Source organism: Chryseobacterium sp. POL2 (assembly GCF_011058315.1).
In the GTDB taxonomy this organism is placed as follows: Bacteria; Bacteroidota; Bacteroidia; order Flavobacteriales; family Weeksellaceae; genus Soonwooa.
Map to the genome: position 1 here is coordinate 2249005 of NZ_CP049298.1, position 115343 is coordinate 2364347.

The following is a 115343-nucleotide window of genomic DNA, read 5'->3' on the forward strand; positions in this document are numbered from 1 at the left end:
TTATGGAGGAACTGAAAAAAGTAACGCGCAAAGAAGTTGTTGAGCAGAAGATTATCGCAAAATCGGCCAATGCACAATTTGAAAGTCTTAAAAATCAGCTTGACCCACATTTTTTATTTAATTCTTTAAATGTTTTAAGCGCTTTAATTGACGAAAATCAAGACCAGGCACAAAAATTCACGCTGTCCATGTCAAAAATTTACCGTTATGTGCTGGACCAAAAAGATAAAGAATTGGTCAGTGTAGAAAACGAGTTGGATTTTGCGAAAACCTATGCAGAGCTTTTAAAAACAAGGTTTGAGGATAGTGTAGAATTCCAGTTTGATGTTCCAGAAGAAGATTATGTGTTAAAGGTTGTTCCGCTGTCACTTCAACTTTTATTAGAGAATTGTATCAAACACAATTTTGCGACCGCAGCCAAACCTCTGGTGATGAAAATCTATACCGAAAAAAAATTTTTGTGCATTGAAAATAATCTGCAAACCAGAGAATTACCCAAAGATCGAGAAGGCATTGGATTGTTAAATATTGTACAGCGTTATTCGCTTTTGACCAAAGAAAATGTTTTTATCGAAAAATCTGAAGATTACTTCAAAGTTAAAATACCCATGTTAATTGAACAAGAAAATATTAAAATTATGAATGCAACAACATCACAAGAAAGTTTGGCTTACGAGAAAGCTGCTAGACGTGTTAAAGAACTGAAAGGCTTCTACGGCAATTTGATTTCATATTGTATCGTTATCCCATTTATAGTAATTGTTAATTTGGTTACTTCTCCAAAGCAACTTTGGTTTTATTGGCCGATGTTGGGTTGGGGAATAGGGCTCGTTGCCCACGGTATGAATGTTTTTACCATCGGAAAAGCCTGGGAAGAACGTAAGATAAAAGAAATAATGGAAAAGGATCAATTTTAATTAGCAATCATGGAAAATAATGAAAACATAAAATACCAAATGGCCGCAAAACGCGTCAAAGATTTGAAAAGTTTTTACACGCATCTATTCGTCTACCTTGCGGTTAATCTTTTACTTTTCTTTTTAAACTATAGAGAGCTGCCAAAAGGTGAAAGTATTTGGCAATGGCAGATTTGGATAACGCCTTTGTTGTGGGGAATTGGGCTCATTGCACACGCTTTATCCGTGTTTGTACCCGGTTTTATTTTATCAAAAAATTGGGAAGAACGCAAGATAAAAGAATTAATGAAGAACTATAAATAAAATATTATTTTTGAAAATATGATAAAGACGATTATTATCGAAGATGAAAAACCAGCCGCTAGAAAACTCGAAAGAATGTTGGCTAATTATTCTGATTTAGAGTTGGTTGCGGTTCTTAACTCGGTGGAGGAAGCTGTTGCTTGGTTTTCGCAAAACAAACATCCACAACTCATTTTTTCGGATATTGTTTTAGGCGACGGGTTGTCTTTTGATATTTTCGAGAAAGTCGCTACCAAAGCTTTTATCATCTATACCACGGCGTTTGATCAATATACTTTAAAAGCCTTTAAACTGAACAGTATCGACTATCTTTTGAAACCAATTATGGAAGAAGATTTAACGAAAGCTATTGAGAAATTCAAATCGTTTTTGCCAGAAGAAGGCCTTGTTAATTCGCAGGAAATCAAACAAATTCTTAAAAAAGAAAAGTCTGTTTTATCGAGAGTGTTGGTGAAAATTGGTTATAATCTTAAAATTATCCATACGCAAGACGTTAGTTGTTTTTATAGCGAGAATAAAATTGTGTATTTACAAACCAAAGAAAGAACTTTTCCCACCGATTTTACGTTAGATGAGTTAGAGGAAGTTCTTGACAATCAATTGTTTTTTAGGGTTAATCGTCAATATATTATTCAGTCGAGTTTTATTAAAAATATTCACACCTCGCCTTATTTCAAAGTTGAATTAAACTTTCAGCCAGAAGAAGAAATCACCGTAAGTCGGGATCGTGTCAAAGATTTTAAAAATTGGTTATCTAGTTGATAATTAATTCATTAAGTAAATAAAAAGCTTCCTCACTTGAGAAAGCTTTTATATTATTAAATTTATTTTTTCATTAAGCTATCACGCCACTTCCCAACAATTCTTCGTCAAGATACCAAGCCGCGAATTGTCCTTCAGCAATGGCGGATTGCGCTTCATCAAATTCCATATAGAAAGCTTCATCAAACTGATAAATAGTGGCTTCCTGCAAAGATTGTCTATAACGGAATCTGGCTTGGACACGCATGCTTTCGCCATTGTTTAATTTTAAATCTTCTCTTACCCAATGCACTTCGCTGTTGTCAATTTTCAGAGCTTTTTTGTGGAGGCCAGGAAAAGCGTGACCTTCGCCCACGAAAATGATATTGTTGGTCATATCACGAGAAATAATAAAACAACTTTCTTTGTGACCACCAATTCCTAGACCTTTGCTCTGTCCGATGGTGAAGAATTGCGCGCCTTGATGTTTTCCAATAACTTTTCCGTCCTCTTTTTTATAATCGATTTTTCGGGAAAGATATTCTAGTTCTTCTTGTTTGGAACTGAAACGAGGTATGGGTTTCGAAAACTCGGCAAAATCGTTAAAGATTTCAACAATTTCGCCTTCTTTTACCTCCAATTGTTGTTGCAAGAAAGTTGGCAAACTTACTTTTCCGATAAAGCATAAACCTTGCGAATCTTTTTTGTCAGCAGTTACAAGACCTGTTTCTCTTGCAATTTCCCGAACTTCAGGTTTTGTTAGTTCGCCAATTGGAAAAAGCGCTTTTGATAATTGATCTTGACTCAATTGACATAAAAAATAAGATTGATCCTTGTTGTTGTCTTTACCTGCCAAAAGGTGGAAAATCTCTTTGCCGTTTTCATCAACTGTAGAATCTACCCGCGCATAATGTCCTGTGGCAACTTTATCAGCGCCAAGAGATAAAGCCGTCTGCATAAATACATCGAATTTCACCTCGCGGTTACAGAGCACATCAGGATTCGGCGTGCGTCCTTTCTGATATTCGTCAAACATATAGTCCACGATACGCTCTTTGTAAAGCTCGCTCATGTCAATTACCTGAAACGGAATGCCCAATTTCTGAGCAACCATCAAAGCATCATTACTATCTTCCACCCAAGGACACTCGTCCTCCAAAGTTACCGAAGCATCATTCCAGTTACGCATAAACAGTGCAATCACCTCGTGTCCTTGCTGTTGCAAAAGATACGCGGTTACGCTAGAGTCCACACCGCCGGATAGGCCAACTACTACTTTCATAATGTTTAAAATTTTAGGAGCAGGACAATTTTTCTTTTTTTAGAAAATTCTCACCCGCTGTCCGCTGTATCTTTATTGTTCGCTCGGTCGGCTCCGCTATCGCTCCGCCGCCTCGCTCACAACAAAGGATGTCGCTTCCATCGGGGCTAGGTTGTAGGGATTTCCATTTTTTAGAACAACAACCAACTGCTGTGACGCTCGCTACGCTCGCGCCATATTTCACAGTGCAAAAATACAACGAATAATATGTCAATAAAAGCATTAATTTTACACATTGACAAAAACTATCTTATGAAAAAATTATCTTGTTTATTATTGCTTTGTTCAGGAGTGTTAGCCTTTTCACAAATTGGTGTTTCCCAGTCCGGTTCTGACAATCGTTGGACTTATGGTGGTGGGCTTGGTATGGGCTTTGGAAATGGCGGAAGATTTAATGTTCAAATATCGCCAAGAGTCGGCTATCGAATTACCAGCGACTTTGAGATGGGGCTCATGGGGAATTTCACTTGGCAAACCGCCGATGCTTACAAATCTACGATGTTTGGTGTAGGGCCATTTGCGAATTATTATTTTGGAAGAAATTTTTATTTAACAAGTGCATTTCAGGAATATTTCATCAATTTTAAAAACAAATATGATAACAAAACCTACGACACCGAAGAATCTGCGCTTTATCTCGGAGCTGGTTATATGACTAGAATAGCGGGCAACTCTTACTTCCAAGTTGGGTTGACATACAATGTTCTTTGGAAAGAAAATAACAGCATTTTTGCAAGCGGACTTGTACCAAATGTTGGATTTGTAGTGGGGCTATAATTTAATTAAAGAATAAAGTGAAATACATCCTTTTATTTTGTCTTTTTGTATCGGGATTTTTGTTGTCGCAAAATCAAAGATTTGTCTACGAATATTCTTTCAAGAATGATTCTTTAAATAAAGAACATGTTGGAAAAGAAATCATGAATCTAGACGTTACAAAAGAGGGATCCAGGTTTTATAGTGTTTTGTTGATAGCCCGCGATTCACTTTTTAAATCCGAATTCGAAAGGGGAAAAATGTCGAAATCGATTGTTGTTGATATGCGAAAAATAAAACAGCCAAAAGTTAATTTTCGTATTTCTAAAAGCTATCCAAGTTTGGAAACAACTTATCACACGATGCTAAATGCGGTGAATATCGCTTTGAAAGAAGAGCATCCAATAAAATGGACTATTTCTTCAGAAACCCAAAATATTGAAAACTTTAAAGTACAGAAAGCAACAGCTGATTTCGGTGGCAGACATTGGATTGCTTGGTTTACCAATGATATCCAAATACAAGATGGACCTTACAAATTTTGTGGTTTGCCAGGCCTTATTTTGAATGTTGAAGACGATAAAGGAGAACATTGTTTTAGGTTCATCGGGAGTCAAAAAATCAAGGATTCATCGGTGTTTCTTGACTCGAAAGTGCAAGAGGTTTTTGTTTCTAAAGAAAAATTCAATAAGCTTTGGAATGACTACAAAAAAGATCCTGCTAAAAATATAAAACTGATGCATGGCTCATCTGCCATGTCGGAAACTATTCTTTTTGATTCTAATACCAATAAGCCTTTAACAAAGGAAGAGTTAATCCGAAATAAGGAACAAGGCGCAAAAACCTATTTTGAAAAGAATAATAATTTTATAGAAAAGGATCTTTATAAATAAGGATTCTGTTCGAAGATTTTAAAATATTAGTTTGTCTTTATTAAAACAAAAATCCCGAAAACCATGTAAGTTTCGGGATTTTCTATTGAAAAATTTAATTTGATTTTTAATTTATGATTTACCAAAAATCTTTTCAAGGATTCTTAAGGTAATTAAATAAGTTGGCTTAACACCAGTTAGTCCAAGACCTCCAGATGATAGTGTGCTACCTGTCTCTAGTGGATTATCCGAAGCGTAATAAGCATAGCATACAAAGAGATCTTCGCTGATATGGTGACGGATTTTACTCGCTACTTGTATGGCTTTTTGGTAATGTGCGCCTTCCATTTCTAGTCCAATTGCTTTCCATGAAGTATTCATAAAATACGACAGGATGTCTTTGTTTTGAAGCGATGTTCCCAAAACGGTAATCATGGGTCCTTCGAAAGCTTGTAATTCATCATCTTCAAAGTCTTCTAAATCCAAAGCGTTAACGAATGGATAGTTGTCCGCCGTGCCTTCAAAAATGTGAGACGTTGGAATCATAATGTCGCCTTTTTGACCTTCCAAAATCCCAGCTTTTCCCATGATAGAAATGGATTTCACTTTCATGGTGTAGATTTCACCATTAACATCATAAGGTCGCAAGAGTTCGTCCATCACTTCGTAAGCTTGCTCACCGAAAGCGTAGTCGAATACTAAAATCACTTCGTCACCAGAAGGAGTTGAGTCAGCAAAAGCCGTGTTTTTAAGGTTTGTTTTAGAAACATCAATGATTTGTACATCAATATTACTTCCACTTTGGTCTTTAATGTAAATAAGACCTTGTTCTTGAGAAGTATGTAAGATTTTATCTTGTAAAGCTTTTTTATTGCTGATTTCTTCAAAAAGCTTATAGTCTATTTCCTTCTTCGCTTTTTTGCCCAAAGCATCGTTCGCGTATAACATGTTTTTCACGCTGTGCATGTTCGCGCTGATGATGTGTAACGGACGCATGTGTAGGTTGTTTTCGTATAGGACAGACTTTATTTTGTTCGCCCATCTTTCACCGAAAAGGTGGTGACCAACACGTTCTTGTAGAATAGAAGAGAAATAGATCTCGCGGTTGCGTACTTCCTTCCAATCTTCGAGACTTGTTTGCCCCAGCCAATAAATTATTTTGAACAATCTGTCAGGATTAGCATCATCTCCAAAATCGTTGTAAGCGTCCAAGGTCTCATCAAAAGTTCTTCCTAGCAATGAGGACAAATGGATTAATGCTACTTCTTTCTCTTTGCGGCTGTATTTTTTCTCGCCGATAGCAACTTCTTCGATAATTTTCCAAACGCGTCTAGGTCTTCCGCCATCTTGCATGTCAAAACCGATGTTTCTGATTTTGTCCGCTTCCAGATATAGGAAAGTTAAGTGCGTTAGGATATCATAAATCTCCGAACGTCCCAGAAGAACCTCAATGTTCATTTGGTGTTCATCGATTCTATAGCAATTTCTACGACGTTTTTTAGGAACGATAGGTTCGAAACTGCCTTTTTCAAAACCTTCATCAGACGTTAGATGGATAAAAGCGCATTCTTCAATGCCTTCAGGCAAACGGTCTAAAACATAAAGAAGACCGCTAAGTTCTATCTTATGTGGATTGCCCATGCTTCCGTAGATCTCCGGTTGGATAATTGTCAAAAGTTTTCTTAATGACTCACCAGAAACGCCAGAAGGTTTAAAAAATCCTCTATAAAATAAGTGTCTCATAGAAACGTATAATCTTTCAATCGCTTCTGTGGTCTCTCTTGCTCTAGAATTTACCATAATGTTTTTGTTTTTAGAAAAGTTCGCAAAGTTAGCAAATTTTATTAGATAAAGCTAATCTTGTGTAAAGATAGCATTAAACAAAGGCATTCCGCAGATATCAAACATGATATTTGACTATGTTTTCAAAAAATTCATAATTGCTTAATATTTGCGAATTATATTTTTGAAATTAGAAATGGTAGTTGTGTGTTGTTTTTAGGGGTGTTTTAGTTTTAAATATATAAATTTTAAAATTTAATATAAAAAAACAGGGGTGTTTTGATTTTGTTTTTGATTTTTTTATAAATTTGCCCTATTAAAATATATGTTATATGTCAACATTAAGATTTAAAGCCTTAGCAGAACTTCCTTTCAGAAATTACAGAAAAGACAATTTCGTGGACGTTCCCGTAAAACTTTCAGAATTATTCTGCAACAACGTGTTTTCAGAATACACCATGAGAGAGTATTTAACGAAAGAAGCGTTCAGCTCTATTATGGATGCTATAAAAAAAGGAACTCAAATCCAAAGACATATTGCAGATCAAGTTGCTGTAGCAATGAAAGATTGGGCCATGTCAAAAGGGGTGACACACTACACGCACTGGTTTCAGCCTTTGACGGGTACAACTGCTGAGAAACACGATTCTTTTTTTACACCTATTGAGGGCGATAGAGCGATAGAACGTTTTAATGGAGGAATGCTGATACAGCAAGAACCAGATGCTTCTTCTTTCCCGAATGGCGGCATCCGTAACACCTTCGAAGCCAGAGGTTATACCGCCTGGGATCCAACTTCGCCAGCATTTATCATGGGAACGACACTTTGTATTCCTTCGATTTTTATTTCTTACACGGGCGAAACTTTAGATTATAAAACACCATTATTAAGAGCATTGAATGCTGTTGACGAAGCAGCAACCGATGTTTGTAAAGCTTACTTTGATAAAAATGTAACCAAAGTGACACCCACTTTAGGTTGGGAGCAAGAATATTTCTTAGTAGATTCTGCCTTGTATATGTCGCGCCCAGATTTGGTATTGACAGGAAAAACCTTGTTGGGCCACTCACCCGCAAAAGGACAACAGTTGGACGATCACTATTTTGGTTCAATTCCCACTAGAGTGATGAACTTTATGAAAGAATTGGAAATCGAATGTATGAAGCTTGGGATTCCCGTAACGACGCGTCACAACGAAGTTGCGCCGAATCAGTTCGAGTTGGCGCCCATGTTTGAAGAATGTAATGTTGCTGTGGATCACAACTCTTTGTTGATGGATGTTATGGCGAGAATTGCTCATAAGCATCATTTCCATATTTTGTTCCATGAAAAACCTTTTGCAGGCGTTAATGGAAGTGGAAAACACAACAACTGGAGTTTGGCAACAGATACTGGTGAGAACCTTTTAAGCCCAGGGAAAAATCCTAAAAAGAACCTTCAGTTTTTGACATTCTTTGTGAACACCATTAAGGCGGTTCACGATTATGCGGATTTAATGAGAGCAAGTATCGCTTCGGCGAGTAATGATCACCGCTTAGGTGCGAACGAAGCGCCACCAGCAATTATTTCAGCTTTTATAGGAAGTCAGTTGTTCTCCGTTTTGGAAGAATTAGAAAAAGTGACGGATGGCAAATTGTCGCCTGAAGAAAAAACAGAATTAAAACTGAATGTTGTTGGAAAAATTCCGGAAATCCTTTTGGATAATACCGACAGAAATAGAACGTCGCCTTTTGCATTTACCGGGAATAAATTTGAGATTCGCGCCGTTGGGTCTTCGGCAAACTGTGCTGAGGTAATGACGGTGATGAACGTTATCGCAGCAAAACAACTGCGAGTGTTTAAAAAAGAAGTTGATGCACTCATCGAAACTGGACTGAAAAAAGATGAAGCGATTTTCAATATTTTGAGAGAATACATCAAACAATCAAAAAATATCTTGTTTGAAGGTGATGGCTATTCGGATGATTGGGCTAAAGAAGCCAAAAAAAGAAAACTTAACAATCTAAAAACCACGCCAGAAGCTTTAAAACAAGAATTAAATTCTAAATTTTCTGATCTTTATGAAGAATTAGGAATTTATTCTCACAGAGAATTTGAAGCTAGAAACGAAATTAAGTTTGAAAAATACTCAACAGTAATCGATATCGAAGCGCGCGTTTTGGCAGATATTGCCAGAAACCATATTATTCCTGCAGCGCTTAATTATCAAAATAGATTGATTGAAAACGTTAAAGGTCTAAAGGAAATTTTCGGTGATAAAGAATTCAAAATTTTAGGAAAAGAGCAAATCAGTTTGATTACTCAGATTTCTGAAAATGTATCAAAAATGAAACTTGGTGTTGATGAACTTCTTAAGGAAAAAGAAGCTGCGAAAAATGCTAAAGATAGTCACAAACAAGCGGAAGCTTATTGCAACAAAGTGAAGCCCTTGTTTGATGTGATTCGTGAAGCTTCAGACAATTTAGAAATGATGGTTGATGATGAACTTTGGCCGATGACAAAATACAGAGAGCTTTTGTTTACTAGATAAAAACAAAAAAAAGGACTTACAATTGTGAGTCCTTTTTTTATGATGTTGAATATTTAATTTTGTAAATATTACTACGCCAAATTTGCGAAGAAATCGTTGCCTTTATCGTCTGTGATGATGAATGCAGGGAAATCTACCACTTCAATTTTACGAACCGCTTCCATTCCTAATTCAGGGAAATCTACCACTTCCACAGATTGAATGTTTTCTTTTGCTAAAATCGCCGCTGGACCACCGATAGAGCCTAAATAGAATCCACCATACTTTCCGCAAGCGTTGGTTACATCTTTACTTCTGTTTCCTTTGGCAAGCATTACCATACTTCCGCCATTCGCTTGGAATTCATCTACGTAAACATCCATTCTTCCCGCCGTAGTTGGTCCGAAACTTCCTGAAGGCATTCCTTCTGGTGTTTTAGCTGGTCCCGCATAATAAATGGGGTGATTTTTAAAATATTCTGGCATGGGCTGTCCCGCATCCAATAATTCTTTGATTTTTGCGTGAGCGATATCTCTAGCAACAATCAGCGTTCCGTTCAATTTTAAACGGGTTTTGATTGGATATTTTGAAAGTTCTGCAAGAATTTCTGGCATTGGACGATTTAAGTCGATGGTAACCGCTTCTTCCAAATGTGGAGGTGTTGCAGGTAAGAATTTCTCAGGATTGGTTTCCAATTGCTCCAAGAAAATTCCGTCTTTCGTAATTTTTCCTTTAATATTTCTGTCCGCAGAGCAAGAAACGCCCATTCCAACTGGACAAGAAGCTGCATGACGCGGTAAACGAATCACTCGAACATCATGCGTTAAATATTTTCCACCAAACTGAGCTCCGATAGAAGATTTTTGACAAATTTCCTGAACTCTTTTTTCCCATTCCAAATCACGGAAGGCTTGGCCGCCCATATTTCCTTCGGTTGGAAGATTGTCATAATAACCTGCACTTGCTTTTTTCACCGCTGCTAAATTTGCTTCCGCAGAAGTTCCGCCAATCACCAAAGCCAAATGGTAAGGAGGACAAGCTGCCGTTCCCAAATCCATGATTTTTTCTTTGATGAAAGCCTCCAAAGAAGCATCATTCAACAAAGATTTTGTTTTTTGATACAAGAAAGTTTTGTTCGCAGAACCACCGCCTTTTGCTAGGAATAAAAATTTGTAAGCATCGCCTTCCTCCGCATAAATATCAATTTGAGCAGGTAAGTTAGAACCCGAATTTTTCTCCTCAAACATCGTTAACGGAACAATTTGAGAATATCTTAAATTTTGTTCTTGATACGTATTATAAATTCCTTTCGAAATCCATTCTGCATCATTAGCTCCCGTGTACACATTTTCTCCTTTTTTAGCTACACAAATCGCTGTTCCCGTATCCTGACAAGATGGCAAAGCTCCCTGAACCGCAACAGCAGCGTTTTGCAGAAGATTGTAAGCCACAAAACGGTCGTTATCCGTAGCTTCAGGATCGTCGATAATATTTTTAAGTTTTTGCAAATGTGCCGAACGCAACAAAAAAGAAACATCTTTCATGGCGTTTTCAGATAGAAGTTCCAAAGCTTTAGAATCAACAGAAAGGATTTCTCTGTCACCTAATTTTTCAACTTTTACGTAATCTGAACTTAATTTTTTGTATTGTGTATCGTCTTTTAGAATAGGAAATGGTTCCTGATATGAAAATTCCATATTATGCTTATTTAGGTCCAAAATAATATTCTTGTAAATTTAAGCATAAGTAAGTTTTGTGGAAAATTAAAAAAACTGATGTATCTCCCGAAAAGCTTATTTAAAATGATTTTAAATAAGAGAAGCGAAAACCATAGTCTTCGCTTCTCTATTTTATTATTCTTTACATTTTATTTCTTAATAAATCTTGACGTTTGATGACCTATTTTAAGAATATAAACCCCATTCGGCAAACTGGAAACATTAAGTTTATTCCCTCCTTTGGTAGAATAAATTTCCTTTATGAGTTGACCATTGGCGGAGTAAACCTGAACTTTACTTGCTTGTTCTGCCACAAAGTTAACCTCATTAGTTGCAGGGTTAGGGTAAATAAACACATCATTTGAAGGCATTTCCACATCTGTACCTAAAAAAGAATCGCAAGAAGAATTTAGTCCTCCATCCTTTAGCGACCACCCTTTTTCTATCAATTGATTGCGATATTGTACTGCATCGGTTCCATAAGCAATGGATCCAAAATTCATTATAATATTGTTTGGTGTTAAATTATTTTCCGCCCAACCTTTTAATGTTTTTCCATAGTTCACACAATCAATCCCCGAATATTCTGCAAAAACAAATAACGCAGGAGGAGAGGTATTAACAACAGAGTTAAGTTTAAGATTTCCTAAGTTTTGATTAAATACGGAGGCATTCATAAACATCAATTCCATATTGGTTACCGTACTTGTGTCAAAGGTAATGGGTTGATTGTATGCACTTGCATTAAAAAACATACCCACCATACTTTTCACATTGCTCGTATTAAAAGCTAGAGGCTGATTAAATGCTATTGCTTCTCGAAACATCCAATTCATATTTACAACTTTACTGGTATTAAATGCTAATAATTGGTTAAACGATACTGCTCCCGTAAACATACTTGTCATATTTTCCACATAACTTGTATTAAACCATAAAGGTTGATTAAATGCTGTTGCATTATGAAACATATAAGACATATCGGTTGCTGCACTAGTATCAAATGCTAAAGGCAAATTAAAAATAGAAGCGCCACTAAACATGTAGGACATATCTACCACCTTGCTAGTGTCAAAGATTAAAGGTTGATTAAAAGTAGAAGCTCCACTAAACATACGAGCCATGGATATCACTTTACTCGTATCAAAACGCAAAGGCTGATTAAGGGATTGTGCTCCACTAAACATCATATACATTGAGGTTACCGACCCCGTATCAAACGATAGTGTTTGATTAAAGGTTTTAGCGTTTTCAAACATAGAAGACATATCTGTTATCTCACCTGTTTCCCAACTGTTAATATTGGGAACCGTAATTAAGGATTCACAATTTGCAAAAAGTCTACTTAAAGAATATACATCCATTAAATTGGGTTTATCCGTCGCAGACAAGATTAACCTGCTCGCATTTTGAAACAAAGCTTCCATCGAATACCAATTAACATCCCCCCAATTTTTAAGCTCCAAAATATTTCGACGTATTGGATCATTAATCCTAAGAACCTGAGTATTCAATTCAACACTACTAGAAGGAGGAGTAATAGACACAATATATTCTCCGATAGTATTTACAATAAAACTGTTAGTTCCTGTTTTTACTGCACTTACCGTCGATTCTCCCACTTTTTGTGTCGTATACTGAAAATCATTTGCACCTACAAAAGCCCACGGAAAACTAGTTTCCTTAAAATCAATTTTAAGTACCAAAGGTTTTTTACCACACATAGCATCTACACCACCTGAAACTATTTCCCAATTTTTTGCAAGGAGTTGATTATAATAAACTTGAGCTTCACTGCGGTAATTTATGCTACCAAAATCAACCTCTATATCACTAGGTGTTAAAGGATTTTCTGCCCATTTTTTTAAAGTATTACTAAGATTAAAGCAGCTAATCCCAGAATTAACAGCAAAAGCTGCCATAAACACACCCGGTTTGAGGGTAAAACCTCCTAAATTCTGATTGAATTTTGTAGCTCCACCAAACATGCCCTCCATGGAAACCACATTACTTGTATCAAATGCCAATGGTCTATTAAAAGCAGTAGCACCGCTAAACATGTAAGTCATAGACGTCACTTTGCTGGTGTTAAAATCTAATGCTTGATTAAACTTCGTTGCCTCAAAGAACATGGCGTCCATCAAAGTCACATTACTCGTATCAAAACTTACAGATTTATTAAAGGCAGACGCTCTAAAAAAAACGCCGAACATATTTGTTACATTACTTGTATTAAACGACAAATCTTGATTAAATCGAATAGCATTTTGAAACATATAAGAAATATTTGTGACATGGCTAGTATCCCAATTATTTATACCAGGAACTTCCGTTAATGCATTGCAATTATAGAACATCCTCGCCAGCGAACTAACATTTGTTAAATTAGGAATATCTGTAGCTGAAACACCAAGCTGTATTGCATTGTAAAATAGATTTTCTACCGAAGCCCATTTGATATCTCCCCAATTTTTTAACTCCAAAATATTTTCTCTCGCAGGATTATTAAGAGAAAGAACCGATGTATTTACCGATACGTTACCAGATGGTGGCAAGATAGAAACAAGATATTCCCCTACTTCATCTACTGCAAACCCATCTGTTCCTGTTTGTATGGGACTCACGGTGGGAGTCCCCACTTTTTGTGTGGTATATTGAAAATTAGAAGAACCTGTAAAGCCCCATGGAAAAGATGTTTCTGTAAATTTAACTCTCATTACCATTGGTTTATCTTGTCCAAAGCACAAAAATCCAATTAAAATCATCAACAATATCGACCACTTTCCGAATACTTTCATATAGTTTTTAGTTTTATTTTTCAATATGCTAAAGTAATAATTATATTCTATTAAAAAATAATACAATTGTTTTATAAATTATATAAAATTAATTCATCACAAATCATAAACACTTTACTACTAAAAAAACGATCTATCCACCTAAAAATGCTAAACTATAATCAAATTTGTATATCTAATTAAAAAAACAAGATGGAATACATAATAGAACACGAACACATAGGGAAATTACGAACTCAACGTGTTCAAACTTGTGATGGCTTATAATTTCTTACAATCGGTGCAATCGGCGCAATTGATTGCAGATGCTTGTATTTCTTTCAACGATCATTGCGCGGTGGGAATTGAACCGAATTTACCTCGAATTAAAGAACTAGTGGATAAATCTTTGATATTGGTTACGGCATTGAACACACATATCGGTTACGAAAACGCTGCAAAAATTGCAAAAACAGCCCATAAAAACGGAACAACTTTAAAAGAAGAAGCTATTAATTTAGGCTTGGTTTCTGCCGAGGATTTTGATAAATGGGTTCGACCAGAAAATATGGTTTAATCAATATAATAAACAATATATAAAATCCGAAAAATTTTTGGACTTTTTTTATTGATTTCATTACTTGATATCTATAATTAGAATTAATTCAGATATATTTTTAACAAACTAAATTTAAAGTATTAGAATACTTTAAATATTTACAATCTTACTCGTGTATAATATTAATTTTTTTGTAAATCATGCTGTTACCCAAAAGTGTACTTAAAAAACTGGTTTTGCAATTTTGTTTTGTTGAATAATGTAACAAAACACGGAAATAAATTGTCAATTGTATATGAAGAAAATTATAATCACGATATACATCTTGGGAAGCACATTTACTTTCGCACAAGAAACCCAAGTTAAAGACACTATTGTAAACACCAAACAAATACAAGAGGTTTTAATAAAATCTCAACGCAAAAAACAATTTGTGGACAAATCGGTATACACTTTTGATCCCGACGCGCTGGAAAAAGCAAGATATGCAAAAGATCTGTTAACCACTTTGCCCGAATTGCAGTTGGATCCTGTTTCCAACACGGTTGCAAGCGTTAAAGGCGGGAAAGTTTTGTTTCTCATTAATGGTATTGAAGCTTCAGACAATCAAATAAAAAGTATTGCTCCAAACAACCTTGCAAAAGTTGAATATTACGACATTCCGTCTGCTAGATGGACATCAAGAGCTGATACGGTTGTCAACATCATCACCAAAAATCCCGAAAATGGATATAGTTTCGGAGCAGATGTAACCTCAGCTTTTACCACAGGTTTTGTGAACAGTGCTGCTTATGCAGATATTACAAGGGGAAAAAATAACTTCGGGGTGGAGTACAATCTTAATCTAAGAAATTATGATAACCGAATTGTGAATAAACGATATGAGTACGATTTTAACAATGTTCATTACATTTCGGATGAAACACAAAAAGATCATTTTGGCTATACCACGCATGATATTACGGCAAGATACAGTAATTCTGAAATGGGAAAATATGCTTTCCAAGCCAAATTGAATTTAGAAATTAATAATTCATTCAGTAACGGAAATGGGACAAGTATTTTCAACCAAGGGAATCTTCAAACATTGGACGGAACTATCCATAATCGTACTTCTGATTATGTAAGTCCTACTTTGGATATTTATTATTCTAAAAACTTTGGTAAAAAAGATGAAGTTAGTCTGAATCTTGTTGGCTCACATTATGACACCAATTCTACACAATATGACAGAGAATGGAATCAAGCCACAGATGAAGATATTTTCAATAATGATATGATTTTGAGAGCCAAACAAAATGGTTTTGTAGGAGAAATTGCTCATACACATCAGTTTGAAAAAGGAAAATTAAGTTCGGGTTACAGAATTACCAATAATGCTATTACCAATGATCTGAAGAACCTTGCAGGAGATTTTCATTATAAAGTAAATTATTTGGATTAATATCTTTATTCTGAATATTCTGGGAAGAAAAACAAATTCTCATATCGTTTCGGAATGGGTTTTACTTTCATTAATAATAAAAGTGCAGAAACTACTAATTCTAGTTGGTCTCCTGCTCCTAAAATGCTATTGGGCTATGACCTTGCAAAAAATCAGAGCATAAGATTACAATCCAGTTTTACAATGCACAGCGCATCTAGCGAAGCCATGAGCAGCAATGTAGTGCAAGTAGTTCCAAATATTGTACAATATGGCAACCCACATCTGAAAACATATAAATTGTTCCATAATAATTTGCAATATTCTTTTAATAATAAATATTTTGATTTCAACACCGTTGCATTCTTTAACTATATGCCAGGAGTGATTAATCAGTTCTTTATTAATGATGCAAACGCTTATGCTATTAGTTATGAAAACTCAAAATATTCAACACAATTAGGATTGCAAATTTCAGGTTCTGTAAAACCTTTTGGAAACAGTTTATTAGCATTGAAAACGTATTTGTTACCTGTTTCTATTCACACCAAAAGAGAAAATGGAACCAGCATGAACAGCCAATATATCTCCAATAATTTTGTGTTGTCATCGGAATACAAAGCTTTTAGTATTTTCTATCAATTCAATTTCCCGGTGTTTATTTTAACTGGAGTATTTGAGAATACAAACGAAAACCAAAATCATATTTTCGCAAAATACAAACTTAAAGAATGGACATTTTCTGCAGGAATGTATTGGGTGGGACATCCAGCGGAATACAAAGCCAGAAGTGTGCAACAAGATTTGGTGAATTTTAATCGGACAACACAAATTCATAATAATAAAAACATGTTGGTTGCGGGAATTAGTTACGATTTCTCCACAGGTAAAAAAGCACAAATACAAAGGAAACTCAACAACTCCACGGCGCCTGCTGCAACGTTCTAAAAATATATAAAACTGACTTTCGATAAGTCAGTTTTTATTTTAATCACATCTAGGTTAAAAGATTAAATCTTAAATTTGATAAGAATCTTTTAAATTTTTAAAAATGGAATACAGAATAGAACACGACACGATGGGCGAAGTAAAAGTCCCTGCCGATAAATATTGGGGTGCCCAAACCGAAAGATCACGTAACAATTTTAAAATTGGTCCCGAAGCATCCATGCCTCACGAAATCATCGAAGCTTTTGCGTATTTAAAAAAAGCGGCGGCTTTTGCTAATGCAGATTTAGGCGTACTTCCAACAGAAAAAAGAGACATGATTGCAAGAGTTTGTGAAGAAATTTTGGACGGAAAACTCAACGATCAATTTCCGTTGGTGATTTGGCAAACGGGTTCTGGAACACAATCCAACATGAATGTGAATGAAGTTATCTCTAACCGAGCTCATGTTCTCAATGGCGGGAAGTTGGGCGAAACATCTGAAATTCATCCAAATGATGACGTCAACAAATCTCAATCTTCCAACGATACTTATCCAACGGCAATGCACATTGCAGCATACAAAAAAGTAGTAGAACAAACCATTCCAGCTGTTGAAAAACTAAAAATTACGTTGAATGAAAAATCCGATGCTTTTAAGGACATTGTGAAGATTGGTAGAACGCATTTAATGGATGCAACGCCATTAACGCTCGGACAAGAATTTTCGGGTTATGTGGCTCAATTGGAATTTGGTTTACGCGCTTTGAAAAACACACTTCCACATCTTTCAGAATTAGCTTTGGGCGGAACAGCAGTTGGAACAGGCCTCAACACCCCAAAAGCTTACGATGTAAAAGTCGCAGAATATATTGCAAAATTTACGGGACATCCTTTCATCACGGCAGAAAATAAATTTGAAGCTTTGGCCGCTCACGATGCAATCGTAGAATCCCATGGCGCTTTGAAACAATTGGCGGTTTCACTTTTCAAAATTGCACAAGATATCAGAATGTTGGCTTCTGGGCCTCGTTCAGGAATTGGCGAAATTCATATTCCAGAAAATGAACCTGGCTCATCCATCATGCCCGGAAAAGTAAATCCCACCCAAAACGAAGCTCTTACTATGGTTTGTGCTCAAGTTTTAGGAAACGACACCACGATTTCGTTTGCAGGAACGCAAGGAAATTATGAACTCAATGTTTTCAAACCTGTGATGGCGTACAATTTTTTACAATCGGCGCAGTTGATTGCAGATGCTTGTATTTCGTTCAACGATCATTGTGCAGTGGGAATTGAACCGAATTTACCAAGAATTAAAGAATTAGTGGATAAATCTTTAATGTTGGTTACGGCATTAAATACGCATATCGGCTACGAAAACGCTGCAAAAATTGCGAAAACAGCTCACAAAAACGGAACAACTTTAAAGGAAGAAGCTATTAATCTTGGATTGTTAACGGCAGAACAATTTGATGAATGGGTAAAACCTGAAGATATGGTGGGAAGTTTGAAGTAGAATCAAGAGTCAAGAATCAAGAATCAAGGTGATTTTTAAATATATTCTTAAAATATGAAAGCGATCAATGCACAAAAGCGGATGAGTGAAATAGCATCAAAATAAAAAAATAGCTTTAGGACAAACCTAAAGCTATTTAAATTTATAAACTAAAAAATTAGTTTATTTTAAAATCTGCATCTTTAGCTTTGTTAATTTGGTAATCTTTGATGATGAAATCGATGCTTTGTCCCATCATTGATTGTGACATTTTGAAAGGATATTTAACACCATCCACAACTTTATAATCACTAAATGTCACAGGAACTGTCATCTCCTGACCACCCATTTTTTGAGTTTTGGTTTCGCCAGTTTTCAAACCTGTGCTAAGGCTATAATAATAAGTTGTCGAAGCATCTTTGATGCCGTAAGAATCTTCGTTGTTGATTTTTTCAACGCCTGTAATTTTAAGATCTTTGTTGTTTGCAAATCCTAATTCTGGGAACAATAATTTGTCTGCCAACATTTGAGCTTTCGTTTCCTCAGGAAGATCCATCGATTGACCTTGCGCCATCATTTTACCATTTGTACCATCGAAAACGATTTTCTGCATGCTGTTGCCCATAACTTTGATATCCATCAAACTTTTGCCGCCTAGAGCTCTGCTCATCGTCATGTTAATTGGCATGTTTTGCACAGTTGCATCGGCATTCAGGCTTATAGATTTTACTTTGTCCAAAGCGGTTTTTCCTCCGATAGCTGTGATGTATTTGTCTGCAATCTGAGCAACGGTCACATCAATTTTTTGTGCGACTGGTTTTGAAGTTTTGTTCGCATCTTTGTCATAATAGCTAACAGGATAGCCTAATTTTTCTAAGCTGTCAGCCACTTCCGAAGCTTTACCAGCAACAAAAATTCTACTTTGATTGGGTAGGATATAGGCTTTTGCAGCGTCTTGAACATTAGCAATTGTCACTTGGTCAATAGACTTAAGATAATTGGTGTAAAAATCTTTTGGTAAGTTGTAAACCTGAGAATTAACTGCAAATCCAGCGATGGTTTCTGGTTTTTCCATAGAACGGATGAAATCGCCTTTTAGTTTGGCTTTTGCATTGGCAAGTTCTTCTGGTTTTATGGTAGTTATGCCTTTCAATTCGTTCATAAACTCCATAACTGCTTTGTCTGTTACTTCGTTTCTTACACTTGCTTCAGCATTAAATTCGGGGCTGTATTTTCCTGTTGATAAATCTGAATAAGCACCGTAAGTGAATCCATTTTTCTCACGAAGATTCATGAACAAACGCGCTTCTCCACCGCCTCCAAGGATGTAATCTGCAATTTCTGCAGCGAAAAACTCAGGGTCTTTCTTTTGTAATGTGCTGATGTTATTAATATTGATAACCGACTGAACCGCCGATGGAACATCGATCATGACAATTTCCGTTTTAGCAACATTTTTAACTGCTGGAGTCGGCGGATAAACGAAATCTGACTTTTTCCAAGCACCAAATTTGTTTTCGATAAGCTTTTTTACATCCTTGTATTTAACATCACCAACAACAACTAGATAGGCGTTGTTTGGAGCGAAATATTTGGAATAAGCTTCTTGAACGTCTTTCAGTTGGATGGCATTGTTAGTAGCTTCGGTTTCGAATTCTCCTCTTGCTGTATTTTTTCCGTAGATAATAGCATTAGAAACTTTTGATGCGATAGATTTTGCATTTTTCTCATCAAGTTTTAAAGCTTCGATGCTTCTTTCTTTAGATTTCTGAACTTCTTCGGCCGTGAATTTTGGGTTGATTGCCGCATCTGCCAACAAGCCTAAAACTTCTGGGAAATATTTTGTTAAAGTGTTTGCGAAAGCACCGTTTGAACTAAAATTAATTTTTGATCCTAAAAAATCGACTCTTTTATTAAAATCATCTTTAGACATGGACATTGTGCCTTTTCCCAATTGGTCAGCCATGATGCTGTTAACACCAGCAATGTTAGCTTCGTAAACCGGCGGGCGATCCATCGACAAGCTCACGTTAACGCGAGGCAGCTTGTGGTTTTCTACCACCATAACTGTTAAACCATTGTTTAGTTTAAAAGTTTTTGGTGTTGCAATGTTGATGCTTGGTGTTGGACCAGGCTTTGGCATTGCGTTAAGGTCTAGTTTTTGTGCCATCGTCATTCCTGAAATCAGAAAACTTGCGGCTATGTAAGTTAGTTGCTTTTTCATTTGATTATTTTTTCTCAGGTACGTAATTGATGATGACACGTTGGTTAGGATTAAGATATTTTTTCGCAGCATTTCTCAAATCCTCTTTTGTAATAGAACGGTAGATGTCAATTTCTTTATTAATTAAATTAGCATCGCCATACAAAACTTTGTAAGTTGCTAAAGAACTTGCAATACCCTGAACGCTTGAATTGGCATTAACAAACTGATTTTCTTCGATGTTTTGAAGTTTTTGATAATCTTCGTCCGAAATAAGAGTGGTTTGTAATTTTGTAATTTCAGCATCGATATCTTTTTGTAAAGCGTCTTTTGTTGTAGAACCCATCGGAATGGCAAATACAGCGAAAATACCGTAATCTTCAAGACCTAAATTAATCGCTTGTATTTCCAAAGCTTTTTTGTCCTGATCTACCATTTTTTTGTACAAGACAGAAGATTTACCGCCACTTAGATAAGTTGAAAGCATGCTTAGTGCATAAGATTCTTTGTCACGGCTTCCCGGAACTCTGTAAGAGAACAAATAAGCAGGAATCTGAATGTTGGGGTCTGCCCAGGTTACTTCTTTTGGCTGTGTAATAGGATCTTCTTTGATAGAAACACGCGTTATTTCTGGACCTCTTGGGATGGAGCCATAATATTCTTCAATCCATTTTTTTGTTTGATCCGTTTTGAAATCTCCAGCTACAACCAAAGTCGCATTGTTTGGAGAATAATATTTTTTAAAGAAATCCTGGAACTCGCTTAACTTAGCATTGTTAAGATCTTCCATAGTTCCTATGGTTGTCCATCGGTAAGGATGTTTTGTGAACAAGTTATTTTGTAAAGCGGTCAAAAGATTTCCGTAAGGCTGGTTATCCATACGAAGTCTTTTTTCTTCTTTTACAACTTCACGCTGTGTGTCAACACCGATTTGGTTAATAATAGGATGGCGCAATCTGTCAGCTTCCATCCACAGTCCCAATTGCAGATTGTTGGATGGGAAGGTTTCGTAATAATAAGTTCTGTCATTGGTTGTGTTCGCGTTGTTTGTACCACCGTTAGATGATACCACTTTGAACCATTCTCCTCTTTTAATATTGGCTGTACCTTCGAATAAAAGGTGTTCAAAAAAGTGTGCAAAACCGCTTCTGCCGACTTCTTCATCTTTAGCCCCAACATGATACATTACACCAGAAGTTACTACTGGCGCGGAATTGTCTTGGTGAAGAATAACATTCATTCCGTTAGGAAGCGTATATTCTTCAAACTTAATTTCTTGTGCGTTCGTCAGCATTCCGAAAAATGCTAGCGAAGCAATGGATAATTGTTTTAATTTCATCTTTAACATTTGTTAATCTAATGTATAAGTATGAAAAAAGTTAAAAATGTTACATGTGATGGGCTTTTTCTATATGTTTTCTGTGAAAAAATGCTCGAGCTCTTGTAAGGTTTCTGGAGAAGTTTGGATGTCGCGGACCAATTCTCCTTTATTAAGGACTACAATTCTATCGGATATTTCTGTGGTATGTACTAAATCGTGGCTAGAAATAATGAATGTAGAATCTGAATTGTTGGACCATTGTTTTACTAAATTTTTAAGTTTAATCTGTGTGGACGGATCAAGATTTGCAAAGGGCTCATCCAAAACGATGTATTGCGGTTTGCCAATGAGGGCGCCGACAATACCTACCTTTTTCATGTTTCCTTTGGAAAGATCGCGGATGTATTTTTTGGCATTCAGGACTTCTCCATTGAAAAACTCAACAAATTCTGTTAAAAAACTGTCAACGCTGGCTTTGTTCCAACCACGAAGTTCTCCTAAGAAATAAAAATATTCTTCGGGTGTCAAATAACCAATAAGAAAGCTTTCATCAATAAATGCGGAAACTTTGTTTTTCCAATTTTCGGAAACGTTGACTTTTTCGTCATCTATTTCCACTGATCCAGACGAGGCTTCTATTAAATCTAAAATTAAGCTGAAAAGTGTGGTTTTCCCAGCGCCGTTGTTTCCGACCAAGCCAATGGTTTGGCTTTCAGAAAGATTAAGTTCAGGAATATTAAGAACTTGGCGATCGCCATATATTTTTGTTAAATTTTGAATTCTTATCATTTTTAATTTTTAAGATGTTTTTTTAAACTCGACCAAGGTGTCGTATTTTTCTTTTTTATAAAGCTTTGTGATGTAGTCAAACACCTTTTCTCTCAGCAAAAATCCGATAATGCCGACAGCGGCAATGGCTACAACGCCACCTATTGTCCCAAAAAAATGATTTGCGCCTCCGAAAATTAACATTGGTAAAAGTATTTTCGGAATAACGAGCAATATGTTTTTGAGACTGAGATTATTCTGTTGTCCCATTGATTTTTTTGCGGTGTTGAGGTCCATTGGGTTTTTATTAAATGCGCCAGATAATAAAGTGATTTGAGAATTTACACCAATATTATAAAGGCCTGCCGCGAAAAATGTGAAATAAACTTTCCACCCAAAAAAGGCATAAAATAATGCCATAAACATTGACACAAACGTCACGATATTTACCAGCCACCATTTGGCTTTTAGATATTCTTTATAAGGAACATTCAGACTCATCATTAGCGGATAATACGAGCTGTCAAACGACGGAACTCTTTGTCCGAATAGCATCTGAAAACCTCCCGTTACAAAAAGTCCTAAAAACATCAGCATGAAAGGCGTTTTGTAAGATGGCGTAGAAAACATTAATAAGCCATAAAATAAAAATAAAAAACCTCCGATGGCGATAGCGCGTGCTGCCTTGCTGCGTTTCAACATTCTGATGTCGTTGTTCATAAAAGTGCCTAATATCCCAAACTTGTTTAAGAATTGAATATTTTCAGATTTGGCTTCTTCTTTTTTGGTTTCCAGAGCTTTGTCCAGATAGAAAATATTTTTTATATAATTAAAACACAAATACAACAAGGGCAAAAACACCAACATAGGAAGAATGGCTAACCAAGGTTTTTCATAGAAAGCATAAAATATCGTTCCCGAAATATCTCTGAAAGAAATAATTTTAAAATAGTCTAAAACAACGGCAATGAAAAGAAATGCACCAATCAAATACGCGATTTTGTCTTTTCCGTTCATTAAAATATTCAACAAATTGCTAATGAAATACATTAAAATAATGGCTGTAAACCAAGCCAAACATCCAAGCCAACTATAGCCATCTATCAATAGCAACACGACAAAAGGAAGATACAAAAACACGTTTCCCCAAGTGAAGAATGATAAAAAGGTTTTAGAAATCAAATATTTAACAATGGTGTTTTTGGGGATGTTCATTGTTAAAAATGCTTTGATGTTCTGCGTTGGCATTTGTTGCATAAAATAGCGCAAAACAATGTCTGCCAAAAAAGCGTATAACAAAAATCTACCTACAAATTGCAATGGATCAACATGCAACTCTTGTTTTGGATAATAAAAAGCAAAAATGCTAAGACCCACAAAAACCGCCAGAAAATAAATGATGATGAAAATCTGGAAAATCTTCATCGCAACATTGGCTGCTAAAGTGCTAGAACGCATAAAGTTTTTAAACTCCAAACTTAGAAAAGGTTTTATCATTTTTAAATTTTAGAAAATGTAGTATAATTATTTAGTTAACAAAATACGGAATTTGTTACAAAGTCTGATATTTTTGAAGTTTCATCGAAGTTATCAACATTACAAACTGTGATTCTGCAAGACTTTTATTAGTTTTCCATAAAATTTTGTTTAGAACTTGATTCTAAAAAAAATCTAAAAGACGTATCTTTGTATTATGGCTCAAAAAGAAACCTTATCGTCGCTTACACAAGGCAATTTTGCTAAAGAATTATCCATTTCGGATGGCAAAATGCCACCTAATGCTGTTGATTTTGAAAAACTGGTTATCGGGACTTTTTTAATTGATAGAAAAGGATTGGACCATTCTATCGACCTGCTGACGCCAGAGGTGTTTTACGATCCGCGACATACGACGATTTTTGAAGCAATACTCAAACTTTATGAGACCAATTCGCCCATCGATATGATGACCGTTATTCAGGAACTTAAAAGAACTGAAAGACTCAATCTTGCAGGAGGCGACCATTACATCATTGATTTGACATTAGGTGTTAGCTCTTCAGCGCATATCGAATATCACGTTCGGGTGATTTTGGAGAAATTTATTCTTCGCTCTTTAATTAATGTTTCTGCCAATGTCATCGACAGTTCTTACAAAGAAACGACCGATGTTTTTGAACTTCTTGATAAAGCAGAACAATCTTTCTTTGAAATTACAAACGGAACCATTAAAAAAGGTTTCGATACCGCCAACTCTTTGGTAAAAGAGGCGATTGACAAGATAAAATCATTAAAAGATAAAGAAGGTCTTTCTGGTGTTCCATCAGGATTTTCTGCTTTGGATAAAGAAACAGGAGGCTGGCAAAATTCGGACCTTATTATTATTGCAGCTCGTCCAGCGATGGGGAAAACCGCTTTCATACTTTCTATGGCACGAAATATCACTGTAGATAATAATATTCCTTTGGCGCTTTTCTCTCTGGAGATGGCTTCTGTACAGTTGATTACCAGGATGATTGCTTCCGAAACGGGTATTTCTTCCGAAAATTTAAGAAAAGGAACATTGTCCGATCAAGAATGGAGCAGCTTGTTTACCAATGTTTCAGCTTTGGAAAACGCACCGCTTTATATTGATGAAACGCCATCTTTGTCCATCTTTGACTTTAGAGCAAAATGTCGAAGATTGGTTATGCAACACGGTGTTAAAATCATCATGGTCGATTACCTTCAGCTGATGACTGCTAATTCTGGAAAAGCAGGAGGCAATCGTGAACAAGAAATTGCCATGATTTCACGATCATTAAAAGCCATTGCAAAAGAATTAAATGTTCCTGTTATTGCCCTTTCTCAGTTATCGAGAACGGTAGAAACGCGTCCTGGAAAACGTCCTATGTTATCCGATTTGAGAGAATCTGGAGCCATTGAGCAAGATGCTGATATTGTGTCATTTATTTTCCGTCCAGAATATTATAAAATTGCTGTTTGGGATAATGATGAAGAAGGTATGGAAACGCCGACCGAAAATCAAGCCGAGATTATCATTGCAAAACACCGTAATGGTGCAACAGCCGATGTGCGATTAGCTTTCCACAAAAATATTGGTAAATTCGATGATATCGAAACGCTTGGCAACGCTTATGGTGGTGGTTTTGGCGGTTCGACTCCTTCTGGATTTGGTTCAGGAAATTTCGAAGCGCCAGATTTTGGAAAAATCACGGTTACCGGAACGCCAGATTCTGCATTTGGACCAGCAATTCCTTCTAAAGGACAAGTTTCTGGTTCTGCGATGAACGATGATGACGATGATGAAATGCCTTTTTAAAATTTAGAGTTTGAAAATCGAAATTTTTACCGATGGCGCATGTAGTGGAAATCCTGGAAAAGGAGGTTTTGGAATCCTTATGCGCGTTCCCGAAAAACAATATCAAAAACATTTCTCCGCAGGCTTCAGATTAACAACCAATAACCGAATGGAGTTAATGGCTGTTGTGGTTGCTTTGTCAAAATTAAAAGATGAAGGACACGATGTCCATATCTATACGGACAGCAAGTATGTGTCGGATGCGGTTAACCAAAACTGGATTGCTGGTTGGGTAAAACGCGCTTGGAAAAATGTTAAGAATCCCGACTTGTGGCAAACTTTGATTCCGTTATTGAAAAAGTACAATCCAAAATTCCATTGGATAAAAGGTCACGCAGGTCATCCCGAAAACGAATTGGTTGACCAGCTTGCTGTAAAAGCGGCTCAAAATGCTAATCTTCAGGTTGATAGCTATTTTGAGAATCAAAACAATGGCGGGCTTTTCTAAAAAGGATATTCAGTTTATTAAATTAAACAGTTTGTTTGTTTCTCATTTTTTTATAAAGTTAATTTCACCTGAAATTGTTAGGAGCCTTGTTACGGCTCCCATAGCCCGGATTGAACGGCATGTCGGAGCTCATCTTGTATTTTGGGATGGCTTTTTGCGGAAGGAAATACAAGATAGCGACTAGTGAAAGCCGGAACAGCTTCTAATTAACAAAACTTTAGAATTTATTTTGACTTCGGATGATTATCTTTGTTATATGAATTATTTGGAAGCTTTGCGTTGGCGGTATTCCGTGAAGAAATTTAGTGGAGAAAAGATTTCGAAAGTAGCTCTGGAAAATATTCTAGAGGCAGGACGTTTGTCAGTAAGTTCGATGGGATTGCAGCCTTATAAATTGATTGTGGTAGAATCGGACGAAGAAATAAAAAGATTGATTCCGGCATTTTATAACGAGTCACAAATAAGTACTTGCTCTCATCTTGTCGCGATTGTGTCGAAAACCAAAATAGATCCAGATTATGTAGATGCTTATTTTGCACATATATCGGATGAACGTGGAATTGATATGGAAACACTTTCTGTATTTCGGAATAATATTGACAAATTCGTTTCAAGTTATGATACAAATACGTTGAGTCATTGGTCTGAAAAACAAGCCTATATACTTTTGGGTACCATGATAACCGCAGCAGCGGAAGAAATGGTTGATACGTGCCCGATGGAAGGTTTTAGACATGATAAATTGTCTGAGGCATTAAATTTGAATCTCTTGGAAGAACGTGTTGCTGTGGTATTGGCTTTAGGAAAAAGAGCTGATGATGACGTGTTTCAGAACTTGAAAAAAATTAGAAAACCTTTGGATAAATTCATTAAATTTATCTAAGAAAGCAAAAAAAACTATGATTAAAACGGATGTTTTAGTAATTGGTTCAGGGATCTCAGGATTGTCCTACGCCATCAAAATATCGGAGCAACTTCCCGACACCAAAATCATAATTGTTACCAAAGCGGACGAGGATGAAAGTAATACCAAATATGCCCAAGGTGGTCTTGCTGTAGTTACGGATTTTGATAAAGATAATTTCCAAAAACATATTGATGATACGATACGTGCGGGTGACGGAGAAAATGATCCCGAGGTTGTGAAAATGGTTGTTGAAGAAGCACCAAAGCGTTTTCGAGAAATTGTAGAATGGGGTGCAAAATTTGACCAAGAGAACGGAAAATTTGCTTTGGGTCGGGAAGGAGGGCATACCGAAAACAGAATTGTTCATCACAAAGATATTACTGGTTTTGAAATTGAACGTGCCTTATTGGAAACGGCTCGCAATTCTCCGAATATAGAAATTCTTCCATATCATTATGTTATTGACTTGTTAACCCAGCATCACGTACCTGGAAAAGATTTGGATCCAGATAATATCCATTGTTATGGCGCCTATATTTTGGACGAAAAGCAAAAGCGCATCAAAAAAATTACGGCCAAAATAACTTTAGTTGCAACAGGAGGCGCTGGACACGTTTATAAAAACACAACAAATCCAATAATTGCAACGGGAGATGGTATTGCCTTTGTGGCACGTGCTTTTGGTAAGGTTAGCAATATGCAATATTATCAATTTCATCCTACGGCATTGTATTCGAAGTTGGATGGGATGCTGTTTTTAATCTCGGAAGCGGTGCGCGGCGATGGTGCAAAACTTCGTACCAAACAAGGCAAATCTTTCATGCAAAAATATGATTCGCGCGAAGAACTGGCGTCACGAGATATTGTCGCACGTGCCATCGATAATGAGATGAAAACAAGTGGTGACGAATATGTTGGTCTGGATTGTCGCGAAATGGATAAAGAAAAATTTGTAAAGCATTTCCCGAATATCTATAATAAATGTCTTAGCGAAGGTATTGATCCTTTCAAACAGTTGATACCTGTTGTCCCTGCAGCACATTATTTGATGGGCGGCATTAACATTGATAAAGATGGACAATCTTCTATTAAGAATCTTTTTTCTGTCGGCGAATGTACCAATTCTGGACTTCATGGTGCTAACAGACTAGCGTCTAATTCTTTATTGGAAGGTTTGATTTTTGGGCATAATGCCGCAATAAAATCAATGGAACTTTTGCAAGAGAATAATTTTAATTTTGATGATCTTAAAGCGATTCCAGAATGGAATGAAGAAGGCATGAAGATTATGGACGAAATGGTTCTGGTAAGTTATCTTAGAAAACAACTACAGGAGATGATGAGCGATTTGGTGAGTATCGTTAGAAGTAATGAGCGTCTTAAAATAGCACAAAAAAAACACCAAGATATTTCCGAGGCGGTTAACGAATTGTACAACTATTCTATACTTTCACCACAATTATCAGAACTTCGAAATCTGGTAAGTGTTTCTGGACTTATCATTAATCAATCTTTAGAAATGAAAGTCAACAAAGGGGCTTTTTATAATAAAGATTTGAATTGATATTTTAACTTTATATAAATTATTTAACTAAAAATAAATCAACAATTTAGCATGACAAAACCAGCCTATATAACCAATAAAGCCTTACATACATTTATAAAAGCGGCAATTTTGGAAGATATCCATACAGGAGATGTTTCTACATTGTCGACCATTCCCAAAGACTTAGTGCAACAAGCCAAACTTTTAGTAAAAGAAGACTGCATTTTGGCGGGTGTTGACATGGCTTTGGAGATTTTTAATTATGTTGACAAAGATCTGGAAGTTGATGTTTTTATTAAGGATGGTGAACAGGCAAAAGTTGGAGAAATCGCATTTTTGGTTCGAGGAAAAGCGCAGTCTATTTTGTCTGCTGAACGATTGGTTCTCAATTGTATGCAACGTATGAGTGGTATTGCTACTTTAACCCACGAATGGGACCAAAGATTGGTTGGTACAAAAACCAAGCTTTTGGACACTCGAAAGACCACGCCTAATTTTAGAATTTGTGAAAAATGGGCAGTTGCTATTGGCGGCGGAACCAACCATCGTTACGGATTATATGATATGATCATGCTAAAAGACAACCATATTGATTATAACGGTAGTATTACCAATGCTGTGAAAATGGCTAAAGACTATCTTGAAAAAAATAAATTAAAACTGAAAATAGAAGTCGAAACCCGTAATCTAAAAGAGGTTGAAGAGGCTATTGAGGCAGATGTTGATAGGATTATGCTCGACAACATGGATGTGAAAACCATGGCAGAAGCAGTGCAACTTATCAATGGAAAATGTGAGTCCGAAGCCTCTGGAGGAATTACAAGAGACCAGCTCAAAAACATTGCTGCTACTGGCGTAACCTACATCTCGGCTGGAGCATTAACACATTCGGCAAAAAATATTGACCTAAGTTTGAAAGCTGTAGAATAGTAGTTTTAATTCAAATTTAACATAATGTTAACGGAATATTAATTTTTTTATAAAATGACAAATGTTAATTCTTTGTTAAAAGCTAGTTAACTTTTATTTCGGAAATTTGTCCAGTCAAATAAATATAGTAATAGACAAAAAATGAAAAGCAATCTCAGAAGACGATCATTATCAATCGTTTTAACACTATCAACAGCAAGCATTTACTTTGCTCAACAAAAACCTCTCGATACAATTAAATCTAATGATATCGATGAAGTAGTTATCATGAGTGTTGCTGACATCGCAAAAGACAGAAAAACACCTGTCGCAGTGTCAACAATCAAAGAAGGACAAATCGTAGAAAGACTAGGGAATCAAGAGTTTCCTGAAATCTTAAAATCAACACCATCTATCTATACTACAAAAGGTGGTGGTGGTTTTGGAGATGCACGTGTTAATGTGCGTGGTTTTGACATGAACAATATTGCTGTAATGGTAAATGGTGTGCCTGTTAACGATATGGAATCAGGTGCAGTATATTGGTCAAACTGGGCAGGACTATCTGACGTAACTTCAGCAATGCAAATCCAAAGAGGTTTAGGTTCTTCCAAGCTTGCTATTGCATCTGTTGGAGGTACTATCAACGTATTGACAAGAGCGGCAGATAAAAAAAGAGAAGGTAATGTTACAATAGGCTTGGGTAACGATGGTTATTTAAAAAGTTTATTTTCATACAATACAGGTAAATCAGCAAAAGGATGGTCTTCATCTTTCTTAATGGCAAGAACGGCTGGCGCAACTTATGTTGATGGTTCAGATTTCGAAGCTTATAATTATTATTTTGCTTTGGGTTATCAACCAAATGAAAAACACGATTTTCAGTTTACTTTCACAGGAGCTCCTCAATGGCATAATCAAAATTACCAATCAAGAATTGATGTGCTACAAAAATATGGCAGCGAAGATAAACCAAACAGAAGATATAATTCTAACTGGGGATATCTTAATGGAGAGCTTATGTCACAATCCGTTAACTTTTACAGTAAGCCTTTAATGTCTGTTAACTGGGATTGGAAAATAAATGAAAAATCAAAATTATCAACTGTGCTTTATGCCTCTTGGGGTAGAGGTGGAGGAACAGGTGTTCTTGGTAACATCAATGGAGTTAATATTAACTCATTGCCAAAAACTCAAGATGGTCAGTTAAGATTTGATGATATCTATGCATGGAACCAAGGAGCTGTTATTGCAGACTTTAAAGATAAAAACGGTGTTGCTTTGGCTAATCCTACACCAGGAATTGCAACAAGAAGCAATGGTCTTGTTAGAAGAACGCACGTTAACTCACATGACTGGTACGGTTTTTTAACGAACTTCCAGCATAAATTTAATAGCAATTGGAGCTTTTCAGGAGGGCTTGATGGAAGATACTATTATGGATACCACCCAGGTGTGATTTCTGATTTTTTGGGGTAACTCTCAATACAGAGAAACAAATGATCTAAATCAAAAGCCTTATTACACAGTAACACAATCTTACGCACCCAAAAATTCTGTTAATCCATTTGATAAAGCAATTAAAGACAAATCTCAAATTGCAAGTAGAAACTTCGATGGTGAGGTTATGTGGTTAGGTGCTTTTGGGCAATTAGAATATTCTAATGAGGTTATTTCAGCATTTGTACAAGGATCAGTTTCTAATCAACAGTTCCAAAGAATTGACAATTGGATTATTGATGGTGTAACAGTACAACAAGGTCAAACAGTTAATACGAAAACTGGCTTCGAGGGCATTTGGGGTTATAATGCAAAAGGAGGAATCAATTTTAACATTAACGAAAATCATAATGTTTTTGCTAACTTAGGTTACTACTCAAAGCAGCCAAATAATTACGCAGTTTTTCCTAACTCTCAACAGGTAATTAACCCAAGATTGATGAATGAAAAAATTTCATCTGCCGAATTAGGATATGGTTTCAGAAGTTCTCAATTAAGAGCTAATGTTAATGTTTACTATACTGAATGGAAAGATAGATTCACCAGAATTACAGGTCTGACAATGAAAGACCAAAATGGTGTTGACACAAGAAACATCTATGCTAACATTGAAGGTGTAAAAGAGGTTCACATGGGTGCGGAAGTAGAGTTATCCTATAAGCCTGTTGATTATTTAGAATTCAATGCAATGTTCTCTATGGGAGATTGGTTCTATAAAGGAGATGCTATGGGTTCCACATTTGATGAAAACAATAGCCCGTTTACACCACAAGATGGACAAGCTTCGAAAACATTGTATATCGATAAAATCAAAGTTTCTGATGCAGCCCAAACAACAGCTTCATTAGGATTTACTCTTAAGCCAGTTAAGGCTTTCAATATTTTTGCTAATTGGAATTACTACGACAGATATTATTCAGTTTTCGATATTACAAAAGCATCAAATCCAAATAGTAAAGGCGCGTTAGAATTACCAAGTTATAACCTATTCGATGCAGGTGTTTCTTATACCTTTAATTTGTTGAATGGACATCGTTTAACTTTGACAGGTAACGTTTATAATTTATTTGATACTTATTATATCTCTGACGGTAAGACATCTATCTTCGCAGGAGATTCTAATGCAACAGGTAAAACTTATAAAGGTATTGATACTGCCAACCAAGTATATTTCGGATTCGGGAGAACATGGTCAGCAACTGTTTCTTATAGATTTTAAGAAAATTACCATCAATAGATACTCAAATCCCGGCCAATGGTCGGGATTTTTGTTATCTTTGTTAACCTAAAAAAAGAAACATGGAATTTTACAACATTTTATTAAATGCACACAAAGGTTTTGCTTACCTAGAACTTTTGCTAGTTGCCCTATTCTTAGTAGCCTTATTGATGACAATGTTCGGCTACAGTGGCAAAGTCAATAACTTTTTAAAGAAAACAACATTGTTTACAATGATTTTCTTCCATATCCAATTGTTAGTAGGGCTTGTCATGTTAGGCGTAACATTCTCAAACGGATTGGACATGGGTGCAGTAATGAAAAACTCAGACTTAAGATTTCAGTATGTAGAACACCCTTTCTCAATGTTGATAGCGGTTATCTTAATGACTATTATTAATAAAAAAGTAAAAACTGCGGAGACCATTACTTTAAAAGTAGTTTTCATGGGTGTATTGGCAATCGCATTATTCGCATTTGCCTTCCCTTGGGCAAAAGTTTTCGGAGCTTAATTAAAACTTTATAAAACAAACAAATAGAATTTTTTTAATGAAAATAGCAGTTGTTGGTGCTACCGGAATGGTAGGACAAGTGATGTTGAAAGTACTAGAGGAAAGAAATTTTCCTGTAACCGAGCTAATTCCAGTGGCTTCAGAAAGGTCAATTGGTAGCAAGGTCAAATACAAAGGTACAGATTATGAAGTTGTATCTATGCAAACCGCTATTGATAAAAAACCTTCTATTGCAATATTTTCTGCGGGTGGCGATACGTCTTTAGAATGGGCTCCCAAATTTGAGGAAGCAGGAATTTTTGTTATCGATAATTCATCAGCTTGGAGAATGGATCCCACAAAAAAATTAGTAGTTCCAGAAATTAATGCTGAGGTTTTAACAAAAGAAGACAAAATCATAGCTAACCCCAACTGCTCCACAATCCAGTTGGTAATGGTACTCCATCCACTTAATCAGAAATACGATATCAAACGCGTAGTAGTATCAACTTATCAATCGGTAACCGGTACAGGAAAAGCAGCTGTTGATCAATTGAACGCAGAAGTTAATGGTAACGCATCTGTAGAAATGGTATATCCTTATCAAATCTTCAAAAACGCCTTGCCACATTGCGATGTTTTTGCGGATGATGATTATACCAAAGAAGAAATTAAATTAATGAAAGAGCCTAAAAAAATCTTAGGAGACGATACATTTAGTTTAACAGCAACAGCGGTGCGAGTGCCGGTGCAAGGAGGACATTCAGAAAGCGTTAATATCGAATTTGAAAACGAATTTGATTTAGACGAGCTTAGAAAAATACTTTCCGAAACGCCTGGTGTTACAGTTCTTGACGATGTGCAAAACAAAATTTATCCAATGCCTTTGATGGCCGAAGGTAAAGATGATGTTTTTGTAGGAAGAGTCCGTAGAGATGCTTCTCAACCAAAAACACTCAATTGTTGGATTGTCGCAGACAACCTTAGAAAAGGTGCCGCAACCAATGCTGTACAAATCGCAGAATACCTTTTAAAACAAAATTTAGTGTAAAACAAAAAGCTCACAACAAAGTGAGCTTTTTTTAATTATTAGAATAGCCAAACAAAAGATTATTCATTTTTCAAACTTATGACGCCTAACGGACAAAAAATAGAAAAGCAAAATTTCAAGTTTCAACGTAATGTTGCGATTGCAGGGATTGTTTTATTTATTGCGAAACTCATCGCATGGCGACTCACCAATTCGGATGCTGTATTTTCAGATGCTATGGAGAGCATTGTCAATATTATTGCTGCATTTATGGGACTTTATTCGCTATATGTTGCGGCAAAACCAAAAGATGAAGATCATCCTTATGGCCACGGAAAAGTTGAGTTTATCACCTCAGGTGTGGAAGGTACACTTATCATTTTTGCTGGTATTGTCATTATCGTTCAAGCGGTCAATTCATTATTGAGTCAAAATGTGCCGAGCAAGTTAGATTGGGGAATGGCAATTGTCGCAGCAACTGCGGTCATCAACTATGTCATGGGTTACATCTCACTTCAAAAAGGTTTAAAAGAAAAATCTTTGGTGCTACAAAGTTCGGGCAAACATTTGATGAGCGATACGATTACTACAGGTGGCGTTGTCATCAGTTTAATCATTGTTTATATAACCAAATTATTTTGGTTGGACGCCGTAGTTGCGATTTTGTTCGGTTCTTATATTATTGTTGTTGGTTACAAAATCGTGCGAAAATCCTTAAGTGGAATTATGGATGAGCAGGATTTAGACTTGGTCGAAAAAATAGCTAAAATCCTCGAAAATAACCGTGAAATCGACTGGATAGATATTCATAATATGAAGATTCAGCAGTTTGGTGCCAATTTGCATATCGATGCGCATATCACTTTGCCTTACTATTACTCTCTACGGGAAGCACACCAGGAAATGGAAAAGGTGATTATTCTTTTGGCTAAAAATTCTAATCGGCAAGTTGAGTTTAATTTTCACATGGACGATTGCAAACCAAAATCTTGTGAAATCTGCCAAATCCAAAATTGTCCCGTGCGCGAATTTCCTTTCCTAAAGCGTATCGAATGGACATCTCAAGCAATTACACAAGCCGATAAACACGACAGGAATAATTAAATCTTTTGTAAATATTTTCGGTAATAAAATATGGGCACAATCAAAAAAAGTGTCATCGGCTGAATGACAAAACGTCGCATATAAAAACTGAATAATTCGCCAATTTCAAAATTGGTATAAATGCAATATAAATAAATTGGGAAAACAATTGCAAATACCAATACAATCAAAACCATCGCCTGAATTGTCCATGGCTTATTCCTGAAAAGATGTTGAATAATTAAAAGTGAAAATATTAAGTTAAGTCCAAATCGAAATAAATAACTTAAAATTAGTTTGGCACTTTCGAATTCTGGAAACGGCGTCGTGTCATTTTCTCCTTTAAAGTAAGCTAGAAAAGGGTCATAAAATATCGTGTCTTCCAAAAAACGAACACCAATTAGTCCAAAAATTCCAAGAATGACGAATAGGTAATTATGCGCTTTCATCATTCTGTTTTAAAGCAAAAAATTTAATCCAAACAATCCATAAGATAATCACAGTTCCATAGATAATTCCAGGAAAAACATAATCGTGAAACATTTTTCCATAATCTGGATAATCTGCAATTACCATGTTTAGCGAGGCAATTCTCCCGAAGTTCATAAGGTGTAAAGCCACCAAACCTGCAACTACAAAAAGAAAAGTTTTGGCACCTTTATAAAATGCAAATATGAAGGCTACAAACATAATCATCACCGAAATAGCATTGCAACCTTCCACCATTCTGGTCAAATATTCGCCCCGAACAATAAAACGAATGCCTTCCTTCCCGATGCCATCTTGTAGCGTGGAGGAAAATCCGCATACATTTTGTAGCCAGTTGGCTTGTCCAGCAACCCAACGAGAAAAAGGATCAATAATCTCTGTGTCATATTGATTGAGATACATTTGATATAAAAAAACCAAAATCAAGTAGATGCCCACAAAGCGGAGCAAAATTCTAAGAACAGGTTTTAAATCGTTTAGCATAACACAAAAATACATAAATAATTAGCAAGTTTTGTGAAGGACATGATTCTTAAAAGACAATTGATTAAATTTGTTGTTATGGAATCTAAGATTAAAGAATTCTTCAGTAATTTTTGTAAAACCGAGGCTGTCGAAATCGTCAATTTGCCACAAAGTGGATCGTCCCGAAAAAATTATATTGGAAGTTGTAACGATAAAAAATACATTATTACAGACAATGATAATCTAAGAGAAAATGAAGTTTTTTTTTACTTCTCGGAAGTTTTTTCAGAGTTGAGACTCAACACACCAAAGATTTTTAGTGTAGATCCAACAAGACAGATTTATATTCAGGAATTTCTGGGTAGTCAAACGCTTTCTGAAGTTATTTCATCCGATAAAAATGATGATAGAATAAAAAGGCTTGCCAAGAAAACGCTGAAGGATTTGTTTGAGTTACAGCAGAAAACCGCCTCAAAAATCGATTATACAAAAACCTTTGATTATGAAGCTTATGACGAATTGGCCATCACACACGATTTGTATTATTTCAAGAATTTTTTGATCGATATTCTTGAGATGCCATATCATAAGTCAAAACTATTAAAAGAGTTTCAATCCATCGTCTTGCAAATCCATGTGTTAAGCCCTAAAGGTTTAATGATTCGCGACTTTCAATCGCGAAATATCATGGTTGATGACAACAATAATATCAGTTTTATTGACTATCAAGGCGCGATGTTTGGCCCGTTGATGTACGATGTTGTTTCGTTTCTTTATCAAGCGAAAGCTAATTTTTCCGATGATTTCAAAAGCGAGATGATAAATTATTATTTATCATTATGGCAAAAGGAAAAGGATATTGAAAGTTTACAAGCTTCTATTAAGCCTATTATAATGATGCGTTATTTGCAAGTTTTAGGCGCTTATGGATTCCGTGGTTTAATTCAACGAAAAAAGCATTTTATGCAAAGTCTGGAACAAGGGATTAAAAACATAACAGCATTGGCATCCACGTGGGAAGGTTTGAGGCAATATCCAGAATTATTAATGCTGATTCAGCAACTTAATACAGATGAGACAAAACGTAAGATTGCACAACTTTTACAATAGAAATAAATATAAAAAAAGCTTCCAAAATGGGAAGCTTTTTAATTTTATATTTTTCTGAATTAGTTCGTTTGATTTAATACTAAACTGTTTTCTTTAATAATTCTTTTAGCAAAACGATATCTTGGACCCCAATATCTGTCGTTGAGAGAAGATACCATTACGCCTTTCGATGTCGCCGAATGGATGAATTTAACATCGCCTTCTTCATTAACTTCTTCAACAATTCCTACGTGAGAGATACGGCCTCTACCATGTGAGAAAAATACCAAATCTCCTTTTTTTAGTTCAGTTTTATCTACCGCTTCACCTTCTTGAGATTGATCTGCCGCAACTCTTGGTAAATTAACACCCGCCACTGCACCGAAAACTGAAAGTACAAAAGCAGAACAGTCGATCCCACTTCTTGTTGTTCCACCATATCTGTAAGGTGTTCCAAGGTAAGTACTTGCTTCGTCTAAAATATTGTCGATTGTTTTTTCGTGTTTGATAGCTTCTGCAATCATTGAAGCCTTGATAGAATTAGATGCGTTGTTAAGAGATGCTAACATTCTCTTAGCTTGTAGTTTGTCCGCGTTTTCAGCTTTGGCTATAACAGGTGTAACTTTGGCATCAGTTTTGTATATATTTGGTTGAGATACAACGTAGTTGGATACACATGATTGTAGGGAGAATGTTGTAACTACAGCTAGGATATAAAACAGAACTCTTTTCTTCATATATATTTATTTAAACGTGTTAAACAGGTTTCTTTTTTGTTCAAATGCAAGGCAAATTTAAAGAATACCTATAAAAGGACTTTCCGATTGTAAATAAGGAAGACTTTATTTAACACTATTTAACATTTTTATTAAGAATGTTAATCAAAAACAAATCGCAAAACGCTTATAATAGGGTTTTGCGATTTTATTTTGTTTAAGACTTTTTAACATATTCAGTTGATATCCTTTATTTACTTAGTTATTTGTGTCTTTCAAGATTCTAAAAAAAGATGTTAAGTTTGTCATTACTTGCAATTCTTCTTTCTTGGAAAAAATCATAGTTAAAACTTTTGTTGAAATAGAAAAAATGTTCTATTTTTGCGTTAAATATTTAAGAAAATGATGTTATCAGCATTTTGGCCGTTTTACCAGTACCTTTGGACAATCTATTTTATTGTAATGTTCTTGGCTGGCTTTTGGTGTATTTTTATGTTCGCAACCTATATCGTTCCACTTTGGTTGACAGAAGGGGTTGCAGAATACTTTGGAAAAATCAATAAAAACTTTGATCCTGAAAAAGTAAGATACCAAAAATTGTACGAACAAGAAGGTGTAGAAGTTATCTACCAAAGACCTGCAGGCGAAAAGCCAGCAGACAATCATCACCACTAATAGTTGGCAATTTTCTGTTTTGAGAATTGCACTCAAAGCGAAACAACATATATTGAAAAGCTTTTTGGATTTTTCCAGAAAGCTTTTTTGTTTTGTAACTTTTCTCTTTAAAATGCTGACTTATTATCTATGAAAATAATATTGAAGCTAGAATATTTTACCCTTTTTATTTTGTCGTTATATGGATTCTCCCATACAGAGTTTTCTTGGTGGTGGTTTTTGGGATTGTTTTTTGTTCCAGATATTTCGATGTTGGGATATTTGGTAAATACGAGATTTGGTGCTTTTTGTTATAATCTTTTCCATCATTTTGGTACAGCGATACTTCTATATTTGGGCGCGATATATTTAAAATTACCTTATCTGGAAATGATTGCTACAATAATGTTAGCGCATTCTGCATTTGATAGGATTGTTGGCTATGGTTTAAAATATGAAGACAGCTTCCAAAATACACATTTGGGAAAAATAGGTAAGGCTAAATAGTTTTCTAAATATACCTAATCATCTGTGAGGGCGCAGTGCATTGTTGGAGCTCGTTTTGCGATGGCTGGGCGGAGCCGAAGCCAACGAAAACAGCGACTGCACGAAGACCGACCCGCATGTTTTTGCAAAGCTTTTAGCCAAGGCAAAACAAAGGGGCACAGCCAAAAAATAATTCCCTGAAATTTTGTATTTTTGCATACTTAAAATAAAACGATGTCAAAATCTCTCATTCCGAAACTGGAAGCGATAAAACAACGATATAACGAAGTTGCTGACTTGATTATCCAACCCGATGTCATCAACGACCAAAAAAGATATTCTACTCTTAACAAAGAATATAGCGATTTGGGAAAGATTGTAGTTGTCTACAACCAATACAAAGGCGCTTTGGATGCGATTGAAGAGTCGGACGAAATTATCGCTGATGGTTCTGATAAAGACTTGGTGGACTTGGCTAAAATGGAAAAGCAAGAAGCCATCGATAAAATTCCAGGCTTGGAAGAAGAACTGAAAGTGCTTTTGATTCCTAAAGATCCTGCAGATGACAAAAATGTTATCGTGGAACTACGCGCTGGTACTGGAGGTGACGAAGCAGCTATCTTTGTGGAAGACATTTATAGAATGTACACGATGTATTTCAAAACAAAAGGTTGGCGTCACGAAGTAACGGATAGCAACGAAGCAGCCAAAGGTTACAAAGAATTAATCATGAAAGTAGAGGGCGATGGCGTGTACGGTGTCATGAAGTTTGAGTCTGGTGTTCATCGTGTACAACGAGTTCCAGAAACAGAATCTCAAGGACGTGTACATACTTCTGCGATTACAGTTGCAGTTTTGCCAGAAGCTGAAGAAGTTGATTTTGAACTTAACCCTGCCGATATAGAAATGCAAACATCTCGTTCTGGAGGTGCAGGTGGACAGAATGTTAACAAAGTAGAAACAAAAGTGCAGTTGACGCACAAACCTTCCGGAATGGTGGTGGTATGCCAGCAAGCACGTTCTCAGTTAGCTAACCGTGAGTTGGCGATGGAAATGCTTCGTACAAAACTCTATGATATTGAGTTACAAAAAGTTCAGGGAGATATTGCGGCACAAAGAAAATCTATGGTCTCTACGGGTGATCGTTCGGCAAAGATTAAAACCTACAATTACCCGCAAGGTCGAGTAACAGATCACAGAATTAATAAATCAATCTATAACCTTGATGCTTACATGAATGGTGATATTGGTGAAATGATTGATGCTGTTATCATGGCGGAAAATGCTGAAAAAATGAAAGGCGAAGAAGAAGGAATGTAAAATTTCTTATACATTATAAAAACAAAGAACTCCCAAAATTGAGAGTTCTTTGTTATTTTTTTAAACTAAAGTTTGACCATATTGATAGATGATGCTATACTTAATTTTCTAAAAAATGGAATAGCAAAAAAACGACACTCAATCTGAGTGCCGTTTTTGATTTTCTAGGCCTTATTTAACTTCACGGTGAAGTGTCTTAAAATAGGCGATTCTTTTACAATTTTATAACCTTTAGTAATGTCATTTCGTCTTTCATAGACATTTTTTACTGCAGCTGCGATGTAATCCATATGATTGTTAGTATAGGTTCTTCTAGGGATTGCAAGACGCAAAAGTTCTAATTTTGGATAGCGGTTTTCGCGCGTTTCTGGATCGCGGTCAGCTAATAAAGTCCCGATTTCTACACCACGTACGCCCGCTTCTTTGTAAAGTTCAATGGCTAAAGTTTGTGCTGGGAATTCTTCTCGCGAAATATTTGGAAGAAAGGTTAAAGCATCAATAAAAACAGCATGTCCACCAATTGGTTTTTGTACAGGAACGCCATATTTGATTAATTTGTTTCCAAGATATTCGATTTGGGAAATTCTACTTTCCAGATAGGCTTTTTCAGTTGCTTCGTCCAGACCTACTGCCAAAGCCGCCATATCTCTACCTGCCATGCCGCCATAGGTGATGAAGCCTTCATAGATAATGGTGAAGTTAGAAGCTTTCTCAAATACCTCTTGATTGTTAAGCGCGATAAATCCTCCGATGTTAACCAAACCGTCTTTTTTGGACGACATTGTCATGCCTTCGCCATAAGAGAAAATTTCTTTACAAATTTCTTTGATGCTTCTATCTTGTTGACCTTCTTCTCGTTGTTGAATGAAATAAGCGTTTTCTGCAAATCGCGCTGAGTCGAAATAAACAGGAATGCCATATTTGTCGGACAAAGCTTTTACCGCTTTTATATTTTCTAAAGAAACAGGTTGACCTCCCGAAGAATTACACGTAATTGTTACCAAACAAAACGGAATTTGCTCTTTGGGATGAGATTTATAAACTTCTTCTAGTTTGTTTAAATCAATATTTCCTTTGAAGGGGTAGAGGTCGTTAATATCAAAAGCCTCTTCAATGGTGCAGTCAATTGCATGCGCTTTTCGGAACTCGATGTGGCCTTTTGTTGTGTCAAAATGCGAATTTCCAGGGACAACATCACCTTCTTTCACCAATACCGAAAACAATACATTTTCTGCAGCACGACCTTGGTGCGTTGGCAATAGATAAGGGAATCCTGTGATACGTTCTACGGTTTGTTGTAATTCTTGGAAGGAGCGGGATCCTGCATAGCTTTCGTCACCCGTCATCAGCGCAGCCCATTGTTGATCGGACATTGCACCTGTTCCGCTGTCTGTTAAAAGGTCTATGAAAACTTGTGAAGATTTTAGATTGAACAAATTATAATCCGCTTCTTTCAGCCATTGTTCTCTTTGTTCTGGGGTTGATTGCTCAATGTTTTCAACCATTTTAATTCTAAATGGCTCTGCATAAGGTAATTTCATGTATAATATTTGTTGATTTTTAAAGTTTGAATGTTTCTAAGTCAAATGTGTTTTTAACCTGAAATGTTTTTCATTTCTAAAAATCAAGCATCATTCTGGTGCTTTGAAAACGTTATCATCACTATGGAATCCAGCAACGCCTCCACTTACAGCAAATTTCATCGCTTCGGCAGCGTTCATGCCTTCCACTTCTTTTATGTTATTAAATTTAGTTACGATAACCCAACCCGAAACGGCATAAGAATGTGGGAGATAAACGGCAATCATGCCATCCATATTAACGGCTGACATGTCATTTTGTGTTAAAAATCCGATGCGCCATACTTCTGGATTTTCATTGGTTTTTACCCAAACAGGAATGTTAAATTTCTTTTTATCGCCTACGAAAGAGCCCATGACGTCTTTCAGAGAAGTGTAGATAAATTTTATGCCTGGCGTATGTTCTAAGATATAATCAACACTGTCAACGATAATTCTGCCTAGGATAAATTTGTTTCCGAAATAACCAATAAGCGTTGTTGCGGCGATAACCACAACAAAAACCAATCCTGGAAATTTCTCTGAAACCGATGGGATAATATTGTCGATACTAAAAACAATATACCAAATTATCCATGCCGTAATCGCTAAAGGTCCAATAATAACCAAGCCTTGTAAAAAATTACGGAATGCTAACGCCAAATAATCGTTGATGCCTTTCTTCATATATTAACCGTGGATTGTTTCTTTGTTGCCATAAGAACGGATAATGCTGGACTCGTAGTCTAGCCATTCTTCCCAGCGTTGGTTTACTTTTTCAGGATCGCCTAGTTGTCTTGCAAAACCTATAAAAGTTGTATAGTGATTGGCTTCCGAAATCATCAAATCGTGATAAAATTTCTTTAGCTTTTCGTCTTTAATATTTTCTGTTAAAACTTTGAAACGTTCACAACTTCTGGCTTCTATCATAGCTGCGAAGAGCATTTTGTCAACGATAAGATCTTCGCGACTTCCTTGCACGACAAACTTGAGAAGGTCATTAACATAATCATCTTTGCGCTGTCTTCCCAATACACCACCACGTTCTTTAATAATCTCGTGTACTTGATCAAAATGATCCAACTCTTCCTGTGCAATGGCCAATAGCTCTGTTACAATCTCGGGATATTCTGGCAACATGGTGATAAGCCCAATCGCATTGGTTGCTGCTTTTTGCTCACACCAAGCGTGGTCGGTTAATATTTCCTCTAAATTGCTTTCTGCGATATTTGCCCAACGGGGATCCGTAAGTAGCTTTAACCTAAACATTTCAATTTTTTTCGTAAAAATAAGAATTTTAAAACTTAATTGTTAATTTTATTACAAACCTTATTATATGAAATCCATTTATCGTTTTTTAATATTAATTCTATTTTTTAATTGTAATAAATCAGAAAAATCAGTATTTGAAACAAATATTATCAGCTCCAAAAATAAAGAACATGTAGAAACAAAATTTGTTAATGCGAAGTTTAACATTCTCAAAGACAGGTTAATTCCTATGCCTGGATATCAACGTGTTGAAACCAAGCTCAATTCTTGGGAATCTTTTTTACAAAATTTAAATCTACAAGAATTCGGAAAACCTATATTAAAATATGATGGAACAGAAATATCGGACCAGAAACATCACGTCGGAATATTGACTTATGATGTTGGCTCAAAAGATCTTCAACAATGTGCAGATGCTTTGATAAGGCTGCGTGCAGAATACCTTTTTAAAAATGAAAAATACAATGCTATTCATTTCAAATTCACAAGCGGACATCAATTTTCTTGGAATGAATATGCTGATGGTCTTCGCCCCATTGTTTCTGGAAACAACGTAGATTTTAGTAAAAGAGCAGCTCCGAATTCTATTAATTCTTATCAAGATTTCAGACAATATCTAGACATTATTTATACTTATGCTGGTACAATTTCCCTCGCACGGGATCTCAAAGAAAGCAAAAACAAAACAGAATTTAACATTGGTGATCTTATTATAACGCCAGGAAGTCCAGGCCACGTCGTGATGATTGTTGATAAAATCGAGAAAGGAAACGAAAAACGATATGCTTTGATAGAAGGATATACACCTGCACAATCAATACATATTTTATCAAAAAACGGAAATCCTTGGTTTGACATGAAACCGAGCAAGGAAATAATTACACCTCGATATCATTTTGAAAAGCCAGTGATTAAACAGTTTTAATTAACAAACACCATAAAATAAAATTTTAATATTATTTGGTATAATTATTGTGAATCTGTGAATTGAAATTTAAAACAAATATCAACTTCACAAAATTTTCAAACTATGGCAACTAACCTATCAAACCGATTAAGAAGTGTATTTATTATGCTTTTATCATTTTTATCAACAGGATTAATTTTTGCACAAGACAAAGGCGCTGACCTTACCGTCGATGTTAATACACACAAAACAACAACTACAGAATGGTACACTAATCCTACTTACCTTATAATAGGTGGTGTGGTTCTTATCATTATCATAGCATTAATTATGCGAGGCGGTGGAAGCAAAAATTAGTTTAATTTTAAAAAAAAATATGACCGCTTCTTAATTAGAAGCGGTTTTTTTTCTTAAAATACCAAGTATTTTCCAGCCGAGATTATCTACTTTTTTTAGAATTTCAGCAATGACAACAGCTAGACCGATATTAACTGCGTAAACTAGAATTAATAACAAAACCCAATTAAGATCTTCTTTTAAAGGAACGACTAAAAAGTAAATTAAAGACGAACTGATTCCTTGTGAAAAATAAAAGAAAATAGCGTTGTTTCCAATGTAGGTTAAGAAGTTTTGTTTGTTGATTTTCAATCGGTTATATCCAACGAATAAAGTTACAACTGCAAACATTGTCCAAATAATATAAGGCAATTTCGGCGGGAATTTATTTTTATTCAGTTTATAAAAAATCTCAGTTCCGTAGTAAGAAAACATTCCTACCAAAGCTAAAGCGACGATGCCATAAAGCACAGGAATCATTTTCGTTGGGATTTTTTTTCCACGCATCTGGTGCGCGATTAAAAACACCGCAAGATAAAATGCCACATAACCAACTTGTCCACTAGGATAATATTGAGGGAATAAATTGAAAATCAGTGTTAAAACAACACAAAGCGCGATAAACCAGTTGATATGTTTTGGAAAGAACTTTAAAATTAAAACGCCAAAAACAGTGAGGATATAATAAACTTTAAGATACCAAAAACTTCCCATTACCACGGGGAAAGTGTCTGCATTCGTATATTGGTGAAGATACCAATTGCCCAAATTCTGCCATTGTGGATCGCTAGAAATATTCTGTGGAACATACTTTCCTCCAAAGGTTGAATAAAAATCTTTTAGCCAGTCCATTGAGAAAAATGTGAGCCCAAAAACTTTAAAGAAATAATCCATAAAGAACAGAAAAGTCACAAAAATCATGTAAGTAACTTGCAACTTCAGCAGTCTGTAAAAGGTCTTTTCGATATTGGCGCCAGAAGTTATTCCACTCAAGGCATAAAACAAGATTACATCAAAAAACAACGACATCACACGAACTTCTGTTGGTACATAAAACTGACCCGACCAAAATACCGTATGGATAAAAATAACAGAAAGCGTTGCAAAACCTTTTGCAAAATCAATATATAAATCTCTTTTCATTAAAAATGCTATATATTAAAAATTAAAATACGACTAATTTTAGCCAACAATATACAACAGAATTGGCTTTTATTAAGATTATTTCACAAACATTTAATTTTTGAGCCTCGAATCTTATCCGTAATTTTGGGAGTTAATTTTTTAGAATGTCAGACATAATTCAACTTTTGCCAGATCACGTTGCTAACCAGATTGCCGCCGGAGAAGTGGTGCAACGGCCTGCGTCTATTGTTAAAGAATTGATGGAGAATGCTATAGATGCTGGCGCTAGCAAAATCGAATTAATTGTTCGCGATGCAGGAAAAAATCTGATCCAAGTTGTTGACAATGGCGGTGGAATGTCCGATACCGATGCCAGATTGGCGTTCGAAAGACATGCTACTTCAAAAATAAGAAGTACCGAAGATATTTTTAAAATCGCTACCAAAGGTTTTCGTGGAGAGGCTTTGGCATCGATTGCTGCCGTGGCGCAAGTAGAGCTCCGAACCAAACAAAAAGATACAGCCGTAGGAACAAATATCTATATTGAAGGCGGCGAACTACAATTTCAAGAGCCGATACAGACTGCGGAAGGGTCTAATTTTTTAATTAAAAATTTGTTTTTCAATGTTCCTGCTAGACGCAAGTTTTTGAAAAATGATAATATAGAATTCCGTCATATTATTGACGAATTTCAGCGCGTTGCTTTAGCGCATGAAAATGTAGAATTCGAAATGTTCCATAATGACGAGCCTATTTTTCGTTTGCGAAAAGGCGGGCAAATGCAGCGTATCGTGGAAGTTTTTGGAAGAAAAATACAACCACTTTTAATTCCCATAAAAGAAGACCTTGGCTGGGTAAGGCTTAACGGATTTGTGGCAAAACCCGAAGGTGCCAAAAAAACCAGAGGCGAACAATTTTTCTTTGTCAACGGAAGATACTTCAGAAGTCCTTATCTCAGCAAAGCGGTACAGGAAGCTTTTGAAGGCCTTTTGCAGCCTGGTTATATTCCGAGCTTTTTCTTGTTTTTAGAGCTTGATCCTGAGAAAATTGACGTTAATATTCATCCCCAAAAAACGGAAGTGAAATTTGAGGACGAAGCATTGATTTTTGCGTTGCTGAGATCAACAATTAAAAAAGCTTTAGGGATTTATAATATTGCGCCAAGTTTAGATTTTGACAGAGATCCTGCGATGGACGCTTTTTTCCAGGCACAACCGAGTAAAGCGAATCTTGAATCTGGAAGTTCTTCTTTTTCCAAAAATGTAAAGGTTGACAGAAGTTTTAATCCTTTCACATCCGAGAAGCCTTCGACAATAGAAAGTCTTAATCTTTCCGAAATGTACAATGCGGCAATACCAAGCGCGGAACCTTCGAAAATTAATCTTTTTGAGGACGATGATGATGACTTGGAAGAAGATCTTTTCCGACTTCCGAATGCCTATTGGCTTTTCAATAAAGAAGGAAAAACTTTTATGCTGGATTTGGGACGTATTCATCGGGTGATTTTGCAATCGCAACAAAAAGAATTTAAACCTAACAAAAATGGGCAACATTTGCTTTTTTCCATTGAATATCATCTCAACGAAATCGAAAAAAATAAATATAAATCCATTAAAAAATATTTGCCAGCTTTAGGTTTTGACATGATTCTTGCACAAGAGAATGTTTTGAGAATTAATGCAGTGCCAGAAGGTTTGAAAGAATCTGCTGTTGTAGGATTTTTAGAAAAAATATTTGAAATTTTAGAATACCGAACCGAAGATGAGTTTATGAATTTTTACCAAGATCAATGGTTAAAAGTCCATAGCAAATCGAAGTTTGATTTTATATACAAAACCGAAGTAGAACAGCTTATAAAAGATTTTATCGAGCTAGGATTTCCACAATATACCGTTACAGGAAAGAAATGTTTTGAGGAAATTCCGTTTGATGATTTTAAAAATAAATTTTAATTTATGTTTCAGAATATTACCCCGATAACCAAAAATATTATCATTATCAATGTTGTAGTTTTTGTGCTTGTATCGCTTGCTGGCAATTACGGATTACAAATTGGAAATTGGCTAGCTGGTTATTTTCCATTGTCTCCCAATTTCAGATCTTGGCAAATTATCACACACATGTTTATGCATGGCGGGATTATGCATATTGCTTTTAATATGTTAACCTTGTTAAGTTTTGGACCTGTTTTGGAACAAGTTTTGGGTGGGAAAAAATTTACAATTTTGTATTTCTTAGCTGGTCTAGGTGGATTTGCGTTGTATAATATTATTAACATGGTTGAGGCTTTCCAGATTACCCAATTTTTGAAAGACAATGACTATAACATCAACGAAGTCTATAAGTATGCAACATTGGGCTATGTTGGAGAAATGCCAATTAGCTCCAATAATCCAAGTGTTCTGGAAAAAGCCCAAAGTTTATTCAATTTGTTAAGAACGCCTATGGTAGGTGCATCGGGTGCGATATTCGGAGTTGTTGCGGCTTTTTCTACTTTGTTTCCAAATGCCAAACTCATGTTCATGTTTATTCCAGCGCCTATTAAAGCTAAGTATCTTTTGCCAATTATTATTTTGGGTTCTATATTTTTAGGAATTGGACAATTCAGTTGGGATAATGTCGCGCACTTTGCCCACATTGGCGGTGCTATTGTAGGCTACCTTTATATCAGACATTGGAAAAAAAACAATAATTATATTGGCGGTTAATGAAGTTTTTTAATTTCATTTTAAGTTTATTGCATTTACTGATAACGCTGATGTTATTGGCATGTCTTGCCAATGCTTACATTTCGCCTAGCCAATTATCATTATTAAATCTTCTCTCTTTGGGCTTTCCGGTTTTAATGATTCTGAATGTTTTATTATGCATTTATTGGATTATTTTATTTAAAAAAAGAGCGATTTTATTTTTAGTGATTTCCATATTTTTTATCACGCCAACACGCCGTTGGATCAACTATTCCCCAGAGAAAAAAGACAAGTCTGACTTTAGCATGATGACTTTCAACATCAAAAACGGAACCATGGGAAAAGAAGATGTGGAACGTTATATCAACGAGAAAGACGTAGATCTTGTCTTTTTGCAAGAAGCATCATTAGAACTTAATCTTCCTAATTATCCATATAAAGTCGACCAATTTTCACAAATAAGATGTTATTCGAAATTTCCAATAGAAAAATTTGAGGATATTAAAACCCAAGTCGATATTGGCAATAGTTTTTATGCGGATATTAAAATCGGATCTAAGACGATTCGTTTTGTGAATATCTATATGGAGCCTTTCCAAATCGATAAACAAATGGTGCGACCAACACGTTCGATGGACGAAAACGAAGCTAAAGCCAAAAGTTTGGTTAGAAAGATGTTGCCTATTTTTAAAGAACATCAAATACAAATGCAGAATACAATGGCTTATGTAGATAATTCGCCTCATCCGGTCGTGTTTGTAGGTGATTTTAATGCGGTGCCTAACTCTTATGAATATTATACCGCTTCCAAAAACCTGAAAGATTCTTTCCTAGAAGCAGGAATCGGCAGCGGGACAAGCTTTCATGAGTTTAAATTTCCAATAAAAATTGATCATATCTTCACGTCAAAATCTATAAAAACTTTAAATTATAAAGTGGATAGAAGTGTTCATGTTTCGGATCATTTTCCAGTTTTAGCCAGTTTTAAATTTCAGGATAGCTTATGAAAAATCTAATGTTGCTAATATTCTTAATCGCCGCTTCTTGTTCAAAAAAAGCTCCAGAAACAACAATGTCGGAGAAGCCCGAAGTTTTGGATTATGATACAACCGCAATCGACTCTTTCGCGCCTGGAGCAACACCAGCGAATATGCTTCCAAAAGTTATCAAGGTAAAAGATAGTGCAAAAGAAGCTAAAAAGAAAGTACTCGAAGCTCAAATAAAAGAACTCGAAAAAAAGGAACTCGAAAAAAAGAAAGCTGAAGAAAAGCAAAAAACAAAAGATAAAGAAAAGCAAAAAGCTTTGGAAACCTCACTTCCAACTGAACAATCAGCAATATAAAAAAAGCTGTCTAATAAATTTAGGCAGCTTTTCTATTTCTTTTTTACAGTTGCATTTGTATGCTCTCTGTTGCAGGCTGAGCTTGTATTTGTCGCATTTTTGGCGAAGCCTCAATGTTATTATTTTTTCCTGGACGAACAGGTCGTCGCGGTTGATTTTCTTTTTTACCCTGATCTAATAATTCGTTGTTGTCCGTTGGCGTTGTTTCCGGATTGGTCGGTGCTAAAGCTTTACCCTCACCGTCTGTAAGTTCCAATTTGACATCGCTTTTCAGATGTTTCAAAAGTTCTTTAGCTTTTATTCCTTCAGGTGTTTTGGCATAATTCAGAACGATTTGCTCTAGCTGAAGAATCATGATTTCTTTGCCCGCAGATTTTCCTGCATTGTAAGCATTTAGTAAATAAAACTTCGGAATCAAAGCGTCCTTTTTATTGTCTTCAATGGCTTTGTGGATGAGGTTTGTAGAAGCTTGGTATTTCCCATCTATATGAAGTTGGTAGGCTTCTTCGTACAATTTTTGAACTTCTTCTGACGATTTATTAAAATTTTTGTCCCTCGGGTTTTTCACAAATTCGGCGTAAGAAGTATATGGATATTTTTCTAAAATTAAATTCTTAGCACGTTCAGCTGCTTGTGGATTTTTTTCATAATTAATTACAAAAGCTTGATAAAGGGCTTTCAGTTCTGTGTCTTCATCGGTTTTAGAATCAACAAGGTCGTAAAGCGTTTTGGTTGCTAATTTAGAATTTCCGAAGAAGTTTTCAAACATTATTCCCAGACCTAGACTTGCTGTATCTCTATCTTTTTTAAGCTTAGCAATTTCGGATGTTTTGGTCGGGATTTTTTCGGTGTAGAAACTTGGTTCAAAACGGCGTGGATCTGGTGCTGCGCTAATTCCCAAAGCATCATTTTTAAGATCTTCAATCGTTTGAGATTTTGCAGAATAACGCCAATTGTCAGCTAGTGTTCTGTTGCCCCAAATTTGTTTAAAGTTATTTTCTCCTCGCGGAATATTGTTGGTATTAGCAAAATAAAATGTGCTCTTGTTTTCGCCGCCCATGTTGATGTCTCCGAAGGTTCCGCCGCCAGAATTGGCAAACATCGAATTAGCATTATAATCGCCCGTGTCAAAACCTTTGGAACGTTCTGCTCTTTTTCTTTCGAGCTCTTCTGCAGCTTCTTTTGCTTTTAGTTTGTCGATATGTTTTGTGAAATAAGCGTCTTGTTGTTCTTTTGTCATGTTAGTCAACGCAAGAATACTATCGTTTTTCTTGATCAAATAGTAGTTTTTTGACAGCTTTTTGATGTTGGTGGTTAGCTCTGTCAAACGTTGTTTTTCTGGAGCGTATGTCATTACCGCCAATGCACTGTCGTAGTAAGCGCCCGCTGTTAAGTAATCATCTTCTTCAAAATATTTTTTTCCAATTTGTGAGAATGCTAGACCTCGGATTTGTGGATCGGATACTTTTTCTGAAATCGATTTTCTAAACAAAGAGTCTGCGTCTTTTCCTTGTTTCGCATTCTGAGCCAAAAGTCCCATGGCGTAATACAATTCGTTTTTACGAGAGGCATAAGTTCCTTTTTTAGAAATCTTTTCTAAATAAGCCATTGCATCGGCATAGCTGTCATTAGAAGTGTCAAAAGTTTTAGCGATTTGGATTTGCGTTTTCACTTCAAATTCATAATCGTATGCATATTTGTAAGCAGTTGTAAAAGAATCTCTTGCGTCTTGTTTTTGTCCCAGTTCCGACAAGATTTGGCCTCGCAAATAAGCGATTCTACTTTTAATTTTACGTGTTTTATTGTACTCGAATGCTTCTTCTAATTCTTTAATCGCATCATTTTTTTTGCCCCATTTTAGTAACATTTCCGAATAGAAGATGCTTAAAGTTCTTTTTTCTTCTTTGTTAAGTTTTTCCTCTTTAAGTTCCGCAAATAGTTTATCGGCTTTTTGATAATCTTTAAGTTTTGCATACAGTTGAGCCTGATAAATTCTTGCTGTATTAATGCGTTTGTGTTTTGGCATATTGTTAAAAATATAACCTAAAGTGTCCAAAGCCTCAAGATATTTGTTTTGATACAATCTAGATTTTGTCAACAACATATAAGCGTCGAACATATAAGAATTCTTCTCAACACCATTTACCAATACCGAGTTTTTAGAAATCGTTTTTATCGCTTTGGCTTCAGCAATTTGTAGAATTGTTGCACCTTTTGTAGAGTTTGGCCTTGTGGTCGTACTGCTGAAACCAGAGTTGGAATTGGCATTGGGTGAGCCTGGACCTTTAGCGGTGCCCAAGTCGCTCATTGGATTTCCTGCACCAAAACTGGTAACTTCCGAGGCAATATCTTCGGTTGTTAAAATGGGAATATAGGGTTCGTAAAAGTTGTCTTTGAAACTTTTTGTACGGTTTTGCATTTCTGTGTTGAAGGCTTCCTTACTATTAAACATGGTATTGTAATAGGTCGAGAAACGGTTCATGGGGCCACTCTTCGTTTTCTTTTTACGAGGATTACAAGAGGCAACAGCAAAGATAGAAAGTATAATTAGGGCGAATTTTCTCATTTAAGTAGATAACTTGCTAAAGGGCAATTTATTATTTAAAATATTAATTTTTGTAAAAATAATGTTTTTCTTTTTAAGAATCGGTGTTAAATTAACAAATCAACTCACAGGAAAGTATTTTGATAAATATTGATAAACCCAATGTGTCGGCAATCCCATAATGCTGTAATAGCTTCCTTTGATCTCGGCAATTTTTGCCATACCCATCCACTCTTGTATGCCATAGCTTCCCGCTTTATCAAATGGTTTGAAGTTTTTAATGTAAAAACTAATTTCCTCTTCAGATATTTCGTGAAAGCTAACATCAGCACAATCGGTTTCTACAATAGTTTCCGAAGTGGTTTTAATGCATATCGCGGTATATACCTGATGCGTTTTTCCTGAAAGTTTTGATAACATTTCAAAAGCTTTTTCTTCGGACTTTGGTTTTAATAAAATCTCATTGTCCAACGCAACGATGGTATCAGAAGTTAATAATATTTCGTCATCTTTTAATTCCAGATAGGCTTCAGCTTTTGTTTTGGCAACATAGGCTGCAATATCTTTGGTGTTTAAAGTTTCCGAATAAGATTCGTCACAATTTATTTTCACAACTTCAAAAGGAAAACCTATAGATTTTAACAATTCTTGACGTCTAGGAGATGCCGAGGCTAGTAACAATTTCATCTTAAGTGGATTTGGTGTCATCATCGAGATGCCAACGATTTTGTATTTTCATAACCTGTTCTATGACATCACGTACGGCGCCTTTGCCTCCTTCTATAGGAGAAATGTAATTGGCAATTTCTTTAACTTCGGGAACGGCATTGGCGGGCGCTGCAGCAATAGCAACTTGCTTCATGATTCCAATATCTGGAATGTCGTCGCCCATCATAAGAACTTTGTCGTCATCTATGAGATATTTTAGTTTAAAATCTGCGTAATCTGACAGCTTATGTGCCGATTTGGGATAATAATCTTTGATGCCCAAATATTCTATCCTGTTGCGAACCATAGGATCGTCGCCGCCTGTAATAACTGCGATTTTGTAACCTGCTTTTATGGCTTTTACTACAGCATAGCCATCGAGAACATTCATGACACGTGCCATGCTTTTGTCTGGCAAAAGGTAAACGCTACCATCTGTGAATACGCCATCGACGTCAAACACGAAAGCGCGGATATTTTTTAGTTTTTCTAAATAACTCATTTTATAAAAAAATCCCTTTTAGTAAGGGATTATAAAAATAGTAAATATTGGCGAATATAAATGTTTTAGCTTAAGGGAACAAACTCGGCTCTATCGGATTGTTATTATTTTTGATGTTTTCGCGCTGGGTTTTTTCCATACTGCGGATGATTTCATTAGGATCGCTAATTTCCTTTCCATTAATATTAAGTTTCATCTTAACATTGCCTTGTCCCAACGTTTGGCGCATATCTTTAACAGGATCATTTTTATATTCTTTCCAAAGTTGTAAGAATTTCGCTTCATTAACATCTATGGATTTGTCATTGCTACCTCCGATGATGACCATCGTTCTGCTAGAAGTCGTGTTGTCTGCACTTTCTTTAATTTCGACGTCATCGAATTTTTTAATGCCCGAAAATTTATAAATATGCGTTTTGGTCGCGTCTTCCATTTCTAATATTAATCCTGGAAGCCCAGAGAATTTATAAGGCCCATCTTGGAAAGGAAGCTCTTGGGTGAACCAAGCCGTCCAACTTCTTCCACCGAAATCCGTTGTTGCTTTTTGAACAGTGAATTTGTCAATTTTTTTTGTTTCAGAATCTATTTTCCAAACAATAGGTTTTTCATTCTTTATAGCGTAATTGTTTCTATTAATTGGCATTTTAAGAACGATATCAAAATTAGGATAAGATTTGGTGACCTGATATTTTACCAAGCCGGGATTTGTCCCGCGAAAGTTGATGTTGATACTTCCAGATGCACGCATTTTTTTGAAATAATCATCACGGAGCGAGTCGGACAAAAATTGTTTCTGGCTATAAAACTTGCTGCCATCTTTTCGAATGTCAAGAAAGACGATTTCTTTTTTGATGCTGTCTTTTTGATTGATGTTTGGAACGAATTGATAATCGTAAGCAATGCGTGTCCCTTGCCCATACATTATGGTGGCAAAGAATAAAAATAAGATGTGGATGTTTTTCATGACTAAGAAATTAGTGATACGAATGTAAAAAATATTCCGCAATCTTTCAGCGAAATATTTTATTTTTTTAAAAAGTTTTATTTAAAATTGAATTTTACTGTAAACATAAACTGACTAGGTCTTATGTACATTTGGTTGGTGGTAATCAATTGTTGAGCAACATCTACGTTAACCGTTTCATAGATTTTTCGGTCAGCGATGTTAAGCCATTTAAGTTCAAAATCGATTTTCTTTTTCACCCAAGTGTATTGGTAAGATACATCAAAAAATGAGTTTCTAAAATTTTGTCCATTCGCTTTTGTTGTCAAATCGTACCAGAAAAATCCAAATGTATGATTTTCGGAAGGGTAGATGTAGGTGCTTAGATTATGATTCCAACCGCTAGTTTTCACCATTGTATTTGTCGATTTGTTAGTGTTTTTATTCCAGTTAAGATTAATATTATAATCCACACTTAACCATGAGAAATACGCATTGTTAAATTTGATACCCATGGATTGTCTGTTGTTGGTAGATTCTCTAAAATCGCTATTAAAATAAGAGAACGCGTTAGAATCTGTATTGCTCGCAGATACCGATATATTCGATTTGAATTTTGGGAAATATTTTCCAATTTCGGCACCTTCTGTTTGGCTTTTGGTTGTGTTTTCTTGAGAAATAATTTTAAGTTCCGATGCAAAACCATTGGTAATATAAGATTCTATCAAATTTTTCTCATTGTTGGAATAATTATATCGAACATTGAAGAATAAATTGTTCAACGGATTTCGGTACTCCAAACGAGAGCCTAAAGTTCTTGTAAGATACTCAGGCATTTTGATGTCATCAGAATAGCGAACATTAAGACTGGTTGGGCTGGTTAACATTTTACCACCGTACAAAAATCCGAAGTTTCCAAAATTATAGTTTTGATTGGCAAATCCCCAAATTTTGAAGAAGGATGCAAACTCATAATTCGCAAATAAGCTAGGCTCGAAAACAGTTTTTGACTGGTCCAAATATTTGTTTCTAATGTTGTCACGATAAGTGATTCCATAAAAATTAAGCGGTAAAGTCAAATTAAAATTGAAATTTTGAGATTTAAAATTAACCCCAATTTGTGTGTAAGGTTGGATTTCGTTCCACTCCATATCATTACTCATGTCGTTTCCTAGAAATTCATTTCTTCCGCCAAGTTGCCCATTAATCGCTGAAGTCAACGTGTTGAAGTTCATATTCAAACCAACTTCCGGCGTGAAAGTCCATTTTTTGTAACTGAATCCAACCGATGCCGAATGGTCAACTTCAATCGTTTTGGAAGTAGCATATTGTGTGATTTTGTCATAATCCCCGAATCCAAAATCTTTAAGATAATCGCCCGCTACAACGCTCATGTTTTGTTTGTCTTTTTGATATTTAACATAACTCATCACATTGAAAAGCTTTTCTTTCCAAGGGATAATTGTGCTCAAAGAGTTTTGGAAAGTCCCAGTAGGAGAGTCTAAAGATTCGTTAGCATATTTATGAATGGGTGATGATGTGTTTTTCAAAGGCGGAAGATAGTTATCAACCGTTGCGCGGTCTGTGTTCCAGAAGCTGTTCCAAGTTGTCGTGTTTTTAAAAAAGCCTTTTTTAGCATTTTTCGTAAAAATCAATTCACCTTTTGCAACATTGTCATAAAAACGATTGTTGGTGCTTGACGTAAATGTACCACCCATTTCTACCGATGGCGAGCCAACTTCATAGACTTTAACTTGGTAATCTTCACGTTTGATGCTGTTGTTGGTATAAGATGCGTTTGCCTTTAGTTCCCATTCTTTATTTTTGAAAGGGCTTGTCAAAAGATTTGCAGAGAAGAAATGAACATTGTTCAGAAGATATCTTTTTTCACCAATATTTGGCGTTCCTGCAGTTTCTATATTAGTCCAAGATTTCGGAGAGGCTTGCGAGCGTCGGCCTTCCCAACGACTTCCGAAGGATAGCATGTTGCCTTCTTTCTCGACAGTTTCCCCATTGTTGTTGGCTTTGTAGTTGACTACCCATTGGTTTTTTTGTCCAAAAAACATGGGTGTTAACTTAACATTCCACAAAAGAGGACTGAAACCTGCGCCAACTTCACCGCGGCCTGTCATAGTCACCGATTTTTTTAGTTTAATATTAAGTGCAGCGTTTTCTGATGGGACTTTGTCTTCTAATATTTTTACTGGTTGATGGTTTTCTAAGACTTCAACTCTTGCGACAGCATCTTTTGGCAACGAGTTATTAATTGTCCCATAGCCGCCTTCCATAAGGTCTTTACCGTTAACATAGAATTTGTTAATTGGCTCACCTTGATAAAGTACGCTTCCATCTTTGTTAACCTCTATACCGGGCATTTTTTTCAGAACATCCGCAAGACTCCTGTCGGATTTATTTTCAAAAGCTTTGATATCGTAAGATATGGTATCGCCTTTTTTGGTGATTAATTTGGTTTTAATTTTTACTTCTTCAATTTCTGTTGTTTCACTAGATAAAGAAAAGTTTTGAGTTTGGTCGGCATTGTTAACTGTTTTGTTGACAGATTTTTGATTAAAAGCCTTTACTTTTAAAATTACATTGCTTTCCGAAGAATTAAAAACAATTTTGTAATCGCCTTTTGCATTAGAAATAGCAAATGCCAGAATTGCATTTTTTCCAGGTTCCTCAATGGTTACACTTGCGCTTGGCAAAGCTTTACCGCTAGAATCTGTAATGGTACCGCTAATTGTTTTTTGTGCTAAAACTAAAGATGTACAACTAAAAACTAAAATTAAACTAAGTAGATTTTTCATATAAAAAATGTATCACTAAACAATTAGTAGATGAATTAAAAAAATGTTACAAAATCTTTGACAAATTTTTTGCTAAAAGTTAAAAGTAAAGAAGTTGAAATAAATGACTCCGTTTTTTCTGATGATAGAAAAAATAATACGTATTGATTTTTTTTACAAATATATTTTTGAGCTCACTCCATAAAAAATTAATAATTTTGTAACATAATAGTTAAGTGACATGGGAATCATTCTGAAACCAATTGATGTTGTTGAAGACATTACAAAAGAAGACTTTGAAGAAAAATATTTGAAACCGCGTAAGCCTGTGGTTATTAAGAATATGGCAAAAAATTGGGCCGCATACAAAAAATGGACGATGGATTATATGAAGCAAGCCGTTGGCGATGTTGACGTACCTTTGTATGACAGTTCCAAAGCAGATCCTGCTGCGCCAATTAACGCTTCGGCCGCCAATATGAAATTTGGGGACTACATTGACCTTATCGAAAAAGAGCCAACAGATTTAAGAATTTTCTTATTTGACCCAATAAAACACGCGCCAAAATTATTAGATGATTATGTTTTTCCAAAAGATCTAATGGGAGGATTTTTGGATAAATACCCCAACATGTTTTTTGGAGGAAAAGGTTCTGTAACTTTTTTACATTATGATATCGATATGGCGCATATCTTCCACACGCATTTTAATGGAAGAAAGCACATCTTGCTTTTCGATTACAAGTGGAAAGATAGATTGTATCAAATTCCATATGCGACTTACGCCTTGGAAGATTATGATATCGAAAATCCAGATTTCAAAAACTTCCCAGCACTAGACGGTGTAGAAGGCATAGAATGTTATCTTGAGCATGGTGACACATTGTTTATGCCGACAGGTTGGTGGCATTGGATGAAATATCTAGATGGCAGTTTCTCCATTTCTTTAAGAGCTTGGGATAAAAGTTGGGGGGTGAAAGCGCACAGCCTTTGGAATCTTACTGTACAAAGAAGTTTTGACAATTTTATGAAGAAAAATTTCAAAGTAAAATACATGACTTGGAAAGAGAAAAAAGCTGTGGAAAGAGCGAACATCGCTTTGAAAAGAGGTTTACCGAAAAAATAAGATTAAAGATTGATAAAATAGCAACTCCCAATTAATTTTAATTGGGAGTTGCTATTTTTATGTTTTAAAAACTGAGGTTAAACGACTCCTTGAGCTAGCATTGCCTCGGCAACTTTTACGAAACCAGCAATGTTTGCACCTTTTACGTAATTGACGTAGCCATCAGCTTCTTTACCATAATCTCGACAAGCTTTGTGAATACCAATCATGATTTCCTTAAGACGTGCATCAACTTCTTCTGAAGTCCAGTTAAGACGGATAGAGTTTTGTGTCATTTCTAAACCAGAAGTGGCAACACCTCCAGCATTAGACGCTTTTCCTGGAGAAAACAATACTTTACTCTCTAAGAAATAATTAATAGCCTCCAAAGTTGATGGCATATTTGCCGCTTCGGTGACGCACATACAGCCGTTTGCGACAAGTTTTTTTGCATCTTCAAGATCCAATTCATTTTGAGTGGCAGCAGGGATGGCAACATCACACTTTACTTCCCAAGGACGCTTTCCTGCGAAGAATTTTGCTTTAGGATATTTTTTGAGATAATCTTCTGCGCGGTTATTTCCAGAAGCTCTTAGCGCTAATAAATAATCTATTTTTTCACCAGAAATACCTTCTTCGTCATAAATATAGCCGTCTGGTCCAGAGATGGTAACTGTTTTTCCGCCAAGCTCGTCAATCTTTTTGATAACGCCCCATGATACATTTCCGAATCCAGAAACGCAAACCGTTTTTCCTTTAAGATCTTGGTTGATGGTTTTAAGCATTTGCTCGGTAAAATATACAACACCGAAACCTGTTGCTTCAGGACGAATCAAAGATCCTCCATATGCCAAACCTTTACCAGTTAATACACCTGTGAATTCGTTTCTAATACGTTTATACTGTCCAAAAAGATAACCAATTTCTCGTGCACCAACACCAATATCACCAGCAGGCACGTCGGTTTCAGGGCCAATATGCTTACATAATTCGGTCATGAAGGATTGACAAAAACGCATCACTTCCATATCAGATTTCCCTTGTGGATCGAAGTCGGAACCTCCTTTTCCTCCGCCCATTGGCAGGGTTGTCAAGGAGTTTTTGAAAACTTGCTCGAAAGCTAAAAACTTAAGGACACTTAGATTAACCGTCGGATGAAATCTAATTCCACCTTTGTATGGTCCAATAGCAGAATTCATCTGGATTCGGAAACCTCTATTAACTTGGATTTCTCCATTGTCATCTACCCATGGTACACGGAAAATAATGGCGCGCTCTGGCTCTGCCATCCTTTCTAACAGCTTCATACCGTGGTATTGTGGCTTGGTTGCAATGAAAGGAATTACCGTTATTGCAACTTCTTTTACCGCTTGGATAAATTCGGGTTCGTTTGGATTTTTAGCCTCAATTTTGGCGATAAAATCCTTGATCTGTTGGTCGATTTCGTGTTGCTCCATAAAGCTGTATTGTTATGTAACAAATTTAATTTTATTTTCAAAAAAGCAAAACTTTTATTGGATTTTTTTTATGATTTTGAGCTTAAACTAAAATTTTTCTTAATGTTTTCATAAAATGCTTTTCTTTTTAAAAATTTAGAACTAAAATTAAAATTTTGTTGTCAAGTTAACAATTTGTTACTAAGTTATACTGGTGTAATTTTTACCAGAATGTGATTTAATATATCCTAAAAGCTCCATTTCCAATAAGATTGATAAAAGTTCTTGTGGGTTTTTTTGTGTTTCTGAAAGCAAATCGTCAAACGAAATACTCATTTTGTCATGAATAAAATTATAAATATTCTGATGAATTGGATTGTTGATGTTCATCGGAATAATTTGAGTGAAAAGATTTGTAGTATTAGATTGATTTGGACTACAATTTTGTACTAAATCTGCCACCGAATGTATAATTTGGGCTTTGTTTTGAGAAATCAAAAGATTACAGCCTTGGCTGTATTTGTCATTTAATTTTCCAGAAAGTGCGTAGACATCGCGGTTGTAGTCATTTGCAAAGTTGGCAGTATTCATCGACCCACCGCCAAAAGCGGATTCTACAATGATGGTTTGCTGAGAAAATCCTGCAATAATCCGATTCCGTTGCAGAAAGTTTTCGCGATCTGGTTTGGATTTCGACGTGTATTCTGAAATGATAGCACCGCCATTTTCGATAATTCGGTTGGCAAGAACTTGATGTTTTGAAGGATAAATCATGTGTAAACCATGTGCTAAAACAGCAAGTGTCGGAATGTTAAGCGCTAAAGATTTTTCATGAACATGGGCATCAACGCCATAGGCTAAACCGCTAACGGTCGCCATTTGGCTAGATGGAAGTTCCGTTAGAAAGTCATTAATAAATTGTTTTCCGTAGCTTGTCATGTTGCGTGTCCCGACAATGCTGATGTATTTAGCTTGTGGAAGTTGGCCTTTAACAAACAAAATACTCGGCGCATCGGGACATTCTTTTAATAAAAATGGATAATCTGCATCTTGAATAGTTAGTGCTGTAATATTATTTTGTTCACAAAACTCAAGCTCTTTGGTGGCGAAATCGAGATGTTTTTGGTTGCCTATTTCTTCTGTACGTTTGTTACCAATGCCGAATATTTGTTTTAGTGTGGATTTGGGAAGATTCCAAACTTGTTCTGCAGAACCGAATTCCTCTACCAATTTGCGATAATTAAGATTTCCAAGTTGATGGCAATTTTGTAGGGCAATGGCATATAGATGTTCGGTTTTCATATTTGATTTTTAGAATTAAAGCTACTGCATTTCTTTTTTTCTTATTTCGTCAAGATGATCCCATATGTTATCTTTAGGTTTTTGTGGAAGTTCTAGAAAGTCGTCAGGATGATTTTCTTTATATTCTTGCCACAGTTTATCATCTTTTTCGCTATAATAATTGGGAAATTCCCAAATGTATTTTTTCTTTTTCATTCCAATATTTCTGAACAAAAAAGCCATGATAATGCCGACTAACCCACCGGCAAGGTGCGACTGCCAAGATATCCTACTTGGCTCTTGTAAGTTACTAAATAATTCTTCTGGTAACATACCCCAAACCAAACTTCCGTAATATAAAGCAACAAGAAGTGAAATGGTTATTAAAGTTCTTTCCCAACGGAAAATGCCACTGAAGAATAAAAAGAAAGCTAAAACATAGACAATGCCGCTGGCGCCGATGATGCAACTGTAGTTCCATTGGCCAGTAAAAATATCGATGGGCGGTAATAGCCAAACCAATAGTCCAGCACTTATCCAACCTGTAATTAAAATTTTGTTAGCAATTGTTGGATAAAATTGATATAACAAAAACAATAAAATGGCTATCGGAACACTATTTCCAAAAATATGTTCTAGGCTACCATGCAAAAATGGTGATGTGATAATGCCCAATAATCCGTCTGGATATAGCGGAATAATAGCACCAAAACAATTGCTGAAAAAACCTAAGCTTTGTAACATATAGCCCAACCACATTAGGGATAACATGATAATGGGAATGACGAATGCGTTTCGGTTAATACTTTTTGCTAACATGCTTTTGGATTGTCAAATTGGTTGCCAAAAAAAAGAATCAGGAAATTCTGTCCATAATATTGAAGCTTATATTTTCGAGCTTTAAAAACGAAATTATTTATTTTGTATTAATTTTGTGGATTGTTAGATTGATGCATGCAATGAAGAAATTACTTTCAATAATTTTTATAGGATTAAATGTAATATTATTTTCTCAGAAAAGACCAGATCTTAATAAGATAATTGACTCTATATCTCAGAACCAATGGACCAATGCTAATACCGTATTGGATAGTATTGACACAGAGAAAATATCGAATATTAAACTCAAGAAAAAAAATGACTCTGTTATTTTTGACAAGTTACCGCAGCTGTCTGTGCAAGATATGCCGATAACGCCCTATAGTATGTTGAATACGGTGGAGGCACGCCGTTGGTTCGTCTTTGGACAAAACAGTTTGGTATTCAACCAATCTTCATTTTCCAATTGGTATTCGGGAGGTAATGACAATATTGGTGTTATTGGCAAGGTTAATTATAATTTTAATTACAAAAGCGGCAAACATTTTTTAGAAAATAATGTTCAATTGGCTTACGGATTTGTGTCTTCTACAGGTCAATCCACCAGAAAGACGGAAGATTATATCAATCTTTCTTCCAACTATGGGTATGAGTTGGGGTCTAATTATTATTTATCAACAGGATTTCAGTTTTTGTCACAATTTGGCGCGGGATACAATTACTCCTCCACGCCAGATCCTACGTATAACGATCGTGTCTCAAGGTTTATGGCGCCTGCTTATCTTAACTTAGGTCTCGGTATTTCTTATAATCCGAATGATAATTTTCAGTTGGTGATGCGACCTATTAACGGCAAATTTACTTTTGTGCTTGATCCACACCTACAACATGCCGGAAAGTTCGGTCTAGAGCGAGATGGGCAAAGTATGCGTGGAGAGCTTGGTGCTATGATAAATGCTACCTACCGCATTAATATTATAAAGGATATGACACTTCTTAATAAGTTAAATGTTTTCTCAAACTATTTGGAGCATTTTGAACGTGTCGATATCGCTTATTCTGCGACTTTAAATATGAAGTTTAATAAATTTATTACCACCGTTGTCACCTTTGATATGGTATATGACCATGACCAGATCGCTGGTTTACAAACCAAACAGACTCTTGGCGTTGGTTTGACTTACAATTTTGGATTCAAATTGGAGCGCGATAAAAGCAACAAAATCATAAATCCGTTTATTAAATAATTACAAATATGAAAAAATTTATTTTTGCTTCAATTTTTGCCACAGGACTTATTAGTGCTCAAGAAAAGGCTGTAGTTTCTGATTCCACAAAAGCGTGGTCTATTCTAGGTCAAAATACCCTAATGCTTAACCAATCTGCTTTCTCTAACTGGGTTGGTGGAGGTGCTAACAACATCGGTTGGTTAGCAGGTCTTAATTACAATATGACCTACGAAAAAGATAAAGATCTTTGGGAAAATGTCATTATTATGGGTTATGGAATGAACAATACAGAAGGCCTCGGAAATCGTAAAACCCAAGATAATATTAACCTGTCAACCAATTATGGTCGCAAAATTTCGGGCAATTGGTATGCTTCTGTTGGTGCGAGTTTGTTAACACAATTTGCAGCAGGTTACGAAGATGGTAATAATCCTGATGCTAAGAAAATTTCAAATTTTATGGCGCCAGGTTATGTCAGCGTAGGTGCGGGCTTCACATATAAACCAAGCGACAACTTTACCATGACCCTGCGCCCTGCTAATGCAAGATGGACTTTTGTTGGCGATAAAGATTTGCAATTTGCAGGAAACTATGGTCTGAAACATGACGGCGACTCATCACTATTTCAGTTCGGTTTCCTAGGAGTAGCGCAGTACAAATTGAAAATTATGGAAAATATAAGCCTGATGAATTCGGCCTCTGTATTTTCAAATTATCTAGATCACCCAGAACGCCTCGTATTATCTTACGGCGGAATTCTGAATATGAAAGTCAATAAGTACATCTCGACGCAAGTGACTTTGGATTTGTTGTATGACCATAATCAAATCAAAAAAACACAGTTAAAACAAACTTTGGGAATTGGATTGGCGTATAATATTGATAATGGTGTTAAACGCTCGACGAATAAGAATAACCAAACTTGGAAGTAAATTAATTTTGTTTTAAAATTGATTTTGAAAACATAACAAGGGCGCGAAGCTAAAGCTTCGCGCCCTTGTTATCACAATTTTGCATATTTCTAAAGACACTTTAAGAACTTTCATCTTCAAAAAAATACTGGGTTGAGGTTATAAGGTCCTAGCTCCCTGTCCTGGAATGAATAGTTGTATTAAGACAAGCCCGATTTTGTGGTTTCCGACCTATATTTTATGCTTTTAAAAGCTAAAATTTGTGCTTAAAAATATTAAATTATAAGTTGATTAACCGCGGTATTAAACCAAATAACCTGATGACTTCTTATAAAAACCGCATCGGATTATTCCAGAACCGCAAATTTGCTTATTCTGCTTTTAGCATATTAAGTTCACCAAAATGTTTTTTGAACTTTTGGATTTTCGGACCAACTACCGCACTGCAATAAGGCTGCGTGGGATTGGTTTTATAATAACCTTGGTGATAAGCTTCTGCTGGCCAAAATTTCACAAAAGGAACAATCTCTGTAACATATTTCCCTGGCCATTGTTGACGCGCTTCAGACACTTTTAAAGATGCTTCTGCTTCAGACTTTTGAGTTTCTGAATGATAAAATATAGAAGACCGGTATTGCGTACCGATGTCGTTGCCTTGTCTGTTGAGCGTCGTCGGATCGTGCAAAAACCAAAATACCTCCAAAAGTTGTGAGAACGAAATAACAGAAGGATCAAACTTAATTTGTACCACTTCCGCATGGCCCGTGTTGCCTGTACATACTTCTTCGTAAGTTGGATAATCTTTGTGACCGCCAGAATAACCCGAGGTTACACTTTCGACACCTTTTAACATAGTGAAACAGCTTTCGACACACCAAAAACAGCCACCTCCAATTGTTGCTAATTCCATTTTTTGATTATTTTTAAATTTAGTTTCTCGTAGTTTAATTTTAGAATCTTGGCCAGTGCATTTAACAAGGGCTAACATGGCTAATAGTATTAAAACTAGATTTTTCATTTTTAAAATTATTTTTCCCAAACTAAGGCACTTGCTCCTAAGATGGCAGCATCAGCTTCGTTGAGTTCGCTGGTTACGAGTGTTACTTTATCACGGAAAATAGGAAGGAGATTTTTTTCCATGTGTAACTTGGTTGGTTTTAAAATATAATCGCCAGCTTTGATAACGCCACCAAATAACAGAATGGCTTCTGGCGATGAGAACATGACAAAATTAGCTAAAGCTTGTCCTAATATTTGGCCTGTATAGCGGAAGACTTCAATTGCAATTTCGTCGCCTTTTTCGGCACATTCGTAGACTGTTTGCGCATTGATAACTTCCTCAGGAAAGTTGTTTAACAACGAGTTTGGAAATTCTGCACGAAGTTTTTTTGCTGTAATACTAATTCCCGTTGCAGAGGCATAGGCTTCCAAAGAACCTTCGGATCCTGTGCTCCAATGTTTTCTTCCGCCTGGTTTTACAATGCAATGTCCCAGTTCTCCTGCGAAACCATCGTGCCCATAAATAAGTTGTCCATTAGAAATAATACCACTTCCCACGCCTGTACCTAGAGTTATCATAATAAAATCCTTCATGCCACGCGCGGCGCCATACATCAACTCGCCCAAAGCTGCGGCATTGGCGTCATTCGTAATACGACAATCTTTTCCAAATTTTTCTGTTATTAATTTGGAAAACGGAATAACACCTTTCCAACTAAGATTGGGCGCGTGCTCTATTGTGCCTTTGTAATAATTGGCATTGGGCGCCCCGATCCCAATTCCTACTACAGAAATATCAGGTAGCTTCTGCAATAATATTTGGATGTTATTGTAAAGCGTATCGATGAAATCTATAACCGTGTCGTAGCCAGTTGTTTTCATAGTGCCTTTTTCAAGGATTTCGCCACGGTGGTTGACAATTCCAAATTTGGTATTGGTTCCTCCGATATCAATGCCTAAGGCTAGCTCGTTGGATAAATCTAATAATGCCATTTTGTTTTAATCGAATGATAAAATTAGTGAAAACTTAGATTAAATCCATTTGACTTTTGTTTATTTAACAAAAAAACCGAAGATGTAATTATCTTCGGTTTTCGTTTATTTTAAAAATCTTATGCAGGGATTTCTCCTTTGTATAAGAAAGAGATTATCTCTTTGTTAACCTTGTCTACCATCTCGCTGAAAAGATAGAAAGATTCTTGCTTATAGATTACAAGTGGGTCTTTTTGCTCGTAAACTGCACCTTGGGAAGATCTTCTAAGGTCGTCCATTTCACGAAGATGTGTTTTCCAGTTTTCATCGATGATTGCTAAAGATATGTTCTTTTCGAAATCGGTGATAAGGCTTTCACATTTTGTTTCGTAAGCTTGCTGAAGATCGGTTACAATGGTTGTTGTTTTGGTTCCGTCAGAGAAAGGCACTTGGATCATTTTGAACATGCTGCCTTGGTTAAGGAACACATTTTCGATGATTGGATTGGCTTTTTCTTTAAGAAGTTGCAACTTCATTTTGTAATCTTCTTGTGCGCTTTTGAAAACAATGTCTACCAATTCTTTTTCCTGCATGCTGCTAAATTGTGCTGCAGAAACTGGCGATTCCATTGTAAAATATTTAATTAAATCAAATTCAAAATCTTTGAAGCTTCCAGCTGTTTTGGTTGAAGAAACAATGGATGCCGCTGTGTCGTAAATCATATTAACGATGTCGTACTTGAGGTGGTCACCGAACAAAGCGTTCTTTCTTCTTTTGTAGATAACGTCACGTTGTTTGTTCATAACGTCATCGTATTCTAGCAACTTTTTACGGATACCAAAGTTATTCTCTTCTACTTTTTTCTGAGCTCTTTCGATGGATTTGGAAATCATAGAGTGTTGAATAACTTCACCTTCTTTATGTCCCATTCTGTCCATCATTTTTGCGATTCTTTCAGAACCAAAAAGACGCATAAGGTTGTCTTCTAAAGATACATAGAACTGTGAAGAACCTGGGTCTCCTTGACGACCAGCACGACCTCTTAACTGTCTGTCAACACGTCTAGAGTCGTGTCTTTCTGTACCGATGATGGCTAAACCTCCAGCTTCTTTAACTTCTGGAATTAATTTGATATCGGTACCACGACCTGCCATATTGGTTGCAATGGTTACAACACCTGGACGGCCTGCTTCGGCAACGATTTCTGCTTCTTTTTTGTGAAGTTTCGCATTAAGAACTTGGTGAGGGATTTTTCTCAGTTGTAATGCTCTAGAAAGCAATTGAGAAATTTCAACAGAAGTTGTCCCCACAAGAACTGGTCTGCCTGCTGAGGTAAGTTTCTCTACTTCTTCGATAACTGCATTGTATTTTTCACGATTGGTTTTGTACACCAAGTCATGTTTATCGTGTCTTTGGATTGGTCTATTGGTTGGGATAACCACAACATCCAATTTGTAGATTTGCCAGAATTCGCCAGCTTCAGTTTCTGCTGTACCTGTCATCCCCGCCAACTTGTTGTACATACGGAAATAGTTCTGAAGCGTTACCGTTGCAAAAGTCTGCGTTGCCGCTTCGATTTTTACATTTTCTTTAGCTTCGATAGCTTGGTGAAGTCCGTCAGAGTAACGACGACCGTCCATGATACGTCCCGTCTGCTCATCAACGATTTTGACTTCGCCATCGATAACAACATATTCGTCATCTTTTTCAAAAAGCGTGTATGCTTTCAATAGTTGGTTAAGCGTGTGGATACGTTCGGATTTTACAGCGAAATCTCGGAATAATTCATCTTTTTTAGCAAATTCTTCTTCCTTGGATAGATTTTGGTTTTCCAACTCAGCGATTTCTGTACCGATGTCTTGTAATACAAAGAAGTTAGGGTCTTCGTTACCAGCTGACATATACTCGATACCTTTGTCTGTTAAGTCGATTTGATTATTTTTTTCGTCAATTACGAAATAAAGATCTTTATCAACGATTGGCATATCACGGTTGTTGTCCTGCATATATTGCCCTTCAACTTTTTGTAATAATGCTTTGTTGCCACTCTCTGATAAAAATTTGATTAAAGGTCTTGACTTAGGAAGCCCTCTGTATGCTTGTAATAATTTGAAACCACCTTCTTTAGTATTTCCGTTTGCTATTAATTTTTTAGCTTCATTGAAAATAGAAGTGATGGTTTTTTTTTGTATATCAACGATACGGTCAATCGAAGGTTTCAGAACATCAAATTCTTGTCTATCACCTTGAGGAACTGGTCCGGAAATAATTAAAGGTGTTCTTGCATCATCAATTAAAACAGAATCCACCTCATCGACGATTGCGAAGTTAAGCTCACCTTGTACCAATTCTGATGGAGAAGTTACCATGTTATCTCTTAGGTAGTCAAATCCGAATTCGTTATTAGTACCATAAGTAATACTTGATTGATAGGCCTTTCTTCTCGCATCTGAGTTCGGTTGGTGGTTGTCAATACAATCGATACTCATGCCATGGAACATGTATAATGGTCCCATCCAAGCCGAGTCACGTTTTGCAAGATAGTCGTTAACCGTTACAACGTGAACACCACGTCCTGGTAATGCGTTAAGGAAAATAGGAAGCGTTCCTACAAGGGTTTTACCTTCACCAGTTGCCATTTCGGCAATTTTGCCACTGTGGAGTACAACACCACCAATAAACTGTGTGTCGTAATGTACCATATCCCAAGTTACTGCAGTACCTGCCGCATCCCATTGGTTTTTCCAAACGGCGATATCTCCTTCTAGTTCTACGAAATCTCTAGTAGCTGCCAACTCTTTGTCCCAGTCTGTGGCAGTAACACGAATTGATCCGTTCTGGGCTAGACGTCGAGAAGTTTCCTTAACTAAAGCAAATGCTTCTGGTAGAATTTCGCTAAGAATTTTCTCTTCAACTTGGTAAGAGTCTTTTTTAAGACTTTCTATTTTTCCAAAAAGCGCTTCTTTTTCATCAACATTTTCAGTCGTTTTTATTTGCTCTTGTACAGCATTTATTTGTTCTGTTATAGAAGCTGTCGCTGTTTTGATCTTAGATCTAAATTCTTCTGTTTTCTCTCTCAGTCCATCATCTGTTAGTTGCTGAATGTTAGGCTCTACAGCTTTGATCTTATTAACAACTTTTTTTACTTCTTTTAAATCCTTTGCGTTTTTGTCACCCAAAAAACTTTTAAGAACACTATTTAAAAAACTCATTGTCTGTTGATTTTTTCGTCAGGAATCATCCTTAATTTAAAGAAAACCTAAAAATTTTCTTCGTTAATAATTCAGTGAAGCCTCAAGACAAGTTGAGGCATATTATTTATATTAATATTCGTCTTCGTTCCAAAGGAAGTCTTCGTCTGAGGGATAGTCAGACCATACTTCTTCGATACTTTCATACACTTCTCCTTCGTCTTCGATGGCTTGTAAGTTTTCTACAACTTCCATTGGTGCACCAGTTCTGATGGCGTAGTCAATAAGTTCTGCCTTGGTCATTGGCCAAGGTGCGTCGCTTAGGTAAGAAGCTAATTCTAAAGTCCAGTACATAATTTAATTTTTTGCAAAAGTAAAAAAATAGGTTATATAATATCAATTTTATCGTTGGTTTTCAAATAAATTTCAAAACAATTCAAAATTTTATTTAAATAAATGTATCAATAATTTCACGAAACTATTGTGTTTATAAGGTTTTCTCCCAACTTGCTATGCTTTTCTCAAAAACCATTCCACAAATTTTTTTATGCCATTTTGGAAGTTTGTGCTTGGTTTATAGTCAATTATTGTCATAGCTTTTGTGATGTTGGCATTTGTTTTTGTGACATCCCCTGGTTGCATTGGCAGATTTTTAAGATGTGCTTTTTTTGAAAGAGTATTCTCAATAGTCTGGAGCATTTCTTTAAGGTTGATAACTTCACTTTCGCCAAGGTTGATGATTTCATATATATTATCGTGTTTTTCCAGGTATGTTATGGATTTTATAATCCCATCGATAATATCATCTATATAAGTGTAGTCACGCGCGGTGCTTCCATCGCCGTAAAAAGGAAGTTCTTTCTCTTCAGAAATTAGTTTTGTAAATTTATGAATTGCCAAGTCTGGACGTTGCTTGGGGCCATAAACCGTGAAAAACCGAAGCTGTATCATGTCAATATTATAAAGATGATGGTACACGTGGCCTAATATTTCGCAACATTTTTTGGTGGCGGCATAGGGTGAAATCGGCTTGTCAACATTGTCGGTTTCAGAAAAAGGTGTTTTTTCATTGTTCCCATAGACGGAGGAGGACGAGGCGCAAACAAATTTTTTGATACCGTGTTTTTTGCAAAGTTCCCAAAGATTCATTGTACCACGGATATTAACCGACTCATAATCCAGAGGTCGTTCGATAGATGGGCGAACACCTGCCAAAGCCGCCAAATGTATAATAAGATCGATATTATTCTCTTCAAAAATTTTTTCTAATGTTTCTAAATCCCGAATATCTTGATAATACAATTTGTATTGATCGTTGTTGGTAATGCTTTGGAGTTTTTGAATGTCCTCATTTTTTTCTTTAAAATTAAAGTCAGTCGGTTGATTTGTACTATCAAGCGTATTTTCAATTTTAATTTTATAATCGTAAAAATCATCAAAATTATCTATGTTGATGACAGAATGTCCATTTTTAAGAAGTTGTTCTACAAGATGAGAACCAATAAAGCCCGAACCACCCGTTACCAGATATCGCATATTTGTGTTTTTAGTCTTTGTTTTTCGCAAATGTACTAAAATATAGACATTTTTAATAAAAGATTGGGTTTCAGTATTTTATTTTTTTTAAGGATTTATTTTGTGATGGATTATGGATAAAAGCCTAATTTTAAAGTCTAAAATTTTGAAATGATATTTTCTGGACAAATTCTAAAAATGAGTTCGCAGTTGGCAGAACCTATACAATATTTTTTGAACCTGAATCATGATTTAATTTCCATGAATCAACTTTTCGGGCGCGAACTTCGTATAAAACATATCGGATACCAATGTGTGAACTGCGACAGTGACGAAAAAATTTACCGAATGGGATTTTGTAAAAAATGCTTTTTCGAAAGTCCGTATGCGAGCGATACTATTATCCGTCCAGAACTGTCGACGGCGCATCTGGGCGTTGCAGAACGTGATCTCGAGGTGGAAAAATCTATCCAGTTGGTGCCTCATATAGTCTATTTGTCTTACACGGGCGATGTTAAAGTTGGGGTGACACGCGAGACGCAAATACCAACGCGATGGATCGATCAGGGCGCAACTTTTGCACTTCCAATTGCAAGAACCGAAAATCGTTACGAAGCTGGTATGATAGAGGTTGAACTTAAAAATCATGTCGCCGACAAAACAAATTTTAGAAAAATGTTGATGGACGAGTTGGAAAGCGACCTGGACCTAAAAGATTTTAGACATAAAATAGCAGAATATTTTCCAAAGGATTTTAAGCAATTTGCAAGCGTTGATGAACAAGTTGTGCGACTAGATTATCCTTATCAAGCACCAGAAAAAGTCAATGTTTTCACTTTGGATAAACATCCGGAATATAGTGGAATTCTAAAAGGTATTAAAGGTCAATATCTTCAATTCGAGGGCGATTATTTTATGAATGTTCGTGGACATGAAGGTTATGTTATAGAACTGGACATTAAATAATTGTGGATTTTGTTTCTACTACAAAACTTATAAAACCATGCGGGTTCAAAATTTTTTTTGAACCCGCATGGTTTTATTTACTTAATTTAAATTGTGAATTTTCTTCAAAAGGCATTGCTTTTAGGAAATCATCAAATTCTGGACCTTCATAGTTGCTGTCTGCACCGTAAGCTTCTATTAGATAGGAAATTTGTCCATCTTTATCTTTTAACACATAAAGTGCCGCGCTGTCCGATGGGTTGCTTTCTCCTTCAAAACGATAGGCTCGGATAATCACGAGGTCAGTTGGGTTTGTATATGTTTTGCCAGAATCTTGCAATTCGAAAACCTTGTTTTCATTCATCCGAACTTCTGTATCTATGCCATTTTCGGCAAGTTGACTCATAAGTTCGCTAAGGGTGGTCATAGGAAATTCGTATATCATAGCTTATATTTTTAATGTTAACAAATTGATAGCAAATATTATGCGCAAAAAAACCTTGCTTCAAAATTTTTGAAACAAGGTTCGCGCTAAAAATAAAAGTTATGAAAAATTATTTGTTCTCTTTGTAACGCTTATCAGGCGTTCCATCTTTTTTAAGATGCTGATTTTGCTTGTAGCGTTTGTCGGGTGTGCCGTCTTTTTTTAGTTTTACAGTTTTTGTCTTTGTATCCGTTACGACCGCTTTGTCACTGCTGGTTTTTGTAACTTTTTTAACTTCAGTTTTTTTAACAGTTACGGGAGCCGCTTTTGTTGTAACGGGTTGTGTGCTTTGTGCCGTTGCAAGTCCTAAACCTAAACTTAACATCAAAGCTGTTAGAATATTTTTCATTTCTGTGTTATTGTGAATTGTGATGTAAAAGTATATGAAAATTTAATCTTTAAAAACCAATATAGCGATTTTAACTATAAATTATTAAAGATTAAAAAAATATTAAAACGAATATTAAAAATTAATTCGGTAAGCTAGACTGATATTTAAAAACCAAGCTTTTGAGTAGAACTCTTCTATTTTAGGATTTTGATTGCGAATACTGGCGGTGTAATAATTGAGTTTGGTCCCACACAAAACCTGCTGCACACCTTCTCGATCCAAGGTGTAAAGTATTTTTCCACCAATATGGAATCCTGCATTTCCTTCATTAAAATTTCCACCTTTGTCAATGAATTTTGATGTAATTCTGTAAATACTAGCACCAGCAAGTGCTTCCAAGTCAACATCTTCGCCAATGTTGTGTTTGTAAACGCCAGAAAACTCAAAATTATGCATTGTAGCAGCCGACATGTATCCAAAAAGACCGCCTTGGTTGTCTTTGTCAAGATTGGCCGTTAGATAATTGTATTCCGCGGTTAGGCCAAAGCCTTTATAAAAGTCGAGTGTTCCGCCAATACCAAAACCTACAAAAGGAGATAGAGCTTTGTTCATAGCATTGTCACCGATAGCTTTCATGACACGGACATTCGGTTCAATAGAGAATTTAATTTCTTCAATAATCGGTTTTTTCTTTCGAGATTGTGACAAAACCAAACACGGAACAACAAAGAGGATTATCCAGAATTTTGACATTATTTAAATTTTATTTCTTCAAAAATAAGATAAGTTTCTCCAGAAGGTATAAGGATGCTTAATGAATCCGAAGCAATTTTGCAATGTGGATTGCTAGACGAGAAATGCTTAATCTTTGACTTGAATTGAAGTTTGTATTCGCCAGAGCTATAGGGTCCTGCAATAACAAATTGTCCATTGTCTTTTGGGAAGGTTTCTCCAATAATTCTATTGTTGCTAACGAGATGTATTGGCGAAATCATGAGATCAGGATTGGTGCCAGGGATCATCTTGCCTTCAACATAAGCGCGAAATAAGTCCGAGTCGCCACTGCTTTTGCAGGAATTTGCAAAAGTGATGAAGGCTAACGAAATGCCTAAAAACCAGAAAGTCTTTAACATGATTTTAGTTTATTATGGAAGAGTAAATATAACGAAAAAAAGTCTTTTTGTATATTTGCATTGTTAATATACGATTTCGGAAAAGTTCTGGAATCGTTATGTCGCTTTCAGACCTTTTGTTATTTTATGTCGTTAAAAACCATTCAACAATATTTGTTGCCAGATCTTTTAAAAAACGAATTTGGAAAATCCATTTTCGACGCGCTGCAACAACATCAACATATTTCTGTAAAAGGATCGGCAGGATCTTCTGCTTCTATTTTTGCAGCGGAATTGTTTGTCACTCAGAAGAAAAGTATTCTTTTTATTTTCAATGATAAAGAAGAAGCGCTTTACGCGAATGCTGAGTTGGAAGATTTAGTCGGAAAAGAAAACGTATTGTATTTTCCAGCCACGCATCTCGATCCTTATCAAATCGAAAAAACGCAGAATGCCAATCTTGTGCTCCGGACCGAAGTGCTTAACCGACTGAATTCTAGCAAGAAGTCTAAAATTATTGTTGCTTATTCTGGAGCGCTGTCGGAGAAAGTCTTGAAGAAAGAAGACTTCAAAGCGATTTCACATCATATAAAAGTTGGCGATCAACTGGATTTCGATTTTGTCGATGAGTTGCTCAATCACTATCAGTTTAATCAAACCGATTTTGTGTCCGAGCCAGGCGAGTTTTCTGTTCGAGGTGGAATTGTCGATGTGTTTTCTTTTGCTAATGAAAAACCTTTCAGAATAACTTTTTTTGGTAACGAGGTGGAAAGTATCAAAACTTTTGATATAGAAACGCAACTTTCTATTGGTAAAGTTACAGATTTTCAATTGGTTTCGAACATGAATTATAGTGTTGCTGGAACTAAAGTTTCTTTGTTTGAGTTGCTTCCTCGAGATTGTTTTGTATTAGCAAAAAATGCTTTCATGTCATTAATTCAGGTTAAGAATTTTTACGAAAAAGCAGAAGCTAAGTTTGAAACTTTGAGTAAAGATATTAAACATCAATCGCCAAAAGAACTTTTTGTTTCTCCCGAAGATTTTTCTAAAGCTTTGAAAGATCGTCCGATGGTGGATTTTACTTTGGACACATTAAAGCTTGATGGTGCTGATTTTTTCCAAGTTGACGCGTTCCAAACCCAGCAACCAACATTTCATAAAAACTTCGAATTGCTCATCGAAGATCTTATGGAAAAACAGGCCGAAGGCTACGATACTTGGATTTCTTTTTCTACTGAAAAACAAAAAGAAAGACTCGAATCTATTTTTGAAGAATTAGAAAAAGAAGTGCCTTATAAAGGATTTTTGTCAGAGCTGCATGAAGGTTTCGTAGATAGTAAAAATAAAATTTCGGTTTATACAGATCATCAGATTTTTGATCGTTATCAACGGTTTAAAGCAAAGAATGCATTTGCTAAAAGTGAACAGTTGACACTCAAGGATTTAACATCTTTAAAGATTGGAGATTTCATTACGCATATCGATCATGGGATTGGCAAATTCATGGGATTGGTAAAAGTGAATAATGATGGCAAAGTTCAGGAGTGTTTTAAGCTAAGTTATAAAAATGGAGATTTGCTTTATGTAAGTATTCATTCACTTCACAAAATTTCAAAATATAACGGACCAGACGGTCGCGAGATTGTTCTCAGCAAACTCGGTTCGCCCGCATGGAAGTCTTTAAAACAGAAAACGAAAGCTAAGGTTAAGCAGATTGCATTTGATTTGATTAAGCTTTATGCTCAAAGAAAAATGGCTAGAGGATTTGCATTTTCGCCAGATTCTTATTTGCAAAATGAGTTAGAAGCTAGCTTTCTGTATGAAGATACACCCGACCAGGAAAAAGCGACCATTGATGTCAAACACGATATGGAAGCCGAAACGGTGATGGATAGGTTAATTTGTGGTGATGTAGGTTTTGGTAAGACCGAGGTTGCGATCCGTGCGGCTTTCAAAGCAGCGACAGATGGAAAGCAAGTTGCGATTTTGGTACCTACGACTATTTTGGCTTTTCAACATTACCGAAGCTTTAAAGAAAGACTTAAAGACTTTCCTGTTAACGTGTCGTATCTCAATAGGTTCCGAACGGCAAAACAAAAATCCGAAACCTTACAAGGCTTAGAAGATGGTAAAATTGATATTGTTATCGGAACACATCAGTTGGTTGGTAAAAATGTCAAGTTCAAGGATTTAGGTTTATTAATTATTGATGAAGAACATAAGTTTGGTGTTTCTGTAAAAGATAAATTAAAAACGTTGAAAAGCGATATAGATACTTTGACCTTGACCGCAACGCCTATACCTAGAACATTACAGTTTTCTTTGATGGCTGCGCGCGATTTATCGGTCATCAAAACGCCACCGCCCAATCGTCAACCTGTTGATACGCAGATGATAGGTTTTGATGAAGAAGTCATTCGTGATGCTGTTTCTTATGAGTTGCAACGTGACGGGCAAGTTTATTTTATTAACAACAGAATCGAAAACTTAAAAGACATTGCCGGACTTATCCAAAGATTGGTGCCAGATGCACGTGTTATTACAGGACATGGCCAAATGGATGGCAAGAAGTTAGAAGAAAATGTTTTGGATTTTATGGAAGGCAAATACGATGTATTGGTATCTACAACCATTGTTGAAAGTGGCGTGGATGTTCCGAATGCTAATACGATTTTCATAAATGATGCGCAGCGTTTCGGGATGGCGGATTTGCACCAGATGCGTGGACGTGTCGGACGTAGTAATAGAAAAGCTTTTTGCTATCTTGTAACACCGCCGATGGATATGATGACTTCGGATGCTAGAAAACGTCTTGAAGCGATAGAGCAGTTTTCAGATTTAGGAAGTGGTTTTCAGATTGCGATGAAGGATTTGGAAATTCGTGGCGCTGGAGATTTGTTAGGTGGCGAGCAAAGTGGATTTATCAACGAAATGGGGTTTGAAGCCTATCAAAAAATCATGCAAGAAGCACTTGAAGAATTAAAAGATGATGAAGAATTCGAAAAATTATTTGAGAATGAAGAAGAACGTCAAAAACTGATTAAAACTACGAAAGATGTTAATATTGAAACAGATCTAGACCTCATGTTGCCAGACGATTATGTGTCGAGCACAGAAGAAAGGCTGTCGCTTTACCAAAAATTAGCAGATATTGATAACGAAAAAGATTTAAATAAATTCGAAAACGAATTGATTGACCGTTTCGGAAATCTTCCAAAAGAAGCCATTAACTTGCTGAAAAATGTCAGCCTGAAATGGTTGGCTGCGGATATTGGATTTGATAAAATTGCTATGAAAAAACACACGTTCTTAGGCTATTTCCCGAGTAATCCACAAGATAAGTTTTATCAAACAGAAAAATTCCGGAAAGTGATAGCTTATCTCCAGCAAAATCCCGCCGAAGCACAACTCAAAGAAAAAGCAGGGAAGGAGGGAAGTCAACTGATGATGCGTATTGACAATATTAATAATGTGGACGCCGTTAATGTTTTATTAGAGAAGATTTTGGCAAGTTAATATTAATTGAAATAAACTACTTTTGTAAAAATTTAAAAGATGATGAAATTTAATTTCAAAATTTTATTCGTTCTCGGAGCGGCTTTGGTGATGAATGCCTGCGATACGTCGAGAGATATAAATGGCGATTTGTTGGTTGGTGTTGACTATGACGGAACCGAACTTCCCGATACTGGAGGGGATAACGAAACCGCAGTGAAGAAAATCAAAAAAATTGTTGATACCAATGTGGATGGCGAAACTATGACCACTGAATATACCTACAATGGCAGCAAACTTGTGGGTGTTACAGCAAAATCTACAGAAGGCGACGATGCAACTTATACCTTAGTTTATGATGGCGATGTGTTGACTAAAGTTACCTTAAATCAAATCGAAGAAGGCGAAAAACTAGATACAAAATTTGATCTTAATTATACAGGTGATAAATTAGTTTCTTGTACAGGTGTCGCGACTTCGGGGGGCGAACAAGTCCATGTTGCTAATACCATTTTTTCTTATTCAGCAAGTGGTATTTCTAATGTGAAAACAACATATCAAGCAGGAACAACTGAAATCGGAAAACTTGAAACGCTAATTGGTTTTGCTTCGGGAAATATTAATAAATTTAATATCACGATGACTTCCATGGGAATTCCTATCGTAACTGAAAATACACCCTCTAACTATGATGACAAGAAAAATCCATTTGCAGCTTTCCCAGAAGCTTTTAAAGTTTTTTCTCTGAATTTTATGTTTGGATCTTCTCCCATTGCAGTTCTGTCAAAGAATAATTACAGAACATTAAAATCTGTTGTTATGGGACAAACTATGACGATTAGTGTAAATTATGAGTATAACGCGGACGGTTACCCAGTTTCTGGAACAAGAAGTGACGGCGGAAAAATTACATTTCAATATTATTAAATTATGAAATATCTTATTGTCGGATTAGGCAACAAAGGTGACGAATATACAGAAACCCGGCATAATGTCGGGTTTAAAGTTGCTGAAAAAATCGCTGAAAAAATTGAAGCACCTTTCAAATCAAGCAACTTTGGATTATTAGCAGAAGGAAAACATAAAGGCCGAAAAGTCTTTGTCTTAAAACCGGATACTTACATGAATTTGAGTGGAAATGCCGTCCGGTTTTGGATGCAAAAAGAAAACATTCCTTTAGAAAATATATTGATTGTTACTGATGATTTGGCCTTGCCATTCGGAACTTTAAGAATGAAAATGAAGGGCGGAGCAGGCGGACACAATGGGCTACGCAATATTGAAGAAGTTCTTAAAACGGGCAATTATACAAGACTCCGTTTTGGGATTTCAGCAGAATTTAAAGATGGCCAACAAGTTGATTATGTCTTAGGAAAATGGTCCGACGAAGAAAATGAAAAACTACAAGAACGATTGGACAAGTTTGCAAATGCCTGTTTATCATTTGTTTTTGCTGGCGTGGGCAACACGATGACCGCCTACAACGGAAAATAAAAATTACAAATAAAAAAGGAAGTTAGCCCGAGAGATAACTTCCTTCTTTATAAGAGAGATTGTTTGTAGCCTATTTGTTATAAAGTTCTTCCACTTTATCCCAGTTGATAACATCAAAGAAAGAACCTACATAGTCAGGTCTTCTGTTTTGATAGTTCAAATAATAAGCGTGTTCCCAAACGTCAAGACCAAGAATTGGAGTCCCTTTGCAATCTGCCACTGGCATTAGTGGGTTATCTTGGTTAGGTGTTGAGCATACCGCAACACTTCCGTCCTCCTTTTTACATAGCCAAGCCCATCCAGATCCAAATCTAGTTTTAGCCGCTTCAGAAAAATCAGTTTTGAATTTTTCAAAACCACCATATTTTTCAATTTCTTCTTTTACTTTTCCTACAGGCTCTTTGCTTCCACCCGGTGTCAGAATTTCCCAGAACAAAGTATGGTTAAAATGTCCACCGCCATTATTTCTTACAGCAGGCTTATCAGTCCCAATTTTGCAAACTTCTTCAATCGTTTTACCTTCTAGTTCTGTCCCTTCGATAGCTTTGTTAAGATTGTCAACATAAGCTTGGTGGTGTTTAGTATAGTGGATTTCCATTGTTCTTGCATCGATGTTCGGTTCTAGAGCATCATACGCATAACCTAATTTAGGTAATTCAAAAGCCATAATAATTGTTTTTTATTGTTAATGTTCTTAATTCCCAAATTTAATCAATAATTGTGCGAGTCTCCGAATAATACAGTCAATTTTATAAATCTTTAACATTGTTTTATTAAATGATTGAAATTTGGGCGGACATTTCGGGCTGTGCAGGGGTTTCGTCTTTGCAAGCCTTTGCGTTTTGCCATGCGTTTGCTCAGACCGCTCGCTGCGCTCGCGCCCTTTCCATCCCGGCCGCGATGAGGTTTTCGGTAGAAAGTTTTATATGGAAGAAAAATGTATTTTTACGAGCAACAATTTACTTCAATATGAAAAGACTTACTAACCTGCTATTAGTTCTGATGCTTATTCCAAGCTTTGTAATTTCTCAAAACTATAATAAAACCAAAAGCATAAAACTTAATTATCCTATTCAAGATTTTTCTAGAAAAACAAAAAGCCTTGAAGTTATAGACCTCCGCGCGGAGGAAGAAATAGGGAAAATTGTATATCGTGGAAATTATTATGCTTTTTCTTTTCCTACAAATAATGCAAAAAATGACATCGAAAACTGGTATCGCAAACAAAATAAAAAAGAAGGGATCAATGATATTGTGATGCTTATTGAGGATTTTAACATCAAAAATACTATGAGAGACAATACAATCTATTGTAATCTAGATATTAAGATGTCAACTTTTCTTAAAACGTCAGAAGGATATTATTTTCTGAGTCGTTTTGATGATGTCTTAGGTTTGGACTCTAAAGTTGTTTCGGGATTACCAAATTCTTTTGTTGAAAACATTGCAAAAATTTTACAAAAATTACTGTCAGACTCTTATAGCGCAAAACCTAGGGAAACCTTAATTCCTTTTGACCAACTAAAAAACTATGAAACAATCATGTATCCGCAAATTCCAGCACTTGCCAATGCAGATCTTAAAGATGGTGTTTACACTGATTTTAAAAGTTTTTTTCAACAAGAGCCTAAAGAAGGTTATCAAATGTTAATGGAAGATGAAGAATTTACAAAGGCTGTTAATCCTATTACAAAAGATAAAATCCCTGCGCGAAAAATATTTGCTTTTGTAAAAGATGCTAAGGCCTTCAAGAATACTGCGTTAGGTTTTAAAGAACTACAAAAAGATGATAATGGCTTCTATTTGTATGCAAACCGAGGTATTTTATATCCAGAAGAATTCAAAGTTTCGCCTTGGTTTTTTGTAGGATTTGGGATTATTGGCTATACTGTTGCTGCAACTGTTGAAGTTATTAGCAATGACGTAAAAAATGATAAAGCCCAGGCTGCCGATAAAAATAATGTTTACATTGACCCTTTTATGGGTACATATAGCTTTAATCAATAAGATTTCATCTGATTTACAGAAAAAAGGGGCTTTTTAAGTCTCTTTTTTTATCTTTGCAAATTACAAGAGTTATACATGAAAAATATAAGAAACTTCTGCATCATTGCACATATCGATCACGGTAAAAGTACTTTGGCAGACAGACTTTTAGAATATACCAATACCGTTACCCAAAGAGAGCTTCAATCTCAGACTTTGGATGACATGGATTTGGAAAAAGAACGCGGTATCACCATTAAATCTCACGCCATCCAAATGGACTATGAGTATAAAGGTGAAAAATTTGTTCTTAACCTTATTGACACACCAGGACACGTAGATTTTTCTTACGAAGTTTCTCGTTCTATTGCCGCTTGTGAAGGTGCTTTGCTCATTGTAGATGCAGCTCAAAGTATTCAGGCGCAAACCATTTCCAACCTTTATTTGGCGTTAGAAAACGACCTTACGATTATTCCGATTCTTAATAAAATAGACCTTCCTTCGGCTAATCCTGAAGAAGTGACCGATGAAATTATGAATCTTATCGGTTGCGAATATGAGGATGTTTTAAGAGTTTCAGGAAAAACAGGTGATGGGGTCCACAATCTTTTAGAGCAAATCGTAGAAAGAATTCCAGCTCCAGTGGGTGAACCCGATGCACCGCTTCAAGCTTTGATTTTTGACTCTGTTTATAATCCTTTCCGAGGAATTGAAGCTTATTTTAAAGTCGTAAACGGAAGCATCAAAAAAGGCCAAAAAGTAAAATTCATGGCAACAGGAAAAACCTATGATGCCGATGAAGTGGGAACTTTGAAACTTAAGCAACTTCCAAAACAAGAAATTAAAACAGGAGATGTTGGTTATATTATTTCCGGGATTAAAGATGCTCGCGAAGTAAAAGTGGGCGACACCATTACCGCAACAGATAATCCAGCATTGGCAGCAATCGACGGTTTCGAAGAAGTAAAACCAATGGTTTTCGCAGGTATTTACCCTATTGAATCTGAAGATTTTGAAGAATTGAGATTTTCATTAGAAAAACTTCGATTGAATGATGCTTCTTTGGTTTTCGAGCCAGAAAGTTCTGCAGCTTTAGGATTTGGTTTCCGTTGCGGATTCTTAGGAATGCTTCATATGGAAATTGTGCAAGAGCGTTTGGATAGAGAGTTTAACATGAATGTTATTACCACCGTTCCCAACGTATCTTACTATGGATATACAAAGAAAGAACCAGAAGTTCCGATCTTGATTAACAACCCGTCAGAAATGATGGATCCCATGACGATGGATCGCGTGGAAGAACCTTATATTAAAGCTTCTATCATCACAAAATCAGATTTTGTAGGTGCTGTAATGACGCTTTGTATTGAAAAACGTGGCGAAATTGTCAACCAAAGTTATTTAACCGCAGACAGAGTAGAATTAATTTTCAATATGCCATTGGCGGAAGTTGTTTTCGATTTCTACGATCGTTTAAAATCAATTTCTAAAGGATATGCCTCTTTCGATTATCATCCAATCGGATTCCGTGCTTCTAAATTAGTGAAAATGGACATCCTTATTAATGGTGATATGGTAGATGCTTTATCTTCATTAATTCACGATTCCAATGCTTATTACATTGGAAAAAGAATGTGCGAAAAATTGCGTGAGTTGATTCCAAGACAACAGTTTGACATTGCTGTTCAGGCCGCTTTGGGAGCGAAAATTATCGCTAGAGAGACCATTAAAGCGCTAAGAAAAGACGTTACCGCAAAGTGTTATGGTGGCGACATCTCCAGAAAACGTAAACTTCTTGAAAAACAAAAAGAAGGGAAGAAGAAAATGAAACAAATTGGTCGTGTAGAAGTTCCTCAATCTGCATTTATGGCTGTATTGAAGCTGAACGATTAATTTTAAAAATATAAAAAACGCCAACTTAAATAAAGTTGGCGTTTTTTATTTAAACATTGTAACGTCCTGAAATAGCGATACAAAAAAAATAATCGTTATTATGGAAGAAAGAAACAATTATGTCAAACGCACTCAGCGAGATTACAGTATGTCTTTTAAGTTGAGTGTTGTAAAAGAAATCGAGTGTGGGGAGTTATCTACTGTGGGCGCTTGCCGTAAGTATGGCATCCAAGCTCGAAGCACAGTTGTGAGTTGGCTCAGAAAATTTGGTACCTTTGATTGGGAGAACCAAACACCTTCAAATATGCCAAAGTCACCAGAACAAAAGATCATGGAGCTTGAAGCCCAAGTAAAGCTTTTGCAAAAGCAGAAGGCTTTCCTTGAGAAACAGGCTTATGTGGCTGATAAAAAAGCCATTATTTTCGATATGATGATTAACCTTGCCGAAGAGGAATATCAAATTGATATACGAAAAAACTCACCACCCGAACTATCGAATCTTTCCGAAAGGAACAAAAAGAAACCATAAGTTTCTCCTGTGAATTGTTCGGGGTTGACCGACAGGTTTATTATCGTCATTTAAAGCGAAGAGCAAAGCGGCAACAAAATGCACAGCAGGTTGTGGATTGGGTAGCAGAGCTGCGAATGATTCATCCAAAAATGGGTGGAAAGAAACTGTATTTTCTTTTGAAAGAGAAACTTGAAAATTTAAGAATTGGCAGAGACAAATTCTTTGACTTCTTAAGGGCTAACCATTTGTTAACCATTCCCAAAAGAAGTTATCACAAAACGACCAATTCGTATCATCGTTTTAAAAAACATAAAAATTTGATTAAAGATTATCAATACAAAAAGCCTAATAATGTTTGGGTATCGGATATCACCTACTTGGGAAACAGAGAAAACCCAGCCTATTTAAGCTTGATAACCGATGCTTATTCTAAGAAAATCGTAGGCTTTGATGTGTCGGATTCTTTGGCTACAGCATCTTGTTTAAATGCTCTAAAAATGGCATTAAAAAAAGAAAACCCGAAGAGTCTTATTCATCACTCAGACAGAGGTTTACAATATTGTTCCGATGATTATAAAAAGCTATTGAAAAAGCATAAAATCCGTTGTAGTATGACACAAGAATCAGATCCTTATGAGAATGCCATAGCCGAAAGAATCAATGGAATTTTAAAACAGGAATATGATATTGATAAATTTAATGTAGATTTGAATACAAGAAAGATTTTGGTTAAACAAACTGTAAAAGTTTATAATGAGTTCAGACCACACTTGTCAAACCATTATTTAACGCCGATGCAAATGCACCAACAACAAGAATTAATACCAAAATCTTACAAAAAGAAAAACAGTACAAATACGAATATATGTACTGTTTAAAATAAAATTTTATTGGTCTAATCCTGTATCATTTTTTCAGGACGTTACACATTTACGAAAAGAATCTAAAATTAGCTTCTGGAAGGGTGTTGTTTTTGAGGAAGTGTTCATAGGCTTCTGACATGATTTTTCTGCCATAGGTATTTTCGCCAGTCATACTTCCAAGACGTATTTTGTCTTTGCCATATTTTCGGTTTAGCTTGTCCATGGCGCGCATTATTGGAAGGTGTTTGTTTTGGACATCATCTTCAAACAGGCTAGTAATTCTAGCGTTTTCAGGAACGAAGTTTGATACGAAAACGCCAGCTTTTTTATAAGAAAAGCCTTCTACGAAAACCTGCTCAAAAAGTTGAGAAGCCGCCCTTGCCAAAACGATAGACGAGTTGGTCGGGTTATCAAGATTGATAGACAAAAAGCCATTGTATGCTGGCAAATCTTTTCGAAATCTGTTGGTGCCAATATAGATGCTTAGACTTTTACAACAAGAATTTTGTTTACGAAGTTTTTCAGCGCAATACAAAGCGAAAGTTTCGATGCGTTCGCGCAAAGCGTCTTTTTCTGTAATCATTTCCATAAAGCTACGAGATACCGTAATCGATTTTTTATCAGATGCTTTTTCGAGGTCAAGTTGTGGAATACCTTTTAATTCATTCAGCATTCTTGCGCCGTGAATGCCCATGATTTTCCGAACCCAGATTTCCGGTTTTTGTAAAAGGTCGTAAGCTTTATAGACGCCAGCATCTTTCATTTTGTTAGCATAGCGCCGCCCAATTCCCCAAACATCTTCGATAGAAAGCCACTTCAGCGCTTTTTCTATTTTTTCTTTTGAATCTAAAATATAAACGCCATCTGGAAATTGATTTGGAAATTTTTTAACAATCCGGTTAGCGACCTTACAAAGTGTTTTTGTAGGAGCAATGCCGATACTTACAGGAATGTCCATTTCTCGTTGTACACGATTTCGGATTTCTGTAGCATAAGTTTGAAGCTTAACATATTTAAAACCATGAAAATCCAAAAATAACTCATCGATACTATAGACTTCGTGCTCTGGCGCATAAGATTTAGAAATATCGATAACGCCCTGACTTTTGTAATTGTAAAGTTCAAATTTGGCGGACAAAACTGTTACATGATGGTGGTGAAAAAGCGCCTTGAATTGATAGGCTGGCGCACCCATCGGAATGCCTAGGGCTTTGGCCTCGTTGCTTCTGGAAATAACACATCCATCGTTGTTGGAAAGTACTACAACAGGTTTTTCTTGCAAAGTCGCATCCAAAGAGCGCTCGCAACTAACGAAGAAATTATTACAGTCAATAAGCGCAAACATCACCAAATTTTTATCAAAGCTAGAAAGAATTTTGATCTAAAAAAAGAGAGTCTTCTTAAAGTTTTTAACAAGTTAATCACAAACGAAATTTATGAAGTTGCAATTAGTTTTATCAAATTTTAAATTTCGTGTTATATTAACTTTCGATTCTGTATTTTTACAATATTAGAATTTGTGTGATGTACAAAATTTTCTTTTTTGTCGTGTTTTCTTTCAGCGCTTTATTGATGAAAAGTCAGGTAAATCCTGAATTTAGACAAATGAAAGAAAAATTCCAACAACATCGATTGATGCTGGAAACTGAGTTTAATAAAAGACAAAGCGAATTTGCGAAAAATGGTTTGGCTGATTTTGTGGATCAACAAAAAAGCTATTTCATGAAAAAACTAGATAGCGTTGAGAATGCTGCCTTGGTTGGTGTTTTGGTAAAGGTTAAAAATCTTGAAGATCTTTCTAAAGTTTTACCTAGAAATAGTATAGACTCCAAAATAGGTACATCAATAGGTGATGCAGAAGCGAAATATCCTGGTGGAATTACAGCGATTAGAAATTTTATTTCAGAAAACATTTATACTGAAAATATCAATACAGAAGAGTTGGCTAACTTGACAACAAAAGTTAGGTTCGTTGTAGAACGCGATGGAAGTGTTAGTCAAGTCAAAGCCAGTGGCGACAGCGCTAGTCTCAATCGTCAAAGCGAAATTGTTTTGTATCTTCTACCAGAAAAATTTTCTCCAGCGCAGATTAACGGCACGCCCGTTCGATCGTATTATTCCATTCCTATTACAATTGCTAAAAACTAAATATGTTCACAGACGAATATTTTATGAAGATGGCTTTTCAAGAGGCGCAAAATGCTCTGGACAGAGATGAGGTGCCTATTGGCTGTATCATTGTTTCCAACGACAGAATTATCGCTCGTTCGCATAATTTGACAGAAGCGCTGAATGATGTTACAGCGCATGCCGAAATGCAGGCGATAACCTCGGCAGCGAGTTTTCTTGGTGGAAAGTATCTTCAAAACTGTACACTTTATGTGACGATAGAGCCTTGTGTGATGTGTGCTGGCGCGTTGACTTGGGCTCAGATTTCCAAAGTTGTTATCGGCGCACGCGATGAGCGTCGCGGTTATATCAACAAAGGTTTATCCTTACATCCCAAAACGGAGGTTGTAACAGGTGTTTTAGAACAAGAGTGTTCGCAGATTGTCAAAGATTTTTTTAAATCGAAACGATGAATTTTAGAAAATTAAATAAAAAACCACTTCAAAAAAGAAGTGGTTTTGTTTTATAAATCTTTTCCGAGGAAATATAAACCTTTAAGTGTATGAAGTCGATCTGCAATATGTATTTTTTCCGTCAGAGGTTTGTAGATGTGGCTCACGCCGCCTGTGGCTACCACAAAACAATCGTCGTTAACTTCGTCATTGATACGGTCAATAAAACCTTCTACCATTCCTAAAAAGCCATACACCATACCACTTTGCATACAAGTAACTGTATCGAGTCCAAGAACAGATTTTGGTTTTTTAAGTTCTATTTCTGGAAGTTGAGCGGTTTGATTAATTAAAGAATTGAGTGAGGTTATAATGCCGGGCGCAATGATAACACCAATGGTTTCTCCGTTTTCGGCAACGCAACTCGCTGTCAAAGCTGTACCAAAATCCAAAACGATTTTTTTTCTGTTAGGATAAAGATTATGCGCTGCAACAAGGTTGGCGTAGATATCTGTTCCCATTTGTTTTGATTTTGCCTGCAAGCCAGAAGGCGTTTTGCGATCTACCAAAATAGGCTTCTTTCCGTGTATTTTTTCAACAGCACTAGAAATGTCCAAAGTCAATTGTGGAACCACAGAGCCAATGATGATTTTGTCGATCTTTTCAGGTTCAATTTTATAAGTCTGATACAACATCAAAAATTGGGCGTACATCTCATCTCTGGTGCGATAAGGCTTGGTATTAATTACCCAAGAAATATCGCAGTTATCATCATCAAATAATCCAAATCGGATGTTGGTATTTCCAATATTTATTACAATTGAATTCATTTTTTTGGCTATTCGTTTTGTCTTAAATTTTGATTTAAATTATTTAACCTCCAGATAATTGTCTTCTGGATTGATGTCTGCCAAACGTTGACTGAAATCTATACCTAATGCAGCAATTTGAGATTTTCCAAAAGGAATTGTGAAAGTATATTCCTGCTGTGTCCAAGGCCAATAGTTCAAACTTTGGATAGGTCCGTAGATATCAGCTTTTTTCCAAGTATGCGTCATATTCAACGGAATGTTATAATTAACAATTTTTTTATCCTTTGTTAAAATACTGAAATCGATAGGCATTGGCATCGTCCCTTTGTTAACCAAAGTAATCGTTGTGCTGTTTGTATCGTATTTTACGTTTTTAATGGCGTAATCTATTGTTTTAGTTGTGTTGATCCAATAGTTGTAAAACCATTTAAGATCCATACCAGAAACTTGTTGAGCAATATGCATAAAATCACGCTCTGTAGGATGTTTCATTGCCCACTCGTCATAATAGCGAAGCATCACTTTGTTAAGATTATCTTCTCCCATGATGTATCCTAATTGTACCAAAAATAATTCACCTTTTACATAAGATGCGTAGGAGTAAGCTGTGCCATTGTCATGATGGTCTGCGAACCAAACGGCAGGTTCTTCCTTTCCTGTTTTTACAAAGTCAGCATAACGCGAAATACTTTCAACGAAAGGATTAGGCTGAGGCGATTTTGGAGGGAATAATTGGTTCATTACAAAATTCTCGGCATAACTTGTAAAACCTTCGTCTAGCCAAGGTTTTTCGCTTTCGTTAGTTGCTAACATCTGTTGGAACCAAGAGTGTGCGCCCTCATGAAACATCAGCCCACAAAGACCTTGCAGAGATTTAGCCTCGCCCAAAATCATGGTAGTCATCCCATATTCCATGCCGCCATCGCCGCCTTGTACGAAGGAATAAGAAGGCCATTTGTAGCGACCAAATTTGTTGTTCATAATTTGGAAAAATTTGGTAATGTAAGGTTTTGATTCCTCCCAGTATTTAGTTTTTTCAGATTTTTGATACACCAAATATATTTTTGGACCATCCAAAATCGGGAAACTGTCAACAATATAATCTCTGTCCGCTGCCCACGCGAAATCCAACATGTTTTTCGCAGTCCATCGCCACGTCACTTTGTTGTTGGTATCTGGTTTTAAAGAAGGATTGCTCACATAAGCTTTAACCTCATTAGGGTTTTCTAAGGTTCCTCCCGCGCCGATGATGTAGTCTTTATCAATTTTAATATTAATATCAAAATCAGAAAACGGTGCATGGAATTCTCTTCCTATATAATCAAAAGTTGCCCAACCGTCATAGTCGTATTCTGCGATTTTTGGGTACCATTGTGTCATGGTCATGTCCACACCTTCACGGTTGTTGCGCCCAGCTCTACGAATTTGCATTGGGATATTCGCATCCCATTCCATCGTGAAAGTCGCAGTTGTTTTAGATTTAATCTTTTCAGGAAGATAAACTTTCATAATCGTTTCCTGAATTTCGAATTTCAAATCTTTGCCATTTAGTTTAATCCAATGGATATTTTGACGACCTTCTTCATTTTGCGGAATACCCGCCAAACGGCTTACAACACCATTAGCAGTTTTTGCAGAAAGTCTGCCATCGGCATTTGATCCTTGATTTTGGACACGTTGGTCCATCATCGATCCAGGTTTGAAGGCATTCCAATATAAGTGAAAATACACCACATCCAGATCATCTGGCGAATTGTTGGTGTATTGTAAAGTTTGTTTTCCTTGGTATGTGAAGTTGGTGGCGTCCACATCGATGTCCATTTTGTACTTCGCATATTGCTGATAATAAGCTTCTTTTTGTGCCGAAAGCAGAAGCGAACAAAGGATAAAAAAGAATGTTAGATTCAGTTTTTTCATAACTTAAAGTTTTGGGCGTGTCCCTTCGCTCGGTAACTTCCGCTGGCGCTACAGTTCCTCACTCGGGTCGCTACGTCCGTTTCAATCTTTTTTTGTTGGGCATTTCGGCTCCGCTCAATGCCCAACAAAAAAGGATTTCCACTTCCATCGCTCACGCGAAAATTGTATTAGATCAAATTTTCTCAAAAATACTTAATTAATCCTAAAAATAGGGTATAGGCGATGGCTTTTCTCATAATAAGGCGAGTTTTTGTAAATCCAATCCAATTGCGCACTTCCATCTTCAGCGAATATTGGATCCTTAGCTTTTTCTAGTTCGAAAGCCGTTTTCAAGGCTTTGTCATTTTTCAAAAGATCTGCGGCAGTGTCTTCAAAAACATAGGCCGAATAATATTCTTTTTGTCCAAGAATCGCATCAAAAAAATTCCAGTTGAAGTAAGAATCCACAGCTTCAGGTTCTAAAGTTTCCAACAAAAACTTCATCGCGTCTTGGTTAAGATGTACCAAAATGTCGCCAGCGCAGAAAAGATGTTGCTCCTGCGCCCGACCGACAACAGTTTTGTAATGTAGATAATGACCTTCGTAAGGATTCTTCACCGTTTGAAAATCCAAAATGCGATAAGATTCTACATTAATTACAGAATCTTTTTTGATGGTCGACATTTTGACGTCGTTTAATTTTAATAATTCAATAACGCGGTATTCGGATTGCGGAATAACATAGTATGTCGGGATTTTCACATATTTGCTAGGTTCGTAAGTGTCGTAATATAATATCGGTTTTGAAAATATTTTGCAAGTTGTTGGTAATAAGCTCGCATGGCGTGAAAAGTAGTGGTCTGGTTACCATTGCCTTGTTCAAAAGGTGTTTTGTAGGATTGGGAAAAATACAAGTTCGATATTAAAAATACCACTGAAAGAATATGTTTCATTGAGGCCTGATTTGGGGTTTTAAAACCGATTAAACATCAAATTTAAAAAGTATTTTAAAACTTTATTTTATTAAATTTCATATTTAAAAATTTAAATAAATTTACGATTGCGAAATAGCATACTTAAATTTGCTTTTCGAAAACACAAATAAACATTAAGAATTATGAGAAGTTTGACATTAATAGGTTTGGTATTATTGGGGCTCGCAATTTTATTATTTTATGCAACCACCAATTTTTCTATGGAAGAAATGAAGCTTTCACACTTTATGGGCATCATGGCTGGCATTGGGATAGGATTGATTATCGGGGGGATTGTTGGCTATGTGAGTAAAGGCAGTGCGATGAAAGATGAAGAACGCCGCAAAGCCTTCAAACAATTACAAAAAGAAAAACTTGAATTTGAAAAACAACAACAAGTTTTAACAAAACAGCAAGAAGCTCAACAACAGGCTTCTACAGAAAACAAAGAGCAGAATTTTATGTAATTCTGCTCTTAATATTTTAAAGAAAATGTCTTTCTTAGAAATTGTAACCTAAACCTAGAATAAAGAAGCTAGGTCTGTTATCGTAATTAATTTCTGCTTCGCTACCAGCAACAGTGTTGATGAATTTTCTTTCATCTTTCGAGAACGCGCCTTCGTATCTTGCATTGATAACGAATTTCTTAAGCGTTACATTTGCTCCAAATTGATAACCAACACCGAAATCTTTAGTTTCTGATTCTGTAAAGTTTTGGAACTTGTTATCTTTTGACATGTTGTAACTGAAAACGGGGCCTACAAAAGCACTCAATGTTTCGCCCATTAGGTTGTAACCTAGCAAAACAGGAATGTCGATTCTTTCGTTTTTCGCTTCCAATTCCACAGATTTTCCAGCATCTGTAAATTCTACCGTATTTTTGATTGTCGTGTAATAGATCTCTGGCATAACATACAAAGATGTTACTGGAAGATTGATTTTTGCTGACAAACCGAAGTTAAAACCAGTATTGCTTTTACCTTTTGATTCTGCTAAGTCTGAAACCGTGTTTTTAAAATCTGACCATTTTGCAGATGATGTGTTGAATAATAGGTTAGCTCTTGCTCCGAATGTGATTTGCGAGAATGCTGCTACACTTGCAAACATTGCCATCGCGGTGATTAATTTTTTCATGTTATATAAATTTACGTTAAGCTTGTTTGGTCACTTTCCAACATAAACTGTCTTAATTGCTTGAATAGTTCTGATGAATAAACGAAGTCAATAAGGTTTTTATTTTTTGCCGTCGAGAGTTGGTCTTTGTTACCTTCCCACTCTTTGACACCTAGGCGAAGATACAATATTTTTTCGCCAATTGTCATTACCGAGTTCATGTCGTGGGTGTTAATGATGGTTGTCGTGTTATATTCTTTTGTAATTTCCATCAAAAGATCATCAATAACATTTGATGTATAAGGATCGAGTCCTGAGTTAGGCTCATCACAAAAAAGATACTTAGGATTGTTAACGATAGCTCTGGCGATGGCAACACGTTTTTGCATACCACCAGAAATTTCGGAAGGGAATTTTCTGTTAGCATTTTGCAAATTAACACGACCAATAACTTCTATTACTTTTCTCTTTTTCTCTCGGAATGTCATGTTGGTAAACATATCCAAAGGAAACTGAATGTTTTCTTCAACCGTCATCGAGTCGAATAGTGCACTTCCCTGGAAAACAGTTCCGATTTCTGCACGCAAAGTTTGTCTGTCGTCGCGTGTCATTTCGGCAATATCTCTACCATCGAATAATATAGATCCGCTTGTTGGTTGATAAACATTGAGAAGACTTTTTAGAAAAACAGTTTTTCCAGAACCACTTTGTCCAATGATTAAGTTAACTTTTCCTGTTTCAAAATTTGCTGAAATGCCTTTCAGAACTTCTGTCCCATCGAAGCTCTTTTTTAAATCTTTAACTTCTATCATTAGCTTAAGAGCATTTGGGTTAATAATAAATCGGCGATAATAATGGATACAATCGTCCAGACTACAGCCTGCGTACTGGCGCGCCCAACTTCCAAAGAGCCGCCTTTTACATTATAGCCAAAATATGCGGGAATGGTCGCAATAAGGAATGCAAAAACTGCGGTTTTCAGAAAAGCATACCAAATGAAAAAGGAAGGCATATACATCTGGATTCCTGTAATATAATCTGCTTCTGTCCAGTTTTTCGTAGCGATACCAGCAATATGACCACCCCAAATACCCACAACTATACTAATTGCAATAAGAAGTGGATTGAAAATAACACTTGCAAAAATTTTTGGAAGAATTAAAAAATTAGGAGAATTAACACCCATAATATCCAAAGCATCAATTTGTTCGGTAACACGCATGGTTCCTATACTTGATGCAATGTAAGAACCTACTTTTCCAGCAAGGATTACCGAGATAATAGTTGGGGAAAATTCTAAAATTAAAACAACTTTTGTTGCGTATCCAATAAAAGATAAAGGAATAGGAAAGCTGGAAGCCGAGAAGTTGTTGAACATCTGTATAGCAACTACCGCTCCTACAAAGAACGAAGTGAACAGTACCAATCCAAACGAATTAACGCCTAGGTCGTAGATCTCTCTCATGAGTAGCTTCATGAAAACCTGCGTTTTTTGCGGTTTGCTAATTACTTTTCCTAATAAGAGAACATATTCGCCTATTGCCTTAAATAATCTTTTAAACATTTTGTAAAATTAATCTTTTTGTAGAGATTATCGTGCATTTTTATCGCCAACAATTACCAAGTATATGGTTTTGAGAATGATTACAAAATCCAAGCTAAAACTCCAATTTTTGACATAAAATGCGTCGGCAAGCGCCCTTTTCTTCATTTTGATATTCATATCGCCGTCGTCACCACGCAGACCATTTACCTGCGCAAGCCCCGTAATACCTGGTTTTACCTGACTTCTTATCGCATAGCGGCTGATTTTTGGTTTATAAAACTCATCGACCAAAAGCATGTGTGGACGCGGTCCGATGACAGACATTTCTCCTTTAAAAACATTGATAAACTGAGGCAACTCGTCTATGCTGGATTTTCTTAGAAATTTTCCGAGTTTGGTGATTCTTTTATCGCCAACTTCTGTGGTTTTTGTCGTAGAATCACTATTGTTAACCATGGTTCGGAATTTCCAACAATTGAAAACCTGCTCATGAAAACCATATCTTTTTTGCTTAAAAAAAACAGGGCCTTTGCTGTCGATTTTAATTAAAATGGCAATAATTGGAAATAACCATGAACAAATTCCAACCAAGATAACAACGGAAAATAACAAGTCAAAAGCGCGTTTTAATATCGCATTTGTGAAATAATCCAGAGGATATTTAGTTGGTGTTAAAACTGGAAGGGTAACAATATAATTAATATCGTATTCGAAAAAATTATTCTGAACGATGTTGGGTACTAAAGAAATGATGACTTTATTAGCTTCTGCTTCATGGAAAATTTTACGCTCCAGTTCTGGATTTATGCAATTTTCTGATGGGATAAAAATAGTATGGATTCCTTCCTTTTTCCAAAAAGTAATCAGTTTTTCAATATCTATCTCTGAGGTTGGATATTCATAAATTTTATAACCATAATCTGGACGTGTTTTGATGATTTCTCTAAGGATTTCTGTTGAAGTATTTTCGCCGATGAACATTATGTTACGGTGGTTTTTTCCTAAGGTTCGGATGTATTTTAAAAGTGAAAAAATCAAACTTTTAAAAGGAATCATCACCAACAACATGAATCCTGCAAGGTAGAATCGTTCGGTTTTTAAGAAATCGTTGTTACTAACTTTTCCCAGAAGTATGACGCCCAAAAAGAAAATGAAAATATGGACAATGATGCGCTCCAGATAATTGGTGAAAGTTAAGCTTCTTGGGACATGGTACAGTTTGGTTCTGCCGCTTAATAAAATCCAAAAAAAGCACAACAAAGCTATTGAAAGCAGATTCTGCTCAATTTCATTAGAGTCGTATTTCCACTCAAAATTCCGATAATAAAAGATTACAAAAATAGATCCTACAAGAATCATATCCAGCAGAATCATTATGCTTTTGAAGTATCGAGAGTATCGAAGTTTTTGCATCTACATTAATTTCAGACAGCTAATATAAATATTTTAAGGAATATTTAAGTATTTATGTGTTTGAATTGATGAGCGCCAATTTGGATTTTTTAGAATAAAGTCTGTGATTTTCTGATAATTAGTATCTCTTTTGCTCCATTCGCTTTGTAAGAATAATTCACAATTATTGTTAACTTTTGCAGCTTGTTCTTCCGCAAATTTGAAATCATTATTATTAAAAATAATCACTTTAAGTTCGTGAGCGACTTTGTAAATTTCGTCTAATGGTAAGCCTGTTTTCTTTGGGGAAAGTGTAATCCAATCCAATTGTCCAGACATTGGATATGCGCCTGATGTTTCGATATGGATTGTGCAGCCTAGCGATTTTAGTTTTGATGTTAAAATTTCTAAATTCCACATAAGCGGTTCGCCACCAGTTAATACAATTGTGTTACAATATTTGGCGGCAGTTTTAGCAATTTCTTCTGTCGACATCAATGGATGCAGCGTCGGGTCCCAACTTTCTTTAACATCGCACCAATGGCAGCCTACGTCGCAACCTCCTAGCCTTATAAAATATGCAGCTTTTCCAGCATGAAATCCTTCACCCTGAATGGTGTAAAAATGCTCCATCACAGGGAGCATTTTTCCTTCTTTTAGTAATAAATCTTCTTGTTCTTTAGTCATTATAAACTGAAGTTTTGTAAGCGATAATCGTGTTTTTCATTAACATCGCTCTTGTCATTGGGCCAACGCCGCCTGGCACGGGAGTTATCCAGCTTGCTTTTTCGGCACAACTTTCAAAATCAACATCACCGGCAAGGTGGTAACCTTTTTCTGAGTTGTCATCCACTCGAGTGATACCTACGTCAATGATAACAGCACCATCTTTGATCATGTCGCCTTTCAAAAAGTTAGGATCTCCCAAAGCGGTGATGACGATGTCTGCTTTTTTTGTATATTCTTCGATATGTTCTGTATAGGAATGTGTTAATGTAACTGTTGAGTTGCCAGGGAAATCCTTGCGCCCCATCAAGATACTCATGGGTTTTCCTACGATACGGCTTCTGCCGATAATTACACAGTTTTTTGCTTTTGTTTCAATATTGTAACGTTCCAACAGAGTCAAAATTCCGAAAGGGGTCGCGGGCAAAAAGGTGTCCATTTCTAAAGCCATTTTGCCGAAGTTTTCAGGATGAAAACCATCTACATCCTTTCTGGGGTCAATCGCCATGATAATTTTTTCTTGGTCGATTTGTTTAGGAAGAGGCAGTTGTACGATGAAGCCATCTACTTTTTTTGATTTGTTAAGCTCGTCTATTTTTTCTAGTAGTTCTGCTTCCGAAACTGTGCTTGGAAATTTGATTAAACCAGAAGTAAAGCCAACTTCCTCACAATCTTTAACTTTGCTGTTAACATAAGCTTTGCTCGCACCATTGTTCCCCACAAGAATTGCAACCAAATGTGGTGGGCGTCTGTTGTTCGCAAGGATTCTTTCAACTTCCTCACGAATTTCATTTTTGATTTCTTTCGAGACTTTTAGTCCATCTAGGATTTGCGCCATTTTCTTTCTTTTTACTTTTTATTACTATTTGATTTATTTCTTTCTTAAGACAATCACATCTTGGAAGTCTCTTTCTTTTCTATCTAGGTTAAAATCTCTCCAGAAGCCCATAATATAATGTTCTAATTCTAAACCGGCATCTGTAATTATTTTTTCTAAAAAAGAGTATTCTAATGCGATATTCGCCCCTTGTACTTTTTCATCTAAAAGTCTATATCCGTCTTTTTCATATGGGAATTTGAAGCCAGGAAAATTGCTTAAATCATCTTTTTTATCATAAATGAAAAATGTTGCTAAACATCTACCGCCAGAAGTCAAGACACGCTCAATTTCGAAGATGTAGTTTTTAATTTCTTCAACACGCATGTGGGTGAAAACAGAGAATAAAAATGCTTTTTCAAATGAGTTATTATCATAAGGGAAAACAAATTTGTCTGCAGTGTCTTTGTGCTCGTTGTACAAATCATTGTTTAATGGGATGAATTTAAAATTAAAATTCGGGAAGTCCGATTTTATTGTTTTATTACACCAATTCACACCTTTTTCGACCACATCAAAACCCTCGTATTTTGCACCTTTTGTAAGAAATTTTGTTAAAGGAACAGCCGTTCGTCCCATACCACTGCCAATGTCCAAAATTCTGTCCGTAGGTTGCAACTGTGCATATTTTTGCAATAAATATAAATGTTGTTCGCCTATTTTTTTAAAATCGCCGGGTCCGGTATAGATATCGCCTTTTTTAGGGATGTATTTTTCACGTTTACCAGAAATGCCTTCCAAGAAGTCTATAGGAGCATAATAAAGCTTCCGTGCGATAAATCTATATCGTGGCGAAAGTTTGTAAAAAAGATTTCGTTTAATCATTTATTAGTTTTATAGTAATTAATCAAAGCATTCGTTGACGAATCGTGGCTTGTGATTAGCTTGTTGTTTTTAAGTTCTGGTAAAATTTTATTAGCTAAAACTTTTCCTAATTCTACCCCAAACTGGTCAAAACTGAAAATGTTCCAAATAATGCCCTGCACAAAAATTTTGTGTTCATAAAGCGCTATAAGCTGGCCAAGACTTCTTGGGTTTAACTCTTTGATGAGTATGGAATTAGTTGGTGTATTTCCAACGAATATTTTATAATTTAATAACAAATCTATTTCTTCTTCCGATTTGCCTTCTTGTTCTAATTCTGCTAAAACTTCTTCCTCTGTTTTCCCAAAAGCTAAAGCTTCAGTTTGTGCAAAAAAATTCGCCAATAGTTTATCTTGATGGTCTGACATTGGATTACAAGATTTTGCGAATGCAATAAAATCCGAAGGGACTAATTCTGTACCTTGGTGAATAAGTTGATAAAAGGCGTGTTGCCCATTGGTCCCTGGTTCTCCCCAAATAATCGGGCCAGTTTCATATTCCACAAAATTGCCGTTTCGGTCAACAGATTTTCCGTTGCTTTCCATGTCGCCTTGTTGCAAATAAGCAGGAAAACGATCTAAATATTGAGAGTAAGGCAAAATGGCATAAGTGCTAGCGGCAAAAAAATTGCGATACCAAATCCCTAAAAGTCCCATCAAAACAGGGATGTTTTCGTTAAAGTTTTTAGTTTTGAAATGGATGTCTGTCGCTTCCGCACCTTTCAATAATTCTTCAAAATTCTCGTATCCAACTGCTAAAACAATGCTAAGTCCAATAGCGCTCCATAAAGAATAACGGCCACCAACCCAATCCCAAAATTCAAAAGTATTTTCTTCTAAAATTCCGAAATCTCTAACTTTTTCAGCATTTGTGGACAGCGCGACAAAATGTTTTGCAACGTCGTTTTGATTGGCGCCAGATTTCAAAAACCAATCCTTTGCAGATTCCGCATTGGTCATCGTTTCCTGAGTTGTAAAGGTTTTGGAAGCAATGATAAAAAGCGTTGTTTCAGGATTAAGATTTTTAACAACTTCCGCCAAATGATTGCCATCGACATTCGATACAAAATGAACATCCAGACGTGTTTTGTAATGTTTTAAAGCTGAGCAAACCATAACCGGTCCAAGGTCTGACCCGCCAATGCCAATGTTAACAATATCTGTAATTTCTTGACCTGTAAAACCTTTGTGCTCACCAGAAATAACCGATTCTGAAAAAACTTTCATTTGTTTTAAAACCTCTTGGATATCAGGTTTGATATTCTTGCCATCTACCCAAATTGGCGTTTCGGAAAAGTCGCGTAACGCGGTATGGAGAACGGCTCTGTTTTCGGTTTCATTAATTTTTTGACCAGAAAACATTTGATGAATAGCTTCTTTTAAATTCGTTTCTTCAGCAAGATTTAATAACAATTCTAAAGTTTTAGAATCAATCAAGTTTTTGGAAAAATCGAAAAGTAAATCGTCAGTTTCAATAGAAAAATCCTTGAAACGATTGGGATTGTACCGAAACAATGTTCTCAGGTCGAAATCATTATTTGCAAAATGCTCATCTAGAGCTTTCCAAGCCAATGTTTGTGACGGATTAATTTTTGGAAGCATAATTCACCAATGTTTAATCTGCAAATTTACTGAAAATTCGTGGGATGGAGGTCTTGGTTTTTCATGTTTATTTTAATTAAAGTATCCATCACAATAGACGGGTATTTTTTAATATTTTTCAGTTTTAGAAAGCTTTGTAAACCAATTTTTTCTTTTATTTAAATAAAATATTGCGGCAATAATTGATAAAAATGGCCAAATAGAAACTAAGAATACAATAATCTTTTGTATCCTATAAAAGCCCTCTACAAGAGCGTTTTTTAGTTCGAATCCAAAATTGTTTTTGTATTGATTGTCAAAGTTTTTGACATTAGAAATTGGGATTTGGGCAATGCTAATATTAGGTTCTTTAAGATAAATGCTAACGCTATTATATTTTAGTTGGTCTGCGATATTTATTTTTGCAATTTAATAATAAAAATCTAATTAGATTGTGTTTTAGGAATAAAATTTGTTCCAATTTTAGCAAAATCATACTTATGTCTTTTAGTTTTTCAAAAATCAAAAATATCATCCAACTTTTTAGTCATTTGGATTTTGATAAGATTGCAGCGATTTCTTCCAAAGTAGATCTTCCAAAATTGGTTGCAAATGTTTCTCAGCTTAATGAAAAACAACTTCAGTCTATGATGAAAATGATGGATTCTAATAAAAAAGAACGTCAACTTCCCGAAATAGATGGTGATTTTTATGACGTCAATCATACTTTGAGTCCAGAGCATCGAGAAATTCAGTTGAAGGTTCGTGCTTTTATGGAACAAGAAGTAAAACCTTTGGTTAACGATTATTGGCTTCATGATGAATTTCCGTTTCAGTTGATAGAGAAATTTCGACAACTTAATATTTGTGGCGTTACTTATGATGCTTATGGTTGCCCCAATTTGCCGTTTGTGATGGAAGGCGTTTTGGCTATGGAAATGGCGAGGGTAGATGCTTCTATTGCCACATTTTTTGGCGTGCAGTCGGGCTTGTCAATGGGATCGATCTATATGTGTGGATCCGAAGCTCAAAAAGAAAAATGGCTTCCTGCCATGCAGAATTTTGATAAAATTGGAGCTTTTGGATTGACCGAACCAGAGGTTGGCTCTGGTGCTGCGGGCGGTTTGACGACGACTTGTAAAAAAGTAGAAGGCGGCTGGATTCTTAATGGACAAAAAAAATGGATTGGCAATGCCACTTTTGCGGATGTTATCATCATTTGGGCACGCGATCTTGATGACGATGAGGTCAAAGGTTTTATCGTGGAAAAAGATAATCCTGGATTTTCTGTTGAAAAAATTAAAGGAAAAATGGCACTACGCATCGTTCAGAATGGATTAATCACGATGAAAGATTGCTTTGTTACAGATGATAATAAATTAGAACATGCCAATTCTTTCAAAGACACGGCAAAGGTTTTGCAAATGACAAGAGCGGGCGTTGCCTGGATGGCTGTAGGCTTGTCACGTGGCGCTTACGAAAACGCACTCCACTATACGCGAGAACGAAAACAATTTGGTAAACCCATTGCAAGTTTTCAAATGATACAAGGGCATCTTGTTGAAATGTTATCGAATTTGACCGCAATGCAAACGATGGTTTTTAGACTTTCCGAAATGCAAGATGAAGGAATTTTAAAAGACGAACACGCATCCTTGGCAAAAGTTTTTTGTACGATGAGGATGCGCGATATTGTAAGTCGCGCTCGTGAAGTGATGGGTGGCAACGGTATACTTCTCGAACATAATGTCGCCCGTTTTGTAGCGGATGCTGAAGCGATCTATTCTTATGAAGGAACAAAAGAGATTAATTCGTTAATTGTTGGACGCGCTATTACAGGCTTTAGCGCTTTTGTGTAAATTTGTATTATGAAAAGTCTATTCGTACTTTTGATAATGATGACTTTGGGAAGCTGTTCTCAAACGCAACAACCTATAAAAACAACTAAAATGGAACAACATAATCCTTACTTTTCTCGAACCGATCGTGCAAAACTTAATGTTTCTAATGAAGAATGGAAAAACATACTTCCTTCAGATTTGTATGCTGTAGCAAGAGAAGCAGCAACCGAACGTCCTTTCACTGGGAAGTATAACGATTTTGACACGATGGGCGACTATTACTGCGCGGTTTGTGGTAATCATCTGTTTCGTTCGACTTCCAAATTTGCAAGTTCTTGTGGATGGCCAAGTTTTTTTGAAGCCGATAAAGAAGGTGTTGTGTACAAACGCGACTCTTCTCATGGTATGGAGCGAATCGAGGTTTTGTGCAAGCGTTGCGACTCACATCTTGGTCATGTTTTTAACGATGGTCCAGAACCCACGGGAATGCGTTATTGCATGAATTCTATAAGTTTGGATTTTGAAAAAGATTAAAGTTAAAAAATAAAAGCTGCTCCGAAAAGAAGCAGCTTTTTTATTAGGTTTTAATGAAATTAAAATTTAAAATCAACGCCGACATACATGTTGATTCCCATGATTGGTGCATATACCATTCCGCCGTCAAAATTATTTCCAAAAGGATTTTGAGCATCAAGAATAGCATTGTGTTGTTTGTAGTTGGTTAAGTTTTCGCCACCTACATACAGTCTAATTTTGTCCGTGAAATTCTTAGAAATCTGCGCATTTAGCGTAGAGTAAGGATCAGAATAATCACCCAAATGATGTGCTGCATGATTCGTTCTCATATTTGGAAGTCTTTGTTTTCCTACATAATTAAATGTCGCATCAAAATTCCAAAAGTCACCTTTGTCTGTTTTGTTGGTAGAATAGCCAGCATTGAAAAATCCTCTATGTTTTGCCATGAAAGGCACTTTTTTCAAACCACTGAGATAATCTGTCGCCACATCATAATATTTGTATGCTAGACGAAAATCGAGATTTTTGGCTGGGCTAAAATCCCATTGCGTTTGGAAGCTGTTGGCAAACGATTTCCCGTCGAGATTATAAAACAAAATTTTGTTGCTGGATTGGTCAAGGTCGACGACAACTTGGTCTTGAAAATCGGTTTTGAAGAAATCTGCGATGATGGTAGATTTTCTGTTAAACAAACGGAACTCTTGTTGTAAGCTTACGCCATAATTCCAAGCGATCTCAGGTTTTAGACCATAAATTTCTCCGCCGTTGTCAAGAATTTCGATTTGACGGTTTGATGCAAAATATTGTTGGTTTTCTGCAAAGACATTCGCTGTGCGGAATCCTCTTCCTGCCGATAATCTCAAAATCGTTTTTGGTGCGATATCGTATTTAAAATTAAGTCTTGGGGTAAATTGTGTTCCAACCAAATTATGAAAATCCACGCGCGCACCAGCAACCAAAGTATATTTAGCACCAGTCAAAGTGTATTCTGCAAAAAGTCCTGGTACAGACTCTTGACGCTCTATATTTTGGTTTAAATAATCTTCGTTGTAATTATCGAGTAAGAAACTTGCGCCCACTTTGTATTTATGGTTGGTATTTCCAAGAATACTTTCAAAAATTAAGTTGGAATAAAACGTCGATTGCTTTCCGAAATAGTTTCTAAACCCAAAGAAGCTGTCTTGTTGATGGTAGGTAAACTGATTCATCCAACCCAAACTTTGGTAAGGTTTTCCTTTAAAAACATAACCTGTTTTGTTCCAAACTTGAAATCTGGAAATATCAATCCCAACACCATAAAGATCTTGTTCTTTTTGAGAAAGACGTTTGTTGTAGCCGACTTGTCCTCCTGTTCTGGAATCTTGTAAAAAATTAAGACCAAAATGAGAAGCAATTCCAGAATGGTCGAGGTCGTTGTAATTCAAAAGATAAGTCGTATTAAGCTGGGTGCCTTTTGGGCGATCCAGAAAGCCATCTTTGTTCATGTCTGTATTTCCCAAAGTGGCGTTGCCATGTAGCAAAATACTTTGTGTCCAATGGTCAGACAATGCCGATGTGTGCGTGATATTGGCTTCTGTTCGGCCTTCAAAATCCGCGAAAAGATTAATTTCTGTTTCGCTTTTTTCATCGTGGGATTTTAGTAACTCGGTGTTAATTTGTCCCGTAATACTTTCGTAGCCATTCACGACGGTGCTTCCTCCTTTTGTCAATTGGATACCGCCAATCCATTTTCCTGGAATAAAATTAAGACCATAAGCAGATGCCAGTCCACGAATTTCGGGAAGGAGTTCCTTGGTAAGGCTCGTGTATTTTTGGTCGAGACCTAACATTTTAAGCTGTTTGGTTCCTGTAACGGCATTGCTGAACGAAACGTCCACAGTCGCATTGGTTTCAAAACTTTCGGATAGATTACAACAAGCTGCTTTTAGTAACTCTTTAGAATCGATGTTGAAGGTAAGTCCAACTTCCTTTTTGCTAAGTGCTGTTGCTTCCTTTGTTTTTGTCACCGTAACACCTTCTATCTGATTTGGGTCTTTTGTGTGATTATGCCCAGCGTGTTCATCTTTTGTATTGGTCTTAGGCGTTTGTTCTTCTTCTTCGTCCATGTGAACTAAAGGATTTTTTTCGCCCCATTTAAAATTACGGTCGTATAGACAACATTTGGGAAGTTTGTCATAGACTTTGTTTTCTGTTGTGTATTTTTCGTTGTCATGACCGACATTCGCAATATGTTTTAAAATTTTATCCGCTGTTGTTTTGGCGGAGTCATAAGTAATATAGATTTTTTGTTCCTCGGCTTTCCAATCTGCGTGGTTGGTTCCCATGTCGTTTGCCGCTTTTTCGATACGGATTTTACAGGACATACAATTCCCTCTAACGTAGAAAGATTCGGTTTTCAGTGTGTCTTGTGCCCAAATTGTTATGGAAATAAAAAGCATAACAAAAGTGAGAAGACTTTTATTTAAAAAATTCATGTTGAAGTAGTTATCGGATTATTTTAATTCACAAACTTGATTAGGATCGCAGTTAGCGCGCATTTTGGACGAATTGTCTGGACGCTTGTATTGGCAACAAGTTTCCAAATTTCTATAAGATTTGTCCGAAGCATGAAAGGCAAGATTGTCGTAACCAACTTTAGCAATGTGTTGCAAAATGTTTTTCGTAGAGGTTAATCCTGCATCATAAGTTACTGTCAACATTTTTGTTTTTTTGTCCCATTTTGCAGATTCAACATGTTTATCAGCTTTTGCAGCGGTTTCGATGTTTTCTTTACACATACCGCAGTTACCTTCTACACGAAGATTTTCTGTTTTGGATTGTGCTGAGAAGTTTGAAAATAAAAATACAGCTAAAAAGAGTAGTCCACTCTTTAAAATAGATTTCATAATAATTGATTCTTAATTATAATTCATTGATTTTGAGAAGTATTTCTCTGGTAAATGTTAAAATAATTAAGAGATTTTAGGCGGTTGCCAGATGTTGAAAAAGCTATTATTGAAAAAGTGGTCAGAATGTGCAAATGCTTTCTGATTTGTGTTGAAATTAGTTAACGAATTTTTGTTAGATTCAGGGGCATAAAAGATGGGCATAAAGCAACCATGGCATGTATGACATTGTTGGCAATGATCTTGACAGTCGTCTTTAGAATTTTTAGAATTTTGTTCAGAATTGTGGCAAGATGTAGAATCTGTTTTTTCGCAACAGTCCGCATTGGTGGTTGTCATCTCGCAACAAGCGTCCTGGAAAATAGAAAGCTCTATAACCTGCATTGGGAAAACCATGCTCCCCAAACAAAACAGACTTGTGATAAATAAAAACTTTCTAAACATTTAGTTTTGATTATTGCGCATACAAATTTAGTAAAAATATTTATTTATAAAATTCGTTTTAGTTAAAGATTATTAAAGTTTAGTTAAACTCTAAAATTTTTAATTCGTTGATTGTCTTTTAGTTGTAATTTTGCACCGCAAATGTAAAGATGTATTTATGAAGAAACTTCCAATTTTTCTTTGTTCGGTGTTCTTACTAGGAACATCGTTTTATTCCAACAAAATTATTAATATTAAAAAAGAAACAAGTCCAGAAACAAGCAAAATGATCAAGCTAGATCGGGCAGAATCCAAAAGCATGACAGCAGAATCGATTTATAATTCGATTTCGTTTGAAGGTAATGATGTTTTGGATTTTGATGTTTTTGACAAAGCTTTCAGAGGTTTTCAAAATTTAAAAAAATCCGGTGCCCTAGATGACGATGCCAAACTCTTGAGTGTTTGTGATTTCAGTTTGTCATCTACCAAGAAAAGACTTTGGGTGATTGATATGGACTCCAAAACTGTGGTGTTTAATACCTTGGTGGCGCACGGCAAAGCTACGGGTGAAGAGTTTGCAACGCGTTTTTCTAATACCGAAAGTTCGCACCAATCGAGTTTGGGATTTTATATTACCGAATCAACTTATAACGGTGGAAATGGTTATTCTTTAAGATTAATCGGGATGGACAAAGGTTATAATGATGCAGCGATGAAGCGTGCAATCGTGATGCATGGTGCAGATTATGTAAGTGAGGATTTTATTAAAAACCAAAAAAGATTAGGAAGAAGTTGGGGTTGTCCCGCGGTTTCCAGAGATTTGGCTGCGCCGATTATCGATAAGATTAAAGATAAAACCTGCTTGTTCATTTATTATCCAGACCAGAATTATCTCAGCAGTTCGCAATGGTTAAAGAATTCCGAAATGTTACCAAGCGAGATTCTTTCCATGAAGTAAATAATAAAATAACAAAGGCTATCTAATAGAGATAGCCTTTGTCTTGAAAATATAAGTGGAAAAAAGGTTCAGCTTTTATATTGCACGTCTGTGCTCAATGATGACATGCGAGTCTTCATCGTTTTCGTAATCGCGATAAGAGGTTTTGAAGCCAATAAGTTGAACTTCGATATCTTCCTCATCAGCTCTCACATTGGCGAAATCTTGTATCATTTCTAAAACATCGGTAGTTATATAAGACGTACTTCGGGCATCAATAACTACTTTTGATTTAGGTTTTACATTTTTCAAAGTTTTCTTTATCGCCGCTTTGTTTAGAAATGAAACTTCTTCGGCCAGTTTAATGTTAATTTCGTCAGCATCATTTAAGTTTTCACGACTTAGGTAATACGCACGTTTCATATTTCCTTGCAAAACATAAATAATAGAAATTGCCAAGCCAATACCAACACCTTTTAACAAATCTGTTGATACAATGGCGATAATGGTCGCAATAAAAGGAATAAACTGATATCTTCCTTTATGCCAAAAATGCATGATGTTTTTCGGACTTGCTAATTTGAATCCAATTAAAATGAGTACTGCTGCCAAAGTTGCCAACGGAATCATATTTAATAAAAACGGAATGCTCAACACACAAATTAATAACATCGCACCATGGATCATGCTCGATATTTTGTTGGTTGCGCCAGCATTAGCATTGGCAGAACTTCTTACAACTACAGATGTCATCGGAAGTCCTCCAATAATAGAACTGAGAATATTACCAATACCTTGCGCCCGTAGTTCTAGATTGGTATCAGTGATTCTTCTTTTAGAATCAAGTCTATCTGAAGCTTCAATACACAAAAGTGTTTCTATAGAAGCCACTATGGCAATCGTTGCGCCAACAATCCAAACTTTGTAATTAAGAAATCCTTCAAAAGCTGGGAAGGTAATCATCGCTTTGAAATCGTCTGCGCTTTTGGGAACTGGTAAACTCACCAAATTCTCTTTTGAAATGGCTAAAGAACTTCCGCTTGCCAAGAAAATTTGATTTAAAATAATACCCGCAATAACAGCTACCAATGCTCCTGGAAGAAGTTTTAGTTTCTTTAAAACTTTTACTTTGTCCCACATTAAAAGAATTGCTATTGATGCCAAAGTTATAACGACTGCGCCTGGATGGATAGCCGATGATAAACTACTGAAAAAGTTGAGATTAAATCCGTTTTCAAATAATGATTCGCTTGCAATATTAGAATTGTAGCCTAACGCCAACGGAATTTGCTTCATGATAATAATTACGCCGATACCAGCCAACATGCCTTCAATCACGTTGTTCGGGAAATAGTTGGAGATACTGCCTGCACGTAAAAATCCTAATGCCAGCTGCAGGATTCCAGCGATAATTCCAGCGGTTAGAAAGAGTTCAAAAGAGCCAAGATCCGCAATAGCTGCTAAGATGATAGCTGTAAGTCCTGCGGCGGGACCAGATACTGAAATGTGTGAATTGCTAAGGTAGCCAACAACCAATCCACCAATAATTCCTGAAATAATTCCAGCTAATGGTGGTGCGCCAGATGCTAGCGCGATACCAAGACATAATGGCAGCGCAACTAAGAATACGACCAGTCCTGATGGGAAATTCTCCTTGAATAAGCCCATGAAATTTTTTGCTTTTTTCATCGTCCGAAAAAGTATAATTATATAGTCCCATAGCATGATTGATGAGACTTTATCGTTGAAATATTTAATTTTAATAGCTATAAAGAATGCGCCTCTTAATATTTTAAGAAGAAACAATGATTAAAATTAAATACGATTCGGAGGTGGCGAAAATATAGGAATATACGGAGAAATGCTTGCGCCATCATTGATAAGGTCGAAAGATTTGTTTTGCAAATCGGATTCGAAAAACTTAACAAAGTCATGAATCGAAAGTGGATTCGAAGTGACTTTCTCGTTGAAAGATGACGAGCCTGTTTTTACTTCTTCCTCAGCAATTGAGACATTAGTAGTAGGCAAATCCCAACCGAAGATCGCAGCCATACTCGGTAAGGCTGTGAAATTCATAAAGATGGCTAATACTAAAATGCTCAAATACTTCATAAGATTGCTTTAAATCCAGTTTCTACAATGGTTATTTTTCCATTTTAGGAACAGACCAAGTAGATTCTGTCAAATCATAAATTTTCTGAATATTGTGAAGGATACCTTCAAAGTCAATATTCAAATCCTTTAGTGTGCCGGTTTTCAAGTCGAAAACCCATCCATGTACAACGGGGTAACCATTTTGGACAAATCCTTTTTGTACGGCTGCAGCTTTTACAACATTGATGCATTGCTCTTGTACATTAAGCTCTACCAATCTGTCGAACTTCTGGTGTTGATCTGTAATAGCGTCTAGTTCTTCTTGGTGCATGCGATATACATCACGAATGCTTCTCAGCCAAGGGTTAAGCAGCCCAAGATCTTTAGCTTGCATCGCTGCATTAATACCTCCGCATCCGTAATGTCCACATACAACGATGTGTTTTACTTGTAGGTGGCTTACTGCATACTCAATTACAGAATTCACATTCATATCGATATTGTTAACAACGTTAGCAATATTTCTGTGAACGAAAATTTCACCAGGTTTCAATCCCATAAGGTCTTCTGCAGGAACTCTACTGTCGGAGCATCCGATGTATAGAAATTCTGGGTTCTGACCTTCGGCTAAGTTTTTGAAAAAATCAGCTTTTGTAGCTTTCATTTCTTCTACCCATTGACGGTTGTTTTCAAAAACTTTGTTGTATGAATCTTGCATAATAAAAAAATATTTAAGGTTAAAATTGCTTTAACTATTAAATGCTAAAATTCGATAGACTGAATCAATAACATTGCAAAAGTAATTTTTTTTGATTAAAAAGTGAAAAATATTAACAAAGTTTAATATTTTACTTTATTATTAATGTAGCCTTCTGTGGCATTTTCTTTTAAAATAATTTGTGCTGGATTGCCGATAACAATAGCATTATCAGGAACATCCATGTTGACATAAGCATTTGGGGCGATAAGAACATTTTTCCCAATTTTAATTCCGCCGACAATAACGGCATTGGGACCAATCCAAACTTCGTCACCGATATTTGGGTAACCTTCATATTTTCCACGATTGGCTTGTGCAATGGTAACGCCTTGTGCAATATTGCAATTTTTGCCAATCACCACTTTTGGGTTGATTACCAAATGTCCCCAATGTCCTAGATAAAGGCCTTCGCCAATCTGGGTTTCTGGATAAATTTGGAAGCCGTATTTAATTTGATAATGCCTTAAAATTAAACGATAAAGCTTGCCTACGAAAGAATTTTTTGGATGTTTTTGTGCATTTCGAAACCAATAGATATAATGCAAATTTGGGCTAAAACATTTTTTAATTATCTGAAAATGAGATAAGTATTGCCCGCTTTCTCTGTAAAAATCTTTTTGAATCGTGGAGTAAGACATATTGCAAAGTTAAAGATTATCGATGATGTCGGTAATAGATTTTACCGAATTTTTTAAATTAAATGGCATTTCGTAGCTGTTGAGTTTTTGCTGATAAAGCTCAAAGCTTTTGGCATCGGTCAAGGCTTGTTTCATGCCAGTATAAATTCCTTTTTCGGAGTTCTCGACAATAAGTCCAAGTTCTCCATTTTTCAGCATTTCTTTAACGCCAGAAACATCTGTTGCGATGATGTTTTTGGTTAAGGTCATAGCTTCAAAAAGAACGGTTGGGAAACCTTCGTAACGGGAACTCAGCACAAAAAAATCTGCTTTTTTAAAATAGGGATAAGGATTGTCTGTGAAACCAATCATGCTGGCAGTTTTGTCAAGTTTTAATTCTGATTTTAAATTTTTAATATTTTCAAAATCATAGCCATCGCCAATAATAATGACTTTGTGCAGAAAACCTTCGTCCAAAAGTTGTTTGTGAACTTTCAATAATCTGTCGAATCCTTTTTGGGGAAACACTGTTCCGACGGAAACAAAACTCGGGATTTCATCATCAAATAAATCTGAATCTAATGCTTTTTCTGATTTTGTTAAAATCTCTTCGGTATCTAGAGGATTATAGATTCTAACAATTTTAGATTTTTCCGCCTCGTTGTTTGCAAGTTTTTCGAAGGTCTTTTGAATGTGTTCTGAGATTACCATGATTTTGTCATAACGGAAAAATCGCTTTATTTTTTCTGTGGTATAGCCTTCGACTTTTGTGAGGTCGTTATGTATCCACATCAATTTTTTTGAGGACTTCAAAGGACTGTTGAGTATCTCATCCATAAAACCATGAATGGCAGCAAACTCGATGTCGTATTTTTTGTTTTTAAGTTTTCTTTTATAAAGTATTTTGGGATATTTTTTTAATAATTGTTGATAAACAACTCTGTATGCCTTTTTAGGAATGTCTTTGGGGCGATTGGTTGTAATCATCTCGCCACGGTTGAGGTACATGACATTGACCCAATCGGGAATTTCGGGAATGTATTTTCCAGAATATAAGTTGAGTAAAAGGTCCACTTCGTACTTGTCAGCAGGAAGGTTTTTCAGAAAAGTAATTAATACCTTTTCTGCGCCACCATGCCGTAAAGAGCCTATACGAATAAGGATTTTCTTTTTTGTCATCAGTTGTTTAGGTATTATTTAGAAATTAAATTTTCAATAAAAGATGTTTTATCCAGAACCAAAAATTTTGCAGGTTTATGCTGTTAACTTAAGTGTTTTTCTATTGGATTTTTATAAAAATTTGATCAAGTAAGTTTAATATTTTTGGCTGATTATTATAATTGATTTTTGCTTTTACTCTGGTGCTTATTTTGGTGTTTTTAGGTTCGAAATAGATCAAGTTTTTTTCTTGTTCATTATCCAAATTACATAATTTATATCTTATATTATTGTCTTGGAGTCTTTGAAGATTGCTTTTGTATCCAAACTCTTGAACGCAATATACAGCATCATGCTTCTTTAGTTCTGAAATCATAAAATGAGTTTTAAGAGAGTATAAAGTGTTGAAGAAAAAACTGACCATAATGAAAAGAACAAAATTTGTTACTAAACAGACTAAAGTTATGTGTTTTAAATAAGATAGCCATTTAATTTTCGTATAAGAAGATTCATAATATAATAGTATTAAAATGGGAATCAGGTAAAACTGAGGGAGAATACGAGCTAACCATGGTTCAGGAAATATTAGTGAATAAAATACGAATGAAGCCAGAATGAGTAAAATGATGGATGCAGTTTTTGTTTTAATCTTTAAAAACAAACAAGCAATTAAAATAATAATACTATTAATAAAAAAAGCACTAAAAAAAATCCCAAAGCCACCTAGCACAATTGTAGGGCTACTTAGTTTTTTTACTTCTGATATGTTGAAAGTATAAGGTATTTTTAATCCTGATTTTATGGTTTTTTCTGGAATTCCAGTCTTAGAAAAAAGAGAAATGCCCAGTTTTGTAATTCTATTTTTCTCTTGTATGCTTTTCGTTAAATGTACATTAAGAACATTAGAATTTTTATCAAATGCCGGATAAAAAATAGATTTACCATCTTTTATATTAGTAAAATAAGGATGTACACTTAGTATTAATATAGGTATTACTGTGAGAGAAAAATTTTTGAAAGTGACAATGTTTTTAATCTTATTTTCCATGAAAGCATAACCTAAAACAACGATGAAAAGAACTGCAATAACAGGGATTGACGTAAATTTTAAAGTGCCAAAAATGCATAATGACATTATTAAAATCGCTGCATATTTAGGATTAAAAGATTTAATGTATAAAATTGTTGCAATGATAATGATAACCAGTGTGTTGTAGAAGAATCCGTCAATATAATAGGTGAATATTTGCGTGATACTTACGGGGTTGAGTGTAATTAAAACAGCATACAGTGCAGCTTTCTTTTTTGGAAAGTAATCGCCTAATAGTCTATAAGAAAAAAGAAGACAAGCGAAAATGATTAGCAAATTAATAGATTTGCCTAGCTCAATATTATTAGATAGAAAATAGATTGCTGCTGAGATTATTTCGTGTCCTTTCGCATAATGTTGTACATATAATTGGGCATCCAGCAGAGTGTATTTTTCGTAGATAGGATTCCAGCCATTTTTTAATGCAATTATTGTATTTTGATGATACCATGTTCCATCATTGGAAAGGTCATAGAAAAAAGAGGAAAATATTAACGAAATAGCCGCTAATAAAAAGCAAAAAAATATTTCTAAAAGTTTTATTCTAAAAAGTTTTAAAATAATAATGCTTAATAAAATTGCGAATACATATAATATTGGATTTTTAATACTGCTCCCCAACAAAAAACCAATATTCATGGTGAACAAAATACTAAAGAGCGATAGTATTATAGTTAATATTACATTATCAATATTAATTTGGTGGTTTTTTAGCATTTTTTTAATTATTGAATTTTTCTGTAAATTAATGCGAAAGGATACATAACAAGCGATAGTATTTTGAAGTCGTTAAGCCCCAGATTAATCTCTTTTAAACTTTTCTTATTAATGATCGAATATACTTGATAACCCACCAAATTTCTCACTAAAGTTTTGGGATAATGCCAAAGTTGTTTTCCATAAGCGTTGAGGAACGACCGATAACCTTCCATCAATCCAAAAGTGTTTTTGCCTGTCCATCGGGTGTTGCTAACCGAGTCTTGATCGCTTTCATCCAAGTGATAGCAACGAACAACTTTGTTAATAAACCTCGTTTTGAAACCAGCCGCATCATAGGTGTTGAAAAATACCGACTGCGGAATATAGCCTTTGCCTTGGTATATAGAATAATCAAAGTCTTTTAATAAATTTTGATAAGTTTTAGTAAAGAAAATTCCAAATTTATCACCTCTTACTTTGTATTTATAACGCATCTCGAAGATAGAACCATCAAATTCTACGGGGAAAATATTACCAACAATTTTTCCATGTTCATCGACAGAATTTCCGATTACTCCAATGTATTCATCTTGGTTTTTAATGTTTTCAGATTCATGAAAAAGTGTGTTAAGCGAATCTTCTGGATAAGAGTCATCCGAATCCATTATCATAAAATAAGGCGAAGTCACTTTTTTAACACCTTCAAAAACAGTAATGAATTTATGCTGATTCTCATTCCAAAAATAGTCGATTTCGAAACAGTTTTCGTTCTGAAATTCAGTAACCAAAGTTTTGGTGTCGTCTGTTGAGCCATCGTCCATGATAATCCATTTGAAATCTTTAAAACTTTGTTTCTTCAAAGATTCGTAAACACGGGAAAGGCTATGGGCACGGTTGTAGGAAGGGGTGATTATCGTAATTTTTTTATCCATTGGTGTTGTTATTGGTAAAGATGTGTTCAATCTTTTTATAAACGGCGTCTGTCTCAAATTTGGAATTGGCTTTTTGGGCATTATTACTCAGCGTTTGTAATAAAGAAGGTGTCGTTATCAACATTTTCATTTTTTGATAAATTGTGTCCTCATTATATTGTAAAAGCAAGCCATCGTAGTTATCGGTAACAATTTCGTTAACGCCGCCTGTGTCGGTAGCCAAAACAGGAATACCCAGCACCAAAGCTTCTTTAACAGATAATGGATAAGCTTCGCTTTGAGTGGGCAAGATAAAACAATCCGAATTTTTTATATAAGGAAAAGGATTGTTTTGGTTTCCTAATAGTAGGAAGCTTTTGTCGTAACCTAGATGTTTTGCACTTTCGCGCAAGTCGTTATAACGGTCGCCATTGCCGATGATGATGATGCGATGTTGCAAGCCTTCCTGCATCAATCGCTGGTGAACTCTGAATAAAAGTGGATAACCTTTTCCATTTTTTATTCTGCCTACCGATGAAAAGCTGACAACATCTGCTGATTTTTCGAAATCAATCTTTTCTAAACTTTTTTCATAAACTTCTTCTGGATGAACGACGTTGGGTATGATTTCAGAATTCGGAAAAGTCACGCCGTATAAAGTTTTTACTTGTGCTCTTACATTGGCGGAACAAAATATGACTTGGTCAAAATCCTGCAAGGTTTTTATATTTTGCTCAGACTTGTTTAATATCGCTTCATGGCTAAATTCCCAATGCACCCAAGCGATTTTCTTGGATTTTTTCTGTGGCGAATTTTTGACCATATTGAGTTCTGACTTTCCAAAAGCGATTTCTATATCATAATCTTTTTTGTAATAAAACCGCATTAATTTAGGAAGTTGGTCGAGTAGCGTGAGCTTCAAACGTCGTGCTGCTAACTGCAACTTGTGAATCCATTTGTTTTTGGAGAAATCTTCTTTACCTCTCGCGATTTTTATAAGATGGATGTCTTTGGGAATATCGGCACGCAGTTCACCTTGGTATAAGTTCACCATCACCGTAATGTCAAGCTTTTCTTTGGAAATATGATTTAAAATATCAATCAATACCTTGTTGACACCGCCCATTTCTAGTGAACGAATCCGAAACAGAACTTTTGTTTTTCCCATCTTTTGTGTTAGTTTTTACAAAGATAAGAATTCAGTCTTAGCTTGGTTTTAATATTGAAAAAACCTTAAGATCTGAATTGGTTTTAGGCTCTTAAGGTTTTTATAAATTTATTGAGATTCATTTTGATAGCGCTTGCCAAACCGCCATGCTACAATTGCAGTTGTAATTAACAAACCTGTGATGTATTGGTTAATGGGCACATCGGGAGGCGCGGGAGGACCACTTTTCTCATAGATGACGTCGTCTTCAGAATAAGAGGCTTCATTCTGAAAAATATTGGTGTTGTCTTTGGCTTCATTGGTTTTCGAGAAAACGTTGTTGTCTTCCTGCCATGCAGGGTTTCTTAAATAGCTGTCATCGGCTTTAGCGTTAATATTTGCAGTAATTAATATTATTAAAACTAATTTGTAAATATTTTTAAAATTCATATCAGCGTATTAAGGATTGATGATTTTTTTGGTAACGACCTCAACATTATCCGTATGGACTTTTATTAAAGCTGTTTTTTGGTTGACATGACGGTACGGAATTGAGAACGCGGTGGTATTAAGCGCTTTTTTTATCCAAATGAGTTTTCCAGATAAGTCATAAATTTCAATTTTTAAAATCTTGTGTTGTGGTGATAGGATCAGCCAACGTTTTTGTAAATCGTCATATATGATGTTTAACTGTGTTTTTTGTATGTTTTCTGTGGTTAATGTTGTCTTCTCATAGACGATTTCAAAACGATCATTGTAGCGCCCTGTATCGGTCACGAATTCGTAAGGTGCATCGATTAGATTATGTATGATGCCATTGCTTTTATCTTTTAAATAAATAGTCTGAATGCCGTGTGGCGCGAATAGACCTTCGGTTTGGAAAAGTCCAATGCGATAGGCGCCAGTTTGCGGTGCAGTATAGCCCAATGTCACAATATCTTGGCTGTCGAATGGTAAGCTTCGCCCTTGTATAGAAAGATTTTTGCCCATAATGTTGGTGTAGATATCGAGATCGTTGTCCATGGATAAGCCATCATACATGAAGTCTAATCCATTGCTTGCACCATCGACATATCCAATAAGTGTTTGCGCAGATTTGTTATTGTCTTTTTTGGTGAGATCCAGCCAGAATCTATGTTTCTCATTGTTTTTATAATAAGAGTCATTTTCCCCTGTTACACGCATGCTGTTGGTGAAGCTAAAATGACCATCTGCATTTTCTTTCCCTCTTATGAAGAAAGCTTGGGCGGCAGGTATCTTGCCATTCCAGTTTCCAGAAGGACTATTGTTAATTGGTGTTTCTATAGGTGTTGTTCCTGTGAAGTTTTTTAAAATATAATGGTTGCTAGGGTCGGAGCTGTAATTGGTGCCATTGTTGTAGAACGGGTTTTGCATAGCGCCTGTCCCATCTTTGTGGTTCCAAAAATATAGAGCACCGTCACTATTGTATGGATTGCTAGGATTGCCAGAATCAAAAAGTAAATCTTTGTTGCTTTGTAAGTTTAACATTTCTAAAGCATCAATGGCAGATGGATAAGGATTGGCCAACAATACCCATTTGTCTTGGTAGGCTTCGTTGACATCGTTTGTAGAAACGACATCCTGTCTGGCTCCTGTTTTAAAAGGAATTGTAATATCACCATTGTTCGGAATGCCTTTGAAATTCATTTTATAAATCGTGGCTGCATTCCAGTTATTCGGAACTCTAGCTATATAACCTTGTGCTGCAGTCATGGTGTTGACAGAGTTGCCAGCAATAGCAGAGCTCCATTTTCCAGCTTCGCCAGGTGTTGGGCTTGAAAGCCAATGGTAAAACGCACCAAAGTTTTTGCCTGGCTCATTACTAATTTGAGAGAACTGAGCGTTGCTAACGGGTGAACCCAGATAGATAAAGTCTTTAGCCCAAGCTTGTGCTGTATTTCTGTTATAGGTTATTTTTCCTGTATTGCTAAGATTTTCTTCCTGCACCAAGCTTCCAATGTCTTCTATCACGAAGTTGCTTTCGTCACCATGATTTGTGATTTCGTTTTTTATGCTAATACTAGCGCCAGAGAGAATTTTTAAATTGGCAAATTCTTGAAGTTCTAAGCTTTGTGCAAATGCTGTTGCAAGACTAGATACGACAGGCTTGTTAAAAGTGTTTGGAATCTTGACGCAGTTTTTATTTGTTGGGACGCCAATTGGTAACCAGTTGTCAGGTGTGTGCCAATCGGTAGAACTTGTACCTGTCCAGGTTTTGTCGCATGGCAATTCTTTAACGAAAGCTACAGCCCAGTCGTGCATTTTTACATTTTGTCCATCTAGCGTACCAACAAGGCGAAGGTTTGGCGGAGCTGGTGTGAGCCCAGATAGATCGAAGAACTTTTCGCCATCACCACTTTCTGTAATATTGGTATAACCAGCAATATCGGAAAAGTTAACGCCATCTGTAGAACTTTGAACTTTGAGTGCTAAAGTGCCACCGCCCAAGCTTTGGTTCCATGTAATGCCTTGATAAGCCGTTGCTTCCTGAACCGATGCCAAATGTATCGGCGTGGAAGTGATGG

At 36.0% G+C, this 115343-nt stretch carries 105 protein-coding genes and 1 pseudogene (2 of these 106 only partly in view); 47 read left to right on the plus strand and 59 right to left on the minus strand.

Annotated features, from left to right (window positions below):
- The 3 genes in view from G6R40_RS10520 to G6R40_RS10530 are tightly spaced (at most 18 nt apart) and all read left to right on the plus strand, a layout consistent with a single transcriptional unit that may run on beyond the window.
- On the plus strand, positions 1 to 917 hold the 3' portion of the coding sequence (locus tag G6R40_RS10520; protein WP_410497329.1) for a 2TM domain-containing protein. It extends 280 nt beyond the left edge of the window; only the last 917 of its 1197 coding nucleotides appear in the window; its start codon lies off the left edge, out of view; it ends in the stop codon at positions 915 to 917.
- A 9-nt stretch (positions 918 to 926) separates the two neighbouring features.
- Positions 927 to 1220 (plus strand): 2TM domain-containing protein, encoded by a 294-nt coding sequence (locus tag G6R40_RS10525; protein ID WP_228455843.1) that lies wholly within the window; start codon positions 927 to 929, stop codon positions 1218 to 1220.
- An 18-nt stretch (positions 1221 to 1238) separates the two neighbouring features.
- The gene (locus G6R40_RS10530) at positions 1239 to 1982 is read left to right on the plus strand and encodes a LytR/AlgR family response regulator transcription factor (RefSeq protein ID WP_165135059.1); all 744 of its coding nucleotides are present in this window, start codon (positions 1239 to 1241) and stop codon (positions 1980 to 1982) included.
- A 73-nt stretch (positions 1983 to 2055) separates the two neighbouring features.
- On the opposite strand, the gene mnmA is transcribed toward G6R40_RS10530, so the two are convergent.
- Positions 2056 to 3243: a tRNA 2-thiouridine(34) synthase MnmA gene (gene mnmA, locus G6R40_RS10535; RefSeq protein ID WP_165135062.1), complete on the minus strand. Its 1188-nt coding sequence runs from the start codon at positions 3241 to 3243 to the stop codon at positions 2056 to 2058.
- A 291-nt stretch (positions 3244 to 3534) separates the two neighbouring features.
- Between mnmA and G6R40_RS10540 the strand changes: the two genes are divergently transcribed.
- Complete coding sequence (locus tag G6R40_RS10540; protein WP_165135065.1) at positions 3535 to 4059, plus strand: hypothetical protein; 525 nt, start codon at positions 3535 to 3537, stop codon at positions 4057 to 4059.
- A 17-nt stretch (positions 4060 to 4076) separates the two neighbouring features.
- Complete coding sequence (locus G6R40_RS10545; protein WP_165135068.1) at positions 4077 to 4931, plus strand: GLPGLI family protein; 855 nt, start codon at positions 4077 to 4079, stop codon at positions 4929 to 4931.
- Between the two features lie 111 nt (positions 4932 to 5042).
- On the opposite strand, the gene G6R40_RS10550 is transcribed toward G6R40_RS10545, so the two are convergent.
- Positions 5043 to 6710: a DUF6909 family protein gene (locus tag G6R40_RS10550; protein ID WP_165135071.1), complete on the minus strand. Its 1668-nt coding sequence runs from the start codon at positions 6708 to 6710 to the stop codon at positions 5043 to 5045.
- Positions 6711 to 7024: 314 nt separating this feature from the next.
- Between G6R40_RS10550 and G6R40_RS10555 the strand changes: the two genes are divergently transcribed.
- Positions 7025 to 9223, plus strand: coding sequence for a glutamine synthetase III (locus G6R40_RS10555; protein WP_165135074.1), 2199 nt, complete (start codon positions 7025 to 7027; stop codon positions 9221 to 9223).
- Between the two features lie 71 nt (positions 9224 to 9294).
- Here G6R40_RS10555 and G6R40_RS10560 read toward each other — a convergent pair whose 3' ends face one another.
- Together G6R40_RS10560 and G6R40_RS10565 are read right to left on the minus strand one after the other, a co-directional pair.
- Positions 9295 to 10899 carry a fumarate hydratase gene (locus tag G6R40_RS10560; RefSeq protein WP_165135077.1) on the minus strand — a complete coding sequence of 535 codons (1605 nt, stop codon included), beginning with the start codon at positions 10897 to 10899 and terminating at the stop codon, positions 9295 to 9297.
- A 170-nt stretch (positions 10900 to 11069) separates the two neighbouring features.
- Entirely contained in the window at positions 11070 to 13718 is a 2649-nt protein-coding gene (locus tag G6R40_RS10565; protein ID WP_165135080.1) for a BspA family leucine-rich repeat surface protein, read from the minus strand.
- A gap of 223 nt (positions 13719 to 13941) precedes the next feature.
- On the opposite strand from G6R40_RS10565, the pseudogene fumC (G6R40_RS10570) reads away from it, so the two are divergent.
- The 4 genes and pseudogenes from fumC (G6R40_RS10570) to fumC (G6R40_RS10580) form a co-directional block, all read left to right on the plus strand.
- Positions 13942 to 14274: pseudogene (gene fumC, locus G6R40_RS10570) on the plus strand (class II fumarate hydratase); the annotation flags it as partial.
- Positions 14275 to 14551: 277 nt separating this feature from the next.
- Positions 14552 to 15700: a hypothetical protein gene (locus tag G6R40_RS15310; RefSeq protein WP_317164501.1), complete on the plus strand. Its 1149-nt coding sequence runs from the start codon at positions 14552 to 14554 to the stop codon at positions 15698 to 15700.
- Positions 15701 to 15754: 54 nt separating this feature from the next.
- Entirely contained in the window at positions 15755 to 16627 is an 873-nt protein-coding gene (locus G6R40_RS15315; RefSeq protein ID WP_317164502.1) for a hypothetical protein, read from the plus strand.
- Positions 16628 to 16730: 103 nt separating this feature from the next.
- Entirely contained in the window at positions 16731 to 18125 is a 1395-nt protein-coding gene (gene fumC, locus G6R40_RS10580; protein WP_165135083.1) for a class II fumarate hydratase, read from the plus strand.
- 157 nt (positions 18126 to 18282) lie between these two features.
- On the opposite strand, the gene G6R40_RS10585 is transcribed toward fumC (G6R40_RS10580), so the two are convergent.
- The 4 genes from G6R40_RS10585 to G6R40_RS10600 form a co-directional block, all read right to left on the minus strand.
- On the minus strand, positions 18283 to 20328 hold the full coding sequence (locus G6R40_RS10585; RefSeq protein ID WP_165135086.1) for a M16 family metallopeptidase: 2046 nt from the start codon (positions 20326 to 20328) through the stop codon (positions 18283 to 18285).
- A gap of 4 nt (positions 20329 to 20332) precedes the next feature.
- A complete protein-coding gene (locus G6R40_RS10590; RefSeq protein WP_165135089.1) occupies positions 20333 to 21646 on the minus strand; it encodes a M16 family metallopeptidase in 1314 nt (437 codons plus the stop codon).
- Between the two features lie 69 nt (positions 21647 to 21715).
- Positions 21716 to 22417 carry an ABC transporter ATP-binding protein gene (locus G6R40_RS10595; RefSeq protein ID WP_165135092.1) on the minus strand — a complete coding sequence of 234 codons (702 nt, stop codon included), beginning with the start codon at positions 22415 to 22417 and terminating at the stop codon, positions 21716 to 21718.
- 9 nt (positions 22418 to 22426) lie between these two features.
- Positions 22427 to 23893, minus strand: coding sequence for a DUF5687 family protein (locus tag G6R40_RS10600; protein WP_165135095.1), 1467 nt, complete (start codon positions 23891 to 23893; stop codon positions 22427 to 22429).
- Positions 23894 to 24089: 196 nt separating this feature from the next.
- Here G6R40_RS10600 and dnaB point away from each other — a divergent pair, with 196 nt between their 5' ends.
- The 10 genes from dnaB (at position 24090) to G6R40_RS10645 (ending at position 34890) form a co-directional block, all read left to right on the plus strand.
- Complete coding sequence (gene dnaB / locus G6R40_RS10605; RefSeq protein ID WP_165135098.1) at positions 24090 to 25697, plus strand: replicative DNA helicase; 1608 nt, start codon at positions 24090 to 24092, stop codon at positions 25695 to 25697.
- 10 nt (positions 25698 to 25707) lie between these two features.
- Positions 25708 to 26184: a ribonuclease HI gene (gene rnhA / locus G6R40_RS10610; protein WP_165135101.1), complete on the plus strand. Its 477-nt coding sequence runs from the start codon at positions 25708 to 25710 to the stop codon at positions 26182 to 26184.
- Between the two features lie 256 nt (positions 26185 to 26440).
- A complete protein-coding gene (locus tag G6R40_RS10615; protein ID WP_165135104.1) occupies positions 26441 to 27067 on the plus strand; it encodes an NAD(P)H-dependent oxidoreductase in 627 nt (208 codons plus the stop codon).
- A 16-nt stretch (positions 27068 to 27083) separates the two neighbouring features.
- Positions 27084 to 28655, plus strand: a complete 1572-nt coding sequence (gene nadB, locus G6R40_RS10620; RefSeq protein WP_165135107.1) for an L-aspartate oxidase — start codon at positions 27084 to 27086, stop codon at positions 28653 to 28655.
- Positions 28656 to 28706: 51 nt separating this feature from the next.
- A complete protein-coding gene (nadC, locus tag G6R40_RS10625) occupies positions 28707 to 29567 on the plus strand; it encodes a carboxylating nicotinate-nucleotide diphosphorylase (protein WP_165135110.1) in 861 nt (286 codons plus the stop codon).
- A 141-nt stretch (positions 29568 to 29708) separates the two neighbouring features.
- Positions 29709 to 31025 (plus strand): TonB-dependent receptor plug domain-containing protein, encoded by a 1317-nt coding sequence (locus G6R40_RS15320; RefSeq protein WP_317164504.1) that lies wholly within the window; start codon positions 29709 to 29711, stop codon positions 31023 to 31025.
- A 100-nt stretch (positions 31026 to 31125) separates the two neighbouring features.
- Positions 31126 to 32265 carry a TonB-dependent receptor domain-containing protein gene (locus tag G6R40_RS15325; RefSeq protein ID WP_410497361.1) on the plus strand — a complete coding sequence of 380 codons (1140 nt, stop codon included), beginning with the start codon at positions 31126 to 31128 and terminating at the stop codon, positions 32263 to 32265.
- Between the two features lie 80 nt (positions 32266 to 32345).
- Positions 32346 to 32777, plus strand: a complete 432-nt coding sequence (locus tag G6R40_RS10635; protein WP_165135113.1) for a hypothetical protein — start codon at positions 32346 to 32348, stop codon at positions 32775 to 32777.
- 37 nt (positions 32778 to 32814) lie between these two features.
- Positions 32815 to 33807 (plus strand): aspartate-semialdehyde dehydrogenase, encoded by a 993-nt coding sequence (locus G6R40_RS10640; protein WP_165135116.1) that lies wholly within the window; start codon positions 32815 to 32817, stop codon positions 33805 to 33807.
- Positions 33808 to 33885: 78 nt separating this feature from the next.
- On the plus strand, positions 33886 to 34890 hold the full coding sequence (locus G6R40_RS10645) for a cation diffusion facilitator family transporter (protein WP_165135119.1): 1005 nt from the start codon (positions 33886 to 33888) through the stop codon (positions 34888 to 34890).
- On the opposite strand, the gene G6R40_RS10650 is transcribed toward G6R40_RS10645, so the two are convergent.
- Complete coding sequence (locus tag G6R40_RS10650; RefSeq protein WP_165137657.1) at positions 34887 to 35318, minus strand: exosortase F system-associated membrane protein; 432 nt, start codon at positions 35316 to 35318, stop codon at positions 34887 to 34889. The two genes, G6R40_RS10645 and G6R40_RS10650, sit on opposite strands and share 4 nt — an antisense overlap.
- The gene (xrtF, locus tag G6R40_RS10655) at positions 35305 to 35856 is read right to left on the minus strand and encodes an exosortase family protein XrtF (RefSeq protein WP_228455845.1); all 552 of its coding nucleotides are present in this window, start codon (positions 35854 to 35856) and stop codon (positions 35305 to 35307) included. The genes G6R40_RS10650 and xrtF overlap by 14 nt, the downstream gene beginning before the upstream one ends.
- Positions 35857 to 35919: 63 nt before the next feature.
- On the opposite strand from xrtF, the gene G6R40_RS10660 reads away from it, so the two are divergent.
- Positions 35920 to 36933 carry an aminoglycoside phosphotransferase family protein gene (locus G6R40_RS10660; RefSeq protein WP_165135122.1) on the plus strand — a complete coding sequence of 338 codons (1014 nt, stop codon included), beginning with the start codon at positions 35920 to 35922 and terminating at the stop codon, positions 36931 to 36933.
- A 59-nt stretch (positions 36934 to 36992) separates the two neighbouring features.
- Here the strand turns inward: G6R40_RS10660 and G6R40_RS10665 are convergent, their stop codons facing one another.
- Complete coding sequence (locus G6R40_RS10665) at positions 36993 to 37649, minus strand: C40 family peptidase (RefSeq protein ID WP_165135125.1); 657 nt, start codon at positions 37647 to 37649, stop codon at positions 36993 to 36995.
- A gap of 381 nt (positions 37650 to 38030) precedes the next feature.
- Here G6R40_RS10665 and G6R40_RS10670 point away from each other — a divergent pair, with 381 nt between their 5' ends.
- The 3 genes from G6R40_RS10670 to prfA all read left to right on the plus strand — a co-directional run bounded on the left by G6R40_RS10670 (position 38031) and on the right by prfA (position 40088).
- Positions 38031 to 38303 carry a hypothetical protein gene (locus G6R40_RS10670; protein WP_165135128.1) on the plus strand — a complete coding sequence of 91 codons (273 nt, stop codon included), beginning with the start codon at positions 38031 to 38033 and terminating at the stop codon, positions 38301 to 38303.
- Positions 38304 to 38432: 129 nt separating this feature from the next.
- Positions 38433 to 38789: a DUF4260 domain-containing protein gene (locus G6R40_RS10675; RefSeq protein ID WP_165135131.1), complete on the plus strand. Its 357-nt coding sequence runs from the start codon at positions 38433 to 38435 to the stop codon at positions 38787 to 38789.
- A 213-nt stretch (positions 38790 to 39002) separates the two neighbouring features.
- Complete coding sequence (gene prfA, locus G6R40_RS10680; protein WP_165135134.1) at positions 39003 to 40088, plus strand: peptide chain release factor 1; 1086 nt, start codon at positions 39003 to 39005, stop codon at positions 40086 to 40088.
- A 164-nt stretch (positions 40089 to 40252) separates the two neighbouring features.
- On the opposite strand, the gene G6R40_RS10685 is transcribed toward prfA, so the two are convergent.
- From G6R40_RS10685 to G6R40_RS10695, 3 genes are all read right to left on the minus strand, one after another.
- Positions 40253 to 41629 carry a tryptophanase gene (locus tag G6R40_RS10685; protein WP_165135137.1) on the minus strand — a complete coding sequence of 459 codons (1377 nt, stop codon included), beginning with the start codon at positions 41627 to 41629 and terminating at the stop codon, positions 40253 to 40255.
- Positions 41630 to 41719: 90 nt separating this feature from the next.
- Positions 41720 to 42334, minus strand: a complete 615-nt coding sequence (locus G6R40_RS10690) for a DUF502 domain-containing protein (RefSeq protein WP_165135140.1) — start codon at positions 42332 to 42334, stop codon at positions 41720 to 41722.
- Positions 42335 to 42337: 3 nt separating this feature from the next.
- Positions 42338 to 42916, minus strand: a complete 579-nt coding sequence (locus G6R40_RS10695; protein ID WP_165135143.1) for a tRNA-(ms[2]io[6]A)-hydroxylase — start codon at positions 42914 to 42916, stop codon at positions 42338 to 42340.
- Between the two features lie 67 nt (positions 42917 to 42983).
- On the opposite strand from G6R40_RS10695, the gene G6R40_RS10700 reads away from it, so the two are divergent.
- A complete protein-coding gene (locus G6R40_RS10700) occupies positions 42984 to 43844 on the plus strand; it encodes a DUF4846 domain-containing protein (RefSeq protein ID WP_165135146.1) in 861 nt (286 codons plus the stop codon).
- 105 nt (positions 43845 to 43949) lie between these two features.
- The gene (locus G6R40_RS10705; RefSeq protein ID WP_165135149.1) at positions 43950 to 44183 is read left to right on the plus strand and encodes a hypothetical protein; all 234 of its coding nucleotides are present in this window, start codon (positions 43950 to 43952) and stop codon (positions 44181 to 44183) included.
- A 30-nt stretch (positions 44184 to 44213) separates the two neighbouring features.
- On the opposite strand, the gene G6R40_RS10710 is transcribed toward G6R40_RS10705, so the two are convergent.
- Positions 44214 to 45305 (minus strand): acyltransferase family protein, encoded by a 1092-nt coding sequence (locus tag G6R40_RS10710; protein ID WP_165135152.1) that lies wholly within the window; start codon positions 45303 to 45305, stop codon positions 44214 to 44216.
- A gap of 146 nt (positions 45306 to 45451) precedes the next feature.
- Between G6R40_RS10710 and mutL the strand changes: the two genes are divergently transcribed.
- The 4 genes from mutL to G6R40_RS10730 are packed head-to-tail and all read left to right on the plus strand — an operon-like array spanning position 45452 to position 49319.
- Positions 45452 to 47239 carry a DNA mismatch repair endonuclease MutL gene (mutL, locus tag G6R40_RS10715; protein ID WP_165135155.1) on the plus strand — a complete coding sequence of 596 codons (1788 nt, stop codon included), beginning with the start codon at positions 45452 to 45454 and terminating at the stop codon, positions 47237 to 47239.
- 3 nt (positions 47240 to 47242) lie between these two features.
- Positions 47243 to 47995, plus strand: coding sequence for a rhomboid family intramembrane serine protease (locus tag G6R40_RS10720; RefSeq protein ID WP_165135158.1), 753 nt, complete (start codon positions 47243 to 47245; stop codon positions 47993 to 47995).
- Positions 47995 to 48984 (plus strand): endonuclease/exonuclease/phosphatase family protein, encoded by a 990-nt coding sequence (locus tag G6R40_RS10725; protein WP_165135161.1) that lies wholly within the window; start codon positions 47995 to 47997, stop codon positions 48982 to 48984. Before G6R40_RS10720 ends, G6R40_RS10725 begins: the two co-directional genes overlap by 1 nt.
- Entirely contained in the window at positions 48981 to 49319 is a 339-nt protein-coding gene (locus G6R40_RS10730; RefSeq protein WP_165135164.1) for a hypothetical protein, read from the plus strand. The genes G6R40_RS10725 and G6R40_RS10730 overlap by 4 nt, the downstream gene beginning before the upstream one ends.
- Before the next feature lie 43 nt (positions 49320 to 49362).
- Here the strand turns inward: G6R40_RS10730 and G6R40_RS10735 are convergent, their stop codons facing one another.
- The 5 genes from G6R40_RS10735 to G6R40_RS10755 form a co-directional block, all read right to left on the minus strand.
- Complete coding sequence (locus tag G6R40_RS10735; protein ID WP_228455846.1) at positions 49363 to 51885, minus strand: tetratricopeptide repeat protein; 2523 nt, start codon at positions 51883 to 51885, stop codon at positions 49363 to 49365.
- 99 nt (positions 51886 to 51984) lie between these two features.
- A complete protein-coding gene (locus G6R40_RS10740) occupies positions 51985 to 52551 on the minus strand; it encodes a Maf family protein (protein ID WP_165135170.1) in 567 nt (188 codons plus the stop codon).
- A 1-nt stretch (position 52552) separates the two neighbouring features.
- Positions 52553 to 53074: a KdsC family phosphatase gene (locus tag G6R40_RS10745; protein ID WP_165135173.1), complete on the minus strand. Its 522-nt coding sequence runs from the start codon at positions 53072 to 53074 to the stop codon at positions 52553 to 52555.
- A 70-nt stretch (positions 53075 to 53144) separates the two neighbouring features.
- Positions 53145 to 54038 carry a GLPGLI family protein gene (locus tag G6R40_RS10750; RefSeq protein WP_165135176.1) on the minus strand — a complete coding sequence of 298 codons (894 nt, stop codon included), beginning with the start codon at positions 54036 to 54038 and terminating at the stop codon, positions 53145 to 53147.
- Positions 54039 to 54115: 77 nt separating this feature from the next.
- Positions 54116 to 56827: a Plug and carboxypeptidase regulatory-like domain-containing protein gene (locus G6R40_RS10755; RefSeq protein WP_165135179.1), complete on the minus strand. Its 2712-nt coding sequence runs from the start codon at positions 56825 to 56827 to the stop codon at positions 54116 to 54118.
- 220 nt (positions 56828 to 57047) lie between these two features.
- Between G6R40_RS10755 and G6R40_RS10760 the strand changes: the two genes are divergently transcribed.
- Positions 57048 to 57932, plus strand: coding sequence for a cupin-like domain-containing protein (locus G6R40_RS10760; protein ID WP_165135182.1), 885 nt, complete (start codon positions 57048 to 57050; stop codon positions 57930 to 57932).
- A 77-nt stretch (positions 57933 to 58009) separates the two neighbouring features.
- On the opposite strand, the gene gdhA is transcribed toward G6R40_RS10760, so the two are convergent.
- The 3 genes from gdhA to G6R40_RS10775 form a co-directional block, all read right to left on the minus strand.
- A complete protein-coding gene (gene gdhA / locus G6R40_RS10765) occupies positions 58010 to 59368 on the minus strand; it encodes an NADP-specific glutamate dehydrogenase (RefSeq protein ID WP_165135185.1) in 1359 nt (452 codons plus the stop codon).
- A gap of 180 nt (positions 59369 to 59548) precedes the next feature.
- Complete coding sequence (gene dprA / locus G6R40_RS10770; protein ID WP_165135188.1) at positions 59549 to 60649, minus strand: DNA-processing protein DprA; 1101 nt, start codon at positions 60647 to 60649, stop codon at positions 59549 to 59551.
- 21 nt (positions 60650 to 60670) lie between these two features.
- Positions 60671 to 61447 carry a rhomboid family intramembrane serine protease gene (locus G6R40_RS10775; RefSeq protein WP_165135191.1) on the minus strand — a complete coding sequence of 259 codons (777 nt, stop codon included), beginning with the start codon at positions 61445 to 61447 and terminating at the stop codon, positions 60671 to 60673.
- Positions 61448 to 61587: 140 nt separating this feature from the next.
- Between G6R40_RS10775 and G6R40_RS10780 the strand changes: the two genes are divergently transcribed.
- Entirely contained in the window at positions 61588 to 62694 is a 1107-nt protein-coding gene (locus G6R40_RS10780) for a DUF3078 domain-containing protein (protein WP_228455847.1), read from the plus strand.
- A gap of 8 nt (positions 62695 to 62702) precedes the next feature.
- Positions 62703 to 63608, plus strand: coding sequence for a DUF3078 domain-containing protein (locus G6R40_RS10785; protein ID WP_165135194.1), 906 nt, complete (start codon positions 62703 to 62705; stop codon positions 63606 to 63608).
- Between the two features lie 349 nt (positions 63609 to 63957).
- On the opposite strand, the gene msrA is transcribed toward G6R40_RS10785, so the two are convergent.
- The 5 genes from msrA to G6R40_RS10810 all read right to left on the minus strand — a co-directional run bounded on the left by msrA (position 63958) and on the right by G6R40_RS10810 (position 70285).
- Positions 63958 to 64605, minus strand: coding sequence for a peptide-methionine (S)-S-oxide reductase MsrA (msrA, locus tag G6R40_RS10790; RefSeq protein ID WP_165135197.1), 648 nt, complete (start codon positions 64603 to 64605; stop codon positions 63958 to 63960).
- 8 nt (positions 64606 to 64613) lie between these two features.
- On the minus strand, positions 64614 to 65579 hold the full coding sequence (locus G6R40_RS10795; RefSeq protein ID WP_165135200.1) for an ROK family protein: 966 nt from the start codon (positions 65577 to 65579) through the stop codon (positions 64614 to 64616).
- A 119-nt stretch (positions 65580 to 65698) separates the two neighbouring features.
- Positions 65699 to 68770: a preprotein translocase subunit SecA gene (gene secA, locus G6R40_RS10800; protein ID WP_165135203.1), complete on the minus strand. Its 3072-nt coding sequence runs from the start codon at positions 68768 to 68770 to the stop codon at positions 65699 to 65701.
- Between the two features lie 111 nt (positions 68771 to 68881).
- Entirely contained in the window at positions 68882 to 69103 is a 222-nt protein-coding gene (locus G6R40_RS10805) for a DUF2795 domain-containing protein (RefSeq protein ID WP_079666493.1), read from the minus strand.
- Positions 69104 to 69259: 156 nt separating this feature from the next.
- Positions 69260 to 70285, minus strand: coding sequence for a GDP-mannose 4,6-dehydratase (locus tag G6R40_RS10810; RefSeq protein WP_165135206.1), 1026 nt, complete (start codon positions 70283 to 70285; stop codon positions 69260 to 69262).
- Between the two features lie 150 nt (positions 70286 to 70435).
- Between G6R40_RS10810 and G6R40_RS10815 the strand changes: the two genes are divergently transcribed.
- The gene (locus tag G6R40_RS10815; protein ID WP_165135209.1) at positions 70436 to 71230 is read left to right on the plus strand and encodes a DUF2797 domain-containing protein; all 795 of its coding nucleotides are present in this window, start codon (positions 70436 to 70438) and stop codon (positions 71228 to 71230) included.
- Between the two features lie 73 nt (positions 71231 to 71303).
- On the opposite strand, the gene G6R40_RS10820 is transcribed toward G6R40_RS10815, so the two are convergent.
- From G6R40_RS10820 to G6R40_RS10835, 4 genes are all read right to left on the minus strand, one after another.
- Entirely contained in the window at positions 71304 to 71654 is a 351-nt protein-coding gene (locus G6R40_RS10820; RefSeq protein WP_165135212.1) for a hypothetical protein, read from the minus strand.
- Between the two features lie 109 nt (positions 71655 to 71763).
- Positions 71764 to 72042 carry a hypothetical protein gene (locus G6R40_RS10825; protein WP_165135215.1) on the minus strand — a complete coding sequence of 93 codons (279 nt, stop codon included), beginning with the start codon at positions 72040 to 72042 and terminating at the stop codon, positions 71764 to 71766.
- A gap of 114 nt (positions 72043 to 72156) precedes the next feature.
- A complete protein-coding gene (locus G6R40_RS10830) occupies positions 72157 to 72777 on the minus strand; it encodes a hypothetical protein (RefSeq protein ID WP_165135218.1) in 621 nt (206 codons plus the stop codon).
- On the minus strand, positions 72777 to 73157 hold the full coding sequence (locus G6R40_RS10835; RefSeq protein ID WP_165135221.1) for a hypothetical protein: 381 nt from the start codon (positions 73155 to 73157) through the stop codon (positions 72777 to 72779). Before G6R40_RS10835 ends, G6R40_RS10830 begins: the two co-directional genes overlap by 1 nt.
- Positions 73158 to 73283: 126 nt before the next feature.
- On the opposite strand from G6R40_RS10835, the gene mfd reads away from it, so the two are divergent.
- Genes mfd through pth form a run of 3 tightly spaced genes read left to right on the plus strand, consistent with a single transcriptional unit; the run spans position 73284 to position 78125 of the window.
- The gene (mfd, locus tag G6R40_RS10840) at positions 73284 to 76652 is read left to right on the plus strand and encodes a transcription-repair coupling factor (protein ID WP_165135224.1); all 3369 of its coding nucleotides are present in this window, start codon (positions 73284 to 73286) and stop codon (positions 76650 to 76652) included.
- 39 nt (positions 76653 to 76691) lie between these two features.
- Positions 76692 to 77558: a hypothetical protein gene (locus G6R40_RS10845; protein WP_165135227.1), complete on the plus strand. Its 867-nt coding sequence runs from the start codon at positions 76692 to 76694 to the stop codon at positions 77556 to 77558.
- Positions 77559 to 77561: 3 nt separating this feature from the next.
- On the plus strand, positions 77562 to 78125 hold the full coding sequence (pth, locus tag G6R40_RS10850; protein ID WP_165135230.1) for an aminoacyl-tRNA hydrolase: 564 nt from the start codon (positions 77562 to 77564) through the stop codon (positions 78123 to 78125).
- A gap of 70 nt (positions 78126 to 78195) precedes the next feature.
- Here the strand turns inward: pth and G6R40_RS10855 are convergent, their stop codons facing one another.
- The gene (locus G6R40_RS10855) at positions 78196 to 78792 is read right to left on the minus strand and encodes a superoxide dismutase (protein ID WP_165135233.1); all 597 of its coding nucleotides are present in this window, start codon (positions 78790 to 78792) and stop codon (positions 78196 to 78198) included.
- 302 nt (positions 78793 to 79094) lie between these two features.
- On the opposite strand from G6R40_RS10855, the gene G6R40_RS10860 reads away from it, so the two are divergent.
- The 4 genes from G6R40_RS10860 to G6R40_RS10870 all read left to right on the plus strand — a co-directional run bounded on the left by G6R40_RS10860 (position 79095) and on the right by G6R40_RS10870 (position 83393).
- Positions 79095 to 80132, plus strand: coding sequence for a hypothetical protein (locus G6R40_RS10860; protein ID WP_165135236.1), 1038 nt, complete (start codon positions 79095 to 79097; stop codon positions 80130 to 80132).
- A 75-nt stretch (positions 80133 to 80207) separates the two neighbouring features.
- A complete protein-coding gene (gene lepA / locus G6R40_RS10865) occupies positions 80208 to 82004 on the plus strand; it encodes a translation elongation factor 4 (protein WP_165135239.1) in 1797 nt (598 codons plus the stop codon).
- A 100-nt stretch (positions 82005 to 82104) separates the two neighbouring features.
- A complete protein-coding gene (locus tag G6R40_RS15195; protein ID WP_228455848.1) occupies positions 82105 to 82533 on the plus strand; it encodes a hypothetical protein in 429 nt (142 codons plus the stop codon).
- Between the two features lie 14 nt (positions 82534 to 82547).
- Positions 82548 to 83393, plus strand: a complete 846-nt coding sequence (locus G6R40_RS10870) for an IS3 family transposase (protein ID WP_262887644.1) — start codon at positions 82548 to 82550, stop codon at positions 83391 to 83393.
- A 52-nt stretch (positions 83394 to 83445) separates the two neighbouring features.
- On the opposite strand, the gene G6R40_RS10875 is transcribed toward G6R40_RS10870, so the two are convergent.
- Complete coding sequence (locus G6R40_RS10875) at positions 83446 to 84723, minus strand: Y-family DNA polymerase (RefSeq protein WP_165135242.1); 1278 nt, start codon at positions 84721 to 84723, stop codon at positions 83446 to 83448.
- A gap of 260 nt (positions 84724 to 84983) precedes the next feature.
- Between G6R40_RS10875 and G6R40_RS10880 the strand changes: the two genes are divergently transcribed.
- Positions 84984 to 85526 carry an energy transducer TonB gene (locus tag G6R40_RS10880; RefSeq protein ID WP_165135245.1) on the plus strand — a complete coding sequence of 181 codons (543 nt, stop codon included), beginning with the start codon at positions 84984 to 84986 and terminating at the stop codon, positions 85524 to 85526.
- Positions 85527 to 85528: 2 nt separating this feature from the next.
- On the plus strand, positions 85529 to 85960 hold the full coding sequence (locus G6R40_RS10885) for a nucleoside deaminase (RefSeq protein ID WP_165135248.1): 432 nt from the start codon (positions 85529 to 85531) through the stop codon (positions 85958 to 85960).
- A gap of 50 nt (positions 85961 to 86010) precedes the next feature.
- Here the strand turns inward: G6R40_RS10885 and G6R40_RS10890 are convergent, their stop codons facing one another.
- From G6R40_RS10890 to G6R40_RS10905, 4 genes are all read right to left on the minus strand, one after another.
- Positions 86011 to 86769, minus strand: a complete 759-nt coding sequence (locus tag G6R40_RS10890; protein ID WP_165135251.1) for a type III pantothenate kinase — start codon at positions 86767 to 86769, stop codon at positions 86011 to 86013.
- A gap of 39 nt (positions 86770 to 86808) precedes the next feature.
- Positions 86809 to 88668, minus strand: coding sequence for a M1 family metallopeptidase (locus G6R40_RS10895; RefSeq protein WP_165135254.1), 1860 nt, complete (start codon positions 88666 to 88668; stop codon positions 86809 to 86811).
- Positions 88669 to 88860: 192 nt separating this feature from the next.
- Entirely contained in the window at positions 88861 to 89409 is a 549-nt protein-coding gene (locus G6R40_RS10900; protein WP_165135257.1) for a hypothetical protein, read from the minus strand.
- Positions 89406 to 89600 carry a hypothetical protein gene (locus G6R40_RS10905; protein WP_165135260.1) on the minus strand — a complete coding sequence of 65 codons (195 nt, stop codon included), beginning with the start codon at positions 89598 to 89600 and terminating at the stop codon, positions 89406 to 89408. Before G6R40_RS10905 ends, G6R40_RS10900 begins: the two co-directional genes overlap by 4 nt.
- A 164-nt stretch (positions 89601 to 89764) precedes the next feature.
- Here G6R40_RS10905 and G6R40_RS10910 point away from each other — a divergent pair, with 164 nt between their 5' ends.
- On the plus strand, positions 89765 to 90088 hold the full coding sequence (locus G6R40_RS10910; RefSeq protein ID WP_165135263.1) for a hypothetical protein: 324 nt from the start codon (positions 89765 to 89767) through the stop codon (positions 90086 to 90088).
- A gap of 34 nt (positions 90089 to 90122) precedes the next feature.
- Here G6R40_RS10910 and G6R40_RS10915 read toward each other — a convergent pair whose 3' ends face one another.
- The 8 genes from G6R40_RS10915 to pgi are packed head-to-tail and all read right to left on the minus strand — an operon-like array spanning position 90123 to position 97740.
- The gene (locus G6R40_RS10915) at positions 90123 to 90755 is read right to left on the minus strand and encodes an outer membrane beta-barrel protein (RefSeq protein ID WP_165135266.1); all 633 of its coding nucleotides are present in this window, start codon (positions 90753 to 90755) and stop codon (positions 90123 to 90125) included.
- Between the two features lie 11 nt (positions 90756 to 90766).
- Positions 90767 to 91546 carry an ABC transporter ATP-binding protein gene (locus G6R40_RS10920; protein ID WP_165135269.1) on the minus strand — a complete coding sequence of 260 codons (780 nt, stop codon included), beginning with the start codon at positions 91544 to 91546 and terminating at the stop codon, positions 90767 to 90769.
- Complete coding sequence (locus tag G6R40_RS10925) at positions 91546 to 92298, minus strand: MlaE family ABC transporter permease (protein WP_165135272.1); 753 nt, start codon at positions 92296 to 92298, stop codon at positions 91546 to 91548. The genes G6R40_RS10920 and G6R40_RS10925 overlap by 1 nt, the downstream gene beginning before the upstream one ends.
- 27 nt (positions 92299 to 92325) lie before the next feature.
- A complete protein-coding gene (locus G6R40_RS10930) occupies positions 92326 to 93693 on the minus strand; it encodes an exopolysaccharide biosynthesis polyprenyl glycosylphosphotransferase (protein ID WP_165135275.1) in 1368 nt (455 codons plus the stop codon).
- Positions 93694 to 93726: 33 nt separating this feature from the next.
- On the minus strand, positions 93727 to 94359 hold the full coding sequence (locus tag G6R40_RS10935) for a 7-carboxy-7-deazaguanine synthase QueE (RefSeq protein ID WP_165135277.1): 633 nt from the start codon (positions 94357 to 94359) through the stop codon (positions 93727 to 93729).
- Positions 94352 to 95236, minus strand: a complete 885-nt coding sequence (locus G6R40_RS10940) for a bifunctional 5,10-methylenetetrahydrofolate dehydrogenase/5,10-methenyltetrahydrofolate cyclohydrolase (protein ID WP_165135280.1) — start codon at positions 95234 to 95236, stop codon at positions 94352 to 94354. Before G6R40_RS10940 ends, G6R40_RS10935 begins: the two co-directional genes overlap by 8 nt.
- Before the next feature lie 33 nt (positions 95237 to 95269).
- The gene (locus tag G6R40_RS10945; protein WP_228455849.1) at positions 95270 to 96100 is read right to left on the minus strand and encodes a class I SAM-dependent methyltransferase; all 831 of its coding nucleotides are present in this window, start codon (positions 96098 to 96100) and stop codon (positions 95270 to 95272) included.
- Positions 96097 to 97740, minus strand: a complete 1644-nt coding sequence (gene pgi, locus G6R40_RS10950) for a glucose-6-phosphate isomerase (protein WP_165135283.1) — start codon at positions 97738 to 97740, stop codon at positions 96097 to 96099. Before pgi ends, G6R40_RS10945 begins: the two co-directional genes overlap by 4 nt.
- Positions 97741 to 98219: 479 nt before the next feature.
- On the opposite strand from pgi, the gene G6R40_RS10955 reads away from it, so the two are divergent.
- Entirely contained in the window at positions 98220 to 99578 is a 1359-nt protein-coding gene (locus tag G6R40_RS10955; protein WP_165135286.1) for an acyl-CoA dehydrogenase family protein, read from the plus strand.
- Positions 99579 to 99617: 39 nt separating this feature from the next.
- On the plus strand, positions 99618 to 100094 hold the full coding sequence (gene msrB, locus G6R40_RS10960) for a peptide-methionine (R)-S-oxide reductase MsrB (protein WP_410497362.1): 477 nt from the start codon (positions 99618 to 99620) through the stop codon (positions 100092 to 100094).
- 59 nt (positions 100095 to 100153) lie between these two features.
- On the opposite strand, the gene G6R40_RS10965 is transcribed toward msrB, so the two are convergent.
- The 3 genes from G6R40_RS10965 to G6R40_RS10975 form a co-directional block, all read right to left on the minus strand.
- The gene (locus tag G6R40_RS10965; RefSeq protein WP_165135292.1) at positions 100154 to 102550 is read right to left on the minus strand and encodes a TonB-dependent receptor domain-containing protein; all 2397 of its coding nucleotides are present in this window, start codon (positions 102548 to 102550) and stop codon (positions 100154 to 100156) included.
- Positions 102551 to 102568: 18 nt separating this feature from the next.
- Positions 102569 to 102961 carry a heavy-metal-associated domain-containing protein gene (locus G6R40_RS10970; RefSeq protein ID WP_185670483.1) on the minus strand — a complete coding sequence of 131 codons (393 nt, stop codon included), beginning with the start codon at positions 102959 to 102961 and terminating at the stop codon, positions 102569 to 102571.
- A gap of 66 nt (positions 102962 to 103027) precedes the next feature.
- Complete coding sequence (locus tag G6R40_RS10975) at positions 103028 to 103405, minus strand: hypothetical protein (protein ID WP_165135295.1); 378 nt, start codon at positions 103403 to 103405, stop codon at positions 103028 to 103030.
- A 157-nt stretch (positions 103406 to 103562) separates the two neighbouring features.
- Here G6R40_RS10975 and G6R40_RS10980 point away from each other — a divergent pair, with 157 nt between their 5' ends.
- Positions 103563 to 104342 carry a murein L,D-transpeptidase catalytic domain family protein gene (locus G6R40_RS10980; protein ID WP_165135298.1) on the plus strand — a complete coding sequence of 260 codons (780 nt, stop codon included), beginning with the start codon at positions 103563 to 103565 and terminating at the stop codon, positions 104340 to 104342.
- 75 nt (positions 104343 to 104417) lie between these two features.
- On the opposite strand, the gene G6R40_RS10985 is transcribed toward G6R40_RS10980, so the two are convergent.
- The 10 genes from G6R40_RS10985 to G6R40_RS11030 form a co-directional block, all read right to left on the minus strand.
- A complete protein-coding gene (locus G6R40_RS10985; RefSeq protein ID WP_165135301.1) occupies positions 104418 to 106010 on the minus strand; it encodes a SulP family inorganic anion transporter in 1593 nt (530 codons plus the stop codon).
- Between the two features lie 126 nt (positions 106011 to 106136).
- Positions 106137 to 106433, minus strand: coding sequence for a hypothetical protein (locus G6R40_RS10990; protein WP_165135304.1), 297 nt, complete (start codon positions 106431 to 106433; stop codon positions 106137 to 106139).
- A 31-nt stretch (positions 106434 to 106464) separates the two neighbouring features.
- Positions 106465 to 107133 (minus strand): carbonic anhydrase, encoded by a 669-nt coding sequence (locus G6R40_RS10995; RefSeq protein WP_165135307.1) that lies wholly within the window; start codon positions 107131 to 107133, stop codon positions 106465 to 106467.
- 122 nt (positions 107134 to 107255) lie between these two features.
- Entirely contained in the window at positions 107256 to 107813 is a 558-nt protein-coding gene (locus G6R40_RS11000; protein WP_165135309.1) for a serine O-acetyltransferase, read from the minus strand.
- 9 nt (positions 107814 to 107822) lie between these two features.
- The gene (locus G6R40_RS11005; protein ID WP_165135311.1) at positions 107823 to 108971 is read right to left on the minus strand and encodes a glycosyltransferase; all 1149 of its coding nucleotides are present in this window, start codon (positions 108969 to 108971) and stop codon (positions 107823 to 107825) included.
- A gap of 100 nt (positions 108972 to 109071) precedes the next feature.
- Positions 109072 to 110757, minus strand: coding sequence for a hypothetical protein (locus tag G6R40_RS11010; protein ID WP_165135313.1), 1686 nt, complete (start codon positions 110755 to 110757; stop codon positions 109072 to 109074).
- A gap of 8 nt (positions 110758 to 110765) precedes the next feature.
- Positions 110766 to 111671 carry a glycosyltransferase family A protein gene (locus G6R40_RS11015; protein WP_165135315.1) on the minus strand — a complete coding sequence of 302 codons (906 nt, stop codon included), beginning with the start codon at positions 111669 to 111671 and terminating at the stop codon, positions 110766 to 110768.
- Positions 111664 to 112818, minus strand: a complete 1155-nt coding sequence (locus tag G6R40_RS11020; RefSeq protein WP_165135317.1) for a glycosyltransferase — start codon at positions 112816 to 112818, stop codon at positions 111664 to 111666. Before G6R40_RS11020 ends, G6R40_RS11015 begins: the two co-directional genes overlap by 8 nt.
- A gap of 108 nt (positions 112819 to 112926) precedes the next feature.
- The gene (locus tag G6R40_RS11025; protein ID WP_165135319.1) at positions 112927 to 113247 is read right to left on the minus strand and encodes a hypothetical protein; all 321 of its coding nucleotides are present in this window, start codon (positions 113245 to 113247) and stop codon (positions 112927 to 112929) included.
- A 9-nt stretch (positions 113248 to 113256) separates the two neighbouring features.
- Positions 113257 to 115343 carry the 3' portion of a GEVED domain-containing protein gene (locus G6R40_RS11030; RefSeq protein ID WP_165135321.1) on the minus strand. 3262 nt of this gene lie beyond the right edge of the window, so 2087 of the gene's 5349 nt are visible here — the last part of the coding sequence; its start codon lies off the right edge, out of view; it ends in the stop codon at positions 113257 to 113259.

What these genes read in the sequence shown, in the direction of transcription:
- G6R40_RS10875 (WP_165135242.1), bottom strand. Translation starts at nt 84,723, where the DNA reads ATGTTTGCGCTTATTGACTGTAATAATTTCTTCGTTAGTTGCGAGCGC.
- G6R40_RS10695 (WP_165135143.1), bottom strand. Translation starts at nt 42,916, where the DNA reads ATGTTTAGGTTAAAGCTACTTACGGATCCCCGTTGGGCAAATATCGCA.
- dnaB (WP_165135098.1), top strand. Translation starts at nt 24,090, where the DNA reads ATGGCTCAAAAAGAAACCTTATCGTCGCTTACACAAGGCAATTTTGCT.
- G6R40_RS10845 (WP_165135227.1), top strand. Translation starts at nt 76,692, where the DNA reads ATGATGAAATTTAATTTCAAAATTTTATTCGTTCTCGGAGCGGCTTTG.
- G6R40_RS10530 (WP_165135059.1), top strand. Translation starts at nt 1,239, where the DNA reads ATGATAAAGACGATTATTATCGAAGATGAAAAACCAGCCGCTAGAAAA.
- G6R40_RS15315 (WP_317164502.1), top strand. Translation starts at nt 15,755, where the DNA reads ATGGGTTTTACTTTCATTAATAATAAAAGTGCAGAAACTACTAATTCT.
- G6R40_RS15320 (WP_317164504.1), top strand. Translation starts at nt 29,709, where the DNA reads ATGAAAAGCAATCTCAGAAGACGATCATTATCAATCGTTTTAACACTA.
- G6R40_RS15195 (WP_228455848.1), top strand. Translation starts at nt 82,105, where the DNA reads ATGGAAGAAAGAAACAATTATGTCAAACGCACTCAGCGAGATTACAGT.
- G6R40_RS10890 (WP_165135251.1), bottom strand. Translation starts at nt 86,769, where the DNA reads ATGAATTCAATTGTAATAAATATTGGAAATACCAACATCCGATTTGGA.
- G6R40_RS10705 (WP_165135149.1), top strand. Translation starts at nt 43,950, where the DNA reads ATGGCAACTAACCTATCAAACCGATTAAGAAGTGTATTTATTATGCTT.
- G6R40_RS10940 (WP_165135280.1), bottom strand. Translation starts at nt 95,236, where the DNA reads ATGGCGCAAATCCTAGATGGACTAAAAGTCTCGAAAGAAATCAAAAAT.
- pgi (WP_165135283.1), bottom strand. Translation starts at nt 97,740, where the DNA reads ATGCTTCCAAAAATTAATCCGTCACAAACATTGGCTTGGAAAGCTCTA.
- G6R40_RS10540 (WP_165135065.1), top strand. Translation starts at nt 3,535, where the DNA reads ATGAAAAAATTATCTTGTTTATTATTGCTTTGTTCAGGAGTGTTAGCC.
- G6R40_RS11005 (WP_165135311.1), bottom strand. Translation starts at nt 108,971, where the DNA reads ATGACAAAAAAGAAAATCCTTATTCGTATAGGCTCTTTACGGCATGGT.
- G6R40_RS10615 (WP_165135104.1), top strand. Translation starts at nt 26,441, where the DNA reads ATGAATTATTTGGAAGCTTTGCGTTGGCGGTATTCCGTGAAGAAATTT.
- msrA (WP_165135197.1), bottom strand. Translation starts at nt 64,605, where the DNA reads ATGAAAAATCTAGTTTTAATACTATTAGCCATGTTAGCCCTTGTTAAA.
- G6R40_RS10750 (WP_165135176.1), bottom strand. Translation starts at nt 54,038, where the DNA reads ATGAAAAACATCCACATCTTATTTTTATTCTTTGCCACCATAATGTAT.
- G6R40_RS11010 (WP_165135313.1), bottom strand. Translation starts at nt 110,757, where the DNA reads ATGCTAAAAAACCACCAAATTAATATTGATAATGTAATATTAACTATA.
- G6R40_RS10775 (WP_165135191.1), bottom strand. Translation starts at nt 61,447, where the DNA reads ATGTTAGCAAAAAGTATTAACCGAAACGCATTCGTCATTCCCATTATC.
- G6R40_RS10820 (WP_165135212.1), bottom strand. Translation starts at nt 71,654, where the DNA reads ATGATATACGAATTTCCTATGACCACCCTTAGCGAACTTATGAGTCAA.
- G6R40_RS11000 (WP_165135309.1), bottom strand. Translation starts at nt 107,813, where the DNA reads ATGTCTTACTCCACGATTCAAAAAGATTTTTACAGAGAAAGCGGGCAA.
- G6R40_RS10885 (WP_165135248.1), top strand. Translation starts at nt 85,529, where the DNA reads ATGTTCACAGACGAATATTTTATGAAGATGGCTTTTCAAGAGGCGCAA.
- G6R40_RS10995 (WP_165135307.1), bottom strand. Translation starts at nt 107,133, where the DNA reads ATGCAAGATTCATACAACAAAGTTTTTGAAAACAACCGTCAATGGGTA.
- G6R40_RS10645 (WP_165135119.1), top strand. Translation starts at nt 33,886, where the DNA reads ATGACGCCTAACGGACAAAAAATAGAAAAGCAAAATTTCAAGTTTCAA.
- lepA (WP_165135239.1), top strand. Translation starts at nt 80,208, where the DNA reads ATGAAAAATATAAGAAACTTCTGCATCATTGCACATATCGATCACGGT.
- G6R40_RS10815 (WP_165135209.1), top strand. Translation starts at nt 70,436, where the DNA reads ATGATATTTTCTGGACAAATTCTAAAAATGAGTTCGCAGTTGGCAGAA.
- G6R40_RS10780 (WP_228455847.1), top strand. Translation starts at nt 61,588, where the DNA reads ATGAAGAAATTACTTTCAATAATTTTTATAGGATTAAATGTAATATTA.
- G6R40_RS10675 (WP_165135131.1), top strand. Translation starts at nt 38,433, where the DNA reads ATGAAAATAATATTGAAGCTAGAATATTTTACCCTTTTTATTTTGTCG.
- G6R40_RS10730 (WP_165135164.1), top strand. Translation starts at nt 48,981, where the DNA reads ATGAAAAATCTAATGTTGCTAATATTCTTAATCGCCGCTTCTTGTTCA.
- G6R40_RS10745 (WP_165135173.1), bottom strand. Translation starts at nt 53,074, where the DNA reads ATGAGTTATTTAGAAAAACTAAAAAATATCCGCGCTTTCGTGTTTGAC.
- G6R40_RS11015 (WP_165135315.1), bottom strand. Translation starts at nt 111,671, where the DNA reads ATGGATAAAAAAATTACGATAATCACCCCTTCCTACAACCGTGCCCAT.
- G6R40_RS10930 (WP_165135275.1), bottom strand. Translation starts at nt 93,693, where the DNA reads ATGCAAAAACTTCGATACTCTCGATACTTCAAAAGCATAATGATTCTG.
- G6R40_RS10640 (WP_165135116.1), top strand. Translation starts at nt 32,815, where the DNA reads ATGAAAATAGCAGTTGTTGGTGCTACCGGAATGGTAGGACAAGTGATG.
- G6R40_RS15310 (WP_317164501.1), top strand. Translation starts at nt 14,552, where the DNA reads ATGAAGAAAATTATAATCACGATATACATCTTGGGAAGCACATTTACT.
- G6R40_RS10985 (WP_165135301.1), bottom strand. Translation starts at nt 106,010, where the DNA reads ATGAAAAAAGCAAAAAATTTCATGGGCTTATTCAAGGAGAATTTCCCA.
- G6R40_RS10925 (WP_165135272.1), bottom strand. Translation starts at nt 92,298, where the DNA reads ATGTTTAAAAGATTATTTAAGGCAATAGGCGAATATGTTCTCTTATTA.
- G6R40_RS10945 (WP_228455849.1), bottom strand. Translation starts at nt 96,100, where the DNA reads ATGATTAAACGAAATCTTTTTTACAAACTTTCGCCACGATATAGATTT.
- G6R40_RS10590 (WP_165135089.1), bottom strand. Translation starts at nt 21,646, where the DNA reads ATGAAATTAAAACAATTATCCATTGCTTCGCTAGCATTTTTCGGAATG.
- G6R40_RS10670 (WP_165135128.1), top strand. Translation starts at nt 38,031, where the DNA reads ATGATGTTATCAGCATTTTGGCCGTTTTACCAGTACCTTTGGACAATC.
- G6R40_RS10725 (WP_165135161.1), top strand. Translation starts at nt 47,995, where the DNA reads ATGAAGTTTTTTAATTTCATTTTAAGTTTATTGCATTTACTGATAACG.
- G6R40_RS10915 (WP_165135266.1), bottom strand. Translation starts at nt 90,755, where the DNA reads ATGAAAAAATTAATCACCGCGATGGCAATGTTTGCAAGTGTAGCAGCA.
- G6R40_RS10755 (WP_165135179.1), bottom strand. Translation starts at nt 56,827, where the DNA reads ATGAAAAATCTACTTAGTTTAATTTTAGTTTTTAGTTGTACATCTTTA.
- G6R40_RS10965 (WP_165135292.1), bottom strand. Translation starts at nt 102,550, where the DNA reads ATGAATTTTTTAAATAAAAGTCTTCTCACTTTTGTTATGCTTTTTATT.
- G6R40_RS10735 (WP_228455846.1), bottom strand. Translation starts at nt 51,885, where the DNA reads ATGAGAAAATTCGCCCTAATTATACTTTCTATCTTTGCTGTTGCCTCT.
- G6R40_RS10565 (WP_165135080.1), bottom strand. Translation starts at nt 13,718, where the DNA reads ATGAAAGTATTCGGAAAGTGGTCGATATTGTTGATGATTTTAATTGGA.
- G6R40_RS10805 (WP_079666493.1), bottom strand. Translation starts at nt 69,103, where the DNA reads ATGTACTGGACTTTAGAATTAGCTTCTTACCTAAGCGACGCACCTTGG.
- G6R40_RS10690 (WP_165135140.1), bottom strand. Translation starts at nt 42,334, where the DNA reads ATGAAGAAAGGCATCAACGATTATTTGGCGTTAGCATTCCGTAATTTT.
- mnmA (WP_165135062.1), bottom strand. Translation starts at nt 3,243, where the DNA reads ATGAAAGTAGTAGTTGGCCTATCCGGCGGTGTGGACTCTAGCGTAACC.
- G6R40_RS10990 (WP_165135304.1), bottom strand. Translation starts at nt 106,433, where the DNA reads ATGAAGTATTTGAGCATTTTAGTATTAGCCATCTTTATGAATTTCACA.
- G6R40_RS10560 (WP_165135077.1), bottom strand. Translation starts at nt 10,899, where the DNA reads ATGGAATTTTCATATCAGGAACCATTTCCTATTCTAAAAGACGATACA.
- G6R40_RS10825 (WP_165135215.1), bottom strand. Translation starts at nt 72,042, where the DNA reads ATGAAAAATATTCTAACAGCTTTGATGTTAAGTTTAGGTTTAGGACTT.
- G6R40_RS10635 (WP_165135113.1), top strand. Translation starts at nt 32,346, where the DNA reads ATGGAATTTTACAACATTTTATTAAATGCACACAAAGGTTTTGCTTAC.
- G6R40_RS10830 (WP_165135218.1), bottom strand. Translation starts at nt 72,777, where the DNA reads ATGTCAAAATTCTGGATAATCCTCTTTGTTGTTCCGTGTTTGGTTTTG.
- G6R40_RS10895 (WP_165135254.1), bottom strand. Translation starts at nt 88,668, where the DNA reads ATGAAAAAACTGAATCTAACATTCTTTTTTATCCTTTGTTCGCTTCTG.
- G6R40_RS10740 (WP_165135170.1), bottom strand. Translation starts at nt 52,551, where the DNA reads ATGAAATTGTTACTAGCCTCGGCATCTCCTAGACGTCAAGAATTGTTA.
- secA (WP_165135203.1), bottom strand. Translation starts at nt 68,770, where the DNA reads ATGAGTTTTTTAAATAGTGTTCTTAAAAGTTTTTTGGGTGACAAAAAC.
- G6R40_RS10905 (WP_165135260.1), bottom strand. Translation starts at nt 89,600, where the DNA reads ATGAAACATATTCTTTCAGTGGTATTTTTAATATCGAACTTGTATTTT.
- G6R40_RS10665 (WP_165135125.1), bottom strand. Translation starts at nt 37,649, where the DNA reads ATGAAGAAAAGAGTTCTGTTTTATATCCTAGCTGTAGTTACAACATTC.
- G6R40_RS10910 (WP_165135263.1), top strand. Translation starts at nt 89,765, where the DNA reads ATGAGAAGTTTGACATTAATAGGTTTGGTATTATTGGGGCTCGCAATT.
- dprA (WP_165135188.1), bottom strand. Translation starts at nt 60,649, where the DNA reads ATGAAAACCGAACATCTATATGCCATTGCCCTACAAAATTGCCATCAA.
- G6R40_RS11020 (WP_165135317.1), bottom strand. Translation starts at nt 112,818, where the DNA reads ATGGGAAAAACAAAAGTTCTGTTTCGGATTCGTTCACTAGAAATGGGC.
- G6R40_RS10860 (WP_165135236.1), top strand. Translation starts at nt 79,095, where the DNA reads ATGAAAAGACTTACTAACCTGCTATTAGTTCTGATGCTTATTCCAAGC.
- msrB (WP_410497362.1), top strand. Translation starts at nt 99,618, where the DNA reads ATGACTTTGGGAAGCTGTTCTCAAACGCAACAACCTATAAAAACAACT.
- nadB (WP_165135107.1), top strand. Translation starts at nt 27,084, where the DNA reads ATGATTAAAACGGATGTTTTAGTAATTGGTTCAGGGATCTCAGGATTG.
- G6R40_RS10855 (WP_165135233.1), bottom strand. Translation starts at nt 78,792, where the DNA reads ATGGCTTTTGAATTACCTAAATTAGGTTATGCGTATGATGCTCTAGAA.
- G6R40_RS10880 (WP_165135245.1), top strand. Translation starts at nt 84,984, where the DNA reads ATGAAAGAAAAATTCCAACAACATCGATTGATGCTGGAAACTGAGTTT.
- G6R40_RS10550 (WP_165135071.1), bottom strand. Translation starts at nt 6,710, where the DNA reads ATGGTAAATTCTAGAGCAAGAGAGACCACAGAAGCGATTGAAAGATTA.
- gdhA (WP_165135185.1), bottom strand. Translation starts at nt 59,368, where the DNA reads ATGGAGCAACACGAAATCGACCAACAGATCAAGGATTTTATCGCCAAA.
- G6R40_RS10970 (WP_185670483.1), bottom strand. Translation starts at nt 102,961, where the DNA reads ATGAAATCTATTTTAAAGAGTGGACTACTCTTTTTAGCTGTATTTTTA.
- G6R40_RS10660 (WP_165135122.1), top strand. Translation starts at nt 35,920, where the DNA reads ATGGAATCTAAGATTAAAGAATTCTTCAGTAATTTTTGTAAAACCGAG.
- G6R40_RS10920 (WP_165135269.1), bottom strand. Translation starts at nt 91,546, where the DNA reads ATGATAGAAGTTAAAGATTTAAAAAAGAGCTTCGATGGGACAGAAGTT.
- G6R40_RS10585 (WP_165135086.1), bottom strand. Translation starts at nt 20,328, where the DNA reads ATGAAAAAGCAACTAACTTACATAGCCGCAAGTTTTCTGATTTCAGGA.
- G6R40_RS10595 (WP_165135092.1), bottom strand. Translation starts at nt 22,417, where the DNA reads ATGATAAGAATTCAAAATTTAACAAAAATATATGGCGATCGCCAAGTT.
- G6R40_RS10525 (WP_228455843.1), top strand. Translation starts at nt 927, where the DNA reads ATGGAAAATAATGAAAACATAAAATACCAAATGGCCGCAAAACGCGTC.
- G6R40_RS10600 (WP_165135095.1), bottom strand. Translation starts at nt 23,893, where the DNA reads ATGATAAAACCTTTTCTAAGTTTGGAGTTTAAAAACTTTATGCGTTCT.
- G6R40_RS10935 (WP_165135277.1), bottom strand. Translation starts at nt 94,359, where the DNA reads ATGACTAAAGAACAAGAAGATTTATTACTAAAAGAAGGAAAAATGCTC.
- nadC (WP_165135110.1), top strand. Translation starts at nt 28,707, where the DNA reads ATGACAAAACCAGCCTATATAACCAATAAAGCCTTACATACATTTATA.
- G6R40_RS10810 (WP_165135206.1), bottom strand. Translation starts at nt 70,285, where the DNA reads ATGCGATATCTGGTAACGGGTGGTTCGGGCTTTATTGGTTCTCATCTT.
- G6R40_RS10720 (WP_165135158.1), top strand. Translation starts at nt 47,243, where the DNA reads ATGTTTCAGAATATTACCCCGATAACCAAAAATATTATCATTATCAAT.
- mfd (WP_165135224.1), top strand. Translation starts at nt 73,284, where the DNA reads ATGTCGTTAAAAACCATTCAACAATATTTGTTGCCAGATCTTTTAAAA.
- G6R40_RS10555 (WP_165135074.1), top strand. Translation starts at nt 7,025, where the DNA reads ATGTCAACATTAAGATTTAAAGCCTTAGCAGAACTTCCTTTCAGAAAT.
- G6R40_RS10975 (WP_165135295.1), bottom strand. Translation starts at nt 103,405, where the DNA reads ATGTTTAGAAAGTTTTTATTTATCACAAGTCTGTTTTGTTTGGGGAGC.
- G6R40_RS10650 (WP_165137657.1), bottom strand. Translation starts at nt 35,318, where the DNA reads ATGAAAGCGCATAATTACCTATTCGTCATTCTTGGAATTTTTGGACTA.
- G6R40_RS10785 (WP_165135194.1), top strand. Translation starts at nt 62,703, where the DNA reads ATGAAAAAATTTATTTTTGCTTCAATTTTTGCCACAGGACTTATTAGT.
- G6R40_RS10700 (WP_165135146.1), top strand. Translation starts at nt 42,984, where the DNA reads ATGAAATCCATTTATCGTTTTTTAATATTAATTCTATTTTTTAATTGT.
- G6R40_RS10710 (WP_165135152.1), bottom strand. Translation starts at nt 45,305, where the DNA reads ATGAAAAGAGATTTATATATTGATTTTGCAAAAGGTTTTGCAACGCTT.
- prfA (WP_165135134.1), top strand. Translation starts at nt 39,003, where the DNA reads ATGTCAAAATCTCTCATTCCGAAACTGGAAGCGATAAAACAACGATAT.
- G6R40_RS10835 (WP_165135221.1), bottom strand. Translation starts at nt 73,157, where the DNA reads ATGTTAAAGACTTTCTGGTTTTTAGGCATTTCGTTAGCCTTCATCACT.
- G6R40_RS10795 (WP_165135200.1), bottom strand. Translation starts at nt 65,579, where the DNA reads ATGGCATTATTAGATTTATCCAACGAGCTAGCCTTAGGCATTGATATC.
- fumC (WP_165135083.1), top strand. Translation starts at nt 16,731, where the DNA reads ATGGAATACAGAATAGAACACGACACGATGGGCGAAGTAAAAGTCCCT.
- G6R40_RS10955 (WP_165135286.1), top strand. Translation starts at nt 98,220, where the DNA reads ATGTCTTTTAGTTTTTCAAAAATCAAAAATATCATCCAACTTTTTAGT.
- pth (WP_165135230.1), top strand. Translation starts at nt 77,562, where the DNA reads ATGAAATATCTTATTGTCGGATTAGGCAACAAAGGTGACGAATATACA.
- G6R40_RS10760 (WP_165135182.1), top strand. Translation starts at nt 57,048, where the DNA reads ATGGGAATCATTCTGAAACCAATTGATGTTGTTGAAGACATTACAAAA.
- G6R40_RS11025 (WP_165135319.1), bottom strand. Translation starts at nt 113,247, where the DNA reads ATGAATTTTAAAAATATTTACAAATTAGTTTTAATAATATTAATTACT.
- mutL (WP_165135155.1), top strand. Translation starts at nt 45,452, where the DNA reads ATGTCAGACATAATTCAACTTTTGCCAGATCACGTTGCTAACCAGATT.
- G6R40_RS10980 (WP_165135298.1), top strand. Translation starts at nt 103,563, where the DNA reads ATGAAGAAACTTCCAATTTTTCTTTGTTCGGTGTTCTTACTAGGAACA.
- xrtF (WP_228455845.1), bottom strand. Translation starts at nt 35,856, where the DNA reads ATGTATTTTTGTGTTATGCTAAACGATTTAAAACCTGTTCTTAGAATT.
- G6R40_RS10685 (WP_165135137.1), bottom strand. Translation starts at nt 41,629, where the DNA reads ATGAAATTACCTTATGCAGAGCCATTTAGAATTAAAATGGTTGAAAAC.